The organism is Mesorhizobium sp. LSHC420B00, assembly GCF_000503055.1.
Lineage (GTDB): Bacteria > Pseudomonadota > Alphaproteobacteria > Rhizobiales > Rhizobiaceae > Mesorhizobium.
Map to the genome: position 1 here is coordinate 115,344 of NZ_AYVY01000002.1, position 115,343 is coordinate 230,686.

Here is a 115,343-nt window from a genome sequence, read left to right on the forward strand (position 1 = left end):
CTTGCCGTCGAGCGAGACGAGATCGGCCGAGGCACCGGCAGTGATCCGCGAGGCGCCGGCGCCCAACGCGGAACTGCCACCCTCGAGCGCCGCATCGAACAACGCGCGACCGGTCGATCCGCCGGCCACCGCCAACACGTTGCGGGCGCGGTGGGCGAGGCGCTGCGAATATTCGAGTTGCCGCAACTCGTTCGGCAGGCCGATCAGCACGTTGGAATCCGAACCGATGCCGAAGCGGCCGCCATGCTGCATGAACAGCGGCGCGGCAAAGGTGCCGTCGCCGAGATTGGCCTCGGTGATCGGGCAGAGGCCGGCAACGGCGCCGCTTTTCGCCATATCGGTCGTCTCGGTGTCGGTCATGTGGGTGGCGTGGATGAGGCACCAGCGCTGGTCGACCTTGGCATTGGCAAGCAGCCATTCGACCGGCCGCGCCCCGGACCAGGCAAGGCAGTCCTCGACCTCCTTCATCTGCTCGGCGATGTGGATGTGGATCGGCCCCTCCGGCGCCATCGCCGTGATGTTTTCCAGTTCCTCGGGTGTCACGGCACGCAGGCTGTGTGGGGCCACGCCGACGACAGCCTGAGTCAACGCGCGAAGGGATTCGCGGCTTTTCTCAACAAGCCGCGAGAACTGGTTCACATCGTTGATGAATCGCCGCTGGCCTTCATTTGGCGCAGCGCCGCCGAAAGAGGAATGCGCGTAGAACACCGGCAGCAAAGTCAGCCCGATGCCTGTCTCGGACGCTGCAGCAATGATACGCTCCGCCATCTCGGCGATGTTGGCATAGGGCCGGCCGTCGCGGTCGTGGTGCAGATAGTGAAACTCGCCGACGCGCGAGAACCCGGCCTCCAGCATCTCGACATAGAGTTGCGCCGCGACCGCCTCGACCTGGTCCGGCGTCATCGACAGCGCGAAACGATACATCACCTCGCGCCAGTTCCAGAAACTGTCGGCGGAAGGGCCGCGCAATTCGGCAAGGCCGGCCATGCCGCGCTGGAAGGCATGGCTGTGCAGGTTCGGCATGCCGGACAAAAGGATAGAATGGCGCTCGTCGCCGGGCAGAGGCGAGGTATTCGCCTCGGCCGTTGCGATCTTGCCGTCGGAGATTACGATCCGCACATCGCTGCGCCAGCCGTCGGGCAGAAGTGCCTGTTCCGCAAAAATCGCCGTCACGTCTTTCTCCAAATCCCGGTTGGCCATGTGATGATAGCGCTTGCAGTGCCTTTTGATATGTATATACATAATAACTCCCGATTGAAATGGAAAAGATGATGGCTGGAGAGAGCAAAAGCCGGGCAGGGGAGGTTCGCCTCTGGCGCAATGCGCGCCTCGCGACCATGGCCGAAAGCAGCGCCGGGTTAGGCGTCGTCGAGCACGGTGCAATCGCCGTGCGCAACGGCCGGATCCTCTATGGCGGGCCGGAAGCCGACATGCCGGCAGCACTCCGCGAGGGCGCCGAGGCGACCGACTGCGAAGGCCGCTGGATCACGCCTGGCCTGATCGACTGCCACACCCATCTGGTCCATGTCGGCAACCGTGCCAATGAATTCGAGATGCGGCTGGCCGGCGCCACCTATGAGGAGGTCGCCAAGGCCGGCGGCGGCATCGTTTCCTCGGTCAAGGCACTGCGCGCTGCGAGCGAGGACGAGCTGGTCGCCCAGTCGCTGCCACGCCTCGACGCGCTGATCGCCGAAGGCGTCGCCACCGTCGAGATCAAATCCGGCTACGGTCTCGACCTCGAAAACGAGAAGAAGTCGCTGCGCGCCGCGCGACGGCTGGGCGGTGAGCGGCCGGTGACGGTCAGAACCACTTTCCTCGGCGCTCATGCGCTGCCGCCCGAAGCAAAAGGTGACAAGGACGCCTTTATCGATCTTGTCGCCAACGAGATTTTGCCGGCCGTCGCGGCCGAGGGCCTGGCCGATGCCGTCGACGGCTTTTGCGAAGGCATCGCCTTTTGGCCGGAGCAGATTTCTCGCGTGTTCGATGCGGCCAAGGCGGCGGGCCTGCCGGTCAAGCTTCATGCGGACCAGCTGTCCAATCTGCACGGCGCGGAACTTGCGGCGCGCTATGGTGCGCTATCGGCCGACCACCTCGAATACGCCGACGAGGCAGGTGCGGTGGCAATGGCGAAGGCAGGAACCGTGGCGACCATCTTGCCCGGCGCCTACTACTTTATCCGCGAGACCAAGAAGCCGCCGATCGCCCTGTTTCGCCAGCATGGCGTCAGGATGGCCGTTGCCACCGATAACAATCCGGGCACCTCGCCGCTGACCTCGCTGCTGCTGACCATGAACATGGCGGCGACATTGTTCGGCCTGACCGTCGATGAATGCCTTGCCGGCGTTACGCGCGAGGCTGCCCGCGCGCTCGGGCTGCTTGGACAGACCGGCACGCTGGAAGCCGGAAAATCCGCCGATCTGGCGATCTGGGACGTCGAGCGCCCGGCCGAACTCGTCTACCGCATGGGCTTCAATCCGCTGCATGCCCGCATCTGGAGGGGACAATGACCGAACTCAAGCTAAGGCCAGGCAATGCCACGCTGGCCGATTGGCGCGCCATCTATCGCGGCGCCGCACTGAGGCTCGACGATGCCTGCCGGCCGAAGATCAAGGCCAGCGCCGAGGCCGTCGCCAGGATCGTTGCCAAGGGCGAGCCGGTCTATGGCATCAACACCGGCTTCGGCAAGCTGGCCAGCGTGCGCATCCCCGCCGCCGACCTCGAGACGCTGCAGCGAAACGTCGTGCTGTCACATGCCGCCGGCGTCGGCGAGCCGATGCCGGTGGCAATTTGCCGGCTGATGATGGCGCTGAAGCTGGCCAGCCTGGCCCAGGGCGCCTCCGGCGTGCGGCCGCAGACGATCGAGCTGCTCGAGGCGATGCTGGCCAACGACGTTATTCCCGTGGTGCCGGCGCAAGGCTCGGTTGGAGCTTCCGGCGACCTCGCGCCGCTGTCGCACATGACCGCGGTGATGATCGGCGTCGGCGAATGTTTTACCCCGCATGGTCGCTTTCCCGCCAAGGTCGCCTTCGTTTCGCACGGCCTGGAGCCGGTGACATTGGGCGCCAAGGAAGGCCTGGCGCTGCTCAACGGCACCCAGTTTTCGACCGCCTATACGCTGGCAGCTTTGTTCGAGGCGGAAGTGCTCTACCAGTCGGCACTGGTCGCCGGCGCGCTGTCGACCGATGCCGCCAAGGGCTCCGACGCGCCCTTCGATCCACGCATCCATCTGCTCAGGAAACATCGCGGCCAGATCGAGACGGCCGAGGCGTTGCGCAATTTGATGGCCGGCAGCGCCATCCGTGAATCGCACCGCGTCGGCGACGAGCGCGTGCAGGACCCATACTGCCTGCGCTGCCAGCCGCAGGTGATGGGCGCAGCACTCAGCGTGCTGCGTCAGGCCGCCGATACGCTCGGCACCGAGGCCAATGGCGTCACCGACAATCCGCTGATCTTTGCCGAGGACGACACAGCGCTTTCTGGCGGAAATTTCCACGCCGAGCCGGTGGCCTTCGCCGCCGACATGATCGCGCTCGCCGTCTGCGAGATCGGCTCGCTGTCGGAACGCCGCATCGCCATGCTGGTCGACCCAGCGCTGTCGGGCATGCCGGCCTTTCTGACGCCCAAGCCGGGTCTGAATTCCGGTTTCATGATCCCGCAAGTGACAGCCGCGGCGCTCGTCTCGGAAAACAAACAAAAGGCCTATCCGGCCAGCGTCGATTCGATCCCGACCTCGGCCAACCAGGAAGACCATGTCTCGATGGCGGCGCACGGCGCGCGCCGGCTCATCGGCATGGTCGAGAACGCGACGGCCGTCATCGGCATCGAATTGCTGGCCGCCGCGCAAGGCTGCGATTTCCATGCCCCGCTGGCCTCGAGCACGGCGCTGGAGGCGGTGCGCCGGCTGGTCAGGGCAGAGGTGCCGCATCTCGACAACGACCGGCACTTCCATCCCGACATGGAGAAGGCCATCGCCTTGGTACGCAGCGGCGCGGCGGTGGAAGCGGCAAGCGCGGTAAAGCTGCCGGGAGTGACGTCGTGAGACTGTACGCCGCCACAGCTCGGACGTTGGCGAAACCCTCGACGCCAGCTGATCTCCCCCCAAGTGGGGGAGATGCCCGGCAGGGCAGAGGAGGGCGCTGTCCCGCCAACCTCAGCCCGGCAACACCGAAACTTTCAAAGCCAGAAACAAAAAACCCGCCTCAAGGGCGGGTCGCCGGTGACAATCATCACCATACCCATATTAGTGGCATAGCTGCCGGCACAAAGCAAGAACAAAATACGTTGCGAGCGATAAAAACCGAGGTCGATGTTGACGGACAATTGCAAGGTCGCGTTCTGCCGCGCCCCCCTCTGTCCTGCCGGGCATCTCCCCCACGAGTGGGGAGATTGGCCGTTACACTGGCTTTCGCCAATCTCCAACGTTGCAGGACTGAGCGAGGCGCCGCAGCTGCCAATCTCCCCCCTTGTGGGGGAGATGCCCGGCAGGGCAGAGGGGGGCGCCGTAGAGCTCCAACGCGCGGAGACTTCTCATGACTTGGCTCACCGTCACCCGAGGCACGGCACCCCTGCTGGTTTCGATCCCGCATACCGGTATCGATCTGGCCGGCCTCGACAACCGACTTATCTCGCTCTGGCTCGGCCGCCGTGACGCCGACTGGTGGATCGACAAGCTTTATGATTTCGCCGAGAGCCTTGGCGCGACGGTGGTGCATACGGCGATCTCGCGCACCGTCATCGACGTCAACCGCGATCCGTCTGGCGTTTCGCTCTATCCCGGCCAGACGACGACTGGGCTCTGCCCGACCGAGACCTTCGACGGCGATCCGCTCTACCGCGAAGGCGAGGAGCCGGGGCCGTCTGAGATCGACGAACGCCGCGAAAAATTCTTCGTGCCCTATCATGCCGCGTTGCAGGCCGAGATCGACAGGCTGCGCGCTTTGCACGGGAAGATCGTCGTCTATGACTGCCACTCGATCCGTTCGGTGCTGCCGCGCCTGTTCGAAGGCAAATTGCCGCTCTTCAATCTCGGCACCAATGACGGCAAGAGCGCCGATCTGGCGGTGCAGGAGAAAGTCACGCAGATTGTCGCCGAAACCGGCGAGAGCTTCGTCGTCAACGGCCGCTTCAAGGGCGGCTGGATCACGCGTCATTTCGGCCAGCCGCAAGCCGGCGTCCACGCGCTGCAGATGGAGCTCTCCAACCGTGGCTATCTGCGCGAGCCCGAAGGCAAGGGCGAACCGGATAACTGGCCGGTGCCTTACGACGCCGAATTCGCAGCGCCGATCCGCGTCACGCTGAGAAAGATCCTGGAAACGGCGATCGCCTGGGCTGAACGCTGACGCACGGCGCACCTCACTCGAAAGGGACAATCATGACCGATCCTCGCCACAATATCCGTGAAGTGCGCAGCCCGCGCGGCAGCGAGCTCAACGCCCGCACCTGGCTGACGGAAGCGCCGTTGCGCATGCTGATGAACAATCTCGATCCGGACGTCGCCGAAAATCCCAACGAACTGGTCGTCTATGGCGGCATCGGCCGGGCGGCGCGCACCTGGAACGATTTCGACCGCATCGTTGCCTCGCTGAAGACGCTTGCCGACGACGAGACGCTGCTGGTGCAATCCGGCAAGCCGGTCGGCGTGTTCCGCACCCATCCTGATGCGCCGCGCGTGCTGATCGCCAATTCGAATCTCGTGCCGCACTGGGCGACATGGGAGAAGTTCAACGAGCTCGATAGAAAAGGCCTTATGATGTACGGCCAGATGACGGCCGGCTCATGGATCTACATCGGCACGCAAGGCATCGTGCAGGGCACCTACGAGACCTTCGTCGAGGCAGGCCGTCAGCACTATGGCGGCAATCTCAAAGGCAAATGGATCCTGACCGGCGGCCTCGGCGGCATGGGTGGTGCCCAGCCGCTCGCAGCAGTCATGGCCGGCGCCTGCTGCCTGGCGGTCGAATGCGATCCCGACCGCATCGATTTCCGGCTGCGCACCCGTTATGTCGACGAGCGCGCCGACACGCTCGACGAGGCTCTGGAGAAGATCGAGCGCTGGACCAAAGCCGGTGAGGCGAAATCGGTCGGCCTGGTCGGCAACACCGCCGACATCGTGCCGGAACTGGTGCGGCGCGGCGTACGCCCCGACATCGTCACCGACCAGACCTCGGCGCATGACCCGCTCAACGGCTATCTGCCCAAGGGCTGGTCGCTGGCCGAATGGCGCGAGAAGCGCACCAGCGACCCGAAGGCGGTCGAAAAGGCTGCCCGCGCGTCGATGCGCGAGCATGTCGAGGCGATGGTGGCGTTCTGGAACGCCGGCGTGCCGACGCTCGACTACGGCAACAACATCCGCCAGGTGGCGAAGGAGGAGGGATTTGAGAATGCCTTTGCCTTCCCGGGTTTCGTGCCGGCTTATATCCGTCCGCTGTTTTGCCGCGGCATCGGCCCGTTCCGCTGGGCAGCACTTTCCGGCGATCCCGAGGATATCTACAGAACCGACGCCAAGGTGCGCGAGCTGACTCCTGGTAACACCCATCTGCACAACTGGCTCGACATGGCGCGTGAGCGCATCGCCTTCCAAGGGTTGCCGGCCCGCATCTGCTGGGTTGGCCTTGGCGACCGCCACCGGCTCGGCCTCGCCTTCAACGAGATGGTCGCCAGCGGCGAACTGAAGGCACCGGTGGTCATCGGCCGCGACCACCTCGATTCCGGCTCGGTCGCCTCGCCGAACCGCGAGACGGAGGCGATGAAGGACGGCTCCGATGCCGTCTCCGACTGGCCGCTGCTCAACGCCTTGCTCAACACCGCGTCCGGTGCCACCTGGGTGTCGCTGCACCATGGCGGCGGCGTCGGCATGGGCTTTTCGCAGCATGCCGGCATGGTTATCGTCGCCGACGGCACGCGTGAGGCGGCCAAGCGCCTTGAGCGGGTTCTGTGGAACGATCCGGCGACGGGCGTCATGCGTCACGCCGACGCCGGCTACGACATCGCGATCGAGTGCGCCAGGGAGAACCAGCTCAACCTGCCCGGCATATTGGGCTGAGCCGCGCCTTGCGCATCCTTCGGGCCTCGGAATACCGGTCGATGCCGTGGAAGAACGGCGGCGGCGTGACGACGGAGATTGCCGTCTCGCCGGCAGGTGCTGGGCTCGACGATTTCGACTGGCGCGTCTCGATGGCGCTGGTCGAGGGCGGCGGCCCGTTTTCCGGCTTTCCCGGCGTCGACCGGACTTTGGCCTTGCTGGAAGGCGAGGGCATGGTCCTCGATATCGCCGGCCGGCCGCCGGTCGAAATCACCAAGGCTTCCGCACCGCTTGCCTTTCCGGCCGACGTGCCAACGCAAGCGACGCTGATCGCCGGTCCGATCACCGACCTCAACGTCATGACCCGCCGGACCCGGGCGATCCACCAGATCGAGCGCCTGTTGATTTCGGCTCCGACGAAAATCCGGTTTGGAGCCGATGAAACACTCATCCTGTCCCTCGACGGCGAGCTTAGGGTGGCCGGCGCCGCGCCCGTGCAACTGGGGCCGCTCGATGCGCTGTTGCTCGGGCCGCAAGCGCCGGAACTGCGCCTTGATCCCGTCCGGCCGGCGATGCTGTTCGTGATCCGCATCGATCGCATTGCCGGCAACGATTAACGCCTGTTTCCAAACATGATCGAGACGCCGGTCAAATATTGCGTAAGCTGGTCCCTGCATCACGAAAAAGCCTGAATCTTCCGCCGATCAGAAGCCGAAACGATGCTCGGAGGCGCTCGCCTGGAAGTTGTCGAAAGACGACACCTTGTCGTGGTGCGGAAACAAACATTCGGCCAAGTGTTGCGATGCAACCAATTGCATTTGGACCGGTTTTAGGGACATTGCCGTGGCGGTGACGCCGCACTGCGTCCCCAACACGGAACCTTAGATGAATATCCAGACCAATCTCGCACAGATCGAAAAGACGAGCGCCAGCTTCCCGGCTGTCACCGACGAGCCGATACGCTCCCATTTCCTGACGGAAGATCGGCTGCGCGCGTTGGGCGCAGCCCTTGCCAATGGCGATGCCAAGGATTTGTTCGGGCTGACGCCTTTCGATTTTCAGGCGCGCATCCGCGACAGCGCCAGGAAGATTCTCGATGTCTACCGTTCCACCAACGCTGCCCAGGCGAGGGGCGAAACGATCACGCCCGCGGCACAGTGGCTGCTCGACAACAACTACCTGGTCGAGGAGACCATTTTCCAGGTCAAGCGCGACCTGCCGCGCCGCTTCTATCGCCAGTTGCCGACGCTGAAACTGTCCGACGGATCCAGCGTGCCGCGCGCGTTGGCGGTCGCATGGACCTATGTCGCGCATTCCGACAGTTCCGTCTCGTCGGCCATGTTCAAGGCGATCGTCGAAGGCTTCCAGTCCGTCGAGCCGCTGAAGATCGGCGAACTATGGGCGCTGCCGTCGCTGCTGCGCTTTGTCCTGATCGAGAATCTTCGCCGGATCGCGGTGCGCGTCAATCGCACGCGGGAGTTGCGCCAGATCGCCAACGAGGTCGCCGACCGTGTGCTGGCGACGGACGACAGCGCCGACCGGCAGACGATACTTTCCGGCTACAGCGCCCATGCGCAGGACACCACCTTCGCAACCCAGTTGCTCTACCGGCTGCGCGACGGCTCGCAAAATGCCGGCAGGGCGCTGGAATGGCTGGAGGGCGAGCTGGAAAGGACGGGCTCCGACGCCGAGGAAATCATCCTCAGCGAGCACCGCACGCTGTCCAGCGGCAATGTGACCACCGGCAACATCATCCGCGGCCTGCGCCTCATCAATGACATCGACTGGACGGTGTGGTTCGAGGGCGTCAGCCGCATCGACACTTTGCTGCGCGAGCGCACCGATTTCGCGGCGCTCGATTTCTTTTCGCGCGACCAATACCGGACTGCGATCGAGGAGCTGGCACGCCGTTCCGATCTTTCCGAATTTCGCGTTGCCGAACGGGCGATTGAACTCGCCGGCCATGCTGCCGATGCGCCGGGCTCCGAAACCGGTCCGATCGCTCACACCGACGTCGGCTTCTTTCTGGTCGGTCCGCGCCGGATGGAACTGGAGCGGTCGATCGGCTACCGGCCTACCATCGGCAAGACGATCAACCGGACGTTCCGCAAGACCGGATGGCTGGGCATCGTCGTGCCGGTGTTTGCGCTGACGGTCCTGCTTCTGGTCGTCTCCGGCAATGCGCTCGCCAATCTCGGCCTGTCAGTGCCGTCGATCGTCCTGATGCTGGCCCTGTTCGCGGTGCCGGCCAGCGAAGGCGCGCTCGCATTCTTCAACACCGTCGTCTCGCTGTTTTTGAAGCCGACGCGTCTCATCGGCTATGATTTCAGGCATGGTGTACCGCCCGAGGCACGGACGCTGGTGGTGGTGCCGTCGCTGATCGGCTCGCGCGACGACGTTGAGGAGAACATCCGCAACATCGAAGTGCATCACCTCGCCAACACGGCGGGCGAGATCCATTTCGCGCTGCTTTCCGACTGGCCGGACTCGAAGACCGAGATCGATACGGCGGATGTCGAAATCCTCGAATTCGCCCGCGCCGAAATCGCCCGACTGAACGCCCGCTATCCCTCGGATGGCGCGCCGCGCTTTTATCTGCTGCATCGGCGCCGGCTCTACAACGCCTCGCAAGGCGTCTGGATGGGCTGGGAGCGCAAGCGCGGCAAGCTGCACGAATTGAACCTCTTGCTGCGCGGCGACAGCGACACCACCTTCCTGCCGTTGGAAGTGCCCTTGCCGGAGAGCGTCGTCCACGTCATGACGCTGGACGCCGACACCCGCACAACCCGCGACGCCGTCGCTGCGCTGGCCGGCAAGCTTTGCCACCCGCTCAACCGTCCGCATTTCGACGCGGCCCGGCGCGAGGTCACGGCCGGCTATTCCATCCTGCAGCCGCGCATCACCGCGTCGCTGACCAGCGGCGACGAGGCGTCGTTCTTCCAGCGTGTCTTTTCCGCCAATCGCGGGCTCGATCCGTACGTCTTTGCCGTGTCGGACCTCTACCAGGACATCTTCGGCGACGGTTCCTTCACCGGCAAGGGTCTCTACCATGTCGATGCCTTCGAGGCGGCGCTGAAGGGCCGTATCGAGGAAAACACCATCCTCAGCCACGACCTGCTCGAAGGCGCGCTGGCGCGATCGGCCTTGGTCACTGACGTCGAACTGGTCGAGGACTATCCGACCCGCTATTCGGTCGACGCATCGCGCCACCATCGCTGGGCACGCGGCGACTGGCAGCTTCTGGGCTTCATCCTCGGCCCGCGCTCAAACGTGCCGGCGCTGTCGCGTTGGAAGATGGTGGACAATCTGCGCCGCTCGGTGACGCCGATCTTCTGGGTGATGGCCGCGATCGCCGGCTGGACGCTGCTGCCATTCACGCAGGCGGCGCAATGGCAGGCGCTGCTGATCCTCACGCTGTTCATGGCGCCCACTTTCGACATCGTCAACGCCATCCTGCCGAAGAGCGGCGACCAGACGCCGCGCGGCCATTTCTCGGCACTGGCGCGCGACGTTGCCTTCGGTACCGCCCTGGTGGCGCTGAAGATCGTGCTGATGGCGCATCTTGCCTGGATGATGGGCGACGCGATCATCCGCACGCTCTACCGCCTGTTCGTCAGCCGCCAGAACCTGCTCGAATGGCGCACCGCCTCGCAGGCACACAAGGGCGGCGACAACGATCTCGGCTCCTATTACAGCATCATGTACGGCGCGGTGATCATCGGCGTCGTCGGCCTCGCTGTGCCGGTGCTGGCCGATTCCACCGGCGCCTTCGTCGCCTTCTTCTTTGCCTTGTTCTGGATCGGCTCGCCCGCCATCGCCTGCTGGATCAGCCGTTCGGCCGAAACCGAGGATCGCCTGCGCATATCGGCCGCCGATATCCACGCGCTGCGCACCGTGGCGCGGCGAACGTGGCACTATTTCGAGACCTTCGTGACGGCCGAGCATCACCATCTGCCGCCGGACAATTTCCAGGAAAGCCCGGCCCCCGTGGTGGCGCCCCGCACCTCGCCGACCAATATCGGCGTCTACCTGCTGTCCGTGATTTCGGCACGCGATTTCGGCTGGATCAGCCTCTCCGACGCCGTCAACCGCATCGACGCGACCATGTCGACCATCGAGAGCATGCCGCGCGATCGCGGCCATCTCTTCAACTGGTACGACACCACGACGTTGAAGCCGCTCTATCCGCTGTACATTTCTGCCGTCGACAGCGGCAATCTCGCCGGCCATCTGGTGGCCGTGGCCGCTGCCTGCGCCGAATGGGCGGAAGCGCCGTCGGTGCATGTGCAGGGCGACTTCGAAGGCATCCTCGACACCGTCACCATCCTCGACGAAAGCCTTGAGGAGTTGCCCGACGACCGCCGTCAATTGCGGCCCTTGCGCCAGCGGCTCGCCGACCGTCTCGACGGCATGCGGCGGGCGGTGGAATTGATCAAGGCGCAGCCGGAGATGGCGTCGATCCGCACTATCAACCTGGCCGTCCTGGCCGGCGAGATACGCAAGCTCGCGACAGCCATCCACACCGAGGCCGCATCGACCCAGAGCGACACCATCGCCGATTGGGCGGCCAGGCTCGAAGCCACCTGCGAGGCGCATGTCCACGACGCGCACAGCGACGAAAACGCCGTCGCGGCATTGCGGGCTAAGCTTCTGACCTTGCGCGAGCGCACGCGCCGTTTCGCCTTCGAGATGGATTTCTCGTTCCTGATGCGGCCCGAACGCAAGCTCTTGTCGATCGGTTACCGGGTCGAAGAGCATCAGCTCGACGAAAGCTGCTACGACCTTTTGGCCTCCGAAGCGCGGCTGACCAGCCTGTTCGCCATCGCCAAGGGCGATTTGCCGACCGAGCACTGGTTCCGGCTCGGCCGGCCGATCGTCGAGATCGGCTTCCAGGGCGCGCTGATGTCCTGGTCCGGCTCGATGTTCGAGTATCTGATGCCGCCGCTGGTGATGAAGGAGCCGCAAGGCAGCATTCTCAACCAGACCAGCAAGCTCATCATCAAGCGCCAGATCCAGTATGGCCGGTCGAAGAACGTTCCCTGGGGGATTTCGGAAGCGGCCTACAACGCCCGCGACCGCGAACTGACCTATCAGTACACCAATTTCGGCGTGCCCGGGCTCGGGCTGAAGCGCGGCCTTGGCCAAAACACGGTGATCGCGCCCTACGCGACCGTGCTGGCAGCGCAGTTCACGCCGCATGAATCCGTGCAGAACCTGGCCAGGCTGAGGCGGCTGGGCGCACTTGGCCGGCATGGCTTTTACGACGCGGTGGATTTCACGCCGCAGCGCGTCCCCGAGGGCACCGACCATGCCGTCGTGCTGAACTACATGGCCCACCACTCGGGCATGTCGATCGCCGCCGTTGCTGATGCGATCTTCGAGGGGCGCCTGCGCGACCGCTTCCACAGCGATCCGGTGATCGAATCTGCGGAATTGCTCTTGCAGGAAAGGGCGCCGCGCGACATCCCGACGGCGACCGTCAGGACCGAGGCCGACGAGCGCTCGAAGGACGAGACCGAACTCGAGAGCCCGGATACGCGTATCGTGCTCGATCCGCTCAGGGCGCTGCGCTCGACCAGTGTCATGTCCAACGGCCGCTACTCGGTCATGGCCACCGCCACCGGCTCGGGCTACAGCCGCTGGGGCGAACTTGCCGTCACGCGCTGGCAGCCGGATCCGACCGAGGACCGCCTTGGTTCCTACATTTTCCTGCGCGACGCCAGCAATGGCGACTGGTGGTCGGCCACCGCCGAGCCGAAGCGCGCCGCCGACGAGCGTGTGCAGACGCTGTTTTCCGACGACAAGGCGAGCTTCGTCAAATCGATTGGGTCGCTGCGTTCGGAGGTCGAGTGCATCGTCATCTCGGAAGGCAATGGCGAGGGCCGGCGGGTAACGCTCTACAATGACGGCGCCGCCGACCGGCACATCGAAGTGACTTCGTATGCCGAACTGGTGCTGGGCTCCGAGCCCTCGGACAATGCGCATCCGGCCTTTTCGAAGATGTTCGTGGAAACCGAGATCGCGCCGAACAACGGCGCGATCTTCGCCACCAGGCGCAAGCGCGAAAAGGACGAGCCCGATGTCACCATGGTGCATTTCGTCACCGATCCGTCTGGATCGGCGCGTGATGCCGAGGCGGAAACCGACAGGCGCACCTTCATCGGCCGCGGCCGCACCATCACGGACGCGGCTGCCTTTGATCCCGGCGCCAAGCTTGGCGGCCATTCCGGCTTCACCCTGGATCCGATCGCCTCGCTTCGCCGGCAGGTGCGCGTGCCGGCCAACAAGAAGATTTCGCTGACATTCTGGACCGTCGTCGGCGCCGATCGCGCCGAATTGGATGCCGCTATCGCACGGCTCGACCATCCCGAAAGCTTCTCCCGCCAGGCAATGCTCGCCTGGACGCGCTCGCAGGTGCAGACCCGTCACCTCGGCCTCAGCCTGTCCGACGCCGCCAATGTGCAGAAGCTGGCGCGCTACCTGATCTATCCCGATCCGTTCCTGCGCCTGCCCGGCGAATCCATCGCCTCCGGGCTCGGCAGGCAGTCCAGCCTGTGGCCGACCAGCATATCCGGCGATTTTCCGATTTTCCTGGTCAGGATCGCCGATGTCGCCGATCTGGAGATCGTCGCCCAGGCGCTTCGCTTCCAGGAATACATGCGCGCCCGCGGCATGATGATCGATTTTGTTGTCGTCAACGAGCAGGCTTCGTCATACGTGCAGGACTTGCAGCGCGCGGTCGAGACGCTGTGCGAAAACAGCCGGTTGCGCGGCAAGGAGCTCGGACCTCGCCAGCACATCTTCGCGGTGCGCCGCGACCTGATGGAGGAAACGACCTACAGGACCTTGCTCGCCGTCGCCCGGGTGGTGCTGCATACGCGTAACGGCACCATCTTCGACCAGATCGAGCGCGCCGAGGCCGCGGCACTGCAGGCGCGAGACGCCGCCCTCCAGCCGGCAGACCTTGCAGCGCTTCGCGTGCCGTCCTTGCCGGTGCCGACGGCGCAAGCGTTTGCCGCCCAGGCACTGATCGAGGCCCGCGTCGACGGCAGCGGGCTCGACCAATGGAACGGTTTCGGCGGCTTCGACGGCGGCGGACGCCACTACGTCGTGCGTCTTGCCGGCCGGCGCACGACGCCGCAACCGTGGATCAACGTCATCTCCAACCCATCGTTCGGGTTCCACATATCGGCTGAAGGCGCTGCCTTCACCTGGAGCCGCAACAGCCGCGACTATCAGTTGACGCCATGGTCGAACGATCCGGTCACCAACCGGCCGGGCGAGGCTATCTATATCTACGATCATGCCAGTGGCAAAGCGTTCTCGCCGCTGGCTGCCGTGGTGCGTGACCCGACAATGACCTACGAAACCTGGCACGGGCAGGGTTTTTCGACGTTCCGTTCAAAGCGCGGGCCGCTGTCGATGGATCTGACCCATGTCGTCGATCCCGTCGATCCGGTGAAGATATCGCGGCTGCGCATCCAGAATTCGGGTTCGGCGCCGATGCGGCTACGCGTCTACGCCTATGCTGAATGGGTTCTTGGCGGCCATCGTTCGCGCACCGCGGCAAGCATCGTTCCGTCCCGGGATGCCGCGACCGGCGCTCTGCTGGCGCAAAATCCCTATGGGCTCGATTTTGGCGAACGGATCGCCTTTCTGGCCGCCGACGGTGCGGTGCATTCCGTCACCGCCGACCGCGGCGAATTCATCGGCAGGCTGGGCACCAGCGAGCTTCCGCATGCCGTGCTGAGCGGCGCCGGCCTGTCGGGCCGTGTCGAGGCCGGCGACGATCCCTGCGCGGCCATCGCACGCGACATCGACATCGCTGCCGGTGGCGACGTCACGCTGCTCTGGCTGCTCGGCGACGCGGCCTCGCCCGAGGAGGCCAGCGCGCTGGTGCAGACCCATCGCTCCAGGGATTTCGATCAGCGGCTGGCCGACAATGAGCGCACGTGGCGCGGCTTTCTCGACACCATCCAGGTCGAGACGCCGGACAAGGCACTCGACGCCATGGTCAATCACTGGCTGCCCTATCAGAGCCTGGCCTGCCGCATCCGTGCCCGCTCTGCGTTCTATCAGGCAAGCGGTGCCTTCGGCTTCCGCGATCAACTGCAGGACACCTTGGCCTTGCTGGCGCATGACCCCAAGCTGGCGCGTGATCAGATCCTCAATGCGGCGCGGCGGCAATTTCCCGAAGGCGACGTGCAGCATTGGTGGCTGCCGCGCACAGAGGCAGGCGTTCGCACCATGATCTCGGACGACGTGGTCTGGCTGGCCCACGCCACGGCGCGCTACCTGCTGGTGACGGGCGATACCGCGATCCTGAAGGAGCAATTGCCCTTCATCGAGGGGCAGGCGCTGGGCGAAGGCGAGCACGATGCTTTCTTCATCCCGGAAATCTCGAAGAAGACAGCCTCGCTCTATGACCATTGCGCGCGGGCGCTCGATCTTGCCGTCAAGCGCAGCAGCCCAGCCGGGCTGCCGCTGATCCTCGGCGGCGACTGGAACGACGGCATGAACCGCGTCGGCGAGCACGGCAAGGGCGAGAGCGTGTGGCTGGGCTGGTTCCTGCTGAAGACGCTGGGCGACTTTGCCGCTGTCGCCAAGGCGCAGAGCGATGCCAAGCGCGCGCAGGCCTGGACAAAGCACGCCGAGATGCTGAAGCGGGCGCTGGAAAGCACCGCCTGGGATGGCGAGTGGTATCGGCGCGGCAGCTTCGACGACGGCACGCCGCTCGGCTCGCGCAAATCGGACGAGTGCAAGATCGACTCGATCGCCCAGTCCTGGAGCGTGCTTTCGGGCGAGGGCGACCCGGCGCGGTCGACGACGGCAATGGGGCAGGCGCTGAAAACGCTCGTCGACGACGAGCTCAAGATCGTCAAGCTGTTCACCCCGCCGTTCTCGAGGACGGAAAAGGACCCGGGCTACATCAAGAGCTATCCGCCGGGGGTCCGTGAAAACGGCGGCCAATACACGCACGCGGCGACATGGTTCGTCATTGCGCTCGCCGAGATGGGTCGCACCGACGATGCCTACCGTTGCCTTTCGATGCTCAATCCGGTCAACCATGCACTCGATGAAGCCGCGGCAGAGCGCTACCGGGTGGAACCCTACGTCGTCGCGGCCGACGTTTATTCCGGGCAGGACAAGGGCGGCCGCGGCGGCTGGACCTGGTATACCGGTTCGGCGGGCTGGCTTTATCGCGCGGCGGTCGAGAGCATTCTCGGCATCGAGCGTCGCGGACAGCGCATTCAATTCACGCCGAGACTTCCCAGCCATTGGGACGGTTATTCGGCGACCCTGAAGATGCTGGGCGCCGAGATCAAGGTACGCGTCGTCCGCGACAAAAAGGCTCGGGCCATCTCACTTGAAGTGAATGGCACGAAGACCAAATCTTCGTCCTTCGAGCCAAAAGCCGGAGACAACGCCGAGGTGATCGTCAGAATACCGGCCTAGATTCAAGGGCTTGGAGCGTCCCTTGCGCTTCCCCAGGGAACGCACGGGCACTCCAAGTGCCTCTACCGGTTATATTTGCGTTTGACCTTGCTGAATGCCTGCACACGACTTTAGACGTCGTGCCCGGGGTCTTGCTGATTAAAATTGTGGCAGTGCTTTCCAGCTGCCATGATTTTGCCGCAACGCTGACATTTCACCTTTTATCTCAAACTGTTAGACGATCACGGCAAATTTCGAAGCGTCGTCATCTTTTGTTCGCGGAATGGGAACGGAAGAGGTAGACGAGCATTGTTTTGCGACGCGTCAACCGATACGAGTCAAAAAATGACGCACTGCACCATAAATAATTGGCGGAGTAGCTGAAGTGTCACTTCTGCAAATCTACTGGCGAGCCCTTGGTTATCTCGCTGCCGACAGGAAACGCGTTGCGTTTATCTGCGGGGCGAATGTCGCGCTTGCCATTATCGCCATTCTCGAGCCGATCATGTTCGGCCGGGTGATCGATGCCATTTCGGACCGCGGCTCGGTATTCTCGACGCTGGCGATGTGGGCCGGCCTCGGCGCGTTCAACATCATCGCCTTCGTGCTGGTGGCGCGCGGCGCCGACCGCTTTGCCCACCAGCGGCGCAGCGAGGTTCTTTGCCAGTCGTTCGAGCGCGTTATCACCATGCCGCTAGCCTGGCATCATCAGCGCGGCACCTCCAATTCCCTGCACACGCTCCTGCGCGCGGTCGAGACCCTGTTCAGCCTCTGGCTCGAATTCATGCGGCAGCATCTGTCGACCGCGGTCGCGCTGGTTCTGCTGGTGCCCACGGCGCTCAGCATGGATATCCGCATGTCGATGGTGCTGCTGGCGCTTGGCGCGCTCTATGTTGGCATCGGACGGCTGGTGATGCGGCGCACCAAGGAAGGCCAGGCGGCCGTCGAGCGGCATTACCACAAGGTGTTTGCGCATGTGACCGACTCGGTCAGCAACGTCGCTGTCCTGCAGAGCTACAACCGCATCGGCCACGAGACCGAGGCGCTCAAGCGCTACGTCAAGAACCTGCTCGATGCACAGAATCCGGTGCTCGACTGGTGGGCGATGGCCAACGCGCTGCACCGGCTGTCGTCGACGATTTCGATGATGGTGGTGCTCTTGATTGGCGCCTATCTGGTGACGCACGGCCAGTTGCGCATCGGCGACGTCATCGCCTTTACCGGCTTTGCCACGCTGCTGATTGCCCGGCTCGACCAGATGTCGGCTTTCGCCAACCAGATTTCCGAGGCACGCGCCAAGCTCGAGGAATTCTATCATCTCGAGGACTCCGCTTCCGATGCCGCCGAGCCCGACGGGCTGCGCGACCTCGTCAACGTCACGGGTCATGTGCGTTTCGAGAATGTCTGCTTCGAGTTCGGCAATTCCGGGCAGGGCGTCGACGACGCGTCGTTCGAGGTCCAGGCCGGCCAGACCGTCGCCATCGTCGGCCCGACGGGCGCCGGCAAGACGACGCTCATCAACCTCCTGCAGCGCGTCTTCACGCCGTCCGGCGGCCGTATCCTGATCGATGGCATCGACACCCGCACGGTGACCCGCAAGTCGCTGCGCCATTCGATCGCCACCGTGTTCCAGGATGCCGGCCTGCTCAACCGCTCGATCGAGGACAACATCCGCGTCGGCCGTGCGGAGGCGACCTATGACGAGGTCCATGCCGCTGCCAACGCCGCCGCCGCGCAGGATTTCATCCTGTCGAAGAGCGAAGGCTACGACACGGTCGTCGGCGAACGCGGCGGACAGCTGTCCGGTGGCGAGCGCCAGCGCATCGCGATTGCCCGCGCCGTGCTGAAGGACGCGCCCATCCTGGTTCTCGACGAGGCGACCAGCGCGCTCGACGTCGAGACGGAAGACCGCGTCAAGGACGCCATCGACGAATTGCGGCGCGGCCGCACCACCTTCATCATCGCCCACCGCCTGACCACCGTTCGCGATGCCGATCTGGTCGTGTTCATGGACAAGGGCCGGGTGGTCGAGATGGGCGGGTTCACCGAACTGTCGCTGCGCAACGGCCGCTTCGCCAGCCTGCTGCGTGCTGGCGGCCTGCTCAACGACGAGGAGGTTCGCCGCCTCAGCCATCCGGTGAACGAAGCCGCCTGAGTGGCACGGTTCACCTTCTCCCCTTGTTGTGGGAGAAGGTGTCACCGTAGGCGACGGATGAGGTGCGCTCCAGCTCGGCGCACACCTTCATCCAAAATCCAGACTGCGGCGCACCGAGTAGCGCCTTACTCCGTCCAGCATCCCTCATCCGTCTCGGCGCTGCGCGCCAATCCACCTTCTCCCACAGGGGAGAAGGGGAGACCGCGTCACCGCCACGGCTGCAAGCTCTCATCGCGGACCTAGGCGATAATTGTGTCGCAGACGGCGTTCAGATCCCGCAACTCCAGCTTGGCGCAAAATCTTCATCCAAAAATGGAGATGTAAGCGCACTGCAGATCAGGATGTGAACCCGTAAATCGGGATTGACCGGAAGGGCCTCGGTCTGCGTTCAGGGCGCAAGCTCGCAAAAGCGGTCGATGGAACAAGGCAGCCCCTACGCGCAGCCTCGCCGAATTGGCCCATCGCGCTATCACGACCTCTGATCGGAAGCGGCGCCCTGCAATGAAATAGGTCAAGACCGATGTCGATTTCGGGGAGGCTCATTCGTCTCACGATAGGAAGCCGAAGAAATTCGCCCAAGCAAAGAAACGGATGCGATGACAATCACTATTACAGCATTTGAACGATCGCCCGATGGCGGCAAGGGACTGGCGCGCGATACGCGCGTTCGCTGGGCGCTCGAAGAAGTGGGTCAGCCTTATGAGGTTCGTCTTGTTTCCTTCGCAGAGATGAAGGCGCCTGACCATCTGGCAATCCATCCTTTCGGCCAGATCCCCACCTATGAGGAAGGTTCTCTCTCGCTGTTCGAGACCGGCTCGATCGTCTTTCATCTTGCCGAGCAGCATGCGGGCCTGCTGCCGAAGGATCGCGATGCCCGCGCGCGCGCAATCACGTGGATGTTTGCCGCACTTAACACCGTCGAGCCGCCGATCCTGGAATTAACGACGGCAAGAATATTCGAAGGTGACAAGCCTTGGAGCGAGGAGCGCTTGCCGTTGGTGAAGGACCGTGTTCGCGCTCGGCTGGACAAACTCTCGGCTCACTTAGGCGTCGCCGACTGGCTCGATGATGCGTTCAGCGCGGGCGATCTATTGATGGTATCGGTGCTGCTGCGACTAAGAACGTCAGGCATTTTGGACGAATATCAAAACGTGGCTGCCTATGTTGCGCGCGGGGAAGCACGGCCCGCCTATATCCGGGCTTTCGCCTCGCAATTTGCGATCAACGCCCCATCAACCAACAGCCCACAGCAGGTTTGAAGTCTGCCGCCGAGCGTTTGACCAATCCTCGACGCTTCCAGCTTGACCGCTTTTGGCGTCAACTTCGGCGCGATCAAACACCCCGATCGGGTTGTTTACCGACTGGCGGCTTTCATATTGCGATGAGTACTGATTCAGGCTCGACATGAGCCGTCATCCGACTCGGAGCCACGCGCCGATCCACCTTCTCCCACAAAGGGAAGAAGGAGAGACCGCCGGCGCCGTGGTTGCCGCAACTCCGCCGGCGGTCTATGTAAAGCCGCATGAGCGACACGACTTCACGCCTCTCCGGCTGGATGGACCTTGCCAACCCGACGCGGTTCGTCGGGCTGGTCGACAAGGTAGTGCCGTGGTTGGCGAGCGTGGCCGCCATCATCCTCACTGTCGGTCTCTATATGAGCTTCACGGCGCCTGAGGATTTCCAGCAAGGCATCACCGTGCGCATCATGTATATCCACGTGCCTTTCGCCTGGCTTGCCATGATGTGCTATACGCTGATGGCGATCTCGGCGTTGGGCACGCTGGTCTGGCGCCATCCGCTGGCCGACGTGGCGCTGAAATCGGCGGCGCCCATCGGTGCCGTCTTCACCGCCCTTGCGCTGATCACCGGTTCGATCTGGGGCAAGCCGATGTGGGGCACCTGGTGGGTGTGGGACGCGCGGCTGACCTCGGTCTTCATCCTGTTCCTGATGTATCTCGGCATCATCGCGCTGACCCGAGCGCTCGACGATGCCGGGCGCGCCGCCTGGGCCGCCGCCATCATCACCCTGGTCGGCTTCATCAACATTCCGATCATCAAATTTTCGGTCGACTGGTGGAACACGCTGCATCAGCCGGCTTCGGTGTTCCGGCTTGGCGGGCCGACCATCGATCCAAGCCTGTTGTGGCCCTTGCTGGTGATGGCACTCGGCTTCACCGTGCTGTTCTTCGCGCTGCATCTGATGGCAATGCGCACCGAGATCCGCCGCCGCCGTGTCATTTCGATGCGCCGCGTCGCGGCAAGGCAAGCTGAACGGCAACCCGGCTGATCTTATCCGTCGAGTTTCTTCCCACCCCCCTCTGTCCTGCCGGACATCTCCCCCGCAAGGGGGGAGATCGGATGTTGCTTCTGCTTTCGCCAATTACCAACGTGTCAAAGTGGGTGCGGGCGGCGGAGCTGCCAATCTCCCCCCTTGCGGGGGAGATGTCCGGCAGGACAGAGGGGGTGCTGTCCCTCCGGCGTCCGGAAAATTCTATACATTAAAGCCTCCGCACGCGCTCCGGGCTGGTTCACCCCATACGCCCGCGCGCCTTGACCGGCAGCGTCTCGATCACTTTCTCGCCTTCAATCAGATGCACCTCGTCGAACAGATTGGTGACGACGCAGCAATGGTCGGGCACGACGCGCACGCGCTCGCCGATGCCAAGCTCGGCGCCGCCCGAAAGCGTGACATTGCCGTGCTCTTCGCTGAGGCTGGTCACCCTTGCGCCTGAAATGCCCAGCAGCTCGCCGAAATCGGCGAGCCCCAGCGTGTCGCTGGACAGCGCCTTGCTGCCGGCGTCGAGGATGGCGCGTGTCGGCGTTGGACGGCTGACCACCGTCGACAGCACCGTCAGCGCGCAATCGTCGAGGCTGCCGACGCCTTTGGCGACTTGGTAGCGGTCGAGATAGATGTAGGTGCCAGGCCGGTATTCGGTAACGACGGAATGCTCGCCCGAGCGCCACATGTCGGGCGTGCCGCCGCTGGAGATACGCTCGCAGGCAAGGCCGGATGCGGCAAGTGCTTGCTGCGCATCGGCGAGCCACGCCTCGGTCTCTGCGGCGCGGCCCGCCCCCGGGTAGGTCATCAAGCCGCCGAAGACGAGCCCCCGGACCTTGTCGATCTCGCTCGCCAGCGCGACTGCCTCGCCGGCCGACTGCACACCGCAGCGGCCCATGCCGGTGTCGCATTCGACCAGCACCGGCAGGCGGTGGCCGGGATCGGTAAAGGTGGCGGCAAGTCCCATCAGCGTGTCCATGCTGTCCGTTGTCACCGACAGTGTTACGCGGCCGTGCAGCGCCTTGAGGCGCTCCAGCTTCGCCCGCCCGAGGATATTGTAGGGCAGAAAGATGTCGGTCAGGCCGGCGTCGGCCATGATTTCGGCCTCGCCGATCTTCTGGCAAGTGATGCCGACGGCGCCGGCCGCGATCTGCTTCTTTGCCCAGTAGGGCAGTTTGTGGGTCTTGATGTGCGGCCGGAGTTTCAGCCCGTGCCGGTCGGCATGGGCCTGCGCCCGCGCGATGTTGGCTTCGGCGCGGCCGGCATCGATCAGGATCGCCGGCGTATCGAGGTCGTCTATGCTGCGCATGGTCTCACCATCGGAAAATTGGTTGACCTTATGGCCCTGATCGGACCGCATGTCATGGGGCCAGCGACAGCAGTTTGCATCGACACCGAATTGACGTTCGGCTATTGCGTTAGCGCTCGCAAAGCGACGGGAAGGAACCACGATCATGAAACGCTCCGCCATCAACGACATCATCCGCGACGCCGACGCCTTCATCCGCTCGTTCGGCTACATCATGCCGCCCTTCGCCTACTGGAGCCCCGAAGAGATGAAGGCGCGCCGGCAGGATTCGTCGGCGATCTTCTCCTCCCGGCTCGGCTGGGACATCACCGATTATGGCCAGGAGAAGTTCGACGAGCTCGGCCTGTTCCTGTTCACCGTCCGCAACGGCCGCTACGAGGACATGAAGAAGGGCATGGGCATGCTCTATGCCGAGAAGATCATGATCTCGCGCAAGGACCAGCTGTCGCCGATGCACCGCCACAACATCAAGGCCGAGGACATCATCAACCGTGGTGGCGGCAAACTGGTGCTGGAGCTGTTCATGCATGATCGCGATGGCGGAATCGATCCGAAGGCCGAAGTATCGGTGCCTGTCGACGGAACCATCCACAGGCTGCCTGCGGGTGGGCTGCTGAAGCTCGACCCAGGCCAGAGCGTGACGCTGCTGCCGGGCGTCTGGCACGCCTTCTGGGCGGAAGGCAAGGACGTGCTGATCGGCGAGGTTTCGACGGTCAACGACGATCTCACCGACAATGTCTTTCGCGAACCAATCGGCCGCTTCGCAGACATCGACGAGGACACAGCACCGCTGCACCTGTTGGTGTCCGACTACGAGAAGTGGGTGGGATAGGGCAGGGTGGCGAGGAACACTTACGCTCGAGAGTGAAGGTCCTCGGCAATCAGCCGCTTCTGTCGCAAGTCGACCCGAGTCGTTGTGCACAGCTGATCCAGCGGCATTTTGACGTGGGCCTCGTCAAGCGGGATTAGCGCGTAGTAATTGCCCTCGCCGGGCTGTGGGATTGGCGCCGGGGCCGACTTCTCATCGGAAGGATCGACTCGTGAGGCGGCAATGATCACTCCGCGGGAATCGTATACCGCGTGAAGCACTGTTGGCATGTCTTGGCTCCTCAGGGAGAACTTATCGCCGCGAATCTTATTTGCATATCGTCTGATACGTTCGTCTGTATCACCTCGGTCTGGCCTGTCTCATCGATGTAGGTATACAGGCTTTCCCAGCGCAAAGTGGCCGTGCGAAGGACGACCGCCGCACGTACCGAGTACCCCCAGTAGGCATCGCCTGTTCCGAGTTTCCAAAACCACACCATTTGGCTGCCAGCTCGTTGGAAAGTGGATTGAGTGACGAAAGTGGCCAAGGAAGTCTCCTTGCAGCTTGATTTCCGTAGAACCTGGAACTCTCGAGGAGTTTTCTTGCAACATCCGCTTGCGACTTCCAGAGGATAGGGAACACGAGCACCCTCGGACGGATAGGCATTTCAACCCCGCGAGACTGAATTTGCGGGAGAAGATGGCACCGGTCAAGCGTCAATCTTCGGTGGCAATGGGCTGCTGCGCACGCTTTTCGTGCATTTCCACTCCTGAGTCTAACGCTGATGCTTGTCGGCCCTGCGGTTGCCCAGCAGCAGCTTGCGTTCGAGATGCGCCCGCAGCTCTCCGTAATACGCCGTCAGGAACGCGCGTGCGTCATGGGCTTGTGGTGCTGCGCCGATCTTGCGTCCGATCGTTTCGGCCACCGTCCGCAACGCGAAATAGTCGTCGCGGCGCAGCACTTCCTCCAGCTTGTGGAGTTCGGCAATTCCGTACGCGTCGAGCTGGGCGTGGCTGAATCGGAACGCACCAGTGCCTGCATCCTGCCGGGCCGACAGATCTTCCAGCAAGGCGCGCTTCGGTGCCTCGACCACCCAGGTCCCCGCCAACAGGTCGCCGATCCGCATGCGGTCTCGATTGAAGAGGGGGAACAACGCAAACAGCAGCGTCCACACCAGTCCGAACACCGTCGTCAGCGTGTCGGCAAGGTCGGTGCCGCTGCGTCCGACGATGATCGACAGCGGCAGGAACACTTCGATCTCGCGCATCAGGTTGCGGGCGATGACCTGGTCGATCGACAGGCCGTCTCCGCTGCGCGATGCGACCCGGATGCCGACGATCCGCTTGCCGGGCGTAGCCGCGCGCCTGCCCGCTTCGAAGACGATGAAATAGGCGTTGCGCAGAAAGAAGATCAGGATGATCCAGACGACGAAGAGCGGCTGAAACCCCTCGCTGCCAAGGCCTCCCGCCCCGAACAGTGCGACGATCGTGATCACGATTGCAGCCACCGCGATGAACACGATGTCGAGGAGGAAGGCGGAGGCCCGCGTGCCGGCGTCGGCCAGCCTTATCCGAAGATCGACGCCCTCGGGCGTGATCAGCGGCCGTATAGCCGCGAAGGCGGCGCGCCTACCGATCGCCATGCCGCATCATCCGGAACAGGTAGAAGTAACCGATCCACAGCGCCAGCATGCCACCACCAATGGCGTAGCGCGTGACGTCGCTGGTGATGGTCTGCCTGCCAATGCCCTCGAGCAGCCCGGCAAACAGCAGCATGACCGAGACCCCGACCATAGCATTCGCGGCGATGCGTCCGGCACGAGCCGCTGCCGCCATGCGTGTCAATTCGCCGGGAAAGGCGATGCTGGTGCCGATGCGCATGCCGGCCGCGCCGGCCAAAGCGATTGCGAACAATTCGGTGGTGCCGTGGATGGCCAGCCAGCCGCCGAGCTCCATGCCAAGTCCCTTGGACCAATAGACTTGGAACAACGCACCGATCATGCAGCCGTTGAACAGCATCAGCAGCACCGTCGGCACGGCGAAGGCAAAGCCAAGGGCGAAGGCCAGGATTGCGACCTGGACGTTGTGCGTGAACAGATAGGCGGCAAAGCCTGAGAGAAAGCCATTGTCGCCATCATAAAGCATGCTGCGCAGCAGTTCGGCCGAGGCATCGGGACCGCGGCCCCCCGCCAGGCTGGACGGGATGATCGCGTCGAACCAGCTCTTGTCGGATGCCACCAGCCAGGCGCCTGCACCAATGCCGATCACCATCAGCGCGACCGAAACCAATGTCTCGCGCCACAGGTCGCGAATGGCTTCGGGCCAGTCGTGCAGGAAGAAATCGGCGAGGCGCTGCCGCAGCCCGCGACGTGCGCCGTAGAGATAGAAATAACCGCGCAGCGACAGCGCTTCGAGATAGGCGACCAGCGCGTTGTCGAGCGAGGTCGCCCGCGCCACCGAAAGGGAAGACAGCGCCGATCGATAGAGTAGGGGCAGCGACAGCAGCTCCTCTTCGGAAAGCGTGCGCGGCGCACGCTTCTCGACACGCGCCAGCAGTGCCTCGAATGCTTTCCAGTCGGCCTCGCGCTCGCGGCGAAAGCTGGCCAACGACTGGCGTACCGCGTCGCCACGTACCGCACTGCCGGGTACTGGCGCCGTCACAACAGATCCTCCTGCTTGAACTGCAGATAACGCTCGACCAGCGCGGGACCCAGCCGGTTGTGGTTGGCTTCGATGACATGCGCCCCGAGCAGCCGCAGCCGGCCGATGACGACCTGCCTTTCGCGCAAGAGCCCTCCGGCAACGACCGCGCGGGCAACGTCCTCGCCGGAGCGTGGCGGCATGTCGGCCAGGCCCTCCAGTTCGGTATCCTTCATCAGCATGAACAGCACCAGATGCCGTTCGGTGAGCCGGCCCACGGTGCGCAGCATCAATTCGGCACTGATCGGATCGACGAAATCGGTGAAGATGATGACCAGCGAACGGCGGTCGAGCCGCGCCGCCAGCGTCGTCAGCGCCAAGGTGAAGTTTGTCTCCTCGCTGGAATAGTCGATCTCGGCGGCCCGTTTCTGGATCATCGCAAAGCTGGCGGGGCCGCGTACCGCGCCGCTCGAAACGCGCGGCCTTGCATCGAAGCCGAACAGGCTGACCATGTCGCCGCCCTTCAGCGCGATGAATGCCGAGAGCAGGGCGGCCGTCACCGCCCGATCCACCTTCGGCACACCGTCGACCGGCTCGCACATCAGGCGTCCGCTATCGATGGCCAGCACGATATTGTTGTTCTCCTCGATGCGGAACTCGCGCGCCAAAAGCTTGCCGTGGCGGGCGCTGCGCTTCCAGTCGATCATGCGCCGGCCCATGCCCGGCTGGTAATCCTTGAGCGCGTCGAACTCGCGGCCTTGGCCGGCGCGGCGCTGCGCATGGCCTTCAGCGAGGGTCGCACGCTGCAGCAGCGTGAGCGCCTCGCCGCGGGCGCTGCTGACGTCGGGCAGCACCGCAACCTTGCTTTCCACCGGCAGCACGACCTGGTTCCAGACCAGCCCGAACGGCCCGCGCCAGCGCACCCAAAGACGGTCGAAGCTGGCGATCCCACGCCGCAGCGCCTGGAAGCGAAGGTCGAGCGACCCGCCTCCGGGGGTTGGCAGCAATGTCCCACCGCTGTCGCTCACCGGCGCCAGACGCGCATCGTGGCCGACGCGAGCCTCCGCGGCGCGCGGCCCCGAGTGACGGGCGGCGATTTGCACGCTGAACTCGCCGCCGACACCGACCTGCTGCGGCGCATCGATGCTGGCATTCAGCGATGCCCGCCCGCGTCCGGCCGCGGCATCCACCGCCAGGAAGGCAAGCAGCAGGCAGCTCCACAGCAATCCCAGATACCAGAATGACGGCAGTGCCAGCGCGACCAGGAAGGCCGGCACCGCGCCGGCCGCTGCTGCCCACACTGCTCGGCCGCTGGGATAGATCAACGTGGTGCTTCCGTCTGGTCGACCAGGTCGGAGACGATCTGCTCGACCAGGCGGCCGTCGATCTGGGCGGCAGGCGAAAGGATGACGCGATGGCGCAGCGCCGGCACTGCCAGCGCCTTGACGTCGTCGGGGATCACATAGGCGCGTCCGTCCAGCGCCGCCCGGGCACGCGCCGCCCGCGCCAGCATGGCGCCCGCGCGTGGACTGGCCCCCACTTCCAGATCGGCATTTTCGCGCGTAGCCCGAACCAGCGCCGCTATATAGCCGATGACATCGTCGACGAGGGTGACGGAGCCGACGGTTGCAAGTGCCTCCTGCAGCGTCTCGCGGTCCGTCTGCGCCTCGATGCCATATTGCGCGATGTCGTGCGAGGCGGAGCCGCCGCCGTGATGGACGATGATGGCTCGTTCTTCCTCGGGGCCGGGATAGCTGACGCGGTGCTTGAACAGGAAGCGGTCGAGCTGCGCCTCGGGCAGGGGGTAGACGCCCTGGTGCTCGATCGGATTCTGGGTCGCGACGACCATGAAGTTGCGGCCGAGCGAATGCGTGGTGCCGTCGAACGTGACCGCATGTTCCTGCATCGCCTCGAGCAGTGCGGCTTGCGTCTTGGGTGGCGTGCGGTTGATTTCGTCGGCAAGCAGGAGATCGCAGAAGATCGGGCCGCGCGTCAGCGTGAACTGCCCGGTCTGGAAGTTGTAGATGTTCGACCCGACGATGTCGCCGGGCATCAGGTCCGGTGTGAACTGGATCCGCCCGTAGGCGACCCCAAGCGCTTGGGCGAAGCAGCGCGCGGTCATTGTCTTGGCCGTGCCGGGAGGGCCTTCGAGCAGGATATGCCCGCCTGCAAACAAGGCGGTCAGCATCAGGTCGACCGTATCGTGCTGCCCGGTAATCGCCTTGGCCACTTCTTCCCTGATCCGTGTCGCCAGGGCCTTCACATCATCGACGTTCACCGAGCCTCCTTGCTGTCCAGTCGTGCAGCCGCTCAGCTGCCTGTTGCATCTGCGCCAAGTTCTTGGCCTCGCCGGCGGCTTGCGAGCGCATCGTGAAGCCGCCAGCTTGCTCCTTATCGCGAGAGTCGAGCCAGTGGTCGAGCGCTGTGCCTTGCAACCCTTGCGGTGCCCCGAGCAGCGCGCCGGCGCGCACCCGCATCAAGGCCGCATAGCGGCTTCCCAGCTCGTCCAGCCGGCCGGCACGCCGCATGAGCATCGCCGTCGTATCGACCAGCGCACGCTTGCCGAAAGCAATTGCACGCTGGTCGGCACGCGGCGGGCCGAATCGGCCGAGGCCATGCAGGAACGCCAGCGCCGCAGCGACCAGGATCGTCAGTGTCAGCGCCAGGAAGGGCGGCTCGACCAGAAGCTTGGCCAGATCATACTTCCGCCCCGCGCCGTGCAGCGTCAGATCGAACATCACCGGCCCGTCGTCCGGCTGGAGCAAGGCGATCAGCCCGAGCGCCGCTGCCGCCTTGTCGGGATCCTTGAGGGCGGCGTTGTTGATCAGGTCGGGGTCGGTCAGGATATAGAACGGCTTGTTCTCCACTTGCGTCAGCACGGCCTGGCCTTTGCCGGCTGCAATGACCGGGTGGTCGTCCGCTACCCACTGCAATTCGTCCGGGGTGTTGACGAGCTGGCCCTCGATGTCGAGTTGCTTTGGGGTACTCTGGCCAGCACCGATCTTTGCATCGGCGATCCGGCCAAGCCATTCGTTCACCACCGAACCGGGCAATCGCCCGAATTTCATATTCCAGCCTTCGTGCTCCTGCAGCGGCAGGATCTGCCATTTGGGCAGCACGAAGAGCGTGTTCTGGTTCTGACGAAGGTCGAGGATGTGGTCGAGAGCCTCCGGATCGCTGTCTGGCGAGATGGTGACGATCAGCAGCATGTCGGTGCCGAGATCGTCCTCGGTCCGCGCCATGAAGGGCGGTTCGCCGGTCAGCTTCAGCCATTCCGCCAGGCCGGCGTAGCCGACGCCGCTTTTCGACAACGGCGTGGCGCCGCCATTGCCGGGTTGCCGGAAATCGGGAGCATAGGTGGACAGCAGGAAGAAACCGGCTGCCGCAAGCAGGCTGGCGAAAATCCCCCAAAACAGTGTCTTTCGATTGAACGGCTCCTGCGCCTCGACCGCCGGTGCGCTCACGTCCAGGCATCCCGGAAGGCGAAACGTTCATAGGCGCCGCGTGCTTGCCGCCAGCCTTCCGCGCCGACCGGCCGGCGCGCGAACAGCGCCGTCTCGACAATGCGGGCGATCTCGGTAAACGCATGGCGTGCCCTTCCCGGCAGGGAAGGAGCATTGGCGATGTCGCGCGCGGTGAGCGACGGGCGCAGGAAGTCCGGCAGCCGGCTGGCAATATCGGCGACGCTGCGCCGAAGCAGCAAGTGAACCGCCTCGTCATAGTCGCCGCGTGCGGCCAGCGCATCCGCTTCCGACAGCAGGATCTGCGCGGCGCCCGCGTCGGGACGCCAGGTCTCTTCGGCCTCGGCCTCGGGCCGCGCGCGCTGCCACGGCAGGTGCCAGGCGATGCCTTTCACCTCGAAGAAGACCAAAAGCAGGATGATTGCGGCGCCCGATATCACCGCCCCCCAGAACAGATAGATCATGTAGGGACCGAGCGATGACAAAAGATCGAGCAGCGGCTTCAGCCAGTCGGGCGGCTGGGGCGGCACATAGGCCGGCAGGTCGAACTGGATCGACTCATCGGCGATCAGCTGCTTGTGCAGATTGGTCAGCCATTCGGCTTCCGCTGTGCCTGGCTGTGCCACCGTCACCCGCTCCCCTGCAACCTGCAGTTCCCAGCCGACACTGACAATGCAGCACAAGAATTGCAAGTGGGCTGGACGCCCACGGTTAATCTTGGCAGAATTGCTATTAGGGCGCCGTGATACTGTTACGGCGAAACACGGGGGGAATCATGGCTTCAACGACACTGGAACGGCCTGAGAAATTCGAGATCGGCAGAGTGTTCAACAACAGCTTCGCCGTGATCGGCCGCAACATCGGCTTATGCCTTGGGCTCGCGCTGCTGTTTTCAGGCTTGCCGGCGATTATTCTTCGGCTGTGGAGCCAACCGCAACTAGATGCGGTTCTGCAGGGCGACCCCGGCGCCGCGGCCGATCCCTCGATGATGTTTCAGAATTCATGGATTACGGTTATTGCGGGATTGCTATCCTTCGTTTTCGCGCTGCTGCTCCAGTCGGCGCTGGTGCGGGCAACGATCGAGGACTTGAACGGCAAGCGGCCGACCTTTGGCGACTGCATTCAGATAGCCATCCGCAATTTGCTGCCGACCCTTGGTATTGGACTGCTCGTCGGCCTGGGTGCGGGCCTGGCGTCGATAGCTTTGCTGGTTCCCGGCATCATCTTGTGGCTCGGATGGTGCGTGGCGGTGCCGGTTCTGATCCAGGAGCGGCTTGGCGTGTTCGGTTCGATGTCGCGCAGCCGTGTCCTGACCAAGGGCAACCGCTGGCCGCTATTTGGCCTTTTCCTGATCCTGATGGTCATCGCGATGGTCATCCAGTGGGTGATGCTGGCAGTCATCGTCATGTTTGGCGGGATCATTGCCGATGTGGCGGCAGCCTTGGTGTCGACCGTGCTGTCGATGGTGCTGTCGGTCGCCACGGCGGTCAGCTATGTCGAGCTGCGGCAGGTCAAGGAAGGCACCAGCGTCGAAGAACTGTCGCAAATCTTCTCCTGAGGACGGTGGAGGCTTTTCACCGGCTGGCATCTTGCGTTGCGGTCGAGCAGCCGAGCTCGGTCATAACGCCTTTGTCTGTGCCGGCAACGCTGCTGCCAGGCGGTGCGCCCATTCCTCGATGCCGGAGCGGCCCGCCAGCAGGTCCTGCCTGATCTCGACGAGGACGGCTGGAATGCCGCGATCGTCGCCATGGACCGGTATGGCGTAGTCGCCCTCGCGGCTGATCACGTAAGGCTCGTTTGCCGCGACGTTGAGCCCGATGCCGGCGCCCAGGCCGGCAAGCATTGCCTGGCCGAAATCGATTGCCCGGTCGTAAAGCACGCCGGCATGCCAGGGCCTGCCAACACCGAGGTAGACCGGCGTGAAGGAGTGGATCGTCGCGATCCGTGTCGCTCTGCCCTGCTTCGCCCGCTCGTCGAGATGGGCAGCGACGCGGTCATGAAACGGCGCGAACATGATCTCGGCGCGCCGGCTTCGCTCCTCCGGATCGAGGCCGACATTGCCGGGGATCTCAGTGTCCTCCGATAGCACCGGAATGCTGCCGCTGGAACCAAGCGGCCGGTTGAGATCGATCAAAAGCCGCGAATAGGAGCTGAGGAAGGCCGGAGCATCGAGCAGCTTCGACAGAAGGCGGGTCACTTCGGCGGCGCCGATATCCCAGGCGATATGGCGCTGCAAATGGCTGCTGTCGAGACCAAGCCGCGCATACTCGGCCGGGATGTGATTTGACGCGTGCTCGCATATCAGAACGATATCGGAACGCCCCGTTTCGTTGATTGCGTCGACCGCGGGTGGCCAACCTTCCGGTAGGATGGCGTTGGCAAGTGGCTCAGCCATCAATACAGCGTCCGGTAAAGGTCGCAGACTGCCACTGGATCAAGCCCGGCAAGGCGCTCGGTCTCATGCCGCTTGAGGCCGACAAAGGTCTCGACGAACACCGGCGCGAACCATCCTGTCACGGTCTTGTCGGCAACGAGCGCGTCGAGTGCCGCCGGCAGCGTTTCCGGCAGCCGTACGAGGCCAAGCTTCTTGCGTTCGGCGGCGCTCATCTGCGTCGGGTCGCCGGTGACCAGCGGCGGCGCCGGCAGCTTGGCCTTCAGCCCTTCCAGCCCGGCGCGCACGATCGCCGCCAGCGACAAATAGGGATTGCCGGTGGCGTCGGCTGCCCGGTATTCGATGTTGTACTGCCGCGCCGGATCGCGCCCGCCGATGGTCACCGTCGGGCAGATGCGTAAGGACGCCTCGCGGTCGCGATCGGCAAGCCAAGTGTAGGACGAACTCCAGCTATGCGGCTTCAGCCGGTAGTAGGACGACACACTCGCCGCCGTCATGGCGGTGATCGCGGGCAGGTGGCGCAGCACGCCGGCGCAGAACGAAGCGGTCCGGCTGGAAAGACCGCCCGGCTGGGCCGGATCGTAGGTCGCCGGCTTGCCGGCCTCGTCGACGAAACTGAAATGGATGTGGACGCCGTTGCCGACGGCATCCGGCGCGATCTTGGGCGCGAAGCTCGCCCGCCAGCCGGCACATCGCGCGACTTCGCGCGTGATCTCACGGATGGCGACCGCGCGATCGGCCGCGGCGACCGCATCGGCTGGCTCGCATGTCACCTCGAATTGGTCGGTGCCGAATTCGGCGATCACCACTTCGGGCGCGACGCCGGCTTCCGCTAGAGTCTTTCACGTTGTGACGGAAGCGTAGCCGGCGTTTGCGAAGTAGTTGTTGCATTCGGTTGCCTCGATCGTTTCAACGAGGTGGCCGATGTGGCGCCAAGTGTCCTCGACGGTACGCTTCTGCGCTTGGCGCATCCAGTGTTTGATTTTGGCAAAGGCCTGCTCGATCGGGTTGAGGTCGGGAGAGTAGGGCGGCAAATACCAAAGCCTGGCGCCGGCGGCCTTGATCATCTGTCTGATGGCGGCCGACTTATGGCTTCCCAGATTATCCATGATGACGATATCGCCGGGCTTCAGCACGGTGATGAGCTGTTGCTCGACATAGGCGCGGAAGCATTGGCCGTTGATCGGGCCGTCGAAGACGCAAGGTGCCGCGAGCCTATCGCAGCGTAGCGCGCCGAGGAAGGTCAGCGTGCGCCAGTGGCCGTGCGGGGCCAAGCCGCGCAGCCGCTTGCCCTTCGGCCCCCAACCGCGCAGCGGAGCCATGTTGGTCTTGATCCAGGTCTCATCGATGAAGACCAGATGCTGCGGATCGAGGCCGGCCTGCCAAGAGCGCCATCGCTGACGCCTGCGGGCAATATCGGCGCGCGCCTGCTCAAGGGCGAACAGCGTTTTTTTTGAAGCTCAGGCCCTCGCGCCTCAAGAACATCCAGACCGCGTTGTGCGAGACCTTGACCCCGCGTGCGGCCAACTCATCCTTCAGACCGTGCAGCGTCAGATGCGGTGTCTCACGCAGACGCGCCTCGATGAAGGCACGGTGCGGCTCCAGCACCCTCTTGCGATGTCCGCCCATCTTGCCAGGCGCAACCGAGCCAGTCGCCCGATGGCGCTGCAACAACTTCACCGCCGCCGAAACCGAAATGCCGAACCGTTTCGCGGCCGACCGGCGGCTCTCGCCACCCAAAACCGCCGCTACAACACGTTCGCGAAGATCATCCGAAAGCGGTCGCGTCATCCGATGCTGGCCTCCTTCCAGCCAGCATCTTGAATCACAGAACCGACTGATCGGGAATCCCCTTCGATTCCGTCAAATCAGGAACCGCTCTAGCGCCGCCATCAGATTGGCGGCAAACGGATCGGCGCGGCGCAATGCGGCCAACGACATCGAATGAGCCGGCCCAAAGTCGCCCTCGATATGGAATTCATGCTCGAACGCGGCGATGACGGAAAGCCCGGTCGCCGCCTTCAACTCCGCCAGCGCATCGCTCAGCATGGTCCGCGTACAGCCGACCCACGGGCTGCCGTCCAGTTCGACGATGTTGCCGGCGACCATGTCGAACGGTGTCGGCGATCCGGTCAGCGCCGTGCGAAACCGCGCGTTGAGATCGGGAATGAGCCGCACATCGCCGGACGAGTCCCAGGGATTGGGGTCGACGATGGAATTGAAGGGCGTCAGCGACAGATTGGCCTGCAGCCAGCCGACGCCGGTCGCGGCGATCTTCTGCAGCTTGCTTTCGACGGCGGAGCGGCCGCGCGTGATCGCCGAAAGGTCGGTGGTGACGACGGCAACGAGCGGTTCGACGGTCGATGTCATGTAGCTTTTCCCAAGGCTTCGAAACGGGCAGTAATGATGGCGGTGTCGGCGATCCAGCAATAGCCGCCGAACGCCTCGAGCGCGCCATCATGGCGCTCCTGCGAGGCGGCGGCGCAAGCGTCCGATACGCAGGTGACGAGGTAGCCGCGATCGGCGGCATCGCGCACCGCCATGTCGACGCACTGGTCGGTCATAATGCCGGCGACGATCAGGTAACGCACGCCGAGGTTTTTCAGGACATAGTCGATGTTGGTTGAGTTGAAGACGCCCGACGATGTCTTCGGCAGCATGATCTCGTCGCCGACCGGCGCCAGCGACGGCACCGGCAGGCCCTCCGGCCGGCTCGGCGCGATATGGATCGGCGTCAGCTTGTGGTCGAGCGAGCGGTCGCGGCCGTCTTGGGTCAGGCTCTGGATGATGGTGTGGATCACCTCGACGCCGTTGGCCCGCGCCGCCGCCAGCAGGCGCTCCTGGTTGGGGATCGTTTGCGACGCCGTCTGCCGGTAGAAATAGTGATCGGGGCCGCGCTCCGGATGGGCCGGATCGGCGCCGGGCTCCAGCCAGACGCGCTGCATGTCGACTAGCAGCAGCGCGGTTTCGCCGGCCCGGAACGGCTCGTTTCGTTTCGGCAATGCTGGCGTCATGCTTGGGGGTCCTGCTTCGCTGATCAAAGTCTGGCTGATTTAGCTGATTTTGGTCCGCGCGTCCTGGCGTGGCGGACACACTTATTGGGAGTATTCGAAGTCGCTAATTTGAGTTAAACTTTGTTTTCGGGCGTGGAGACGGGGGTCTCTGTCATGATCGATTCAGACGTGTTCGACTTTGTCGAACGCTGCAGGAACCATACAGCCACCGGGCCGCTGCTGAGCGACCTTCTTGATACCGTGAGGAATCTCGGCTTCGAACATCTTATCCTGAGCGGCGTGCCGCTCGGTGGCCAGAAGCTTGCACCCATGGTTGAGCTGAATGGCTGGCCGGCCGGCTGGTTCGAACGCTATGTCGAGGCCGAGCATGCCGCGGCTGATGGTGTCTGCATCTATTCGGCAAAGACTTTAAAGCCGTTCCTGTGGTCCGATGTCCCGGCAAAGTGGTCGGATACGGAGGGCTCGCGACGCGTCGCTGGCGAGGCGACGGAGTTCGGCATCTGTAGCGGCTTCGCCGTACCGATGCTCAGCGTTCATCATTGGCAATCCGTGCTGTCGTTTGCCTCTTCCGCGAAGGCCTGCACCCTGTCGCCGCGCCATCAAGTCCAACTGGTGACCATGGCAGTCTATGCCGGCATGTCGATCCAGGCATTGTCGAATGACGATGACGACCATGAGGGCGTGCTGACCGACCGCGAAAAAGAAGTGCTCTTGTGGGCCGCGGCCGGCAAGACCTCATCGGAAACCTCACAGATTCTCGGCCTGACCGAGCGTACGGTCAAATGGCACTCAACGCGCGCTCGCGAGGCTTTTGGCGTCGCAACGACCACGCAAGCGGTCGTTGAGGCTGTGCGCCGGCGTCTGATCCATCCCTAAACGCGTCAACTGTCCCATCGGACAGGTGACGTATATTAGCGCGACTGCGAGTATCCCTTTGAGAACGATCGGGGGATCGCGCCATGATAACGGCCCACGTAGTCAATGCGCATAACAAGCATCTCTACGAAAACGAATTCGACGAGTTTCTGCGCCGCCGGCACGACTTCTTCGTGCACCAGAAACATTGGCGCCCTCCGAGCCCGGACGGTCGCGAGCTGGACCAATTCGATACCGACGCGGCGACTTACCTGCTTGGTATTGAAGACGGTCGCGTAGTGACTTCGGCTCGATTGATCCCAACGAGCGAGCCGCACATGGTCTCGGAGGTCTTTTCTCACATGTGCGAAAGATCGGGCGTCCCGAGGCGTCCCGATTGGGCCGAATGGACCCGCACATTCGTCGTTCCCGATAAGCGAACTGCTGGACTGAGGGGCACGCTGACGCAGCTGTGCTGCGCAGTGATGGAATACGCTCTCGACGAGGGCCTCAGCGCCGTCGGCGGCGTCCAGGAAACCTACTTCATGCCGCACCATGGCGCGCTCAAATGGCGGGCCGAGCCGATGGGCATGGCCAGGGAAGAAAACGGCGAATGGTACATCGTCGCGTATATTGAAGTGAACGAGGCGGCACTGGCGAGCGTGCGGAAGATCCTGGGGATTGAGGAATCGCTGCTGGTGAGGCGGGGGGCGCAAGTGTCGTTTATAGACGTTCCAGGGATTAGGGCTGAGTGCGACGTTTCGGAGAGTTTCTGAAAATAACCCAAGTTGGTTGACCTGAGTATCACGGGCGCAAGGACAATTGTCACTGGCCAAAGATATCAGGTACAGAGCTCTTTCGAATTGAGGAGTGAGAACTACTTAACTCTATTGGGAGGGACTCATGACTGTGACACGGCCGTGCGCTTCGGCGCATTGTAGCGGAGCTGCTCCGCAAATAAATACGATCTGTAAGGCGCTTAAGTGGCCTGTTAGTCATCCAGTTGAAACGAACGACGCAAATGGTCCGTGCGTATGTTCTTGCTCATGTCTTGCGTTTGGAACCCCGGTTCAGGTCGCAGAAGATGAGTACAGGGCAATCGAAGCGTTCAAAGTCGGAGATTCCGTTCTTGCTACCGGCAAGGATTTGAAGTGGCGTCATTCGAAAGTAACGTTTAGTCAGGGAACTACGGGAGCCTCGCGTCAGAAGTACGCGGTTGTTGTTGTCTATGGTGGGACAGGGTTAGTAGTAACCAGTGATCATGTGTTCCTGATGTCTGATGGTAGTTTGAAAACCGCTGACAGACTGGCGCCAACCGATGAACTAGTAAGCCCAGCAGGACAACCGGTTGAGATCGAGTCGGTTCACATTGGGGACTACGTGTCCGGGTTCCACCATATTGCAACAGTAAAGAAAGAGCCAAACAAAAACCTTGATCAGCACCTATTAAATACGAATGGGGTTGTGAGCGGAGATTATAGTCTCCAATTGTTCTACAAATCTGGAGAAGGTCATCATTTGATGACGAACGGACATGAGGATCTCCCTATCGTGGGTTCGGCCGAGTACAGGAGGTTATACGGTGACTCTTCGCTTTCCGCCCCAAGATTGCGGGGCCAGGATATGATCTTGCTAGAGAAGAATATTCCGGACCCGTTTTCGGGACAGTTCATCTCTGCGGAGGCGATGAAGCTTTCTATTCCCGAAGACGCCGCTAGCTTTATTTCGGAGGAGGAGGCTGAGGCCCGCCGCGACGATCCCAAGCGCGAATTTAATGATCCAGCAGCTCGGGAATGGACCGAAGCATTAATAAATTTCTATCAAGTTTTTTTCCCGCAGATCTCGTTCCAATTTAATTGGGCCGACAATACCGTGAATGCATATGCTTGGGTACAGAATGGGGTACGCTACGTCGCAATCCTTGGCGGCTTGGTTAGAACTCCCGCCATCGAGCTGGAGGGGATCTCCCTGGTCCTTGCGCATGAGCTGGCCCACCACTACGGCGGGAATCCGACGTTTCCTGGTGGACTGTCATGCGAAGGACAGTCTGACTACTACGGCATGCTGGTCAACATGCGTAAGGTATGGTTTGGTGATCAGTACATCACGGTGGCCGGCAAAGCGATTGCTCAGATGGCCGATTTTTTCGGGGTTCCAAATTCACCAAACGTACCAGGCGGCCACGCTGGGTGCGATCATCCTCCCGGAAGCTGTCGAATTGCTACTTACTATGCTGCAGTGAACCTGCAGCTGAAGCCGGGCTGTGCATCCTGAATTCAAGAGTGACGTTGTGCGACTATTTCATAGTTGCCGGACCTTTGTGACCCGCCGCAGGGTTGCGAAAGCGCTTGGCATTCCTGCTGGCTATATCAACAATTTCGTCTTTTCGAAGTTGTCTGATGAATCGTTTGTGGAGCATGTCCGTGTTTGCAGTTCTGATGACTTGCTACTTCGAACGCTTACACGTAACCATAACCGAACGGAAAATTGCGACAAAATCCCTACGTGGCCGGGGAAATTGTCTGCCTTGTCTGATCAGAAAAGCTTTGTAGATGAAATCGAGCAAAAACTTAGGTTAGAGATTTGCGCGCAATGTAGTAATCGAAAATCCTGGGGCCCACGTGGGCTCTCAGTAGATGTGTGTGGGCTCTGCGGGTGCGTTTTGAAATTTAAGTCGAAACTTGCGTTTGAACGCTGCCCAGACGTTGCGGCAGGAATATGGGGTCGATGGCCGCCAACACGTTCATAGTAAGACATAACGGCAGGCGGTGCTTTGTTCCGCCCTGCGACGAATGGGACGTGCTTACAGAAGGCGGGGTACTGGTGGCTTGCGTTTCAAAAATTGAGGGGATCGATCCGGTCAAAGAAGTTGGCATCGAGACAATGGTGACAGGTGTAATATTGCCATATCTTGCCGAAGGCCCCGCTGGCGAAACTGTCTTGTCCCTAAAGCTGGTTGCTGGGTCGTTTGGAAGCTCTGTCGTCTAGCGGCAGCGTGTTCATGCGGGCGGCGCGCGAGATTCCTGGGTTGGAAGCTAGCAAACTCTATTGCCGATAGTGTCAGCTCTCCACAAAAGCTCACGTAAGTGCGAGACATCGCCTGCTCGGGCCGCTTTCGGATGGCGTCAGTCGTATCATTGCAATCTACTGGGACGGCCCGAATAGCTAAAATCAGCGGTATTATCTTGAAACACATCTTGGCAAATTCCGCTCACCACCCCGACCGCTTTTCCAGTTTGGCTGAGCAACGGAGCACCGGCGCTCCCATTTGCCTGGGCCGAAGAAGTGGACGCCATCATCTCCAACGCGTACGCGAATTCACGGCCGCTTCTTGCCAGGCACGGAGGTGGCGCCGCGATTGTAGGACCGGCATCGGGATCAGCCGGGGCATATCGAAGCAGAATCGTGGCGAGCAAAGGTCGCAGATCAGAATGATGCAGAGTAGCTCGCAGTAACTCGGCTGGATCCGACGAGCTCTCCAAAGCAAGCGGCTGCCTACCTAGAATGGGGGAGGTTGGCCGCAAAATTGCTATGTCGTTCCCTGTGTCAAGCCCGACAAGTTCTGGCAAGTTGGCGCTCGGAAGATCCTGGATCCTAGACAGTTCCCACCTTAGTGGGGCTGATGGGCTGCAGCTAGTATTTGCGTAGTCCCAATAGATCTTGGCATCGAAGGGTCGCGAAGCCGATATCCCTCGGCCAAAGCTACCATTGACACAGAGAGCAGAGGTTGCCACTGCGGTATCCGTGCCAGAGATCGTCAAAAAGCCGGTGCAGAAGTTGACTGCAAAATTGTTTGTTATAGATGACCATCTGATCGCTCGAATTAAGCCAACGCTGGCGGCTGACGTCGCGAGTTCCGGGTTAAATTGGGAATAGAATGGGTCGTTGACGACACACGGGAGGTCCACGAAATCTTTCGGTATGTCATACTTCATATGAATTGGTGGAGCTGGTGCCGTGCCTGATGGTACAGAAGTCCCATGCAATATTGAATCTGTATCGGGCAACAACGCGGTTGGGTCACCTGGCCACGCCACGTTCAGGATGCGCACTATCTCGAAACTATCCGGGATGAGCTCCGCAGGTATGCCGTCCAAGATGATATATACATGCGGCCCTCGAAGAGCGTCAGTGAAAGTGAACTCAGTATGGTCAGGTGACTGCTGCCTAAGGCGGGACTCTCGACCATCTTCATCAACTATGCGGGCGAATGGAATCCAGCTCGACCGACCATTGAAGCAGATGATCGCATAATCGCTAATTTGAATGTTTATCTTTGTGCCAAAGACGACCTTTTTAGCGTCATCAAGAAAATAAGAACCACCTCTGTTGCTTTTGATCATTTTCTGAGAGGGCGCTTCTGCAGTAATTGGCAGCCAAATAGTCCTGTTGCCTGTAGCGACACCTACAACGCTGACGCCTCCTGTTGCGACCGCGCGCTCTCGCTCTAGGTCAATCTCCACTTTGTTTTTGTCAAACGAAAGCCGCCAGTTCGAATCTGTTCCTTTAAGACGGTTTAGAAGGTTCGACAGTGAGGGTGTCGCAGAAAACGACCCTGACGCTTCAGCCGCTACTGCCGACAGCGCAAAGATGACAACAAACAGAAATCGTCCCATTGCAGTTCCCCTTTTTAAATGGAGCTATGATCTGATAAATGGAGAGACGCCTTTCCCTTAGGCGAAGAATTGGAATTGCTTCAGCCCATGCACCTATCACAAATTGGTCTATAAGCAGTATGCCAGTTGACAACTATATCTGCCAGTGTTTTCTTGTCGTGCATGGAACCTCGGTGCACTTCTGCCGGCGACCGCTGGGAGCATGAGAATGACTCGAACGTTACTGCGAATTGCGGCGATTGTGTTTTTGGTTGGGCAACTTTCGTTTTCCTTCTTTGACCCGTCGTTTGGTTCAAGTCTGTGTGAATGGGTCAAGACTGATCCGAGTAGCACAGATTTCGGCTGCAAATCGGGTTACAAATTGTCTGGAGTACAGTATATTTTTGGAGGGCCGGCAGAAATCAGCGTGTATTGCTGCTCGACGAGTTCGCTTGACAAATGTACGCCCAACGACACCTGCCATGTAGTGAATCCCGAGGTGAATAAAATCTGCCTCGTTGAGGGGCGTAGCGGCCAATATATCTCTGTGACTCCCAAGGGTGGGGGCGACGTTTGCCTTTGCAAATGTGGATAGTTGACGACGAGAAATTCTGCCCCCAACCATGCCCTGCTCAGAGGCTGCGGTGACGAGCACGGCAAACAACTAACCGGCCGCGATCATCCGCGCCGCGTTACGCCAATTTCGCACGATGTCCCTCCGACCGGCGAGCTCCGCATGTTCGCCTGTTGCTCGCCGAGTTCATTACTAGGTTTGATTTCGTGTTCCTGATATGTTCTGATGAGTGTGCTAAGCGCAACACGCCCGACATCCTCGCATCTGTTGTCGAAAAACTCCCCTGGTAACAGAGAAGCGCCGTGCAACTTTCGACTAGGTGCCCGCCCCTGATCCGGCGGGACTTTTCATTTTCGCGTATTGGAAAACAGGTTGTTATGTATGTAGTCTGACCGGACGGGCTTAAGAGTGGGGGAAATGATGGCACGTAAAATCAAAATATCGGCGTCTGCATTGAATATCCGTCTGCATCCGCACAGTGTCGAAATCTACGCAAGCTGGATCGAGTTGATTTTTTCCAAAAAGCTGATTGCGCAGGTGTATGGGGATAGGCATGGCATGATATCAATGCTTGACCGAACTGAATCAGAGGACGGAAAAATATCAGGAATCATAACAACGTTTGTGAAGCTCGACGATGGAGGAACTTGGTTCAATACAGAGCAATTGACTGAGGCTACTGACGAGCAGGTCTCAAAGGTGAGCATTCCGCCAAATATTTATCCAAACTCGTCCACGTTTTACTTTCTTTTCGACACCATCGACCACAGGCTGTACTTTCAGACGTATTCAAAAGGTGGAAATATATTTACGCCAACGTCCGCTCTTCGATTCTTTGGTAGGCTGGCTAGAGACCTTGACGTTATGGGACGCTTTGGTGAAGCAAAAATCTCTCTTGTGCAGGATGAGGCGTCTCTAGAAAGGATGTTTTCGATCAAAAGAATAAAAGAGATAGAAATAACGATACTAAAGCCAAATACTGACATTTTTGATGACGACTTCGAAAAGAATATTGAGAAGCACCTTGAGGACACTAAGAGTAGCCAATTCACTGTGATTTACAGGGCGGAAGCAAACGGCTCAATCAAGCCCGATGATGACATAAACAAAATCAGTAAGGTTGCACTCGAAAACGGATCAGTGAATGTCATCGGTCGCGATGAGAGAGGGGCGGTCCGGCTCAACAGTGGCCAATTTCCGCAGGACTTGCATGACAGATTCGATCCCGATGCTCAAAGTGAGCGAAACGCATTCCTCGGGCTGATCCCGCCTCGCGCCCAGGCGAACGAGTAGCCATGTTTGGGCAATGGTCCACGCTCTTCAGGTGGCTACGACGGTATCTCCGATCGTATGGCGGATTCCGAGGGATAGCCGCGTCCCCATTTTTCGGAATCGCGATCATCATTTCTGCGCTCAACTACTCACAGTGGGTTCAACCGGCTTGGGTCGAGAAAGTCGAAACGTTCATACCAAGTCTCCTAGGATTCAGCCTTGGAACCTATGCGATACTATTCAGCATCATGACGGGGCGTTTGAAAGGTGCGCTGCGTCAAGTAAATGCACCTAATGGGGTAAGCTATTTGGAAGCCATCAACGCAACGTTCTTTCACTTCATATTCGTGCAAGTCTTGTCGTTGATATGGGCGTTTCTGTTTCAAGGCACCTGGCTTTTCGACCTAGTGCGGCTTTTCGAAAAAACCTGCCCGTCGATCGAGGCCGTTTTTCACATATCCTCTCGCATAGGATCTTTCATTGGCTGCTTTCTGCTTGTCTATTCCATCTTGCTAATGATCGCCGCCGCCTTGGCGGTTTACCGTCTAGCCATGATAAAAGACCCCAGCGAAGGCGCAAAGGAATGAAAGCGGACCAGCGAATTCATGGCCGGAAAAGTGTTCCGGACGCATTGCAACGGTTGGCAAAAGGCAAGTTTGGCTGGGGAACCTGGATTCGAACCAGGACTAACGGAGTCAGAGTCCGTGGGTCTACCGTTAACCTATTCCCCAGCAGGCGTGGCTGTTGAAAACCGCGCGGCAGGGCGACGATGTCGCCGCGCGTGCCTTGTAGCCGCCGCCGGAAAATAGTCAACCCTGTGTCTGGGTTCAAATGTCGCGTTCAGGCGCCTCAACTCTCACCCCGGCTGTATTGCGAGTGCTCGAAAAACAGCACCACGCCGAGCGCGATCAGCAGCGGGATGATCAGGTAGAACAGGCGGAACACCAGGAGCGCCGCCAGTACGCCGACCTGGTCCATATGCGACAAACCTGCAAGGAACACCACCTCGAACACGCCGAGCCCGCCTGGCGCATGCGAGATCTGCGCGATCGAGAACGACACCAGGAAGACGCCGAGCACGATGAAATAGCCGGGATTGCCGGTGGCGGGCAGGGCGAAGAAGATGATCGCCGCCGCCGCCAGCAGCTCGATCGGGCCGACCAGCAATTGCCGCGCCACGATCGGCAGCGCCGGGTAGTGCAGCTGAAAGCTGCCTATCCTCAGCGGCCTCAGATGCAGCCAGCTGCCGAAGACATAGGCCGCCACCACCAGCAGCATGGCAAGGCCGGCCGCCTGCGCCAGCCGGTGATGCGGCGTGCCGGAAAACCGGTCGATCACCTCGGGCTCGAGCAGCAGGACGATGCTTGAGACGAACAGTGTCGACAGCACGAAGGTGATCCAGCAGATCGCCACCAGAACGCCGACATCTTGCCCGGTCAGGCCCTTGGTGCCGTAGGCGCGGTAGCGGATCACCGCACCGGAAAACACCGAGCCGCCGATATTGTGCGACAGCGCGTAGGTGGTGAATGAGCAGAAGGTGACGAACAGCCACGAGACTCGTCTGCCGATGTGCAGAAGCGCGATGTGGTCGTAGCCGGCGAGCGAGGCATAGGCAATGACCGAGCTCAGCGCCGCCAGCACCCAGCCGCGCGCCGGGATGGCGACGATGCCGTCCCAGACGTCGTCGAGCGAGATGCCGCGCAATTCGTGCAGCAACAGCCACAGCGAAAACACCACCGCGGCGATGCCGATGACGGGCCAGAAATAGCGCCTCCAGTTCATGGCGTGAGGATCATGCGTTACAGCCCGTACCCTTTTTCCGGTTCGCAGCAGGAAAACCGCCCGCGGTCCCGAATGGTTTCGCCCTCCATTTCAGAAATGCCTCATTGAAGCCGGCTATTCAACCGGGAAGGCGCGCCATCATCGGGCCGAGGGCACGGGCGAGACAATGCCGCCGGCAAAATTCGCCGCGAGCACTCTTGGTGATCCGGCCCGGCGCTGATAGTCTGGCGGCAACTTGAACATGTAAATGCGCCTGCTGCGTCCGGTCTCCGGTTCGCGCGGCGCCGGAAGGAACCACAGTGGAAGACCACGAAGCCGGCGCTGGTGCGCCGGAAGTGGGCGTGTCCAGGGGTTCGCCGACGCCGTCCGGCCAGGCAAGCCCATCCACCGGACGCTACGGCCGTCAGGTGCAGCCCCGGTCCGGCAACGGACAGACTGGCGACACGTCCCAGCACCAAAAGGGCCAAGACCAAAAAGGCCCGCATCAGAACGGCAAACCCAAGAAGCGGCGCAAGCGCCGGCGCGGGCGCAAGGTTTTCGCGCGCGACGAAGCTCGTCCGCTGGCGGCCGGCGCTTCGGTGCCCGCCGCCAACGAGACCCCGGCCGCGCCTCCGCCCCAGCCAGCGGCTTACGTGCCTCCGCCCTCAGCCCCGGCAACGTCGCCAAGGCCGGGGCAAGGTGCCCGCACGCCGCCACCGCTGCAGGAGTTGCCGGTGTTTGCCGCGCTCGATCTCGGCACCAACAATTGCCGTCTGCTGGTCGCGGTGCCGACGCGTCATGGCCAGTTCCGCGTCATCGATGCCTTCTCGCGCATCGTCAGGCTGGGCGAAGGCCTTACCGCCAACGGCCGGCTCGGCGAGGCTGCAATGGACCGCGCGGTCGAGGCGCTGAAGATCTGCGGTGACAAATTGCGCAACCGCAAGGTCAGGAAGGCCAGGCTGATCGCCACCGAGGCCTGCCGCACCGCCGCCAACGGCGTCGAGTTCCTCGAGCGCGTCGAGCGCGAGGCCGGCCTGAAGCTCGAGATCATCGACCGCCAGACCGAGGCGCGGCTGGCGGTGTCGGGCTGCGGCTCGCTGGTCGAGCGCGACACGCAAGGCGTCGTGCTGTTCGATATCGGCGGCGGCTCGTCCGAAATCGCGCTGATCGACCTCACCGGCCATCGCTCGCCAAGGCTTGCCAACCATATCGTCTCGTGGACCTCGCTGCCGGTCGGTGTCGTCTCGCTGGCCGAGCGTTTTGGCGGCCGCACGGTAACGCGCGAGATCTTTGGCGCCATGGTCGAGGATGTTGCAATGCGGCTGCGCGCCTTCGACGGGCGCGACCGGCTGAGCCACCTCCTGTCCAGCCCGAAATTCCATTTGCTAGGCACCTCGGGCACGGTGACGACGCTGGCCGGCGTCCATCTCGATCTCGAACGCTACGATCGCCGCCGCGTCGACGGGCTGTGGATGGATCGCGACAGCGTCGACCGCATGGTCGAAAAGCTGGTCGGCTGGGATTTCCAGCAGCGCGTCGCCAATCCTTGCATCGGCGCCGACCGCGCCGACCTGGTTCTGGCCGGCTGCGCCATATTGGAGGCGATACGTGCCGTCTGGCCGTCGGAGCGGCTGCGTGTCGCCGACCGCGGCCTGCGCGAGGGCATATTGAGCGAATTGATGGCCGATGACGGCGTCTGGCGAAACAGTGGGCGTGGCCGGCAATGACGAAGAAACCGGAAAAGCCGAGTTCGGCCAGCATTCGCGTGCTGAAGACGAAGATCAAGAAGAAAAGCGGCTTGAAGGAATCGTCGCGCCGCTGGTTGCAGCGCCATATCAACGATCCGTATGTCCAGCGCTCGAAGGCCGACGGCTATCGCTCGCGCGCGGCCTACAAGCTGATCGAGATCGACGACAAGCACCATTTGCTCAAGCCAGGCATGAAGGTGATCGACCTTGGTGCGGCACCCGGCGGCTGGTGCCAGGTCGCCGCCGCACGTACGAAATCTACCGCGGAACACCCGAACGTCGTCGGCATCGACTATTTGGAGATGGACGCGGTGCCGGGCGCGCCGGTGCTGCTGATGGATTTCCTCGATCCTCAGGCGCCGCAGAAGCTGGCCGAGGCGCTGGGCGGCCAGCCCGACATCGTGCTCTCCGACATGGCCGCACCCACCACCGGCCACAAGCGGACCGACCACATCCGCACCATGCATCTTTGCGAGGTGGCGGCCGATTTCGCGCTGTCGGTACTGAAGCCGGGCGGCCACTTCCTCGCCAAGACCTTTCAGGGCGGCGCCGAAAACGAATTGCTGGCGAGGCTGAAGCGGAATTTCCGCTCGGTCCATCACGTCAAGCCGCCGGCCTCGCGCGATGAGTCGGTGGAGCTGTATTTGTTGGCGAAGGATTTTAAAGGCGGAAACGGCGCGGCGTGAAAATCGCTCTGTAGCGATCCTTCGCGCCCCCCTCTGTCCTGCCGGACATCTCCCCCACGAGGGGGGAGATTGGCAGCTTCGGCGCGCTGTCTAATCCTGCAACGTTGAATATTGGCGAAAGCCGATGTCACGTCCGATCTCCCCCCACGTGGGGGAGATGTCCGGCAGGACAGAGGGGGGCGCCTCCGGCGTCCGTAAGTACGAGCAAAGGTCAACTCCCCGGCGGGCTCACCGGCTCCAGCGTCTTCGGCGGTGTCAGTCGGCCATGTCCCGACACGGCATTGCCGGCGTCCGGCGCCAGCCGCATGAACGACAGCGAGGCTGCCGCCGACATCGCCGCTACGATGAAGAAGGCGGTGTGGAAGTCGCTCAGCGTCAGTGGGCCGCCATGGATCTTGGTCGACACTTCCAGGATGCCGCCGGCCAGCGCCACACCGAGCGCGATTGCCAACTGCTGGAACACCGCGGTGATCGGCGTCGCCTTGCTGGTGTCGGCTGCTGAAATCTCGGCATAGGCAAGCGCGTTGATGCCGGTGAAGAACATCGAACGGATGAAGCCCCCGGCGAGCAGCATGGCGAGGATCAGCCCATAGGGTGTGTCGGGTGTGAACAGGCCGTTGACGGCGATGGACGCGGCCGCGACGAGCGAGCCTGAAATCAGCACACGGCGGAAGCCCGCGACCCTGAAGATCAGGGCAGTGACGAATTTCATGCCTATGGCGCCGATTGCCGAGACGAAGGTGATCATGCCGGACTGGAACGGCGTCAGCCCGAAACCGATCTGGAACATCAGCGGCAAAAGAAAAGGTACGGCACCAATGCCGATGCGGAACAGTCCGCCGCCGAGCACCGATGAGCGGAACACCCGATTGCGAAACAGCTCGAGCGCCAGCAGCGGATTCTTGGCGTGGCGCGCGTGCAGCAGATAAAGCACCGCCGATGCCAGCCCGACGGCAACGGTGATAAAGCCGGCAGCCGGCGGCAGGGCCGGCAGGCTGACCACCGACAGGCCGAACACAATGCCCGATGCCGCCAGCCCGCTCAGCACGAAACCAATGAAATCGAGCGGCGGCGTCTGCGCGGCGTCGGTCTTCGGCAGGAAACGCGTGGCCAGCCAGATCCCGATCAGCCCGATCGGTACATTGATCAGAAAAATCCAGTGCCAGGTGAAATAGGTTGTGATGAAGCCGCCGACCGGTGGACCGACCAGGGGGCCGACCAGAGCCGGGACGGTCAGCCACGACATGGCGGCGACGAGTTCGCTTTTCGGCGTGGCGCGTACCAGCACCAGGCGTCCGACCGGCGTCATCATGGCGCCGCCAATGCCTTGCAGGAAGCGTGAGACCACGAAAGCCGGCAACGAATTGGACATGGCGCAGGCGACCGAACCGATGATGAACACGGCGATCGCGGCGCGGAAGACATTCTTGGCGCCGAAGCGGTCGGCCATCCAGCCGCTGATCGGAATGAAGATCGCCAGGGATACCAGATAGGCGGTCAGCGCCAGCTTGAGCGCGATCGGGCTGGTGTGGATGTCGATGGCGATCGCCGGCAACGATGTCGCAATGACGGTCGAATCCATGTTTTCCATGAATAGAGCGACCGCCAGAATAAGCGGAATGGTGCGGTTCACGATGGATCCGGCCTTGAAATGTGCGTCGCTATTGCTTGCCGGCCTTGGGGCCAAACCGACACGTAGGGCGGTTATCACGCCTTGGCCCGGATGTCGCATTAATTTGCTGTCACGTTTGTGCGACCGCAAGTCGTGCGCAGCACCTGGGGCAAAATGCATCGTCGCCACTATACAACCATCGGCTTTTCAACGGCGACGGGACGTGTTACGAGCCAGCGCCAATCCTGAAAGGGAAGAAGACGAGTCGGCGCTGTCCATCCAGGGCGAGCGCCTTTCCTGCATTCCGAGGGCTGGCCATGGCAAAAATCATCGAGACGTCCACCGGCGCATTGGCGCTGACCTTTGACGACGTGCTGCTGCAGCCGGGTCATTCCGAGGTCATGCCTGGCGAGACCGACATCCGCACCCGCATCGCCAGCGACATCGACCTCAACGTGCCGATCCTGTCGGCCGCCATGGACACGGTCACCGAGGCGCGGCTTGCCATCGCCATGGCCCAGGCCGGCGGCATCGGCGTCATCCACCGCAATTTCTCGCCGGCCGAACAGGCCGAGCAGGTGCGGCAGGTGAAGAAATTCGAATCCGGCATGGTGGTCAACCCCGTCACCATCGGTCCCGAGGCGACGCTCGCCGATGCGCTGGGTCTGATGCGCACCTACAGCATTTCGGGCATTCCGGTGGTCGAGAACGGCGGCACCGGCGGCCACACGGTCGGCCGGCTGGTCGGCATCCTGACCAACCGCGACGTCCGCTTCGCCTCGGACCCGGCGCAGAAGGTCTATGAGCTGATGACCCGCGAGAACCTGATCACCGTCAAGGAGAACGTCGATCAGGACGAGGCCAAGCGGCTGCTCCATCAGCACCGCATCGAGAAGCTGGTTGTGGTCGATCGGGACGGCAATTGCGTCGGGCTGATCACGGTCAAGGACATCGAGAAGTCGCAGCTCAACCCGCACGCCACCAAGGATGCGCAGGGACGCTTGCGCGCCGCCGCCGCCACCAGCGTCGGCGATGATGGTTTCGAGCGGGCCGAGCGCCTCATCGACGCCGGCGTCGACCTTCTGGTGATCGACACCGCGCACGGTCATTCGCAGCGCGTCCTGGATGCGGTGACGCGGGCCAAGAAGCTTTCCAACTCGGTTCGCATCCTGGCCGGCAACGTCGCCACAGCGGAAGGCACGCTGGCGCTGATCGATGCTGGCGCCGACGCGGTCAAGGTCGGCATCGGGCCGGGCTCCATCTGCACCACCCGCATCGTCGCCGGCGTCGGCGTGCCGCAGCTCTCGGCAATCATGTCGGCGGTCGAGACGGCGCAAAAATCGGGTGTCTCGGTCATTGCAGATGGCGGCATCAAATATTCGGGCGATCTGGCCAAGGCGCTGGCCGCCGGCGCCAGCGCGGCGATGATCGGTTCGTTGCTGGCCGGCACCGACGAGAGCCCGGGCGAGGTCTATCTGCACCAGGGCCGCTCCTTCAAAGCCTATCGCGGCATGGGCTCGGTCGGCGCGATGGCGCGCGGCTCCGCCGATCGCTACTTCCAGGCCGAGGTGCGCGACACGCTGAAACTGGTCCCGGAAGGCATCGAAGGGCAGGTGCCGTACAAAGGACCTGTGTCTGGCGTGCTGCACCAGCTTGCGGGCGGCCTGAAAGCCGCTATGGGTTATGTCGGTGGCCGCGACCTTGCCGATTTCCGCGAGCGCGCCACTTTTGTGCGGATATCCAATGCCGGACTTCGTGAAAGCCACGCCCATGACGTCACGATTACCCGCGAAAGCCCGAATTATCCTGGCGGAGCCTGATCGCCATGCGCATTGGCGCAATCTGGCGGCGATGATCCTGCGGCTGTCGCGCCACGCCGCCGCACTCTGTTTCGCCACCGTGGCGATTTTCATCATCATGACGGCGATGGAGTTCCTCTATTTTCGCCAATTGAGCGGCGGTCTGCCCTCGCTCGACATGCGCTATGCCGGTTTCACTCCGGATGAGGGCATGGCCTGGCTGACGGCGCTCGGCCGGCGTGGCAGCGAGATCATTCTCGTCTGGCATTACCTGACCTTCGACCTGCTGTTTCCGGCGCTGCTGTCGCTGACGATGGTCAGCCTGATCCTGGCAACGGGCCGGCGGCTGAAGAATTTCCATTCGCTGCCTGCGCAAACCCAGTCGATATTCGCAGCTGTGCTGGTGCTGCCCTACACGCTCGCCGACTATGCCCAGAACATCGCCGTGGCTCGTCTTTTGTCCGATTTCCTGTCTGCCAATCCGGATTCGCTATCCTTTGCCTCGGCGCTGATCGTCACCAAATTCGCGCTTCTGGCGGTGCCGGTGACCGTCATTGCGGCTTTCACTCTGATGGCTCAGAAACGGCCTTGAAGGCTGGGTGACAACGACAGAGGGCGTCTTGAACCAGACCGCGATCTTCTGGCCGATGCTGGCGCAGGTGCTGCTGGTCTATATCGTCTATGTCGTAATGGGCCGGCGCCGCTATGGTGCGGTCAGGTCGGGCGAAGCCAAGACCGGCCAGTTCAAGACGCGCTCGACGGAGCCTGGTTCCAGCATCACCGTCGCCAACAATCTGAGCAACCAGTTCGAACTGCCGGTGCTTTTCTACGTCTTATGCCTGACGCTGCACGTGACCAATGGCGTCAATTATCTGACCTTGGCGCTGATGTGGATCTTTGTCGTCTCCCGCTATCTTCACGCATCGGTCCACTTGACCAGCAATCGGCTAATCCTGCGCAGCAGGGCATTCTACGTGGGCGCGGTAGTTCTCGCACTTGGCTGGATATGGCTGGCGCTGCATCTGCTCGGCTTGGTCTGAGCAAGCTCAAGCTACAAATCGAACACCGCGATCTTGCGCTTGTCGAACCTGATCGCGAGTTCACCGCGCACCAGCCTGAGCGCGGCCTCGCCAAAGACGGCGCGCCGCCAGCCTTGCAATGCCGGCACATCGGCGTCCTCGCCCTCTGCAGCGATGCGATCGATGTCGTCACTGGAGGCGAGTACCTTCGATGCGACACCTTCCTTTTCGGCAACGATCCGCAGCAGCACCTTCAGCAACTCCGCCGCGGCGCTCGACCCCTCCGGCGGCTGGAAGCTCTTCGGCAGCTTCGGCATCTCTTCCCTGGGCAGCGCCAGGGCAGCGTTGACTGCGCCAAGCAGTGCCGTCGCCGTCGACGAGCGCTCCCAGCCCTTCGGCGTGGTACGCAGCTTGCTCAGCGCCGCCGTATCGCGCGGCGCCTGCTGCGCTACTTCGTAGATCGCATCGTCCTTGAGCACCCGGCCGCGGGGCACGTCGCGCTCGCGCGCTTCGCGTTCGCGCCAGGCGGCCACCGCCTGCACGATCGCCAGTTCCTGTGGCTTGCGCAGCCGCATCTTGAGCCGCTTCCAGGCATCCTCGGGATGCGGATCGTAGGTCTCGCGCGAGGTCAGCACGTCCATCTCCTCGTTCAGCCAGTGGGCGCGGTTTTCCCGCACCAACTCGGCGCTGAGGTGCTTGTAGACTTCGATCAGATGGGTGACGTCGGCGAGCGCGTAGTCGAGCTGCTTTTCGGACAGCGGACGATGGCGCCAGTCGGTGAAACGCGACGACTTGTCGAGCCGCGCGCCGGTGATGCGCTGCACCAGCTGGTCGTAGGAGACGCTGTCGCCGAAGCCGCAGACCATCGCCGCGACCTGGGTGTCGAACACCGGATGCGGCACCAGATCGCCGAGATGCACAATGATTTCGATGTCCTGTCGCGCCGCATGGAAGACTTTGACGATCGCCTCGTTGGCCATCAGCCTGAAGAACGGTTTCAGGTCGATGTCGGGCGACAGCGGATCGATCAGCGCCGTCACCCCGGGCGCTGCCATCTGGATCAGGCACAGGATCGGCCAGAAGGTCGTTTCGCGAATGAATTCAGTATCGACGGTGACGAATTCCGCCTTTTCGAAAGCGGCAATAACGGTCTCGAGTTCGTTCTGGGTGGTGATGACGTGCATCAAATCGCTTTTGGCAAGGGATAGGGTCTCTTTCAATTTCAGCCGCGCGCGCTTTCGTCAAGCGCAAGCACCTTTATCGGGCTTTGCGGGTTCATCGGGATCGGCATTCCGCTTCGCCAACCGGGCAAAAACCGTCGATGTGCGCAACAGCGCCGTAAAACGGCTGCGATGGCTCGCCGGCACAGCAGAGCGCGCCCGCATCCGGAAAAGGATGACCGCCACGAAGATCGCATAGACGGTGGCGCTGAACACGAACAGCGCGCTCGGCCCGAAATATTGCATCACCGTCGAGGCTGCGAAGGGGCCGCCAATGGCGCCGAAGGAATAAAACAGCATCAAGGCTGCGTTGATTAGCACAAACTCGCCCTTGTCGGCGCGGTCGTTGGAATGCGCCGCCGACAACGAATAGAGCGGCATGGCAAAGCAGCCGAAGATAAAGACGAGCAGGAAGTTGAGGAACGGGCTGCCGCCTGCCACGAACGCCAGCGCCAGTGCCGCCACCATCGCACAGCACGTCGTCATCAGCAGCACCGAGCGCCGGTCCCAGCGGTCGGAGAGATAGCCAAGCGGATATTGGATGATGGCGCCGCCGAAAATGCCGACGCTGACGAAGGTGACGACGTCGGCGACCGACATGCCGATCTGCTCGGCATAGACCGGCGACAGGGTGCGGAAGGCGCTGTTGGTCACGCCGACGGCGATGCAGCCGAAGCAGCCAAGCGGCGAGATGCGCCAGACGCGTGCCAAATCGAGTTTGACGTCTTCCGGCGGCGTCGGGTTGGAGCGGTCGCCGAGCGAAACCGGCACCAGCGACACGGTGATCATCATCGACATAATGGCGAAGATGGCAAAGCCGCCGGCGCCGAAGATCGGGATCAGGAATTGGGCGCCCGTCACCGAACCGATGTCGACCATGCGGTAAATGGCAAGCACCCGCGCCCGGTCGGTGTTGGTGACGCCGGAATTCAGCCAGGCTTCCATGATGGTGAACAGGCCGGCAAAGCAGAACCCGCCGGCAAAGCGCACGGCGCACCACATCACCGGATCGATGACCAGCACCAGCAGCAGCGTTCCCGCCGAGGCGATCGCCGCCAGCGCGGAAAAGGCGCGCACATGGCCGACGGACTTCATGATGCGGGTGACGGCAAGGCAGCCGAGCAAAAAGCCGGCGAAATAGAACGTGCCCATCAGGCCGATAGAGGAAGCGGGAAAACCCTCCTGCGCACCACGCAGCGCAATCAAAGTGCTCTGCAGGCCGTTGCCGCCGAGCAGGATGCCGGCGGCGATCAGGAGCGGAATCAGCGGGCGGATGGAGGACATGAAGGAAAGCCTGTCGTTGATCCTTCTTGAACCATCGCCTTCGCCAATGCCAGCGGCAATTCCCGGAGGCGTTGGGGCCAGGCAGGGCCATAGGCTGCCTTGGGAACTTGCGCTACCGCGTCGCGCCGGATGCTCCGTCTTGGGAACCCAAGGCGTATCTTTGTAGTTCAGTGCTGGTGGTGCTGAGGACGGTGTCGGGCATCGACGTCCGTTTCTGCTGCTGCCTGAAGCTCCAAAGGGAGATCCGTCATCATGAAGTTTCATCCCGCATTTGCTGGATTTGCCGTGGCCGCAGTTCTGGCGGCCGGGCCGGCGCGGGCTGTCGACCTCGCCATGGTGTCGGGCGATACCGGCAACGGCCAGAGAATCCTTCGCGAGATACTCGATCAATACGAGAAGAAGACCGGCAACAAGGTTAGCGTGGTTCCGGTGCCGCCCTCGGGGACCGATCAGTTTAGTCAATACAGGCTCTGGCTTGCGGCTGGAAACAGCGACGTCGACGTCTATCAGACGGACGTCATCTGGGCTCCCCAGCTTGCAAAGCAGCTCGTCGACCTGACCGCGGCGACCAAGGATGTCGTCGGCGCTCATTTCCCATCGATCATCAAATCGCAGACCGTCGACGGCAAGCTCGTCGCCTTGCCGATATTCACCGACGCTCCGGCGCTCTATTACCGCAAGGATCTCCTCGACAAATACGGCGCCAAGGTCCCGACCAGCTGGGCCGAGCTTGCCGATACTGCCAAGCTTGTCATGGACAAGGAACGCGAGGGCGGCAACAAGGACATGTGGGGCTTCGTTTTCCAGGGCAACGCCTATGAGGGACTGACCTGCGATGCACTCGAATGGGTGAAGTCGAACGGCGGTGGTCAGATCATCGAGCCGGACGGCACGATCTCCATCAATAACCCGCAAGCAGCCGCGGCGCTGGAAATGGCGAGGAGCTGGGTGGGAACCATCTCGCCTCCCGGCATTCTGGCCTATCAGGAAGAAGAGTCGCGCGGTGTCTGGCAGACCGGCAACGCCGTCTTCATGCGCAACTGGCCCTACGCCTATGCGCTTGGCAACAGCGAAAGCTCCCCCATCAAGGGCAAGTTCGAGGTGACGACGCTGCCGTCCGGGTCGGGTGAGGGCGCCCGCCCGGCAGCAACGCTTGGCGGCTGGAATCTTGCGGTTTCCAAATATTCGAAGAACCCGGCCGCAGCCGTCGAGCTGGTCAAATGGATCGCTTCGCCTCAGATGCAGAAGTACCGCGCCTTGAAGGGGGCATATCTGCCGACCATTCAGGCGCTCTATGACGATGCCGACATCGCCAGCGCCCAGCCGGTTATCCCGCGCTGGAAGGAAGTCGTCCTCAACGCGGTGCCGCGTCCCTCGGCCCAGGCCAAGACCAGGTACAATGAGGCATCGAGCGAGTTCTGGACCGCCGTCCACAACACCATGTCCGGCGAGGGCACGGCAGCCGACAACCTCGCCGATCTGGAGTTCTCCTTGACCAGGCTCAAGGGCACCGCCTGGTGACCTCGCCGTGCTCAGGCTCGCTGCTGGCGCGTCAGCGTGTGCGCTCGGCATGGCTGCTGCTTGCCCCGATGCTCATCGTGCTCGCCGCCGTTGCCGGCTGGCCGTTGATGCGCACGATCTATTTCGGCTTCACCGATGCCTCGCTCGCCGACCTGGAAGCCCGTCGCTGGGTTGGCTTCGCCAATTATTTCTCCATCCTGCAAATGCCGAGCGGCCGCGTCATCTATGACGGGCTGCTCGCCGATCCGGTCTGGTGGCGCGCCGTCTGGAATACGGTGCGCTTCGCGGTGATTTCGGTAACCTGCGAGACGGTGCTCGGCATGATCGTCGCGCTGGTGCTCAACACCAAGTTTCGCGGCCGCGGCATGGTGCGCGCCGCGATTCTAATCCCTTGGGCCATCCCGACGATCGTCTCGGCGAAAATGTGGCAGTGGATGCTCAACGACCAGTTCGGCATCATCAACGACGTCCTTCTCAAGCTCGGCCTGATCGGCACCAAGATCGCCTGGACGGCTAGCGCCGACACGGCCATGGTCGCCATCCTCATTGTCGACATCTGGAAGGCGACCCCGTTCATGGCGCTTCTCATTCTCGCCGGCCTCCAGATGCTTCCACAGGAAATCTACGAGGTCGCCAAGCTCGACGGCGTCGGCGCGTGGAAAGTTTTCTGGAAGATCACCTTGCCGCTCATCCGGCCGGCGTTGATGGTGGCCATGATCTTCCGCGGTCTCGATGCGCTGCGCATCTTCGACCTGATCTACGTGCTCACGCCAAACAACATCCACACCAAGTCGATGTCGGTGTTTGCCCGCGAGAGCCTGTTTGAGTTCGACAAGTTTGCCTACGGCTCCGCCGCCTCGACGCTGCTCTTCCTCATCCTCGCTTTGCTGACCATGCTCGTTCTGTGGCTCGGCCGGATAAGACTGGACAAGGACTATTGATCATGTGGGGCTGCTGACCATGTGGATCGTCAAGCGCACGGCTTTCTACCTCCTCGTCGCCATTATTGTCGTCGTCGCGGTATTCCCGTTTTACTACGCCATCGTCACCAGCCTGAAATCAGGGACGGCGCTCTTCCAGATCGACTATTGGCCGAAGACGATCACCTTCAGCAATTACCAGACCGTTTTCACCGAGGGGACCTTCCTGCGTAACCTCGTGAACTCGCTGGTCATCTCGAGCGCCGTTGTCGTCATTTCGCTGTTCCTCGGCGTCACCGCCGCCTATGCCCTGGCGCGCATCCGCTTCCGCGGCCGCTCGGTTCTGCTCCTCATTATCCTGTCCGTCTCTATGTTCCCGCAATTGGCGGTGCTTGCCGGGCTTTTCGAGCTGATCCGGGCCTTCGGCCTTTACAATTCGCCGTTCGCGCTGATCTTGTCCTACATGATCTTCACCTTGCCGTTCACCGTCTGGGTGCTCACCGCCTTCGTTCGCGACCTGCCGATCGAGCTGGAGGAAGCGGCGATCCTCGACGGCGCCACGCCCTGGATCATCATCAGCCGCGTTTTCCTGCCGCTGATGTGGCCGGCGCTGGCGACCACCGGGCTTCTCGCCTTCATCGGTGCGTGGAACGAATTTCTGTTCGCGCTTACGTTTACCTCCAACAACGAGCAGCGAACCGTGCCGGTCGCCATCGCGCTGCTCTCCGGCAGCTCGCAGTTCGAGATCCCGTGGGGCAACATCATGGCCGCATCGGTGATCGTCACCGTGCCGCTCGTCATCCTCGTCCTGATCTTCCAGCGCAAGATCATCTCCGGCCTCACCGCAGGCGGGGTCAAGGGATGAGGTGCTGAACATTTCGTCGCACACAGAGGCTTGCCAACTCGCCATCGTTCGCGGAACGTCCCCGCTCAAAAATCGAATGGCGAGACGACATGCAGATCCTGCTGATCACCGGCCCGGCTGGCGTGGGCAAGACCACGCTGTGCTGGGAAATGAGCGCTCAACTCAGCGCAGCGCAGATAGCTCACGCGGTTATCGAGACAGACGAAATCGACAGAGTGTTCCCCCGCCCAAGTGCCGAGGACCTTGAAAGAATTCAGCCTGGAACTGTTGATGTCAGCAGCATCAATTTGGCTGCGATCTGGTCAACATATCGGGTGCTGGGCCACTCGCGCTTGATTATGTCGGGTGTCATGATGCACCTCCAATTCGATCGGCGGTGGATTCTTGCTGCCATACCCGACGCGCGGATTACGGTGGTTCGTCTGTCCGCTACGGAACCCACAATACTCGCGCGTCTAGCACAGCGCGAGATTGGATCCGGTGCGGAAGAGCAGGCACAGCGCTCGTTTCGACAAGCCAGGCGCATGGCCGGTGAAGCAGCCGAAGATCTGTTTGTGGTACCCACAGATGGCAAGATGCCAAAGGAACTTGCGGAGATCATTTTGCGGGAAGTTGGCTGGTTGAGTATCGTCGCAGAATAGCGCAGGGAGGCATCGAGATCGTCCACCGTTGTCTGCGCCCAAGGTCCGAAGGGCTTGAAAGCCGAAGTTCGAACCGAGATGCCACCCGGGCGCCGCTTGCCTTGACAAATGCACACTCTCATGTGCTTTTCGCGCAAATTTTCAGGCCGGGCCATCGTGCTTTGGCCGCAACCAACATCCGGACCTAGCAATGACAATGCATCGTTACCGCAGCCATACCTGTGCCCAGTTGAGGAAGAGCGACGTCGGCTCTTCCGTCCGCCTGTCGGGCTGGGTGCATCGCGTGCGCGACCATGGCGGCCTGCTGTTCATCGATTTGCGCGACCATTACGGCCTGACCCAGATCGTCGCCGATCCGGATTCGCCGGCCTTCAAGATCGCCGAGACCCTGCGCGGTGAATGGGTCGTCCGCGTCGATGGCGAGGTCAAGGCGCGCCTCGCCGACACCGTGAACCCTAATTTGCCGACCGGCGAGATCGAGATTTTTGCGCGCGAGATCGAGGTGCTGTCGGCGGCCAGGGAATTGCCGCTGCCGGTCTTCGGCGAGCCGGATTATCCGGAGGACATCCGCCTCAAATACCGCTTCCTCGACCTGCGCCGCGACACGCTGCACAAGAATATCGTCGCGCGGACGAAAATCATCGCCGAGATGCGCAAGCTGATGGGCGAGGTCGGCTTCACCGAATTCTCGACGCCGATCCTGACCGCCTCGTCGCCGGAAGGGGCGCGCGACTTTCTGGTGCCGTCGCGCATCCACCCCGGCACTTTCTACGCGCTGCCGCAGGCACCGCAGCAGTATAAGCAGCTGATCATGGTGTCCGGATTCGACCGCTACTTCCAGATTGCGCCGTGCTTCCGCGACGAGGACCCGCGCGCCGACCGTCTGCCGGGTGAATTCTACCAGCTCGACGTGGAGATGAGCTTCGTCGAGCAGGAGGACGTGTTCACCACCATGGAGCCGGTGATGCGAGGCGTTTTCGAGACCTTTGCCGCCGGAAAGCCGGTGACGCAGAAGTTTCCGCGCATCGCCTATGATGTCGCGATCCGCAAATACGGCACCGACAAGCCGGACCTGCGCAACCCGATCGAGATGCAGGCCGTCTCCGATCATTTTCGCGATTCCGGCTTCAAGGTATTTGCCAACATCCTTGCCAACGATCCGAAGGCCGAGGTCTGGGCCATTCCGGCCAAGACCGGCGGTTCGCGCGCCTTCTGCGACCGCATGAACTCATGGGCGCAAGGCGAGGGCCAGCCCGGGCTGGGCTACATCTTCTGGCGCAAGGAGGGCGAGAAGCTCGAAGGCGCCGGGCCGCTGGCCAAGAACATCGGCGAGGAGCGCACGGAGGCGATCCGCCAACAACTCGGCCTTGCCGATGGCGATGCCGCTTTCTTCGTCGCCGGCGACCCGAAGAAATTCGTCTCCTTCGCGGGTGCGGCGCGCACCCGCGCCGGCGAGGAGCTCAACCTTGTCGACCGTGATCGCTTCGAATTGTGCTGGATCGTCGACTTCCCGTTCTTCGAATGGAACGAGGAGGAGAAGAAGATCGACTTCGCGCACAATCCGTTCTCGATGCCGCAAGGTGGCATCGATGCGCTTAACGGCGAGGATCTGCTCGGCATCAAGGCGTTCCAGTACGACATGGTCTGCAACGGTTTCGAGATCGCCTCAGGCGGCATTCGCAACCATCTGCCGGAAACCATGGTCAAGGCGTTCGAAACGGTCGGGCTGGACCGCGCAACCGTCGAGGAACGCTTCGGCGGCCTTTACCGTGCCTTCCAGTATGGCGCGCCGCCGCATGGCGGCATGGCGGCCGGCATCGACCGTGTCGTCATGCTTCTGGTCGGTGCCAGGAACCTGCGCGAAGTGACCATGTTCCCGATGAACCAGCAGGCCTACGACCTGTTGATGAACGCCCCGTCGGAAGCCAGTCCGCAGCAGCTTCGCGAATTGTCGCTGCGCGTCGTGGCAACGAAGAAAGAGGTTTAGGAAACGCTCCGAACCGGTCCTGTGGATTCATAAAAAAGCCCGGCATCGCTGCCGGGCTTTTTGCTTGAAGGCTGTCTCGGTCAGTCTTCGTTCGCGGTAACCGTCACGCCAAGCGTTTTCGGCAGGTCGAGCGGGTTGGACATGGCGCCCGCCATGATCAGCGCGAACGGCACCGCTGCCGGCGGCTCGGCCGAGACCTCGATGCTCTGCGGATCGTCGAGGAACTTGTTGACCGCGGCCGAAACCTGCGCCGTCAGTTCCGGATTGTTGAGCTGCGCCATGCCGAATGGCACGATCGCCTTGGCCTGGTTGGCAATGTCCTTGCCGGACATGCCTTGCTGCTTGCCGGCATAATCGAGCACCTTCTTGGTCAGCGAATCGTCGTCGAAGCGGATCGAGGCGCTGTTGAACGATAGCTGCTGCAGCAGCCCGAGCATGGCCATGCCTTGCGCCGAATTGTCGGCGCCTTCAGGCTGAGCTGCCATCTTCTTCTGCATCTCCTGCATCGATTTGATGACATCCAGCGTGTAGCCGCCGAGATTGAAGGTCATACCGAATGTGCCGGCATTGTCGACCGAAATTTCGTATTTCGACAAATCCATCTTGCCGTCGGTAGGCTGCCAGGTGCCTTCCATCTCAAGATTGCCCGATATGTTCTGGTAGCCGAGTGCGTTGATGACTTCCTTGGACTTCGGATCTTCGACCAGCGTCAGGTCGGCAGTGAACTTTTCCGTGGTGCCGGAGAACGCCATGGCCTTGCCGTCGGCCGGCGGCGTGATTGCGATGGCAAGCCCGTCCATCGAGAAGGCAGGCTTGTCGGCGACCTTGACGGTCATGTTTTCGAGCTCGGCCGATTTGTACATCATCAGCGAGCCCAGCGGACCGCTTGCGCCTTCGGCCGGAACCGTCATGTCGTGGATGACGAAGGGGCTGAGATTGAGCGTGACGCCATCTTCGCTGTGTTCGAACGGCGAAGTCGATACGGTCGCGATTTGATAGCCGCCATTGGCTTCGGTCACGCCTTCGAGCTTGACGTCGCCGATCTTGAGCGCCTCCTTTTCGGCCGCCGGTCTGACCGCTACGCCTTGCAGAACCATGCTGGAGGTGTCGCCGGTTACTCCGGTCCAGGAGAGGTCGACGCCCTGGGCGGCGAGGGCAGCCTTCAGCCGGTCGGCGACCGCGGTATCCTGCGCGAACGCCGCATTCAGCGGCAGCGTCAGCAAAAAGGTCGAAAAAGCCAGTCTTTTAATAAGTGTCGAGTGTCTGATCGTCATCGAGAGCTCCCCTGAGAGTGTCCTGAAATTCTTTTCAAATCGTCGCGTCGTCACCATTCAGCGACGAACTGGACCGGAAAAAGGCGGGCCTCGGCACAATGGTCGAAAATCGCGGCCAAAGGCAAACCCGATCCATCAGGCTTGCGATAGAAGCCGGATGTAACGGATTGATGTTGGCCGGCGTCGCGACGCTTCCAATTCCTGTTGCACAATGCAGGTCGCGCAAAAGTGTGCAGCGGTTTTGCGCGACATGGATCAAAACAAGGACCTAAAGCGCGCGCATAAGGCCGGTCGAACGCGACGCGCTTTAGGAGGACGTATGCCGGCGCCTCTTGCCGCGAATCACCCGCTCGGCTAGTGCCAGCCCATGGGAAAAAGGCTTTTGCCGCCTGAAACTGGCGGCGGCGACAATATCGAGCCGGTCGATCTGAAGAAGGCGCTGGAAGAGCGCTATCTCGCCTACGCGCTGTCGACCATCATGCACCGGGCGCTGCCGGACGTGCGCGACGGGTTGAAGCCGGTGCATCGCCGCATAATGCATGCCATGCGCTTGTTGCGGCTCAACCCCGACCAGGGCTTTGCCAAATGCGCCCGCATCGTCGGCGAGGTGATGGGCAAGTTCCATCCACATGGCGACCAGTCGATCTACGACGCATTGGTGCGGTTGGCGCAGGATTTTTCGATGCGCTACCCGCTGGTCGACGGGCAGGGCAATTTCGGCAATATCGACGGCGATAACGCCGCCGCCATGCGCTACACCGAAGCGCGCATGACCGACGTGTCGACGCTGCTGCTGGAAGGCATCACCGAGGACGCGGTCGATTTCCGCCCGACCTACAACGAGGAAGACGAGGAGCCGGCCGTGCTGCCCGGCGCCTTCCCGAACCTGCTTGCCAACGGCTCGTCCGGCATCGCCGTCGGCATGGCGACCTCGATCCCGCCGCACAATGCGGCCGAGCTTTGCGACGCCGCGCTTCACCTGATCGATCATCCGGATGCGCCCGTCACCAAGCTGATGGACTTCGTGCAAGGTCCGGATTTCCCGACCGGCGGCATCATCGTCGACAGCCGAGCCTCGATCCTCGAAGCCTACGAAACGGGTCGCGGCGGCTTTCGCGTCAGGGCGAAATGGAGCCAGGAGGACCAGGGCAGGGGCACCTGGAACATAGTCGTCACCGAGATCCCCTACGGCGTCCAGAAGGCCAGGCTGATCGAAAAGATCGCCGAGCTCTTGATTGCGCGCAAGCTTCCGTTGCTCGAGGATATCCGCGACGAGAGCGCCGAGGACATCCGCGTCGTGCTGGTGCCGAAGAGCCGCTCGGTCGATCCCGGCATCATGATGGAATCGCTGTTCAAGCTGACCGAGCTCGAAAGCCGCTTTCCGCTCAACATGAACGTGTTGTCGCGCGGCAAGGTGCCGAACGTGCTGTCGCTGAAAGGCGTGCTCAAGGAGTGGCTTGAGCACCGCCGCGACGTCTTGATCCGCCGCTCCAAGCACCGTCTCGGCGAGATCGAGAGGCGGCTGGAGATCCTCGCCGGCTATCTGATCGCCTACCTCAACATCGACGAGGTGATCAGGATCATCCGCGAGGAGGACGAGCCCAAGCAGGTGATGATGGCCCGCTGGTCACTCACCGACACCCAGGCCGAAGCCATCCTCAACATGCGGCTGAGGGCGCTGCGCAAGCTCGAGGAATTCGAGATTCGTGAGGAATTCAACGGCCTGACCGGCGAGAAGAAGCAGATCGAGGCGCTACTTGCGTCCGACGCCAAGCAGTGGGCGACGATCAAGTGGGAAGTCGCCAATGTTCGCCAGAAATATGGGCCCGAGACCGAGATCGGCAAGCGCCGGACCGAGTTCGCAGATGCACCCGAACATGACCTGACCGATATCGCCCACGCCATGATCGAGCGCGAGCCGGTCACCGTCGTCGTATCGGAAAAGGGCTGGCTGAGGGCCATGAAAGGTCATCTGACCGATCACTCTGCCCTGACCTTCAAGGAAGGCGACAGCCTCAAGCTCGCCTTCCATGCCCAGACGACCGACAAGGTGCTGGTCTTCACCACCGGCGGCAAGTTCTACACGATCGGCGCCGACCGGCTGCCGGGTGGGCGTGGCCATGGTGAGCCGATCCGCATCATCGTCGACATGGACAACGACCAGGATATCGTCACCGCCTTCGTCCATGATCCCAAGCGCAAGCTGCTGCTGGTTTCGCATGACGGCAACGGTTTCATCGTGCAGGAAGAGGAGGTCGTCGCCAACACCCGCAAGGGCAAGCAGGTGATGAATGTCAAGGCGCCCGACGAGGCCCAGCGCTGCGTGACTGTCGCCGGCGACCATCTCGCCATTGTCGGCGAGAACCGCAAGATGCTGGTGTTCCCGCTGGCCGAGATCCCGGAGATGGGACGCGGCAAGGGCGTGCGCCTGCAGAAATACAAGGATGGCGGTGTCCTCGACCTCAAGACCTTCACGCTCGCAAGCGGTCTGTCCTGGCAGGATTCGGCAGATCGCACCTTCACCAAATCGCGTGACGAGCTTGCCGAATGGATCGGCGCCCGCGCCTCGGCCGGCCGCATGGTGCCAAAGGGCTTTCCGCGCACGGGCAAGTTCGGGTAGGCGCGCGAAGGAGCATGACCTTTCGGGGGGCGGTCAGGCGAGGTGGTGAAAGGGAATTCGTGTTTTCGTGCCCGGCGGCGCATTTTGTTCTTGCTTTGTGCCGGCAGCTATGCTACTAATTTCGCTATGGTGCTGATTCGCACCGACGACCCGCCTGCCAAGGCGGGTTTTTTGTTTCGGGCTCCTTTCGACCAAATTGGAATGCCGTCACGATTGCTGCACTATATCAGTGCATAAGCTTCGCCATGGGAAATCGCGGGGATAACGCATCTGGACGACACGGGGCGTTGGGGAGGTAGTCGCTTGAAGGAAGTCAGGATACAGAAGCCGGAGCGGCAGCAGCGCCTGTTTGGCCTGTCGACGCCGCTCAGGGCCGCTGTCATTCCGCCGCTGTCGGCGGCGCGCTGGCTCCTGGTGCTGATCGTCGCCGCCGGCGTTTATTTCTTCCACGGCTTCCTATTCCCGGTCCTTGCCGCCCTGGTGATCGCTTTCGCCAGCTGGCCGCTCTATCGGCGGCTGCTCGCCGGCGTCGGCGGCAACCGCACGATCGCCGCGACCCTTGCGATCCTGTTCATCCTGACCTTCCTGGTGGTGCCGATCGCGCTTGCCGGCACCTATGCCATCAACGAGGTGCGCGAATGGGTCGGCTGGGCGATCGAGACCAACCGCTACGGCGCGCCGACGCCGCACTGGATCGCCACGCTGCCTGTGGTAGGCGAATGGCTCAATGAACAATGGACGGTCAACGTTGGCCATCCAGGCGGTATCGGCGAACTGATCCAGCTGATCAGCGGCGCCAATATCGGCAGCATCTATCGCGGCGTGCTTGCCGCCGGCGGCAGCGCCTTCGGCCTTTTGCTGACGCTGCTGTTCATGATGATCGCGCTGTTCTTCGCCTATCGCGACGGCGAGCATTTCGCCGGGCAGGTCGATCGCCTCGGCGAACGCATCCTGCCGGCCAGATGGGAACGGATCTCACGCGTGGTGCCGGCGACGATCTCCTCGACCGTCACCGGCATGACGGTTATCGCCATCGGCGAAGGGCTGGTGCTGGGCATCGCTTACTGGTTGGCCGGCGTGCCGTCGCCGGTGACGCTCGGCGCACTGACCGGCATCATGGCGCTGATCCCCGGCGGCGCGCCGCTGTCGTTCACGCTGGTCTCGATTTATCTCGCCGCCAGCGGCTCGCCGATGGCCGGCCTGGCGCTGTTCATCTGGGGCGCCGTCGAACTCTTCGTCGTCGACAAGACATTGCGCCCGAAGCTGGTTGGCGGGCCGATAAAGCTGCCCTTCCTGCCGACTTTCTTCGGCCTGATCGGCGGCGTCAAGACAATGGGCTTTCTCGGCCTGTTCATCGGCCCGGTGCTGATGGCCCTGCTGGTCGCGATCTGGCGCGAATGGCTGCGCGAGGTGGAGCTGACCGATGAACTCGCTGCCGCCGAACCGGCGGAGCAGGAAGATGCACCGCCGCAGATCGAAATTGTCGCCGAACGCGCCGCCGCGAAAAAGAATCAGGCCGGGTGACTGACGGCGAGCGTGGCGCGGCGCTTACGCCCCTCGTGCAACTGCCAGAGCGAATGGCCGATCAAGGTGACGATGAGGATCGTGCCGCCGATCAGGCTGTTGCGCGACGGGGTCTCGGCGAAGATCATCCACACCCAGACCGGCGCCAGCACGGTTTCTAACAGGTAGAACATCGCCACTTCCGGCCCGGAAATGTATTTCGGACCGTTGGCGAGGCAGAAGAACGAGATCGGCATGATGACGGCGCCGTTGAAGACGATCCACCACGGTGCGTTGACGTGAAAACCCACCTTGGAAACCATCAGGGCGGCGATGGCCAGTGGCAGCACGACTCCGATCAGCGCGGTGAAGCCCATATCCTTGCCGCTGGCGCGCGAGATGGTGATGGCCGCGGCGATCATGAAGGCGGAGCATAGTGCCATCAGGTCGCCGAAGAGATGCCCGGTTCCGACGGAATCACCGACAATCATCACGACGCCGGCGATCATCAATGCCAGCGCTGCGACCGTCAGGGGCTGTGGCCTCTCCTTCAGGAATAGCCACGACAAAAGGGCCGCGAACATGGTGGTGAAGGCCAGGATGAAAACGAGGTTGGCGGTCGAGGTGTTGTAGACGCCGGTGATGAAGGCGATCGAGCCGAGTCCGTAGAGGGCGGCAACGATGAGCCCTGACCAGCCCGGGATAAGCTGCGGTGCCTTTGCGCTCAGCGAGCGCCAGATGGCCCAGATGACGAGCGTGGCGACGAAGGTCGTGCCGGTGCGCAAGAGCAGGATCGTCCATGCCTCGCCGTCGGCGAGCCGGATCAGCGGAATGTCGACGGTCAGCGTCAACCCGCCGATGGCGGTGATCAGAAGGCCTCTCTGGTGGTCGTTGTGGGAAGACATGCAGCAATTCTCGCGATAGGCTTGGAGGCGCAAAATTGACCCGCCCGGTCTTCCGCCGATCGGCCGGAAGCCCAGCGGCATCCTCCTCGAAACAATTTAAGGGTGAATACCGAAAGCGGAAATCAGCGCGAAACCGCTTCGTGATTGTAGCGTTCCCAGCCTTTCGGGCCGAGATGCTCCTGCGGCTGGAAGCGCATCTTATAATTCATCTTGCGCGAGCCGTTGACCCAGTAGCCCAGGTAGACATGGGGCAGGCCCATCGCCCTGGCGCGGGCGATGTGGTCGAGGATCATGAAGGTGCCGAGGGAACGGTCCTCGAAATCCGGGTTGAAGTAGGAATAGACCATCGACAGGCCATCGGCCATCTTGTCGGTGAGCGCCACGGCGATCAGTTCGCCCTGACCCTTGCCGGTGATGAAGCTGTCAGGTCCGCGGCGACGGTATTCGATGACCTTGGTGTCGACATGGGTATCCTCGACCATCATGGCGTAGTCGAGCACGGTCATATCGGACATGCCGCCACGGCGGTGGCGGGCGTCGAGATAGCTGCGGAACAGCGAATACTGCTCGGTGGAGGGTTCGGCGTCGTGCATGGCGCCGACCAGATCCGAATTATGCTGTATGACGCGTTTCATGTTGCGGCTGGCGGTGAACTCCTGCGCCAGGATGCGCACCGACACGCAGGCGCGGCAGGTCTCGCAAGCCGGCCTGTAGGCGATGTTCTGCGACCGCCTGAACCCGCCCTGCGTCAACAGATCGTTCATCTCGGGGGCCTTGTCGCCGACCAGGTGGGTGAACACCTTGCGCTCGAACTGGCCCTCGAGATAGGGACACGGCGAGGGCGCGGTCAGAAAGAACTGTGGCGACTGGGTCGGGTGCTGCGTCATCGAGCCTTGGAAACACTCCTGCGAATCGCTCTACCTTTGGCGCGGACGCCGAAAAATTCAACAGGATTGTGAAAGCCTGTGTGAATGGACGTCTTCACTTTTGTGCGCAAAGGCTGCGGCCGCGCTTCAAAGCCGCTCAGCGGCCGCTGCGGCTGACGACCGTGCCGAGCAGCAGGTCGTGCAGCATGCGCTTGCGGTCGGAAAACAGGCTCACCAGCAGGACCAGCGGCGAGAGGATGACATTGCCGGCCCAAAACAACACCGAATGGACGACGGCAGTCAACCCGTCGATGCGGCTGCCGTCGAGCCGGTCGAGCCGGATGCCCATCATCTTCATGCCAGCGGTGGCCTGATCTTTACTGCCGAGCGTGTTCCAGATGTAGAGGATGGCGACGGCCGGCACGAGAATGGAAAACAGCATCCAGCCGAGGCCGAGCGTCAACAGCCCAAACAAGAACACCAGGATCGCGAAAGGAATGGTGAGCAGCGCGACGATGAAATAATCGATGACGAAGGCGAGAATGCGCCGCGTGCGCACGCCCTCATAGGCGCGGACGTCTTCGAGCCTGCTGGTGATGATTTCGCCGTCGAGAACGCGAGCGTTCATGTCATTTCCTCGTAATCGAACCCGGGTTAATGCACGGGCCGCGTATTGATGAAATGGTGAAGGTTCGCGGTGGAATCAAGATCGAACCATTCGCCACCGTAGATGGTGACGGAGTGCCCGGCGCCGTCTGACTTGTTGAATTCATGGCGCGGATAGCGTTAGCTTGCTGCGGCGCAACAAAAGGTGCCGAGCCGAGGGGACGGGGCGACATGGACTACGACATGCTGGTCATCGGCAGCGGCCCATCCGGGCGCCGCGCCGCGGTGCAGTCGGCCAAGCTCGGCAAGTCGGTGCTGGTGGTCGACAGGGGCCGGCGTCTCGGCGGCGTGTCGGTACACACTGGCACCATACCGTCGAAGACGTTGCGCGAGACGGTGCTCAACCTCTCCGGCTGGCGTGAGCGCGGCTTTTATGGACGCGGCTACCGGGTCAAGCAGGACATTTCGGTCGGCGATCTGGTCGAGCGCCTGCACAAGACGCTCGACCATGAGGTCGAGGTGCTGCAGCACCAGTTCATGCGCAACACGGTCAAGAGCGCTCGCGCCGCGGCAAAATTCCTCGGCCCCAATAAGGTCAGCCTGACCACCGACACCGGCGACTACAGCGAGGTTGGCTTCGCCCATGCACTGATCGCGGTCGGCACCCGGCCGCACCGGCCGCGCGACGTGCCGTTCGACAAAACACGGATTTTCGACAGCGACGAGATGCTGGAGCTCGACCGGCTGCCGCGCACGCTGACGGTGATCGGCGCCGGCGTCATCGGCGTCGAATATGCGACGATCTTTTCCGCGCTCGACGTTCCGGTGACGCTGGTCGAGCCGCGCAATACCATGTTGGATTTCGTCGACCGCGAGATCGTCGACGACTTCATCCATCAGATGCGCGACCGCGGCATGACCATCCGCTTGGGCAGCGCCGTCAAGGAGATCGCCTCCAAACCCGATTATGCCGAGGTGATGCTGGCAGACGGCCGCACCATACGTTCCGAGATGGTGCTTTATGCTGCCGGGCGTACCGGCAATGTCGGCAGCCTGGGCTTGGAAGCGGTCGGCATCGAGTCCGATTCCAGGGGCCGCATCAAGGTCGATCCGCAGACCTTCCAGACCAGCGCGCCCAACATCTATGCCGCCGGCGACGTCATCGGTTTTCCGAGCCTGGCCTCGACCTCGATGGAACAGGGCAGGGTGGCCGCCTGCCATGCGTTCGGCGTGCCCTTGCCGCCGCCGCCCGAAACCTTTCCCTACGGCATCTACGCCGTGCCGGAAATCTCCACCGTCGGCCAGTCGGAGGAGCAGGTGCGCGAGAGTGGTGCTGCCTACGAGGTCGGCGTGGCGCGGTTTCGCGAGACATCGCGCGGCCACATCATGGGCGTCAATACCGGCTTCCTGAAGCTTCTGTTCTCGATCGAAACACGCCGTCTGCTCGGCGCCCATATCGTCGGCGAGGGCGCGACCGAACTCATCCACATTGGCCAGGCGGTCATCAATCTCGGCGGCACCGTCGACTTCTTCGTCAACAACACCTTCAACTATCCGACGCTGGCCGAAGCCTACAAGATCGCCGGGCTGGACGCCTGGAACCGCATGGGGCGAGGATAGCTTCGAGGCTCATCGATCTGACGTTGCAACGGCGACCGCAGGATCCGCCAGCCATTGCCTGACGATCTCGGCGTCCGGATCGCCGATTTCATGGCCGGAGGCAATGGTTTGGGTCTCGACCTTGGCGCCATGCGAACTCAGCAGGGCGGCCAACACCGGCGCGAATGGCGCATAGGTCAGGTCGGCGGCGCCGGCGATGATCAACGCCCGCGCCTTCGACAGGTCGGCCGGCGGCACCTCGTCAAGCACCGGCATCGGACGCAGCAATGCGGCGCGCTCGATCAGGCCCGGATGCAGCAGCATGACGCTTGAGACCAGATTGGCGCCGTTCGAATAACCGACAAAGGTCGCGCGGCTGAGATCGAAGCGGTGGCGCTTCGCGATGCCGTCGACGAAGCCCGCGAATACGTCCGCCTCCGCACGGATGCTCGCCTGTTCGAAACGCGTCGGGGTGATTCGCGTGAACCAGCGGAACCCGCCCTCCTGAGGGATGCGGCCACGGACCGCAACCAGCGCCGCATGCGGCGCGATTTGCCGACCAAGCGGCAGCAAGGTCGTCTCATCGACTCCCGATCCATGCTGCAGGAACAGCCAGTCACCGGGTAAATTGGCGGGTCGATGGAGCCGGTAGAAAAAGCCTGAATTTTCCTGCAAAATACCGTCTTCGAGGCTCTCCTCGGCCATAGTCACATCCTTTTGATTTCGCGTTACTTTCGTTAATTTGCCGGCTTCAAAACGAAATATTTTCAAGCTCCGCGAAAGTTGATTGAACCGGGCGCATTTCAGTCCGTTTCTTTGCCGATATAATCCCCGCGGGAGGGATCGAAGCAGTGTGCGCCGGGTGGTCGCATGCCGGCATGAACAACCAGCTTTAAGGCCTTTTATCGATGACCATGCCAGTTTCGCCGGAACGCGATACGCGTATTGACGTGTTCCGGGCTCTCGCCCTCCTGACCATATTCATCGACCATGTGCCGGGCACCGTTTTCGAAACCCTGACCTACAAGAATTTCGGGTTTTCGGATGCGGCCGAGGCCTTCGTGCTGATCTCCGGCATGTCCGTCGCTCTCGCCTACGGCACCAAATTCCAGCCGGGAAACCGGCTGATTGCAACGCTGAAAATGTGGCGCCGCGCCGGCGTGCTCTATGTCACCCACATCGTCACGACGATGGTGGTCATGGCTATCTTCTGCGCGGCGGCGGTGTTTGCGAAACGGCCGGACCTTCTGACGCTGATCAACATCGAGCCGCTCGTCAGAAACCCGCCACAAGTCCTGGTCGGCATCGTCACGCTCGGCCATCAGCTCGGTTACAACAACATACTGCCGGTCTATGCAGCGCTGCTGTTGATGGCGCCGGCCTTCCTGCTGTTCATCAGCTATCGGCCACTGGCGGCGCTTGCCGTGTCCGCAGCCCTTTGGCTGCTTGCCGGAATCTACCAGATCGCGCCACCGAACTACCCGGAGCCCGGGTTCTGGTTCCTCAATCCGCTGTCATGGCAATTGCTGTTCAATATCGGCATGGCCAGCGTGTTGCATGTGCGGCGCGGCGGCACCATCCCGGTCAATCGCTGGCTGGTCGGCGCCGCCGCCGCCTATGTGCTCACGGCGCTCGTCTGGGTGCACAGCCCGCTGTGGGGGCATGTGTCATGGCTCGACCTGCCGGTGGTGCTGACCGGTTTCGACAAGACATTCCTGTCGTTGCCGCGACTGCTGCACATCCTGGCGATGAGCTACCTGGTCGTCGCCTTGCCTTCCGTCTCGAACCTGTTCCGCACCGGTCGTGACAATCCGCTCGCCATATTGGGCAAACGCTCGCTGCCGGTTTTCATTGCCGGAACGGTGATTGCCATGGCGGCGCAAGTGATGAAGCTGATCAACCCGGGCGGCATTGCCTATGACAGTCTGCTGCTCGCCGCCGGCATCGCCATGCAGTTCGCGCTCGCGTTCTATCTGGAGTGGCTGTCCGCCATCGGCTGGTCCGGCAAGGGCAAGCCGGTCCGCAACGCGCCGCCTGGCCGTCCATCCTTTGGCATCGGTCCCATGGCGGCCAATAGATAAGATTTGGAGCCGATCTGCCCAGTCAGCCTGTACTTGGCGGCGGTCCGGACGATGCCCTGACGACAAGTTCGACGTCGAGCGTTTCTCGCCGCACTGTGCCATCGAAGTCGAGGATTCTTCGCGCTGCCCGGCGGCCGATCTCGGCGATCGGCTGGGCGATGGTGGTGAGCGGAGGCTCGCAAATTGCGGCTTCAGGCACGCCGTCGAAGCCGACGACGGAAACATCGCGGGGAACCGTGATACCCCGTGCGTTGAGCCATTCCAATGCCACCATTGCGATCCGGTCCGACATCGCCAGGATGGCGGTCGGCGGTTCCGCCGAGGCGAAGATGGTTTCGAGACCAGCCCTTGTGCTCGCCTTGTCGTTTTCGGTCTCGTAGACCGGCACCTTGGCGGTGTCGACACCAAATTGGGAAAGCTCTTCGAAATAGCCGAGGAGGCGGTCACGGGTCCCGGTATAGGCTGCCGTCCGGACCTGCTCGGGCGAGACAAGTCCGGTGCTGTCGTCGGCGAAGGCCAGCGACAACACGGCGAAGCGGCGATGTCCAAGTACCGCCAGATGGTGCGCCGCCAGCCGGCCGCCGGCAACATTGTCGATACTGATCGCCGAGACCGTGTCGTCCTGCGAGCCGAACTCGAGCGCGACGAAGGGGAGCTTTCGTTCGCGTGTCAGCTCGACGAGGCGCGGACCGCCCTCGATGCAGAACAGGATGAAGCCGTCGACCAGGGCGCTCTGGATGTTCCAGGCAAGTTTTTCCTCGTTGCCAGCTGACACCAGGGCAATTCCCGCGCCGGTGGCGTCGCATGCCTCCGAGATGCCGGCCATCATCACGCGAGCAAAGGGGTCGTCGAAGAAATAGGACAGCGGCTCGGTGGTGGCGACGCCGATCGCATTGACCTTGCCGGCACGCAGCAGGCGGCCCTTTGGATCGGGGCCGGCATAGCCCAGCGCCTCGGCCGCCGCCTTGACCCGCTCGCGGACTTCCTCGCGCACGATTTCGGGACGGCTGAAGACATTGGAGGCAGTGCCGTGTGATACGCCCGCGGCTTTGGCGATGTCGGCCAGCCGGATGGGCCTCCTGCTGCCTTCGGTGAGTGATGCCATTTGTTTGTCTCCGGGATTCCGGTCCAACAGTATCGCCGATTACCTAACACCTTCCTTGGATCGATTCAAATTTTTGCTTGACATTTATGGTGCGGCGCGTATTCTTTGAATCGATCCAAGAGCGTTTTTCGTTCTACCGATTGGATCGATACAAGAGGAGAGTGCCATGCACCCCGTCAATTATCTGTTCGAGGACATTTACCGGAACGACTGGAGCATCCGCTCGAGCGCGGAGGCCCGGAAGCGGCGCGACAGGACCGGTCCGTGGATTCGCGACCTGCGTTTCCTGAAGCGACGCGAGTGGAGCTGATTGGCAGCGCATTTTTTCGCCTGCTGATTGGATCGATTCAAATAAGCTAGAGGAGATTAAGCCATGCACCCGGTCAAGCATCTGTTCGAAGACATCTATCGCAATTATTGGGGCATCTCGCCGGCTACCGAACGGCCGGAGCGACGGCGTGTGGTCAAGACGACCAAGCGCGACGGGCAAGTCCGGCTCGAACGTCCGCGAGACTGAGCTGGCAAGACAGAGCTCGTGGATCGAGCGCGGCTGGTGAAAGAGCAGCGGCCGCCATTGGTTGTCGCATCAATGGCGGCGCGGGCGCACCAGCGCCGAGGCGGCCATCACCAGCCAGCCGCCGATCAGCAAGGTGCCGCCGATCGGCGCCGACATCGGGAACAGCCGCGAGCCGAGGAAGTCGCGAGCGAGGAGATCTCCCGAGAACAGCAGAAGCCCGACGAGGAGGATGAGGCTTCCGCTTCGCAGGATGGTATTGCCACCGAGCAGCCCGACGGCAAGCAAAACCGGCGCATGCATGAGCAGGAAGGACGCGGCCGTACCGACGAAAGCGCCGCCGAGATGCGCCGACGCCGCCGAAAGCGCCACGCCGGTTGCGCCGCATAGGCCGCCGGCAAAAATCAGAATGCGGCTGCCTGCCGCGTGTTCATCCGTGCTCATTTTCCAGGCCTCCGTAATTGCTGGCGACCGCCTGAGATAGCGCTGCGCGAACCGTGTCAGGATTTGCCGGCTTCCGCCAGCATGTCGCGTTCGCGGCGCGACTGGACCAGCCAGTTATAGGCCGCTCCGCCCGCCATCAGCACGGATGTGCCGAGAAACACCGCGCGCATGCCGAAATGGCCACCAACGAAGCCGCCGAGCAACGGTCCGGCGACCTGCCCGACATATTGCGCCGAGATCGACAAGCCCAGCACATTGCCGCCGACGCCGTCAGGCACATTGTGGCGGATGACGCTGGTGATGCAGGGCAAAAGACCGCCAAGCGCCACGCCCATCAGGAAACGCAGGCCGACGAGCTGCCAGCCTTGCGTGACGAAGGCCTGCGGGATCAGGAGCAGCGCCGAGACTGCGAGCGCGGCAACGATGACGTTCCAGTGGCCGATACGGTCGGCGAGCTTGCCGAGCCGCGACGCCGACAGGATGGCGCCGAGCGCTGCCGCCGACATGACGATGCCGGAGACCAGCGTGACCTGGCTCGGATCTTCGATGAGCTGCTGGACATAGACGGTGATGATCGGCTCGATCGACATGGTGGCGAAACTCAACAGCGTCCCGGTCGCCAGCATGGCGACGACGGGGCGCTTGTCGGGAATTTGCGACCAGCCGCCTTTCGCCTTTTCTTCTGACGCGGCCTTGGCGGCAACCGGGCGAGGGGCCTCCTTGATCAGCAAGGTGGTTGCCAGAAAGGCCAGGAAAATGACGCCGCCGGCGAGCAGGAATGTGGCGCGGATGCCAATCAGCGGCGGCAGCGCGCCGCCGAGCAGCGGGCCGACCAGGGCACCGGCCGTGATTCCGGCCGACAGCACGCCCAGCGCCCAGCCGGAGCGATCCTTCGGCGTCTGCATGGCAACCAGGATGGTCGAGCCCGAAGAATAGCCGCCGGCAAAGCCGATCAGCAGGCGCAAGAACACCAATTGCCAGACAGTCTGCACCATGCCGGTCAGCGACATGCACATCGCCATGCCGAAACTGGCGCGCACCAGCATCAGTTTGCGGCCGTAGCGGTCGCCTAACCGCCCCCACAGGGGTGCGACCAGCGCGGCAGCAAGGAAAGTGGCGCCGTAGGCGATGCCCGACCACTGCACGATCGCCGCATGGCCCTCGGCGCCCAGCTGTTCGACGTAGAGCGGCAGGAACGGCAACAGCAGCGTCATCGCTGCGAGCGTGCTGAACGAGCCGGCAAAACACACGGCGAGATTGCGGCGCCAGTGGACGTTATGCGTGCCTTGCACGGCGAGGGTGGCGTCTTGCGGCATGTCAGAGACTGCTGTCGTTGGGTTGCTGCGGATACCATTTTGGGATACCAAACTGGTATCCGTCATGGACGCAAGGCTGGTCGCTGTCAATGCGGTCCCTGCAAAGTGATCGCCAGTAATGGCCGGTGAGCAGAGGGCCAATGAACCGGCTCCAACAACGGAACGCCAATGTCGCAGATGCAGAACGTCGAAAAGCAGCTTCGCGAGATGATCCTCGGGCTCGAGATCGGTCCCGGCGAGCGGCTGACGGAGCGCTGGGTCGAAAGCCGCTTCGGCGCCTCGCGCACGCCGGTCAGGGCGGCGTTACTGCGGCTCGAGACCGAAGGCCTGATCTGCCGCGACGGCCGCGGCTGGACGGTCTCGCCCATCAATCTTGCCGAGCTGGAGCAGATCGCCGTCTATCGCGAGGCGGTCGAGGTCGCGGCAGTCAGGCTGACTTGTGCCTTGCAGGACAGGGGTGCCGTCGAAATCATCGAGGCGATGCTCGATTCCTGCGACGACCAGACGCCGCGCGAGGAATGGCATCGTGTCGGCATGGATTTTCATATCGAGCTGGCGCGCCTGTCAGGCAACGAGTTCCTGTTCAGAGCGGTTCGTGATGCGATGACGCGCCTGTCGCGCGCCCGCTGGCTCGAGGTTCGCGACGAGGCAGCGCTTGGCCGTGCCTGGGCCGAACACCATGACATTCTGTCGGCGGTGCGGGCCGGCGATGCCGACGGGGCCGCCTGCCTGCTTTCATCTCATATCGACGGTAGCCGCGACCGGCTGGTCACGTCGTTGCGCAACGACCGGCGCGGCCTGCGCGCCAGGGGATTTGCCGTCGTCGCTTGAGTGAGGATCGGCGGCCATTGATCACGAAAAAGGCAGATGAGCGAAGAAAGCTACTTTCGGTCTCGCTTCGCAAATGCCGATGGCGTAAGAGCGGCGATGGAAAACAACCGATTTGACACACCCGTGACCGTCAAGGGCGCGGCGGGAAGCAATCAGCTCTTGCGTACGGCCCGCGAGGCTTCCGACTACCTCCTCAACAATTGGCCCGGCAAGCGCAGCCCCAAGCACCGCGAAGCGCTGCAAGCCTGTCATGATGCGCTGGCCGGCGACAAGCCGGCCATGAACGCAAGACGGGCCTTCATTGCCGCCGCCCGCGAAGTGAACGTCTTCGTCAGCGACAAGGCGCCGGCCTGAGGCATAGCGGGGACTTGATCGAGACCCGGGCCGCCTGACAGGCCTGATATCATCACTCGGCCGTTTCGGTGTTGGTTTGGGACTCGCTTTCGCCCTCGGGCTTCGAGCGCTCCTTGGCCGCGACCTTGGCAGCCTGCTTTTCCGCCTTCTTGGCAGCCTTCTGCCGGTCGCGTTCCTTGCGTTCCTGACCGTAGTTCGGTGCTCGTGGCATATCGTTTCCTTTCATTGTGCTTGGCCTTTGCCTAGGAGCATTGGGCCACAAACACAACACCGCAAGGCACGATCGGCTCCATATCTCGTCGCAGTCCGGGGAGCCCCGCTTCAGGGCGTTTTTTCAGGCGCCGTCCCGGTCGAGGACGAGATCGGCGGGCCCGAACCGGTCCTTTGCCGTGAATTGCTGGTGCCAGTAGGGATAGAGCACGGGCGGCCTGCTGACCACGTCGAGGCGTGTGCGCTCCTCATCGCCGAGCACCAGGCTTGCAGCAGCGATATTGTCCTTGAAATGCGCTTCGGTTCGTCCGCCGATCACCAGCGAACTGACGGCGGGCCGGCCAAGCAACCAGGCAAGCGCCACCTGCGCTGCCGACACGCCGTGGTTCTTGCCGATATCGATCAGCACGTCGACGATCCGCCACAGCCGGTCCTCGTCGCGGATCGGCGGTTCCGACCAGCCGCTGAGCTGGCGGGCGGTCGGCTGGTCACGGTGATATTTGCCGGACAGCAATCCGCCGGCGAGCGGGCTCCAGACCAGCACGCCGAGCCCCTGGTCGACCGAGATCGGCAACAATTCATACTCGGCCTCGCGGGCTTCCAGAGTGTAGTGGATCTGCTGGGTGACGAAGCGCGGCTGGTGATGACGGTCACTGATACCGAGCCCCTTCATCACCTGCCAGCCGGAATAATTGGAACAGCCGACATAGCGGACCTTGCCCTGCGCGACCAGCGTGTCGAGCGCGGCGATGGTTTCCTCGAGCGGTGTCAGGCCATCCCACTCGTGCAGGAAATAGATGTCGATGACATCGGTCCTGAGGCGCTTCAGGCTCCTCTCGCATTCGCGGATCAGATGATAGCGCGACAGGCCTTCATCATTGGGGCCTTTGCCGATCCGCATGCGCGCCTTGGAGGCGATCAACACGTCGCCCTTGCGCTTGCCGCCGAGCGCCTCGCCGATGATCTCCTCTGACACCCCGTTCGAATAAACGTTGGCGGTGTCGATGACGTTGATGCCGGCATCGATGCAAAGGTCGATCATCCGGCGCGCCTCGTCGAGATCGGTCTTGCCGACCGCCGAAAACGCACCGCCGCCGCCGAACGTCATGGTGCCCATGGTCAGCGTCGAAACCTTCAGCCCGGAACGGCCGAGAGTGCGGTATTCCATGTCGTATCCTCATGATTTTATCGGGAAAGGGCGTTTCAAACGACAGCCCTGAATGAACCGGGCATTTGTAGGATAATTCGTTCCGCTTGTCGCCCGTGTTGCAGGGCAACATCGATCACATCTTACGGATTGGACGCGCAGCCAGCGCAACAGCGGCTGCAATAAAACCGTCATTGCTGGCCTATACTAACATCGGTTCAGCGCTTCGATTTCCGGCCGCCGGGCCGGGCGGCAGAGCGCCTGACAGCGGCCGACACGGCCTGTAAGCGGAGCAGCGCAAATGACCGAGATAAAACAGAATTCCCCGGCCAGGGACTGGCTGGAAGCGGAACTCGCCGACACGCTCGACGAAGATTATGAGCTGGAAATCTCTGAGCCGGCGCTGTCGATGGAGATCGCCAAGATCTATAAGAATGCGCATCCGCCATCGATCGACCGCCTGCAATATTTTCGGGATCTAATCACGCTGCAATCCGAATTGATCAAGCTGCAGTCCTGGGTCGCCTATCACAAGAAGAAGCTCGTCGTGGTATTCGAGGGCCGCGACTCGGCGGGCAAGGGTGGCGTCATAAAGCGCATCACCCAGCGGCTCAATCCGCGCATCTGCCGCGTCGTAGCACTACCGGCGCCGACCGAGCGCGAGAAGTCGCAATGGTATTTCCAGCGCTACGTTCCGCATCTGCCGGCCGGCGGTGAGATCGTGCTGTTCGACCGCTCCTGGTACAACCGCTCCGGCGTCGAGCGGGTGATGGGCTTTGCCCAGCCGGATCAGGTCGAGGAGTTCTTTCGCGACGTGCCGGATTTCGAACGCATGCTCCTCCGCTCAGGCATTACGCTTGTCAAATACTGGTTTTCGATCACCGATGAGGAGCAGCAGATGCGCTTTTTGATGCGCATCCACGACCCGATGAAGCAATGGAAATTGTCGCCGATGGACCTCCAGTCGCGCGTGCGCTGGGAGCAGTACACCAAGGCCAAGGAAGAAACCTTCGCCCGCACCAACATCCCGGAAGCTCCCTGGTTCATCGTCGAGGGCAACGACAAGAAGCGGGCGCGGCTGAATTGCATCGACCATCTCCTCAAGCAAATGCCCTATGAGGAGGTGCCGCACGAGGAGATCACACTACCGGAGCGCGTCTTCAATCCCGAATACGAACGTCAGGTGCTGCCGCGCGAACTGTATGTGCCGGAGAAATACTGACTAAAGCAGCGAGGAGGGGCGCTGCCTCCGTGGGCAGCGCCCTGCAACAAGCTAGGCGCGCTCGATGATGACATGCGTGGCCTTCGGCGTCGCGACCTGCTCGCTGCAGCGGTAGCCGAGCTTGGGCATGTCGATGCCGGCAAAAAGGCTCTCGCCTGCGCCGAGCAGGACAGGTGAGATCGCCAGATGCATCTCGTCGATGAGCTTTTCCTTGAGATACTGCCGGATCGTAGAAACGCCACCGCCCAGCCGTACATCCTTGCCGTCAGCCGCTGCTTTCGCCTTCTCCAGCGCTGAGTGGATGCCGTCGGTCACGAAATAGAAGGTCGTGCCGCCCTCCATGACAATGGGATCCCGCTGATGGTGCGTCAGCACGAAGACCGGCACGTGGTATGGCGGATTGTCTCCCCACCAGCCTTTCCAGCTCTCGTCAGGCCACTCGCCGCGGATCGGCCCGAACATGTTGCGGCCGAGGATCCAGGCGCCGACATTCTCGAAGCTGCGCGCGGCGAACGCCTCGTCAGTGTCCGTGGTCCCGCCATCCTTGCCGAGAACCATCTTGCGGAAGGTGCGGGTGCCGAACATCCATTCGTGCAGGGCTTCCCCGCCAACACCCAGCGGGTTCTTCAGGTCTTGGTCGGGACCGGCGCCGAAGCCGTCGATCGACAAGGTGAAAGCGCTGACGCGAAGTTTGGACATGAGAGCCTCCTTGATAACCAATTGTGAGATGCAAGCAGTTATCGGGTAGCTTAACTGATTGCATTTTGCAAGCGGTTTTTTGAATCGCCGGGGCCAATCGCTTCCAAATCATGTTGGAATGACCAATCTCAATGTTGGCGCCGCCCCTCATCCGCCTGCCGGCACCTTCTCCCCGTATAGTGACGGGGCGAAGGGGCTGGCCGCAACCTCGGCGATGTTTTTGCAACGCTGGAGATTGGCGAAATCTTTTGCGAACGCGTCTTTCTCCCCGTCACTATACGGGGAGAAATGCCCGGCAGGGCAATGAGGGGCAGCGCAAACCTGAAGCGATTGCCTGCGGTGGCCATGTCGCGCTTTGGACGAAGGAACGTTACTCGATGTGGGCGCTACGGAGGCGCATCACCCCTTCAGCATCTCAGCCACTTCCGGCGCGAAATAGGTCAGGATGCCGTCGCAGCCGGCGCGCTTGAAGGCCAGCAGCGATTCAAGCATCGCCTTTTCCCCGTCGATCCAGCCATTGGCGGCGGCGGCCTTGATCATCGAATATTCGCCCGACACTTGATAGGCGAAGGTCGGCATCTGCAACTCGTCCTTCAGCCGGCGGATGATGTCGAGATAGGGCAGGCCGGGCTTGACCATCAGCATGTCGGCGCCCTCGGCGAGATCCTGCTCGGCCTCGCGCACCGCTTCGTCGGAATTGGCGTGATCGATGTAATAGGTCTTCTTGTCGCCCTTGAGCAGGCCGGCGGTGCCGACCGCCTCGCGGTAGGGGCCGTAAAAGGCGGATGCGAACTTGGTCGCATAGGACATGATCGCTACATCCTGAAACCCATTGGCGTCCAGCGCATCGCGGATGGCACCGATCCGGCCGTCCATCATGTCCGAGGGGGCGATGATGTCGGCCCCTGCCGCCGCCTGGATGACGGCTGCTGCCGTCACCTGCTCCACCGTTTCATCATTGACGATAATGCCGTCGCGCAAGATGCCGTCATGGCCATGCGAGGTGAACGGGTCCAGCGCCGCGTCGGTGATGATGCCGATCTCCGGCACCGCGCGCTTGATGGCGCGGGTGGCGCGGTTGATGATGTTTTCCGGATCGAGGATGTGCGAACCGGTCTGATCGCGCAGGCCGAGCTCGACATTGGGGAAAGTGGCGATCGCCGGAATGCCAAGCTTAGCCGCGCGCTCAGCCTCCTTGACGGCGAGGTCGAGCGACAGGCGGAAGACGCCGGGCATGGCGGCGATCGGTTCGCGCACTTGTCTGCCGTCGACGACAAAGATCGGCCAGATCAGATCGTCGACCGAGAGCCGGTTCTCCTGGACAAGGCGGCGCGACCAATCGGCCTTGCGCATGCGCCGCAGCCGCCGGCTGCCGGTGATCTCGTCGACGCTGCGCGCGCCGGCAGGCTTTGCAGGGGTGAATTTGTTCATCGCCAAAACTCCGGATCGGGCGACTTTTACCACGAGCCTCCGCTGCTGACCAATGCGACACGATTGTGCCAGCGGTCCTGTCGGGCGCTATTCTGGTTGGCCATTGCCTGACAGGATCTGCGCAGCACCCCGCATGGCGACGCGGAATGCCTCGTCGAAGTTGACGCCGCGCACTTGCCACTTGTAGGTCTTGCCGGCCATGGCAAGCCGCCAATCGGCGATCCAGCCCAACTCCTTGTCGCTCCAGACCAGGCTGCCGGCCAAGAGCTCTTGGTTGCCGACAGTTCTCGCCAGCAATTCGGGTGAGAGCGCACGCACCTGTTCGAAAATCGCCCCGGCTTTTACGAGAGCGGCCTTGCTTGGAATGACGATCTTCATCGCCAACGGTCCGGCTGCCGATTGAAAGGACTCTGCCATATAGGGGCTTTCGTCTCCGTCGCTCGCCAAGACAAAATGCTGGCGTGCATCTTGCACAGCTAGCAGTACCGAGATGATCGGCCGCTCGCCGAGCCACGGCTTGCTGCCGAGCTCAGCAAGCACTTTATCGATCACCGGCGGCGTGTACTGGCAAGTGAGATCGTGCGGCCGGTCGTACGTGCCTTGATCATCATGATTGGGGATACCTTCCATGCGATCGCGATAGCGGAAGCTGCTGACGAAGCTGCCGGCCTTGTCGCGCAGTGCTGTCATCTGAGGTTTCGCCGGCAGGCGCTGGTCGCCGGATACCCGCACCAGCACTTTGTCGAGGCAGACCTTGAAGCCGGCCTGACGATGTTCTTCTCCCTGGCCATTGACGATGGTTTGCGACTGGTAGAGTTCTGCGAGGCTTGTCGCCAAGGCTGGATGGCCAGCCAGGCAGGTGCAGACTAACCCGATTGCCACCAGTGCAAGGCGCGAAAATCGAATCATAGACGACGTCCCCGTCGGTGCCGCGTTGCAACGCGCCTGCCATGACTTTTTCGTCATTACTGCCTGTAGCCGTCGATTGTTAGCACCGGCTTCCGGTCCGGGCCAGAGGCTGCGCTGGCGTGCCCGCCATTGACGCGGCCATGCGCCACGCTTTAGCACTTCACTCCCGGCGGGCGCGGGGAGGGATTCTCTGGCGATGGATTTTGGCGGAGGCGACGAGATTCGCTTCGAAAGATTGGGCAGGGCCGGCGTCGTCACGCTGACGCGGCCGCAGGCGCTCAATGCCGTGACCCACCGCATGGTCAAAGCGCTGGACAAGGCGCTGCGCAGCTGGGAGCGTGACGACGGCATTGACGTCGTTGTCGTCAAGGCCGAGGGCAGGGCGTTTTCGGCAGGCGGCGACATCCTTCATATCTACGAGGCCGGCCGGGCAGGAAAGCCTCTGGTCGATTTCTTCGCCGACGAATACCGGCTGAACGCCCGTATCGCCCATTTCAAAAAACCCTATGTCGCGCTGATCGACGGCATCGTCATGGGCGGTGGCGTCGGCATCTCCTTCCATGGCTCGCAGCGGGTGCTGACCGAGAACGCCCAGTTCGCCATGCCCGAGGTCGGCATTGGCTTTTTCCCGGATGTCGGCGCCAGCCATCTGTTGCCGGATCTTGGCGGCAGCTTCGGCATGTATCTGGCCCTGACCGGCAACCGCATCCGCCATGGCGATGCATTGTGGTCGGGCCTGGCCACGCATACGATCAAGGCGGAGGATCAAGCTGGCTTTCTCGACCGGCTGGCGGCAAGCGGCGACCCGGAATCGGTGCTGCGCGGCTGCTTCGTCCCGGCCAAACGCGAGACCGACAGGCCGACGCTCGAAGTCATCGCCAGGCATTTCGCGCAGCCGTCGCTGGCCGATATCGTCGCCAGCCTGGAGCGGGCAGCCACTGCCGACGAGTTCGCGGCAAAGACGCTGGCCACCATCCGCACCCGGTCGCCGACCAGCCTGCATGTCGCCTGGCGCCAGATCAGAGCCGGGCAGACGTTGTCGATGGACGAGTGCATGAAAATGGAGTTCCGTATCCTCAACCGCATGCTTGCCGGGCACGACTTCTATGAAGGCATCCGTGCTGCCATCATCGACAAGGGCTCGACGCCGCAATGGCGGCCGGCAGGCATCGATAAGGTCAGCGCCGTCGACGTCGATGCCTATTTCGCACCGCTCGGCGGACGGGAACTGAAGTTGTGAGCGAGGCCGCCTCGAGACGCGTGGTGCTGCAGCCCTCGACGGTCGAGGTCATCTTCGCCTGGTTCCAGCGCGTCATCGCCGGCTACTGCCTGCTGTTCGGCATCTTGTACTGGATCCGGCTGATCGGCTTTTACCCCGGCCCCTTATGGCGCTTCGACCTGATGCCGGTGCACTGGCAGGTGGCGGCGGTGGTGCTGGCGGTGTTTTTTCCATTCGCCGCCGCCGGCCTGTGGATGCTGGCGTCCTGGGGGCCGGTGATCTGGTTCATCTGCGCGGTGACCGAGACGGTCATGTATGCCGGCTTCCCCGAGCTGTTCGGCCACCGGCTGCTGATCGTCGCCTCGCATCTTGCGGTGGCGCTGCTCTACATCGTATTCCGCGTGGTGATCTGGATCCAGAAGCGGCAGGCCCGGCGATAGCAATTCCGGTCAAGGATCGGTGGCTAAATCTTTAGGTTAATTATCCTTGCTCGGGTGACCGTCCGTTAAGCCTCTTTCGAAACCCCTTACCGGTAAGCTCTTGTTAGCCTTGGCGTTTAAGTCGAATTTTATGAGTATTCGATAGTGTCGCGATCAAGGTGAAGAACAAAAAATCACCGGGCGACAAACGAGAGGCAAAGACAATGATCAATTCGCGTCCGGCGGCGAAGACCGCCAACGTATCCGATGACCGCCGCGAGGCGATCCGTTCGCTGTACATGGAATCGCTGCAGCTGGTCGAGCGGCTACACCGCCGTCTGCTTGACGTGATCAAGGACGAATTCGACCGCAACGGCCGCTCCGATATCAACGCCATCCAGGCGCTGCTCCTGTTCAACATCGGCAATTCGGAGTTGACGGCCGGCGAGCTGCGCTCGCGCGGCTATTATCTCGGCTCGAATGTCTCCTACAATCTGAAGAAGCTGGTCGATCTCGGCTTCATCAACCACCAGCGCTCGCGCATCGACCGCCGTTCGGTGCGGGTTTCGCTGACGCCGAAGGGCAATGAGGTGGCGGAGGTCGTCGCCGGCCTATATGAGCGCCATGTCGGCTCGATCGAGCAGGTCGGCGGCATCAACACCGAAGAGTTCAAGCAGATGAATCGCGCCCTCCAGCGGCTGGACCGGTTCTGGAACGATACCATCGCTTACCGGATGTAGTCGCACCCGCCGCATAAAAATCCGAAGCTGGACCACGGGAGCGCTGCCGCGGAGCGGACCAAAGGCCGGTGCCGAAAAGCACCGGTCTTTCCGTTTCGTCAGGCCGGCCGATCCAAATTCGAGCAACAGCCACGTTGCCGCCATATTCCAGTGGAACCGAAGATGCGGGTGATGCTGGGGCCAAAGCCGTGCATTTGTCCTGTGCTCAAATCACTTCCCATGTGTTTTTACACCGAAGTGATGCGGGCCATGGTTGGCTAATTGTTAAGAAGCCAACTCTAGAGTGCGGGCGAGACCGCCCGGTAGGTTGAGTTGTAGCAAGAATGTCTGGACCGTCCATGAGAACCAGCCGCCGTTTCTTCCTTTCAGGAGCCTCCGCGCTCGCAGCCGCTATGGTCGCCGGCCGTGCCAGTGCGCAGGATGTGATCGGAGATATCCTGAAATCCTCGGCCCGCGGCAATTGGGACGACCAGTTCGACGCCCGCCCAAGCCAGGGCGGCAAGGTGGCCTCGACGCTGCCCATCTTCAGCCTGCAGACCGTTTCGTTCACCGAGCAGGCGGTCGCGCAATACCAGAACATTGTCGCCCAGGGCGGCTGGGAACCGGTTCCCGACACCAAGAAATTGCAGCTCGGCGTCGACGATCCCGACGTGGTCCCGCTGCGCAAGCGTCTGATGATTGCGGGCGATCTGGCGCAGAGCGCCGGCATTTCGACAGCCTTCGATTCCTATGTCGACTCCGCGGTCAAGCGCTTCCAGGCGCGCCATGGCCTGCCTGCCGACGGGACGCTGGGCCAATATTCTTATGCCGCGATGAATGTTTCGGCGCCAATTCGGCTCGGCCAGTTGCAGACCAATCTGCAGCGGCTGCGCGAGCGCGCCGGCACGCTGGGCAACCGTTACGTGCTGGTCGACATCCCGGGCGCCCAGATCGAGGCGGTCGAGAACGATCGCGTCGTGCTGCGCCATACCGCGATCGTCGGCAAGATCGACCGCCAGACGCCGATCGTCAATTCCAAGATCAACGAGATCATCGTCAATCCCTACTGGAACGCGCCGGTCTCGATCGTGCGCAAGGACATCATTCCGCTGATGCGGAAGGACCCCAACTATCTCAAGGACAGCCACATCCGTCTGTTCGCGCCGGATGGCAGCGAGGTTGATCCGCTGACCGTCGACTGGTCGACCGACGACGCCGAGAAGTACCGCTTCCGCCAGGATCCGGGTGCTGGCAACGCGATGGCCTCGGTCAAGATCAATTTCCCCAGCCCGGACGGCGTCTACATGCACGACACGCCGCAGCAGAGCCTGTTCGGCAAGATGATGCGCTTCGATTCATCGGGCTGCGTGCGCGTCCAGAATGTGCGCGATCTCGTCACCTGGATTCTTCGCGATACGCCGGGTTGGAACCGTCAGCACTTCGAGGCAGCGATCAAGAGTGGCGAGAACGTCCCGGTGCAGGTCACCAATCCGGTGGCGGTCTATTTCCTCTACATCTCGGCCTGGTCGACAGGGCCGGGCGTGGTGCAGTTCCGCGACGACATTTACGGCCTCGACGGGGCCAACGAGCTGCAGATCACATCCGCGCTCTAAACAGCTGAGTTCATTTGCAAAAGGCCGCCGGAAGGGCGGCCTTTTTTATTGTCGCCGTCGCGCTCTGAGCTTTGCGCATGATTCCGAAAATCGGTTCGCCACGGACCATATGCAAACCACGCGGCGCTGTTCAGGAAATCACGCGAAGCCCTGCTGTCGGCCGGCAGGCGAGGAAATAATGTGCTTTCAGGGCGCTGGCGCAATCCGGCCAGCAAATTTCGCGCAGCAAACGTGGCGGGCCGAAAGCAACTGTGTTAATGGCGCGACAGACCCCGAACCTTGAGGATTTCAGCCCATGGCAACAGCAGCGGCAGTGTCGAACAAATTCGAATCCTTCTTCGAAACCACGCTTGCCGATGCCGACCCCGAGATTTTCGGCGCCATCCGCAACGAACTCGGCCGCCAGCGCCACGAGATCGAGCTGATTGCCTCGGAAAACATTGTCTCGCGCGCCGTGCTTGAGGCGCAAGGGTCGATCATGACCAACAAATATGCCGAGGGCTATCCGGGCAAGCGCTACTATGGCGGCTGCCAATTCGTCGATGTCGCCGAGGAACTGGCCATTGAACGCGCGAAAAAGCTGTTCGGCTGCAACTTCGCCAACGTCCAGCCGAATTCCGGCAGCCAGATGAACCAGGCGGTGTTCCTGGCGCTGCTGCAGCCCGGCGACACCTTCATGGGCCTCGACCTCAATTCCGGCGGGCACCTGACGCATGGCTCGCCGGTCAATATGAGCGGCAAATGGTTCAAGGTTGTCTCCTATGGCGTGCGCAGGGATGATCATCTGCTCGACATGGATGCGATCGAGAAGACCGCCCATGAGACCAAGCCGAAATTGATCCTGGCCGGCGGCACCGCCTATTCACGCATCTGGGACTGGAAGCGTTTTCGCGAGATTGCCGATTCGATCGGTGCCTATCTGATGGTCGACATGGCCCACATCGCCGGCCTGGTCGCCGGCGGCGTGCATCCTTCGCCGCTGCCGCATGCTCATGTGGTGACCACCACGACGCACAAATCGCTGCGTGGGCCGCGCGGTGGCATGATCCTTTGCAATGACGAGGAGATTGCCAAGAAGATGAATTCGGCCGTCTTCCCCGGCCTGCAGGGCGGACCGCTGATGCATGTCATCGCCGCCAAGGCGGTGGCTCTGGGCGAAGCGCTGAACCCGAGCTTCAAGATATATGCGGAGAGCGTCGTCGCAAATGCCAAGGCGCTGGCCTCCAGCCTGCAGGAAACCGGTCTCGACATCGTCTCCGGCGGTACCGACAACCATCTGATGCTGGTCGATCTGCGTCCCAAGAACGCCACCGGCAAGCGCGCCGAAGCTGCCCTTGGCCGCGCTAACATCACCTGCAACAAGAACGGCATCCCCTTCGATCCGGAAAAGCCCTTCGTGACCTCGGGCGTTCGGCTCGGCACGCCGGCCGGCACCACGCGCGGCTTCGGCCAGGCCGAGTTCCGTGAGATCGGCAAGCTGATCGCCGAAGTGCTGGATGGACTGAAGGTCGCCAATTCCGATGAGGGCAATGCGGCCGTCGAGACAGCCGTGAAGGCCAAGGTGGCGGCATTGACGGATCGTTTTCCGCTTTATCCGTATCTTGGTTGACCGACGCTAGTGACCTCCATGTGCGGGACAATCCCGGTGCGACAGCAAGGCACCTGCGGAGAAGCTCAATGATGCCAACTTTCCGTTTCGCCGGCTTTGGTGCCTTGCTGGCATCGGCTATCTTGCAGCTGTCCGGCCTCGCCTTGGCACAGACCGAGCCGACCCCGGCAGCACCCAAGACAGAGACCTTCGGCAGGTGGTCCACCACGGTGGACGAGGTCAACACCGGTGAGGATGTGCGCAAGACCTGCGCCGCCTCGACGGTCTTTTTCGACGCAAACGGCACCAGCGGCACCCTTACGCTAGCCATCTCGAATGGCGACGTACTGCCGCCCGAGGGCTATCCGAGCCTCATCATCGCCGTGAGAAACGGTGACTTGCCTAAGGGCGACAACATCCCGGCGGTGTTCCGCGACGTCAACGACAAGATCAAGGCTGGTTTTCATCTTATCGCCGACGGCCAGTGGATAGTGAACAACAAGCCCGAGACAACCCTCGCCATACTGCGTGCCATGCGCAGTACCAGCGCCCTCGATGTCAGCTTCGCCGACAAGCCGGTCGCGACCATATCGATGGACGGCTTCACCAAGGCCTATCGCTATCTCGGCACGTCCTGCGGCTTCCCGACCGGCGACGTCGCTCCCTGATTGGCGGATTGCCGTCCAACTGATTGCCGCTCTCGCAATTTTCCTCGTGCCTCGCTATCTCTGAGACGCGATCGGTCATCGGCCATACTTTGCCATCGTGGCAAAAACCTCTAAGCCTTTCGCTCCACGAGAATCGCGAACCGAAGGCTCTCCATGCGCTGTCCCTACTGCCAGTCCGAAGATACGCAGGTGAAGGATTCGCGCCCCGCCGAAGACGGCGCGGCGATCCGCAGGCGGCGCGTCTGCCCGGATTGCGGCGGCCGCTTCACCACTTTCGAGCGCGTCCAATTGCGCGATCTCGTCGTGGTGAAGAAGTCGGGACGCAAGGTGCCGTTCGACCGCGACAAGCTGCTGCGCTCGGTCGAGATTGCGGTACGCAAGCGTAACGTCGACCCGGAGCGCATCGACCGCGCGGTGACCGGCATAGTGCGCCAGCTGGAAAGCTCGGGCGAGACCGAGGTCGCCTCCGGCGAAGTCGGCCGGCTGGTCATGGAGGCGCTTAAGTCGCTCGACGATGTCGCCTATGTGCGCTTTGCCTCCGTCTACCGCAATTTCCGCGAGGCCAAGGATTTCCACGACGTGTTGGGCGAGCTCAAAGGCGACGAGCTCAAAAGTGACGAGCCCAGGGGCCGAGAGCTGAAGAGCGAAGAGGACGCCGGCTGAGCATGGCAGGGTCCGAGCGCAGCACGGCGAAGCAAGAGGTCCTCGATCGCCGCTATATGGCGGCAGCCCTCAGGCTGTCGCGCAAAAATGCCGGCCGGACGTCGACCAATCCTTCCGTCGGCACGCTCATCGTACGCGATGACGGCGACGGGCCAATGATCGTCGGCAGCGGCGTCACGGCCGTCGGCGGCCGGCCGCATGCCGAAACCGAGGCGCTGGCCGAGGCCGGTGAGCTGGCGCAAGGCGCCACCGCCTATGTAACGCTGGAGCCTTGCGCCCATCACGGCCGCACGCCGCCTTGCGCCAATGCGCTGGTCAGCGCCGGCGTGGCGCGGGTGGTTGGCGCTGCCAGCGATCCGGACCCGCGTGTTTCCGGCAAGGGCTACGCCATCTTGCGTGCCGCGGGCGTCGAGGTGATGGAAAAAGTGCTGGCGGCCAAGGCCGCGGAGCAGATGGCCGGCTATTTGATTCGATCTCTGAAAAAACGCCCGGAAGTGATTCTAAAGCTTGCGCTTTCGAGCGACAATAAGATCGGCGTGAAAGGCGAGGGGCAGGTCTCCATTACCGGCGATATCGCGCGGCGCGAAGTCTATCTGATGCGCGCCGAAGCGGACGGCATATTGATCGGCATCGGCACCGCGCTGGAGGACGATCCGGCGCTGACGGTGCGGCTGCCGGGACTTGAGAACCGTTCGCCGGCGCGCATCGTGCTCGACCGCCAGATCAGGCTGCCGGAGACCTCGAAGCTGGTTTCCGGCGTCGACCGGGTCCCGCTCTATGTCGCCGCGTGTGCCGAGGCCGATCCACGTCGGCGGGCCGCGCTCGAACGCACCGGAGTGCGCTTCATCGGCACTGAGACGTATGAAGGCGATATTGCGCTGCCGGAACTGCTCGAGGATCTGGCGGCGCTGGGCATGGCGAGCGTGCTGGTCGAGGGCGGCGCCAAGGTGGCCAAGGCGTTCCTCGACGAACAACTCGTCGATCGCATCGTGCTGTTTCAGGGGCCGGATGCGATCGGCGAGGACGGCATTGCATCGCCGATAGATGCCAACCATATCCCGCCGGGATTTCGCAAATTGCGCGACATGCGTTTCGGCGAAGACACATATGCCGAATGGACAAGAGACATTTAGGACCGAACTGATGTTCACTGGGCCAAAGTAATGTTCACTGGAATCGTCACCGATGTCGGCACCGTCGCCGCCGTGAAGCCGCTCAGGGAAGGCGTCGGTTTGCGCATCGACACCGCCTACGATCCGCAGACCATTGCCATTGGCGCTTCAATTTCGTGCGGCGGCGTCTGCCTGACGGTAACGGGATTGCCGGAAGACGGCGCGAACGCACGCTGGTTCGAAGTCGAGGCCTGGGAAGAAGCACTCAGGCTGACGACCGCGATGGGCTGGAAAACCGGCGCGCGCATCAACCTGGAGCGGGCGCTGAAGATCGGCGACGAGCTTGGCGGCCATATCGTGTCAGGCCATGTCGACGGAATGGCCGAGATCGTGGCCCGCAAGGAAGAGGGTGACGCCGTTCGCTTTACCCTGGAAGCACCGCGCGAGCTTGCCAAATTCATCGCCCCCAAGGGTTCCGTCGCGCTCGACGGCACTTCGCTCACCGTCAACAAGGTCGAAGGCACCCGCTTCGACGTGCTATTGATCCACCACTCGCTGACGGTCACCACCTGGGGCGAACGCCAGGTCGGCGACCGCGTCAACCTCGAGATCGACACCATGGCCCGCTACGCGGCGCGACTGGTGGAGGCGGCCAAAGAGGGACTTTGAGGCGATCGCCCATAAAGTCCATTCCCTGATGCGGCCGCCACCGGGTTGGCCTTGAACGTTCCTTCAGCAATCTTCCGCTTGCGATCAAACCGGCTTCGGCCTAAGTCACCGGCGATCCCCGGAGACATCTATGGCTGGCACATCCCAACACGGCAAAGCGTTCATCCGTCCGAAGAAGAAGGCCCACCTTCTTGTCATCGAGGCGCGCTTTCACGACGACCTTGCGGACGCGTTGCTCGAAGGCGCGACCAGCGCGCTCGACGAAGCGGGCGCGACATACGATGTCGTCACCGTTCCGGGCTCGCTCGAAATCCCGGCGGTGATTTCCTTCGCGCTCGACGGTGCTTCCGAAGGCGGGACGAGCTATGACGGTTTCGTCGCCCTCGGCACGGTGGTCCGCGGCGACACCTATCATTTCGATATCGTCGCCAATGAATCCAGCCGTGCCCTGATGGACCTGTCCGTGCAGGATTCAGTCTGCATCGGCAATGGCATCCTGACCACCGAAAACGACGAACAGGCCTGGACACGGGCCAGGCGCTCCGAAGGCGACAAGGGCGGCTTTGCGGCGCGTGCGGCGCTGACTATGATCGCCCTAAAGGAACAACTGGGAGAGCGAACGTGAGCGAACCCGCTTCGCCCGGCCAGCCTGCGGTTCGCCATGCCAACAAGCGCGGTGCTGCCCGCCTGGCGGCTGTGCAGGCGCTCTACCAGATGGATGTCGCCGGCAGCGGCGTGTTTGAGATCACCGCCGAATACGAGGCGTTCAGGCTCGGCAAGGAAGTCGACGGCGCGCTCTATCGCGAGGCCGATGCGCAATGGTTTCGCGCCATTCTTGCCGGCGTTGTCGAGCACCAGAAGACCATCGATCCGATTATCCGCCAGGCGCTGACCGAGGACTGGCCGCTGTCGAGGCTCGATTCGACGTTGCGCGCCATATTGCGTGCCGGCGTCTACGAATTGATGAAACGCGAGGACGTGCCGGTGGCGGTCATCGTCTCCGAATATGTCGACATCGCCAAGGCATTTTACGAAGAAGACGAGCCGAAACTGGTCAATGCGGTGCTTGATCGCGTGTCGCGCCGCGTGCGTGGCGAGGGCCGCGGCAAGGACGCCTCATGACTGCTATCGTCGTCGTTGAGGCCGGCAAGGAAGCGCGTCGCACCGCTTTCATCCTCGCAGCCTCGCAGGCGATCATCGGTTCGGCGGCACCCATCGCCATTTCCATGGGCGGACTGGCCGGGCAGTACCTCCTCGAAGCCGACAAGTCGCTGGCAACCGCGCCGATCACCGGCTTCAATGTCGGCGTGGCGCTCGGTTCCCTGCCGGCCGCGGCGATCATCCGCCGGCTCGGCCAGCGCGACGGCTTCATGACCGGCACTGCGGTCACAGCGCTTGGCGGGCTGGTCGCTACGTTGGCGCTGTTTCATGCCAGCTTCTGGCTGTTCGCTTTCGGCCTTGCCGTGATCGGGATCGGCGGTGCCTTTGTCCAGCAATTCCGCTTTGCCGCCGCCGACAATGCTCCGCCTGAATTCAAGGCGCGCGCCATCTCCTTCGTGCTGGCCGGCGGCATCGTCACCGCCATACTTGGGCCGCAGATCGTCATTTTCACCGGCGACCTGTTCTCGCCGGTGAAGTTTGCCGGCTCGTTTGCGTCCATCCTGGTGCTGGCGGCGGTTGGCGCCGCCATCCTCTCTTTATTGCGCATCCCAGCCAAGGCAACCGAGAAGGTGGAAATCGCCGACAGCGACGCCCGGCCGCTCTTAGAAATCGTCACCAGGCCGCGCTTCGTCGCGGCGCTGTTTTGCGCCATCGGCAGCTACGCGCTGATGAGCTTCGTCATGACCGGCGCGCCACTGGCCATGGTCGGCTGCGGCCTTTCGACCGACGACGCCACGCTCGGCATTTCCTGGCATGTGATGGCGATGTTCGCGCCGAGCTTCTTCACGGGGTCGCTGATTTATCGTTTTGGCGCGGAGCGGATCGTGGCCATCGGCCTGGTGCTGCTCATTGGCTGCGGTATAGTCGCGCTGTCGGGGTTGGCACTGTGGCAGTTCTGGACAACGCTGATCCTGCTCGGCCTCGGCTGGAACTTCAGCTTCATCGGCGCCACCGCCATGGTGGCTGACAGCTACCAGCCATCCGAAAAAGGCAAGGTCCAGGGGTTCCACGATTTCGTCCTGTTCGGCTCCGTCGCCTTCGCCTCGCTGATGTCGGGCGCAGTCTACAATGCCTGGGGCTGGGAGATGCTGAACTGGATGATTTTTCCGGTCGTCGCGCTGTGCTTCGTGGCACTGGGCGTGTTGAAGATGACGGGCTTGCGTGCGGCCAGCTGACGCCACGCTGTCGGGACGAGACAACAGCGGATTCACCCAAATCCGAACAAAATTATTGCGTCCATCACCCTTCTTATGAAACCGTGTACCCCGACGGGGCATCGAAGCCATGCTCATATGCGGCAGCCATATTCCGGTTCACAGCAAGGGATTTGTGAGATGTTTTCAATCAAGGTTCTGGCCGGCACCGTGCTGGCGCTCGGCATCACGGTGGCCTCGGCGAGTGCCCAGGTGGTGGTGTCGTCGAAGATCGACACCGAGGGCGGCGTGCTCGGCAACATCATCCAGCTGGTGCTGAACGCCAATAATATCCAGACCACCGACCGCATCCAACTCGGCGGCACGCCTGTGGTACGCAAGGCAATTACGGCCGGCGAGATCGACATCTATCCGGAATACACCGGCAACGCCGCATTCTTCTTCGAGAAGGCCGACGATCCGGTGTGGAAGGATGCCGCTAAGGCCTACGAGACTGCCAAGAAGCTCGATTACGACGCCAACAAGATCGTCTGGCTGTCCCCGTCACCGGCTAACAACACCTGGGCGATCGCCCTGCGTAAGGAGGTCGCCGATACCAACAAGCTCGTCACCCTTTCCGACTTCGGCAAATATGTCTCGGGCGGCGGCAAGGTGGTGCTGGCGGCGTCCGCCGAGTTCGTCAATTCGGCGGCCGCGCTGCCCGCTTTCCAGAAGACCTATGGCTTTACGCTGAAGCCGGACCAGTTGATCACGCTGTCGGGCGGCGATACGGCGGCGACCATTGCCGCTGCGGCCAACCAGACCAACGGCGCCAACGCGGCCATGGTCTACGGCACCGACGGCGGCATCGCGCCCTCCGGCCTCGTCGTGCTTGAGGACGACAAGGGTGTGCAGCCGGTTTACCAGCCGGCGCCGATCATCCGCGAGGCGGTGCTGAAGGAGCACCCGGAAATCGAGACGCTGCTGAAGCCGGTCTTCGCCAAGCTCGATCTCGTCACGCTGCAGGAGTTGAATGGCCGCGTCCAGGTTGGCGGCGAACCGGTCAAGGGCGTCGCCGAAGGCTTTTTGAAAAAGAACGGCTTCCTCAAGTAAGGCGATTCCGGCGCGCCGCTTTCGAGGTGCGCGGATCGGCCGATGGGGGAGGGCGTGCGCATCCGGTTTGACAAGCTCGGCGTGGTTATCGCGGCGATATCAGCCTATGCGGCTTTTGCGGCACCATTCGCCACGTTCCGCGCCAATCGCATCGTACCCGGCGAGGCGCGCTCGATCCTCGAATCTTTGCCTGCGGCGGTCGGTCCGCTATTGATGGCGATTGTTGTCGCAGCGGCGCTCATTGCATTGCTGAAAACGCCGCTTGCTCTGCGCCTCGCCGCCAGTGTGGTTCCACTTGCAGCGCTGGCGCTGCTGATCGGCGTTGCCGGCAGCTTCCTGACGCCCGCCGGCAACACCTTCGCCCGTATCTCGCCGGCTTCGGGCTTCTGGCTGTTTATCTTCGCCTTCACGCTTCTGCTCGCCGACGTGCTTACAAGGCTAAACCTGTCGCCGCAGGCACGCGTCGGCGTGCTTGTTGTCGCCGCAGCGGCGATCGGCCTGCTGCTGGTCTCGGGGAGCTGGAACAGCCTGTCGATCCTCAAGGAATATTTCAATCGCGCCGATAGTTTTTGGGCGGAAGGCTCCAAGCACGTGACGCTGGCGCTGGGTTCGCTGGCGGCAGCAGTGATTATCGGCCTGCCGCTCGGCATCCTCTGCCACCGCGTCGAGAAATTGCGGGCCGGCGTGCTCAACGTGCTGAACATCATTCAGACCATTCCTTCGATCGCGCTGTTCGGCCTCTTGATAGCACCGCTCGGCTGGGTCGCTTCGCATGTGCCGGGTGCTGCCGCGCTCGGCATTCGCGGCATCGGCACGGCGCCGGCTTTCGTCGCCCTGTTCCTCTATTCACTGCTGCCGGTGGTGGCCAACACCGTGGTCGGCCTTGCCGGTGTGCCGCGTGCCGCCAACGACGCAGCGCGCGGCATGGGCATGACCGACCGCCAGCGGCTGTTCGGCGTCGAGTTTCCGCTGGCTTTCCCGGTGATCCTCACCGGCATTCGCATCGTGCTGGTGCAGAATATCGGCCTCGCCACCATTGCCGCGCTGATCGGCGGCGGCGGCTTTGGCGTATTCGTATTCCAGGGAGTCGGCCAGACGGCGATGGACCTGGTGCTGCTCGGTGCCGTGCCGACGGTGGCGCTGGCCTTCGCCGCCGCCATCATCCTCGATGCAGTGATCGAAATGAGCGCCAGCAAGCGCAGGGTTTAAACGGCATGATCGAGATCGAAGGCATCACCAAGCGCTACGGCGAGACGACAGTGGTCGACGACGTGTCGATAGTAATCGAGCCGCGCAGCATCGCCGTCATCGTCGGCACCTCCGGCTCCGGCAAGACGACGCTGCTTCGCATGATCAACCGGCTGGTCGAGCCGACATCGGGCGTGATCAAGCTCGACGGCGTCGACAACCGCTCGGTGCCTGATTATGAGCTGCGTCGCAGCATCGGCTATGCCATCCAGGGCCACGGTCTGTTTCCGCATCGCACGGTGGCACAGAACATCGCCACTGTGCCGGTATTGCTCGGCTGGGACGCCAACCGCATCAAAGCCCGCGTCGACGAGCTGATGACGCTATATCAGCTCGACCCGCAAGCCTACGGGCCACGCTATCCGCATGAGCTTTCCGGCGGCCAGCAGCAGCGCGTCGGCGTCGCCCGGGCGCTTGCCGCGGAACCCAACGTGCTGTTGATGGATGAGCCGTTCGGCGCGCTCGATCCAATCATCCGCAACAAGGCGCAGGACGATCTGCTGGCGATCCAGAAGCGCTTCGGCACCACCATCATCCTAGTCACCCATGACATGGAAGAGGCCGTTCACATGGGCGACAAGATCGCGGTGATGGATGGCGGCAAAGTAGTGCAATATGCCGCGCCGGCCGAGATACTGGCGAAACCGGCCAGCGCGTTTGTCGAGACCCTGGTTGGCGCCAGCGAAAAACCGTTCCGGCTGTTATCGCTTGGCCGGGTGCGCGACGCGGTGGAAAAAGGCACGGCCGAAGGCGAGGCGATCCCCGGTGATGCCAGCCAACGCGACGCGTTGGCCGAACTCCTGTGGTCGGGCCGCCCGGCACTGCCCGTGAAAGATACTGATGGCAAATCGCTTGGCCGCGTCACTGTGGATGGACTGGTTAAACGCGCGGCGAGGCCGGCATGAAAGCCTGGCTTCCATCACTGCTCAGGCTTGCCCTGGTGGTGCTGCTTATTGCCTTCGTCACCAATCCCGGCTGGTTCGAACCGCTGCTGAAGCCGCTGACAGAGAACAACGCGCCGGTAATCTACAATCAGGGCAGCCTTTTGACGTTGACGCTGCTGCATCTGCGGACCGTCCTGATCGCAACGGTTGCCGCGACGATCGTTGCGGTCGCGCTCGCCATTCTGGTCACCAGGCCAGCCGGCGCCGAATTCCTGCCGCTGTCGCGCAGCCTGGTCAATATCGGCCAGACCTTTCCGCCGGTGGCGGTGCTGGCGCTTGCCGTGCCGGCCGTCGGCTTCGGCGAAAAGCCGACGCTGATTGCGTTGTTTCTCTATGGCCTGCTGCCGATCTTCGAGAACGCGCTGACCGGCCTGACGACGCTGCCGGCCAATGTCGTCGAGGCGGCGCGTGGCGCCGGCATGACCGGCTGGCAAAGGCTGGTCAAGGTCGAACTGCCGCTCAGCGCGCCGATCATCCTCGGCGGTATCCGGCTGTCGGTGGTGATCAGCCTCGCCACCGCGACCATCGGCTCGACAGTGGCGGCGAGGACATTGGGCGAGGTGATCATCGCCGGCCTGCTGTCGAACAACCTCGCCTTCATCCTGCAGGGCGGTCTGATCGTCGCCGCCCTTGCCGTGCTGATCTATGACGGGCTGTCGGCGATCGAGCGCTACACGGGCCGGCGCATGGGGCGCGAGGTGGAGTAGCCCCTCGGGGCAAAGCTCGCTTCTTTCAACGGCCACTCGAACGCGCCGGATGATCGAGCGTCAGTTCGAGCGTGGTGCCCGTCTCGCTGGCGATCCAGCGGCGGCGGATGATGGCGAAATCGTGCTGTGTGCCGGCTCTAACCACAGAGACTAAGTCGCCCACCGCGCAATAGCTGTCGAGATCGAGGGTTTCGAGAATCGCGGCAATGTCTTGCTTCCCGGCGTAATGTCTCGCGACAGTCGTGAGCACTATGATCACTGGTCCCCCCGTTGCGCGATCTTCGGGACTCGGCGATTGATGAGTGCGATGCCCCGATCTTTCAGCAGGAGTTCTTGCCATGACCGCGCGTTTCTCCAAGATCGTCATGTGTTTGTATCTGGCGGCTTTCGCCTTCCTTGTCGCCTTCGGCAACATCACCGATTACGGCTCAAACTTCGCCTTTGTCCAGCATGTGCTGAGCATGGACACGACCTTTCCCGGCAACGCCCTGATGTACCGCTCGATCACCAACCCGTCGCTGTGGACGGCGGGCTACTGGCTGATCATCATTGGCGAGGCGCTGACCTGCTTGCTCTACCTAGTCGCCGCCTGGCGACTCTGGCAGGCGCGCAACGCCAGCGGACAGGCATTCAACGATGCCAAGAAGTTCGCCATCATAGCCGCCACCATGGGTTTCCTCGTTTGGTATTTCGGCTTCATGGTCGTTGGCGGCGAGTGGTTTGCCATGTGGCAGTCTTCGACATGGAATGGTCAGGAGGCGGCGTTCAAATTCTACATGACAATGCTGGTGGTGCTGATCTTCGTCGTCCAGCCGGACGGCGACCCGCGCAAAGTTTGACGGCCGTTCGCCGATTTCAATCGATCTAATCGGATGGCAGTGTCGAAAGGCGCGCTGCCGTCCAGCCTTTTGGATGAAACCCGGGATGTTTTGAGCGAAAACCGGACAAAAACCGAACAATATCTTGACGTTCCGAGCCCTGTTTCGCATAAGCCGCTGCGAAGGGACGGATTCCGGTTGCGGAAAATTCGTCCCCTGTCTCAACGGCCCGGGGAGGGGTTCTTTTGGGCCACCAATCGAGGAAAATTCGGCAATGACCATACTTTCAGCTGTCATCGCCTGCGGTCTGCTTTCAGTCCTTTACGCCATCTGGGCGACACGTTCGGTCCTCGCGGCCGATCAGGGCAATGCACGCATGCAGGAAATTTCCGCGGCCATCCGCGAAGGCGCGCAAGCCTATCTGGCGCGCCAGTACACCACAATCGCCATCGTCGGCGTCGTGGTCCTGCTGCTCGCCTGGTGGCTGCTTTCGATCACCGCCGCCATCGGCTTCCTGATCGGCGCCGTTCTATCGGGCGCCGCTGGCTTCATCGGCATGCACGTCTCGGTGCGCGCCAATGTGCGCACCGCGCAGGCGGCTTCCAACAGCCTCGCTGCCGGCCTCGAGATCGCCTTCAAGTCTGGGGCTATCACTGGCATGCTGGTTGCTGGCCTGGCCCTGCTTGGCGTCTCGATCTATTACCTGATCCTGACCCAGTTCATGGGCCTTCAGCCCGATGACCGTGTCGTCATCGACTCGTTGGTTTCGCTTGGCTTCGGCGCCTCGCTGATTTCGATCTTCGCTCGTCTCGGCGGCGGCATCTTCACCAAGGGCGCCGACGTCGGCGGCGATCTCGTCGGCAAGGTTGAAGCCGGCATTCCCGAAGACGATCCACGCAATCCGGCCACCATCGCCGACAATGTCGGCGACAATGTCGGCGATTGCGCCGGCATGGCCGCCGATCTGTTCGAGACCTATGCGGTGACCGTGGTCGCCACCATGGTCCTTGCCGCCATCTTTTTCGGTGGCACCGCCGTTCTCGGCGCGACCATGCTCTATCCGCTGGCCATCTGCGGCGCCTGCATTCTCACCTCGATCGCCGGCACCTTCTTCGTCAAGCTCGGTTCCAGCGGCTCAATCATGGGCGCTCTCTACAAGGGCCTGATCGTCACCGGCCTGCTGTCAATTGTCGGCCTTGCCGTCGCCACTTCGGCATGCATCGGCTGGGGTGAGATCGGCACCGTCGCCGGCATGGCCATCACCGGCACGAACCTGTTCATCTGCGGCCTGGTCGGCCTTGTGGTGACAGGCCTCATCGTGGTGATCACCGAATATTATACCGGCACCAACAAGCGTCCGGTGAACTCCATCGCCCAGGCCTCGGTCACCGGTCACGGCACCAACGTCATCCAGGGCCTGGCGGTCTCGCTCGAAGCGACGGCGTTGCCGGCGATCGTCATCGTCGGCGGCATCATCTCGACATACCAGCTCGCCGGCCTCTACGGCACGGCGATCGCGGTGACGACGATGCTTGGCCTCGCCGGCATGATCGTCGCGCTCGATGCCTTCGGCCCAGTCACCGACAATGCCGGCGGCATTGCCGAAATGGCCGGCCTGCCCAAGGAAGTGCGCCAGTCCACCGACGCGCTCGACGCTGTCGGCAACACCACCAAAGCGGTAACCAAGGGCTACGCCATCGGGTCGGCCGGCCTCGGCGCGCTGGTGCTGTTTGCGGCCTACTCTAACGACCTGAAGTTCTTTGCCGCCAATAGCGACAAATACCCCTACTTCCAGGGCATGGGCGACGTCTCCTTCGACCTCTCCAATCCTTATGTCGTCGCCGGCCTGATCTTCGGCGGCCTGATCCCGTATCTGTTCGGCGGCATCGCCATGACCGCCGTCGGCCGCGCCGCCGGTGCTATCGTCGAGGAGGTGCGCAAGCAGTTCCGCGAGGATCCGGGCATCATGGCCGGCACCTCGAAGCCGAACTATGCGCGCGCCGTCGACCTTCTGACCAAGGCAGCGATCCGGGAGATGATCGTTCCATCACTGCTGCCGGTGCTGGCGCCGCTGGTGGTCTATTTCGGTGTCCTCCTGATCTCCGGTTCGAAGGCATCCGCCTTTGCCGCGCTCGGCGCCTCGCTGCTCGGCGTCATCGTCAACGGCCTTTTCGTTGCCATCTCGATGACCTCCGGCGGCGGTGCCTGGGACAACGCCAAGAAGTCGTTCGAAGATGGTTTCGTCGACAAGGACGGCCTCAAGCACCTCAAGGGCTCCGAAGCACACAAGGCCTCTGTGACCGGCGACACGGTCGGCGATCCCTATAAGGATACTGCTGGGCCGGCGGTCAACCCGGCGATCAAGATCACGAACATCGTCGCGCTGCTGCTATTGGCCGTGCTCGCGCACGGCTAAGCTCGGTCGCCACGGCTCAAGACAAAAACCCGCGGGATCGCTCCCGCGGGTTTTCATTGCCTGAGATGTGCCGCCGCTTACAGGGAAGCGAAAAGAAAAGAAGCCGACACCGTCGAGTGGATCAGGTGCCGCCGAGCGTACTGCCGCCGCTGGCGCCCGGAACACCAGGCGTCAGCTTGCTGGCGCCACTGATGATCTGGCTGAGGAAGTTCTGGTCCTTGCCGCCGGTCGGCGTGGTGCGCGAGATGAAGTCAAACACCTTGCCGTCCTTCAGGCCGTAATTGGCGATCTGGGTGACGCGCCCGTCATCGCCAAAATAGACCGCCAGCACATGCTGGTCGACTAGCCGCGGCTTGTCGAAGGCGACATATCGCTTGCGCGTCTGCGAAATGTAATAAAAGGCCTCGTTGTCGAAGGTCGCCTTCGTCGAGGGAGTGCCGAGCGCCAGCAGCACCTGTTCGCGGCTCGAGCCGACCGGCACCAGGTCGATCGCCTGCTGGTCGATGACGTAGCCCTGCGTCAGCGTCTCGCTCGGATTGAGATCGCCGATCATCTTGGACGAATTGCAGGCGGAAAGCGCCGCAGCGATCACCAGCAGCGAAACCGCACCGGCGGGCCTAGGCAGGAAAGTCGACTTGAATTTCAGCGCGCGCAACTACAACTCCATAAGCTGGCCGCAACTTGCGCTGGGCCGCAAAACCGGTAAACCAGCTTGCTTGCCGATGCAACAAGGCCACTTCAACAAACGGTCCCGGGAGACCACCCTCAAATGTTCCAGCGCCTCTTTGGCCGCGAACGTCACGCCAACCGCGCCATCACCGAGGCGCTTTACGCACAAATCGTGGCGGCGGCGCGGCAACCGGTGTTTTATTCCGCCTGGAACGTGCCGGACACGCCGCTCGGCCGCTTCGAGATGCTGTCGTTGCACATGTTCCTGTTCCAGCACCGGTTGCGCGGCGAGGGCGGTGCTGCGGCAGAGGTTGCGCAGGTGCTGATCGACGAGTTCTTCATGGATGTCGAACATTCGTTGCGGGAATTGGGCATTGGCGACGTCGGCGTGCCGAAGCGAATGCGGAAACTGGCGAAGATGTTCTATGGCCGTACCGCCGCCTATGACGATGCGCTGAAACGAAATGACCATGATGCGCTTGCCGCCGCCCTTTCCCGCAATGTCAGGCCGGATGCCGGCGCCTGGCCGCAAGCGTCGCAACTGGCACTCTATGCCGCCGATGCATCAAGGCAACTCACGCAACAGCCGACCGAATCGATCGTTTCCGGCACGGTGGCATTTCCAGTGGCCAACTCTGAGCGAAGGCAGGCCGAATGAAGGCGGCGAAGTGGAGGCGAAGATGAAACATCCTGATACCCACAGCCCAGTGTCATTCCTGGCAAATGTCGCCCGGATGCCGCAAAAAGGGCTGCCGGTGGTGATCGATGCCGACGCCGGGCAGCGCGCCATACTGGCCGTCGAGCATGAGCTGCTTTCGGTCGAGAACTATCGCGCCGAACTTCTGATCGAGCCGTGGAAGCGCAATGGGGTGAAAGTCAGCGGCCATGTCGAGGCCGATATAACGCAGGCCTGCATCGTCACTCTCGACCCGGTCGAGGCGCATATCGACGAGCCGGTCGAGGCGCTGTTCCTGCCGGAACAATCCAAGCTCGGGCGGCAAGGTTTCGACGGTGGCGGTGAGATCCTGCTCGACGCCGAAGGGCCGGACAGCCCGGAAACCTTTTCCGGCGACGCGATCGACGTCGGGGCGCTTGCCGAACAGTTCTTTGGCTTGGCGATCGATCCCTATCCGCGCAAGCCGGGTGTGTCGCTGGAGGCCGCCGGCGATGCCGAGCCTGTGGAGAATGAATTCCAGCAAAAGCTCAGATCACTGCTGGGAAAATCCTGATGGCTGACCCAATTTGAGAAAAGTTGGTTGTGCGGCAGCCCAAAACCGTTATTTTCGCCGAACCTTCGCGAGCCCCGTACCTTGGCAAGCCCGCTGGCCAAGCAACCGTGAGATGAACACCGCGTGATCAGGATTTCCATCGATGCCATGGGCGGCGATCACGGGCCAAGCGTGGTCATCCCGGCGCTCATGACTGTCGCCACCCGCCGTCCGGACATACGCTTCGTCATCTATGGGCGCGAAGAAGCGGTAAGGCCTGAACTCGCCAAATTCCCCAAGCTAGCGGAGGTGAGCGAGTTCATCCACTGCGAGATCGCAGTCCGGATGGACGACAAGCCGAGCCAGGCACTGCGCCATGGCCGCTGGAAGTCATCGATGTGGAAAGCCGTCGAAGCGGTCAAGGCAGGCACTGCGGACGCCTGCATCTCGGCTGGCAATACCGGCGCACTGATGGCGATGTCCAGATTCTGCCTTCGCACCATGGCGACCATCGACCGCCCGGCGATTGCGGCGCTCTGGCCGACATTGCGCGGCGAAAGCGTGGTGCTGGACGTCGGCGCAACCATCGGTGCGGATGCGCATCAACTGGTTGATTTTGCCATTCTGGGTACCGGCATGGCGCGCTCGGTTTTCGGCATCGAACGGCCGAGCGTCGGCCTGCTCAATGTCGGCGTCGAGGAGATCAAGGGTCAGGAGGAGGTCAAGGAAGCAGGCCGTATGCTGCGCGAGGCCAACATGGCCTCGATGAACTACCATGGCTTTGTCGAGGGTGACGACATCGGCAAGGGCAGTGTCGACGTCGTCGTTACCGAAGGATTTGCCGGCAATATCGCGCTCAAGACGGCGGAAGGCACGGTCAGGCAGATCGCCGGCTACCTGCGCGCCGCGATGAACCGGACACTGATGGCCAGGATCGGCTATATCTTCGCCAAGACCGCCTTCGATCGCCTGCGCGAGAAGATGGATGTCGGCCGCTCCAATGGCGGCGTCTTCCTGGGATTGAACGGCATCGTGGTGAAAAGCCATGGCGGGGCTGATTCGGATGGCTTCGCTGCGGCGATCGAGCTCGGCTACGACATGGTGCGCAACAATCTGCTTGACCGCATCGAGGCCGATCNCGATCTCGACCTGTTCCATGCCCGCAATCCGAATGCCCAGACAATCCGGAAATCCGACGTCGTCATCGACGCAAAGGAATAGGAAAGAGCATTGATCAGATCAGTCGTGCGCGGCACGGGCGCCGCGCTGCCCCGCCGCATTATGAAGAATGCCGATTTTGAAGGCATGGTCGAGACCTCGGACGAATGGATCGTCCAGCGTACCGGTATTCGCCAGCGCCACATTGCGGCCGACGACGAGACGACGGCCTCTCTGGGTGAGGCGGCAGCGCGCGCAGCCCTCGACAGCGCCGGCCTGACGGCTGACGACATCGACCTGATCGTGCTGGCGACCTCGACGCCCAACAACACCTTTCCCGCGACCGCAGTCGAGATCCAGAACCGGCTCGGCATGCACCACGGTTTTGCCTTCGACCTGCAGGCGGTCTGCTCGGGTTTTGTCTATGCGGTGACGACCGCCGACCTCTATATCCGCGGCGGCTTGGCCAGACGGGTGCTGGTGATCGGCTCGGAAACGTTTTCGCGCATTCTCGACTGGAACGACCGCTCGACCTGCGTTTTGTTCGGCGACGGCGCCGGCGCGATAGTGCTGGAAGCAGGCACGGGGGCAGGCGGCATCGCCGACCGAGGCGTTCTGGCGGCCAGCCTGCGCTCCGACGGCATCCACAAGGACAAGCTTTTTGTCGACGGTGGGCCGTCGACTACCGGAACGGTCGGGCACCTCAGGATGGAAGGCCGCGAAGTGTTCAAGCATGCGGTCGGCATGATCACCGACGTCATCGAGGCGACGTTCGCACAGGCCGGCATCAGCGCCGCTGATCTCGACTGGTTCGTGCCGCATCAAGCCAATAAACGAATTATTGATGCTTCGGCCAAAAAGCTCGGGATAGAGGAGCGGAAGGTGGTGGTGACCGTCGATTTGCACGGTAACACATCGGCTGCTTCCGTGCCGCTGGCACTATCCGCGGCCGTCGCCGACGGCCGCATCAAAAAGGGTGACCTGGTGCTGCTTGAGGCGATGGGCGGCGGCTTCACCTGGGGCGCCGTCCTGCTGCGTTGGTAAGTGCCGAACTAACGGGTTCGGGTCCTTGACCTTGACGGATCAATTACTTAGGTTCTGCCGTTGCTTGTATCGATTTTATTTTTTGAGCTGATGGGACGGTTCGTATGGGGGGAAAGACACTTACGCGCGCCGACCTCGCCGAAGCCGTTTACCGCAAGGTTGGGCTGTCGCGTACTGAATCGGCCGAGCTTGTCGAGGCGGTGCTGAATGAGATCTGCGAGGCGATCGTTCGCGGTGAGACGGTGAAACTGTCGTCCTTCGCGACCTTCCATGTCCGTTCCAAGAACGAACGCATCGGGCGCAATCCCAAGACCGGTGAGGAAGTGCCGATCCTGCCGCGCCGGGTGATGACCTTCAAGTCATCGAACGTGCTGAAGAACCGCATCCTGCGCTCCCATCAAAACAGCAAGGCCAAGGGCAGCAAGTAGATTCCCGATCTCCCTTGCCGAGAATCCATGCTTCAGGCTTCGGTTGAAAAACGAAGCCTGCTTTTACGCCGGGCTTGAATATTGTTTCATAAACCGCTGAAATAAGATGCGATTCGGCAGGCCGGATCGGTATTTGGGTGTGATCCGCCCCGGTGGACGGAAAAGCTGCTCTCTTTGTTTTACCGTGATGTTGCCCAAAAACCGGTCCCCGCCTTTCGCGATCATGCTCTAGCGTGAGGATTCGCCCATGGACAAGAGCCCCGATGCTTTCCGCACCATCAGCGAGGTCGCGGAGGATCTGGATTTGCCGCAGCACGTGCTGCGCTTCTGGGAGACGCGTTTCAACCAGATCAAGCCGATGAAGCGCGGCGGCGGCCGCCGCTACTACCGGCCGCAGGACGTCGAGCTGATCAAGGGCATTCGCCACATGCTCTACGATCAGGGCTATACGATCAAGGGCGTACAGAAGCTGTTGCGCGAGAACGGCAACCAGTTTTTGATCGCCGTCGGCAATGGCGACATGGCGGCGGTCGAGGCGATCTCGCAGCGCCGGCAGGCTGACGCGGTACCGCTGACGCAAGCGGCGCAGCCGCGCGGCCCGGACGACGAGATGCTGGTCGGCCAACCGAGGGTGAAACCCAGCCGTCGTTTTTTCGGCATCGGCAAGACCGACGAGGAAGGCCCGGTTCCGCCGGACACGTCAAAACTTTCCCGTGATAATCGCGCATTGCTGCAGGAGGCGCTGTTCGACCTGCTCGAATGCAAGCGCCTGCTCGATCAGGTTCGCTAAAGCCCGCCGGGGCTGGCCGGAACGGTCTTCGGGGTCATGCGTTAGGCTTCCTTCTGCAGATGAAGGAACCACGTCATGGCATCGCTTTCGAGCATCTCCGACACCGATCTGAACAAGCAGGTCGCGGCCCTGACCAGGGAACTGGCCACTTTGAAGAAAGCCGTGTTGAAGCGGGGCGGCGCCTATTACGAAGACGGTCGCGATACCGCGTCGGACTATTATTCGGATATCGCCGAGCGTCTCGGCGACACCTTGCCGGCAATCAGAAGGCAAGGTCGGGCGATCGAGAAGACCGCCCGTGATCACCCGGCGACGGCGGCCGCTGTCGGGCTGGTTCTGGTCGGGCTGGTCGCCAGTCTCTTCCTCGGTGGCCGGCAGCAAAAAGCGCCGCGAGCGCGTTCAAGGTAGAGGAAATGCGGTGGTCAGCGGGACCGCCGCCATTTCGTCGACGCGGCAAACCCGGCAAGCTGGCCGCCCTTGATCAAAGACCAAGAACGCCTGCTTGCCGGCTGTCTGTCCCAAGGCGTTTTCAGTACTTCTTCGCCACGACCTTCTTGTGATGATGGCGATAGTGGTGGACGCGGTGATGGTAGTGATGGCGGTGATGCTTCTTGACGGTGGTGTGCATCGTCGCTGCACTCGCGCTGCTCGCGCCGATGATCGGCATCGAAAGGGCAAGTGCGATTGCAAGTCCAAGGGCGGAGAGAAGAGACTTCTTCATGACATCGTTTCCTTTTTGCGCAGGGCGAATTTGAGCGTCACCGATTCAGGTCGGTGACTCGAGCACTGCGGTCAGGACTATCGCCTTGGAGTTTTTCGGCAGTTTTTCCGGCCTGTAGAATTTTGTTTCCGAACTGTGTCTGCCGACGATCAAGCCAGATATGAGCGCGCCGGCATCCGCCATTCATTCCGGCGTCGGTTCACGATGCCGTGACGCTATCTTTGATGCTTGGCAAATCACCGGCGAGCGGGCATTCTCCCGATCGTCTCAGGCAACAACATGATTTGATCTAACTCTTTCATCCCACGGAGTTGCCAATGCCCCAAATAGCAAAACGCGAACCTTACTCCGAATTGGCGGCGAGCGCGGTTACGCCTGAACGCAGTGCCGTCCGAACCGCCCGGGAAGCCCGTGGATACAGCATCGAAGAGCTGTCCCTGGCGTGCGGGCTGGCAGCCTATGAGATTGCCGACATCGAAAGCGGCAAGGATGCCGATCCTTNAAGAGCTGTCCCTGGCGTGCGGGCTGGCAGCCTATGAGATTGCCGACATCGAAAGCGGCAAGGATGCCGATCCTTCGAAACGTCGGCGTATTGCCTCCGCGCTTCAGCTTCCGGAAAGCGCTCTGTTCGACGAAGCCGTGTTGCCTGCGAAAAGGCGGTCCGTGTCGTAGCGGCGTGCCATGCGTTTATTCGACGAGCTCGCCATGGGTTGCCCTGGCGAGCTTCGTTTTCCGGCCACGTAGCGGACTTGCCGGCCGCCACGGCGACGCGAGACGGAAATCGCCGGAGATGAGCCTCGAATCCGTTCGCGCTTTCTTCGTCGCCCACGCGCCCGAAATCGACGTCATCGTTACGCAAGCCAGCTCGGCGACGGTGCCTCTGGCTGCCGAAGCGCATGGCGTAGCGCCGGCGCAGATTGCCAAGACGATCTGCCTGCGCGCCGGCGACCAGACGATGCTGATCGTGGCCAGCGGCATCTCCAGGCTGGACAATCGCAAATTCAAGGACCGGTTCGGCGGCAAGGCGCGAATGCTGGATGCCGAGCAGGTGCTCGCCGCGACCGGTCATCCCGTCGGTGGGGTGTGCCCGTTCGGCCTACCGGCACCGCTCCCGGTGTACTGCGACGTCTCGCTGCGCGCCTTTGACGAGGTCGTCCCCGCCGCAGGCGCGACGAACGCCGCCGTCCGGCTCAGCCCGCAACGCATGGCCGAACTCGTCGACGCCGAGTGGGTGGATGTCTGCCAGTAGCCCTTTATCCGGGTCGTGGGATCCGGTGAGCGTTACCGCTATTCGGTCTTCTGTGGCTCTTCTTTCTTGATCGTCTGAGCGTCCGCGGCTGTCGACATATCGGCCTTCTCGACGCTCGCTGTCCTCGTCTGCGTGTCGACCGATGCCTGGACCTTTGAATGCGCGGGGCAATCCGCAGAGGCAGCGGATATGGACAGGGTCAGTGCGGCGGCTGTTGCGAGGAATGTCTTCATGATCATTCTCCTCTTTCATTGGATATTCGTTGGGAAGATTAGCCCGTCTGGCACCGACCGCAAAATCACATTTGTTCACGCGCGCCCTTGCGTGCACGGAAGCCTACGCTGGACCAATAATTCAAATGGTTGCGCGGATAGCCGCTTGCCGTATCAAAACCCACTGCCTCCGGCCGGAGGATTTTTGGCGTAAAAAATCTCGCCGCTCAGAGCCAGTCTCAAATCTTCGGCGCTGAGCTGACCACTTTCGAACAAATCCATCACCCTGCGGCCGAGCACTTCTCTGCCTGGATCGCCGTCAGCGAGGCCTAGTTCACGGCATCGGGCATCAAGTGCTTTGGCCAACATGGTCAGCTCGGCAGGACAGGTAGCTCCTTGAAGCGACATTGCATCTCTCCCGAAAAGGCCGAAAGGGCGTGTCATCTTCGAAGCGTCCGCTCGCCCTTACAACTGCGGACGACGGCAATTCAACTAGAGCCAACCTTTTTCGAACTCAACATTCGAACGTATTAAAAACGCCGCCCGCGCTCCAATGGGAGGATCCTGCTACAATACGGTATGGCCGTCCGTATAGCGGTTGTCCTAATGCTTCTTTTCGCCTTCGCCTACGGTTTCGCAAAACTCGTGGAACATTATGGCAGCGTTCGCGACAGGCCCTCTCCGTGTGAAGAATTGCCCTATCCTGATTGTCCTGACCCAAAAGCTCCTCCCCGGGAAGAAACTAAGCCTTGAGCAGGTGCTTGTTTGTAGGCGGCCTCATGGCCATGGCACCGGAGTTCGCCCACCGCCAGCGGAACAACAAGTCTTTCGGCTCGTTTAGGTAAGTAGCCCCGCACGGAAGCATCAAGCACCGTAGCGGAAGGTTGCCTCGCTGGAGGATTGCTATATGGGAAAGCAACTTTTATNCCGCACGGAAGCATCAAGCACCGTAGCGGAAGGTTGCCTCGCTGGAGGATTGCTATATGGGAAAGCAACTTTTATCTGCTGCGACAGGAATCTTTCTTTTCGTAGGTATCGGAACCGCCGCTGCTCAGGACGTCATCATTCAGCCTGAGCAAGACACGGTGATCCGGGAGTATGTAAAGAAGAAGCCGGTAGCATCCCTGAGCCTTCCCGGTGTTGAGCTCAACATTGGCACCGCTCTGCCCGACACAGTCGAGCTTTACGAAGTGCCGGACGTTCAGTACCGCTATGTAGTCGTCGAGGGACGAACCGTCCTGGTTGATCCAGGTACCCGCAAAATTGTTAAGATCTACGATTGATTTTCTGCCTGAAGCCCGCCGTGCCGAAAAAGCGGCGGGCTTGTTTGCGTTCAGCCGCCAATCGCGGTAGCGGACGATGCGCTCGCGTCCTCACGGAAACCGGAGGGGTGAGCTGCCACGTTTCGTTCCCAGGCCGCCAGCATCCAGGTTGGGTTCTTCATGCTTGCTGCCATTGATCCTTCCGGCATTCCCGCAAGCAACGAGGGCCGGGCACGTTGCGCTTGCTCGACTTTCCTGACCCCGTCGCTGCCGCCCTGAAAAAGTTTCAGGCCAAGCCGGCCGCCGGCGTTGAACCAGTTCGTTCCAACCGCCGGTTGGTGGACGCGCTACCGCTCATGCGCCTAATGTCGACTTGATCCGCGCGCACCTGGCAAGCCCGCCCACCCGAGTCCCCCGCCTGGTGCAACAGCGCTTGATCGGCCCCGCCGTACTTCATGTGCGGCGGGTTTTTATTTACTCGATGGAACAACCCGGCCGGCGCGACGGTTCATCTCAACGCAGCAAGTCCCTCCTCATAAGAATTGCTGCCAGATCGGGTTGCACCGATCTGCCCGCGTCCTTCTCCCGGAAGGCGCGAGCTTTTTGCATGCTGGTTTGGGCTATTCCACATTGACCTGGCGAGCGAAGCCCTTGGTCGAAATCGTGTTGCGCTGGCTGCAATGCGGCTATTCTGTATGGCCAGTTGGGGGAACTGGCTAAGCCTTTGGATTTAATGGTCGGAGTGGCCGGATTCGAACCGACGACCCCTTGACCCCCAGTCAAGTGCGCTACCGGGCTGCGCTACACTCCGGACCGGTCGCGATGTATCGTGATAGACTGGGTCCGGTCAACCGAATTCGGCTGCTGTCCGGCCTGAAGCAACAGCAACGGAGATTGCCGGTCGCCGCGCCGCCCGCAACTGCCACTGATGGCGGTATTCCAGCGCGATGGCGCCCCAGATCAGGCCGAGCAGCAGGTAGACATGCCGCCAGTGGTCGATGTCGATGAAGGTGCCGAGCCCGATATTGCCGATGAAGGCGACATAGGCGCATAGCAGATAAGGCTGCCAGGGCCGGTCGCGCAGCAGAATGCGGAAGCCGGCGGCGATCGTCCAGCACGTCAGCGTCAGGAACGACACGAAGCCGAGCCACCCGTAATCCATCAGCATCTTCAGCCAGATGTCGTGCGTGTCCTCGCCGAACATCTTGCCGAATACGAGCGGGCCGATGCCGAACGGATGCTCCAGCGCCATCTGAAAGCCGATCGTGTAGCGGGCGAAGCGGCCGAGGCGGGCGGTGTCGTAGCTTTGTTCGAGTTGCGCGCGATTCGAGAACATCTCCGCCACGCCAGGCAGTTGCAGGATGACGATCATCGCAATGACCAGCAGTCCGACGGCGGCGATGGTCATGACGACGACGCGCAGCCGGAATTTGCCGCTGGCGCTCTGCAGGAACAAGGCCCCGGTCAGCAGGATCGCCGAAACGGCGAACATGCCCCAGGCGCCGCGCGAAAAAGAAAAGAAGATGCCGGCGGTGATGATCAGCAGCGGCACCGCCAATAGAGGCATGCGCGCGATCGAGCCGGTAAGCAGCAGATAGAGCAGGTAGATGCCCGGCAGCACCAGGAACGGCCCGAACACGTTCGGGTCCTGGAAGGCGCCGGCGGCACGGTCGTATTTGGTGAAGATCTCCGCTCCTGGAAAGGCATGGAAATAGCCGGCTATGCCGACCAGCGAAGTCAGCACTGCCGACACGACATAAGCGACGAAGATCACGCGGTAGAGACTGGGCTGGACGGCCGTTACGGAAGCGAAGAAAACCGCGGTGAGGGTCAGGAACAGCGAGACGGCGAGATAGAGCGGCGTGGCGGCGAGGTCCGACATCTGCGTCATCGAGATCATTCCGCCGATGTTCATGATCATCAGCAGCACCAGAAGTGGCACCGCCGCGCGCTGTATGCGTATGCCGAACAAGGGCCACACCACGATCAGCCCGATCATATAGAGGTCGTATGGCGCCGGCTCGGCAATAACGAAACCGGACAGGAAGACGCCGAGGAAAACTGCCCCTGACGCAATCAGCGCAATGAGCTTGGCGTTGACCGCCGCCGCCGGCAATTCGTAGGCCGTCGCGCTCAATACGCATTTTCCGTGTTGAGCAGGCGGATCGGCGTCAGGAACAGGATTCTCAGGTCGAACAACAGCGACCAGTTCTCGATGTAATAGAGGTCGTATTCCGTGCGCATGCGGATCTTCTCGTTGGTGTCCATCTCGCCGCGCCAGCCATTGATCTGAGCCCAGCCGGTCACGCCGGGCTTGACCTTGTGGCGGGCGAAATAGCCGTCGACCACCTCATTGTAGAGAAGGTTGTGCGACTGCGCGGCAATGGCGTGCGGGCGCGGCCCGACCAGCGACAGCGAACCGAACAGCGAATTGAAGAACTGCGGCAATTCGTCGATCGAGGTCTTGCGGATGAAGCGGCCGACGCGGGTGACGCGCGGATCGTTCTTGGTCACGGTCTGCTTCGCCGTCGGGTCCGCCTTGTCGGTGTACATCGAACGGAACTTATAGACGTCGATGATTTCGTTGTTGAAGCCGTGCCGCTTCTGGTGGAACAGCACCGGGCCCTTGCTGTCGAGTTTGATCGCGATCGCGGTCGCCAGCATCACCGGCGAGAACACGATGATGCCGATGATCGAAAAGACGATGTCAAAGGCGCGTTTCGCGACCGAATCCCAGTCGTTGATAGGCTTGTCGAAGATATCGAGCATCGGCACCGAGCCGATGTAGGAATAGGCGCGCGGCCTGAACTGCAGCGCATTCGAATGCGCCGACAGCCGGATGTCGACCGGCAGCACCCACAGCTTCTTCAACAGTTGCAGCACGCGCGATTCGGCGGTCAGCGGCAGCGAAACGATCAGCATGTCGATGCGTGCGATGCGGGCAAATTCAATGAGCTCGGAAATCGTGCCGAGCTTGGGATAGCCGGCGACAACCGGCGGCGAACGCTTGTCACCACGATCGTCGAAGATGCCGCAGATGCGGATGTCGTTGTAGGGCTGCTTTTCGACCGAGCGGATCAGCACCTCCGCCGCCTTGCCGCCGCCGACGATGACGGCGCGGCGCTCCATCCGCCCGTCGCGCGCCCAGCGCCGGATCAGCTTCGACATCACCAGCCGGAGACCCAGGATCAGCACGAAGCCAATAACGAACCACGTGCCGAAGAGCAGGCGCGAATAGTCTTCCGACATTTTCATGGTGAAGGCGGTGAGCGCCATCAAGGCGAAGGTTCCGGCCCAGACCAGCAGGAGGCGGCCGAAATTGGCGATCGGCCGCATCAGCGCGACAATCTGGTAGCAGTCCGTGACGTCGAGCAGAACGACCGCGAGGAACGAGGTGGCGGCGATCGTCAGCGAGTATTGCCAGGCAAGATAGTTGAAAAAGCCGACATAGTAGAAATAGACGGCAAGACCCGACACCAACAGCAGCGCGAATTCCACCATGCGCAGGACGCCGCTGACCATGATCGGCGACATCGTATCGCGCCGGTATTGCGAGGCGACCTGACGGGCAACGTCGTTCATGCCACCGGCCGTGTTGTTCTCGGCAGGGGCGTCGAATTTGCGCACCGCGTCTAGCGAAAAACGGCGCGCGGGGTCGATTTCGTTCATGGGGCGTCCGTAGGTTTCCCTCAGGTGAATAGCAAAAGAGAGCTAAGAAACCCTTGAAACAACAGATGGCTTTGGAGACGCTTTCACCGGGGACCTTTTGCAGCCGAGTGGATATCAGTTGCCCTATTGTTTGAGCGCGGCGAAATAGGCCTTTTCGATTTCGGCGGCCATTACATCGGCGCCGAAGCGTGCCTTGAGGTCGGCGGCGCCGGGCATCAGGCCTTTGTAGGCGTCGAGATCGGCCAGAGCGGCGCTTATCTTGTCGCCAAGTTCGCGCGGGTCGGGCCGGATCAGGGCAGGGGAGCCGGTGTCGAAGATTTCCGGTATGCCCCCGACCGACGTCGCGATTAGCGGCTTGCCGGCGGCAAGCGTTTCCAGAACGATATAAGGCATGGCTTCCGCGCGCGAGGGAACGACGACCAGCTTGGCCAGCGTGAAGGCGAGCCTGGCTGGCATCGGCGGCAGGAAGCTGACCTCGAGGCCGAGCTGATCTACCTGGGCGCGATAGCGCGGCAGGTCGTCGCCATCGCCGACCATCAGCGCTTTCAATGGGCGACCGAGCCGTGTTGCGGCTCGCCCCAGTGCATCGATGAAGATGTCCGGGCCTTTGAGGTCGCGCATCATGCCGATATAGAGGAGGTCAACGGCATTGTGCTCGGTCTGCACCGGCTCGAACTCGGCGGCGCGCAGGCCGTTGTGGACGAGAGCGTTCGGAATGGGCGGCTCGCCGACCTTCCTGCGATAAGTCCGCCGCTCATAATCGGAAACAAACAGCAGGCAATCGGTGAAGCGAGCCATGAAGCGCTCGAGCGCGAAGAACAGCTTCCCCATCGCGGTGGTTTCGTCATAGTGGAGCGAGCCGCCATGCGGCGAATAAAGGCGGGCTACGCGAGACCTGGATACCCGCAACAACGAGCCGAACAGACGGGCATAGGCGCCACCTTTGGCGCCATGCCCGTGCAGCACGTCCGGCCGCAATTCTTTTATGATCCTATAGGTGCGTCGGGCCGAAGCGAGATCGCCTGGCCCGACATGCCGCTGCATCGGTGTGCGATGAATGCCGAGCGCCAGGCTGCCTTTCATCTGTTCGAACAGCCGTTCCTCGAAATCGCCGCCAGTCGTCGAATCGCAGACGATGCCGACGGCATGGCCGGCGGCGACCTGAGCCTCGGTCAGGTCGCGCACATGCCGGAAGATGCCTCCGACGGGTGAGCGAAAGCAGTGGACGATCCTGAGTGTGTCCGCCACTTGGTCAGCACATCAAAACAGGCGTTCGCGAACATAGACTGTATCGCCGGGCAACAGCGGGTCGGAGGTCACCACGCGTCCGGTTATGACCTTGCCGTTGATGTCGCGGGTAATGTCGACGCTTTCCTGGTTGGCGCGTGGCGTGAAGCCGCCGGCGATGGCGATGGCTTTCTGCACGGTCAGGCCCGGAACGTAGGAATATTGGCCCGCCGCGCCCACTTCACCCATGACGAAGATCGGCCGGTAGCGATCGATTTCGACCGAAACGTCAGGATCGCGCAAATAGCCCTGGCGCAGTTTCTCGGCGATCTCGCCCTCGAGTTGCTGGGCGGTGTGGCCGCGCGCCGGCACGTTGCCGACGAGCGGCAGCGAGAGATAGCCGGATTGGTCGACGCTGTAGGTGTTGGTCAATCCTTCCTGCTCGAACACGGTGACGCGGACGCGGTCGCCGGCACCGAGGCGATAGGGCTGGTCGAGCACTTCATGGAAGGCGGCCGGCGTCGGCCGGTAGCTTGAGCAGCCCGAAAGCATCGATACGGCAAGCAGCGCGCGGAAAAGGGGAGCAGTGCTTTTCATGAGCGGACACGTACCTTTGAATAGCCGGCGACTCTGCGGCAAACCTTAACGATCGAGCTCGGTTATCATCCTGTTAGGGTTAATGGCCGGTAAAGGCGCGCGGCCGATGCAGGCCCGATCGACAAATGCAGATGGTTTTCAGCCTCTTGTTTGCGGCTTGTTAGTAGAGCCTAACAGGTGCTTACCGCGTTATTAACGGCTGAGTTACCATAGTTGTTTACGGTGCATGCTGACTCAGTACCGGAGCAGGGATGCATGTCCGTTCAATCCGCGGCCGCAGATGTCGACGTCGATCTCAGGCAGCTTTTCGCCAGCCTGGCGCGAAACTGGCTGCGCATCCTTGTCGTCGCGCTGGCTGTAACCGGCCTGGCCTTTGCGCTCGCCTGGCTTGCAACGCCCGAATACAAGGCGGCAGCCAAGCTGGAGATCGGGCCTCGAGAATCGGAGTTCACGCGGCCAGCCGGTGCCGCCGGCAACGAGCGGTCGATTCCCGACGAAGAGGCTGTGGCCACCGAGGTCCAGATCATTTCGTCCCCTGACATCCTCAAACAGGTGGCGGCGAAGCTCAACCTCGCGAAATTGCCCGAATTCGACGAGGCGCTGAAGATGTCGGCGCTGAGCCGCACCCTTGTCCTCGTTGGCTTGAAAAGCGATCCCTTCGAGATTCCGCTGGAAGAGCGCGTGCTGGACGCAATGCATGACAAGCTCAACGTCTATGGCGTTGAAAAAACCCGCGCGATCGCAATCGAGTTCTCGTCAGAGGATCCACAGCTTGCCGCCGCAATCCCGAACGCCATCGCAAACGCCTATATCGCCTCCAAGGGCAACGCCAAGCTCGAATCGAATTCCGCCGCCACCGACTTTCTGGCGCCGGAAATCGCGGACCTGCAGAACCGGGTGAAGGAGGCGGAGGCCAAGGTTGCCGCATTCCGTGCGCAGTCCGATCTTTTGATGGGCGGCAACAATTCGGTGCTTGCCACCCAGCAGCTGTCCGAATTGTCGAGCGAACTGTCACGGGTACGCGCCAACCGCGCTTCGGCGGAAGCGACCGCCGACAGTGTGCGCAGGGCGTTGCGCAATGGCGAATCGCTGGATGCCGTTCCAGAGGTGTTGTCTTCCGACCTGATCCAGCGCCTGCGCGAGCGGCAAGTCGAACTCAAGAACAACATCGCCGACCTTTCCACCACCTTGCTCGACAATCATCCGCGCATCCGTGCGCTGAAGTCGCAGCTCGCCGATCTCGACCGCCAGATCCGCAACGAAGCGGAAAAGATCATGAAGGGTCTGATGGCGCAGGCCGAGACGGCGAAGGCACGAGAGGCTCAACTCGTGGCCGACGTCAACACCCTGAAGGCGGCGTCCGCCCGCGCCGGCGAAGAGCAGGTGGAACTCGATGCCCTGCAGCGCGATGCCGCGACCAAGCGCCAGCAACTCGATCTCTACTCGTCCAGCTATCTCCAGGCGGCCGCACGCAAGGATCGTAACTACCTGCCTGTCGACGCTCGCCTATTTTCGGAGGCCCGGGCGCCGACCGAACCCTATTTCCCCAAGATTGGTCCGATTGTCGGTGCGGCCTTTGTCGGCTCGTTGCTCCTCATGGCGATCGTCACGTTGCTGCAGGAACTGTTTTCCGGCCGCGCCATGCGTCCGGCCGCCGGTGCCCATTTCGAACGCATCGAGCAGGTTGCGATGCCGGCTGTCCAGGCCGAACGCGTAGTGGCCGAGCCCGGCCCGCCGGTTGCCCGGCCCGAACCGGCAGTCGCCGTGATCGACCGGCTCGGTGAGTCCGACAACAGTGTCACTGAAACCAAACTGGAGCCGGAACCCGTCGCGGTGGCGGAAGCGGCTGCCGAGAAAATCGAACCGGAGTACTCTGAGATGGCTGCTGCAGACATTGAACCGGCACGTTCCACCCTCGGTGAGGTCGACATCGACAAGGCCGCGGAAAAACTGATCGCCACCGGTGCCGCCCGCGCCATATTCGTGTCGCCGGAAGGCGACGAGGCGGCTGCCTCGGCGGTGCTGGTGGCGCGCGCAGTCTCTGACGCCGGGCTACGCGTGCTGCTGCTTGATCTCACCGCTTCGGGTGCTGCCTCGCGGCCGATGCTGGACAGCGGGCTGTTTCCGGGCATCACCGATCTGCTCGCCTCGCAAGCGCAGTTCAGCGATGTGATCCACCCCGATCTCTATTCGGACTGCCACGTGATTCCCGTCGGCACAGCCGATCCGGTCCGTGCCATGCGCGCCGCCGACCGGCTGCCGATCATCATGCAGTCGCTGACCACCGCCTATGACCTGGTCGTTGTCGAATGCGGGCCAGCGGACGCGCAAGGCATCAGCCGCCTAGTGGGCGAGGGCACCGAGGTGCTGCTCTCCATGCTGGAGCCGGACG

At 62.2% G+C, this 115,343-nt stretch carries 103 protein-coding genes, 2 tRNA genes and 1 pseudogene (2 of these 106 cut by a window edge); 64 read left to right on the forward strand and 42 right to left on the reverse strand.

Going from position 1 to position 115,343, the window contains the following annotated elements:
- Positions 1-1,173: the 5' portion of a formimidoylglutamate deiminase gene (locus X760_RS44410; RefSeq protein WP_023717203.1), read on the reverse strand. The gene continues 180 nt to the left of window position 1, outside the view; 1,173 of the gene's 1,353 nt are visible here — the first part of the coding sequence; it begins with the start codon at positions 1,171-1,173; its stop codon lies beyond the left edge, outside the window.
- 98 nt (positions 1,174-1,271) lie between these two features.
- Between X760_RS44410 and hutI the strand changes: the two genes are divergently transcribed.
- The 9 genes from hutI to X760_RS44455 all read left to right on the forward strand — a co-directional run bounded on the left by hutI (position 1,272) and on the right by X760_RS44455 (position 20,898).
- On the forward strand, positions 1,272-2,507 hold the full coding sequence (gene hutI / locus X760_RS44415; protein WP_023717204.1) for an imidazolonepropionase: 1,236 nt from the start codon (positions 1,272-1,274) through the stop codon (positions 2,505-2,507).
- Positions 2,504-4,039, forward strand: a complete 1,536-nt coding sequence (gene hutH / locus X760_RS44420) for a histidine ammonia-lyase (protein WP_023717205.1) — start codon at positions 2,504-2,506, stop codon at positions 4,037-4,039. The genes hutI and hutH overlap by 4 nt, the downstream gene beginning before the upstream one ends.
- Before the next feature lie 490 nt (positions 4,040-4,529).
- Positions 4,530-5,339, forward strand: a complete 810-nt coding sequence (hutG, locus tag X760_RS44425; protein WP_023717206.1) for an N-formylglutamate deformylase — start codon at positions 4,530-4,532, stop codon at positions 5,337-5,339.
- Positions 5,340-5,371: 32 nt separating this feature from the next.
- Positions 5,372-7,042, forward strand: a complete 1,671-nt coding sequence (hutU, locus tag X760_RS44430) for a urocanate hydratase (RefSeq protein ID WP_023717207.1) — start codon at positions 5,372-5,374, stop codon at positions 7,040-7,042.
- A gap of 8 nt (positions 7,043-7,050) precedes the next feature.
- Positions 7,051-7,638 (forward strand): HutD family protein, encoded by a 588-nt coding sequence (locus X760_RS44435; protein WP_023717208.1) that lies wholly within the window; start codon positions 7,051-7,053, stop codon positions 7,636-7,638.
- Between the two features lie 268 nt (positions 7,639-7,906).
- A complete protein-coding gene (locus tag X760_RS44440) occupies positions 7,907-16,477 on the forward strand; it encodes a glucoamylase family protein (protein WP_023717210.1) in 8,571 nt (2,856 codons plus the stop codon).
- Positions 16,478-16,841: 364 nt separating this feature from the next.
- Positions 16,842-18,611, forward strand: coding sequence for a glucan ABC transporter ATP-binding protein/ permease (locus tag X760_RS44445; protein WP_023717211.1), 1,770 nt, complete (start codon positions 16,842-16,844; stop codon positions 18,609-18,611).
- Positions 18,612-19,207: 596 nt separating this feature from the next.
- Positions 19,208-19,870 (forward strand): glutathione S-transferase family protein, encoded by a 663-nt coding sequence (locus X760_RS44450; protein ID WP_023717212.1) that lies wholly within the window; start codon positions 19,208-19,210, stop codon positions 19,868-19,870.
- A gap of 263 nt (positions 19,871-20,133) precedes the next feature.
- Complete coding sequence (locus tag X760_RS44455) at positions 20,134-20,898, forward strand: heme ABC transporter permease (RefSeq protein WP_023717213.1); 765 nt, start codon at positions 20,134-20,136, stop codon at positions 20,896-20,898.
- A gap of 241 nt (positions 20,899-21,139) precedes the next feature.
- On the opposite strand, the gene X760_RS44460 is transcribed toward X760_RS44455, so the two are convergent.
- Positions 21,140-22,198: a D-TA family PLP-dependent enzyme gene (locus tag X760_RS44460; protein WP_023717214.1), complete on the reverse strand. Its 1,059-nt coding sequence runs from the start codon at positions 22,196-22,198 to the stop codon at positions 21,140-21,142.
- A 145-nt stretch (positions 22,199-22,343) separates the two neighbouring features.
- Here X760_RS44460 and X760_RS44465 point away from each other — a divergent pair, with 145 nt between their 5' ends.
- Positions 22,344-23,030 carry a D-lyxose/D-mannose family sugar isomerase gene (locus tag X760_RS44465; RefSeq protein WP_023674428.1) on the forward strand — a complete coding sequence of 229 codons (687 nt, stop codon included), beginning with the start codon at positions 22,344-22,346 and terminating at the stop codon, positions 23,028-23,030.
- Positions 23,031-23,781: 751 nt separating this feature from the next.
- Here X760_RS44465 and X760_RS44480 read toward each other — a convergent pair.
- The 6 genes from X760_RS44480 to X760_RS44505 are packed head-to-tail and all read right to left on the reverse strand — an operon-like array spanning position 23,782 to position 29,732.
- Positions 23,782-24,648, reverse strand: a complete 867-nt coding sequence (locus X760_RS44480) for an RDD family protein (protein WP_023717217.1) — start codon at positions 24,646-24,648, stop codon at positions 23,782-23,784.
- Positions 24,635-25,666, reverse strand: a complete 1,032-nt coding sequence (locus X760_RS44485) for a stage II sporulation protein M (RefSeq protein WP_023717218.1) — start codon at positions 25,664-25,666, stop codon at positions 24,635-24,637. The genes X760_RS44480 and X760_RS44485 overlap by 14 nt, the downstream gene beginning before the upstream one ends.
- Entirely contained in the window at positions 25,663-26,970 is a 1,308-nt protein-coding gene (locus X760_RS44490; protein WP_023717219.1) for a DUF58 domain-containing protein, read from the reverse strand. Before X760_RS44490 ends, X760_RS44485 begins: the two co-directional genes overlap by 4 nt.
- Positions 26,967-27,923 carry a MoxR family ATPase gene (locus tag X760_RS44495; RefSeq protein ID WP_023717220.1) on the reverse strand — a complete coding sequence of 319 codons (957 nt, stop codon included), beginning with the start codon at positions 27,921-27,923 and terminating at the stop codon, positions 26,967-26,969. The genes X760_RS44490 and X760_RS44495 overlap by 4 nt, the downstream gene beginning before the upstream one ends.
- A complete protein-coding gene (locus X760_RS44500) occupies positions 27,910-29,109 on the reverse strand; it encodes a DUF4350 domain-containing protein (RefSeq protein WP_023717221.1) in 1,200 nt (399 codons plus the stop codon). Before X760_RS44500 ends, X760_RS44495 begins: the two co-directional genes overlap by 14 nt.
- Positions 29,106-29,732 carry a DUF4129 domain-containing protein gene (locus tag X760_RS44505; RefSeq protein WP_245278514.1) on the reverse strand — a complete coding sequence of 209 codons (627 nt, stop codon included), beginning with the start codon at positions 29,730-29,732 and terminating at the stop codon, positions 29,106-29,108. Before X760_RS44505 ends, X760_RS44500 begins: the two co-directional genes overlap by 4 nt.
- 149 nt (positions 29,733-29,881) lie before the next feature.
- Between X760_RS44505 and X760_RS44510 the strand changes: the two genes are divergently transcribed.
- Entirely contained in the window at positions 29,882-30,664 is a 783-nt protein-coding gene (locus X760_RS44510; protein ID WP_023717223.1) for a hypothetical protein, read from the forward strand.
- 60 nt (positions 30,665-30,724) lie between these two features.
- Here the strand turns inward: X760_RS44510 and X760_RS0137035 are convergent, their stop codons facing one another.
- From X760_RS0137035 to X760_RS44535, 5 genes and pseudogenes are all read right to left on the reverse strand, one after another.
- The gene (locus X760_RS0137035; RefSeq protein ID WP_031193477.1) at positions 30,725-31,501 is read right to left on the reverse strand and encodes an N-formylglutamate amidohydrolase; all 777 of its coding nucleotides are present in this window, start codon (positions 31,499-31,501) and stop codon (positions 30,725-30,727) included.
- Positions 31,501-32,325, reverse strand: a pseudogene (locus X760_RS44515) (glutamine synthetase); the annotation flags it as partial. The gene X760_RS0137035 and the pseudogene X760_RS44515, both read right to left, overlap by 1 nt.
- A 15-nt stretch (positions 32,326-32,340) precedes the next feature.
- A protein-coding gene (locus X760_RS74335) for an IS630 family transposase (protein WP_156948011.1) occupies positions 32,341-33,289 on the reverse strand; the annotation gives its coding sequence in 2 pieces (ribosomal slippage) (positions 32,341-32,952 and positions 32,954-33,289; 948 coding nt in all).
- 72 nt (positions 33,290-33,361) lie between these two features.
- Positions 33,362-33,868, reverse strand: a complete 507-nt coding sequence (locus tag X760_RS44530) for a hypothetical protein (protein WP_023717227.1) — start codon at positions 33,866-33,868, stop codon at positions 33,362-33,364.
- Positions 33,865-34,512 (reverse strand): isochorismatase family cysteine hydrolase, encoded by a 648-nt coding sequence (locus X760_RS44535; protein ID WP_023717228.1) that lies wholly within the window; start codon positions 34,510-34,512, stop codon positions 33,865-33,867. The genes X760_RS44530 and X760_RS44535 overlap by 4 nt, the downstream gene beginning before the upstream one ends.
- A gap of 153 nt (positions 34,513-34,665) precedes the next feature.
- Here X760_RS44535 and X760_RS44540 point away from each other — a divergent pair, with 153 nt between their 5' ends.
- The 4 genes from X760_RS44540 to X760_RS76165 all read left to right on the forward strand — a co-directional run bounded on the left by X760_RS44540 (position 34,666) and on the right by X760_RS76165 (position 38,355).
- The gene (locus tag X760_RS44540) at positions 34,666-35,388 is read left to right on the forward strand and encodes a LuxR family transcriptional regulator (RefSeq protein ID WP_023717229.1); all 723 of its coding nucleotides are present in this window, start codon (positions 34,666-34,668) and stop codon (positions 35,386-35,388) included.
- Positions 35,389-35,471: 83 nt separating this feature from the next.
- Positions 35,472-36,143 (forward strand): acyl-homoserine-lactone synthase, encoded by a 672-nt coding sequence (locus X760_RS44545; protein WP_023717230.1) that lies wholly within the window; start codon positions 35,472-35,474, stop codon positions 36,141-36,143.
- Between the two features lie 127 nt (positions 36,144-36,270).
- The gene (locus tag X760_RS76160; RefSeq protein ID WP_156948012.1) at positions 36,271-37,641 is read left to right on the forward strand and encodes a hypothetical protein; all 1,371 of its coding nucleotides are present in this window, start codon (positions 36,271-36,273) and stop codon (positions 37,639-37,641) included.
- Between the two features lie 453 nt (positions 37,642-38,094).
- Positions 38,095-38,355 (forward strand): hypothetical protein, encoded by a 261-nt coding sequence (locus X760_RS76165; protein ID WP_156948013.1) that lies wholly within the window; start codon positions 38,095-38,097, stop codon positions 38,353-38,355.
- A gap of 146 nt (positions 38,356-38,501) precedes the next feature.
- Here X760_RS76165 and X760_RS76170 read toward each other — a convergent pair whose 3' ends face one another.
- Positions 38,502-39,983 carry a hypothetical protein gene (locus tag X760_RS76170; protein WP_156948014.1) on the reverse strand — a complete coding sequence of 494 codons (1,482 nt, stop codon included), beginning with the start codon at positions 39,981-39,983 and terminating at the stop codon, positions 38,502-38,504.
- A gap of 970 nt (positions 39,984-40,953) precedes the next feature.
- Between X760_RS76170 and X760_RS44555 the strand changes: the two genes are divergently transcribed.
- Both X760_RS44555 and X760_RS77790 read left to right on the forward strand, forming a co-directional pair.
- Entirely contained in the window at positions 40,954-41,829 is an 876-nt protein-coding gene (locus X760_RS44555; RefSeq protein ID WP_084642431.1) for a DUF4747 family protein, read from the forward strand.
- Between the two features lie 227 nt (positions 41,830-42,056).
- Entirely contained in the window at positions 42,057-42,395 is a 339-nt protein-coding gene (locus tag X760_RS77790) for a hypothetical protein (protein WP_245278515.1), read from the forward strand.
- 70 nt (positions 42,396-42,465) lie between these two features.
- Here X760_RS77790 and X760_RS44565 read toward each other — a convergent pair.
- Positions 42,466-42,539: transfer RNA gene (locus tag X760_RS44565), tRNA-Gln, on the reverse strand.
- 118 nt (positions 42,540-42,657) lie between these two features.
- Complete coding sequence (locus X760_RS44570; RefSeq protein WP_023717234.1) at positions 42,658-43,590, reverse strand: lysylphosphatidylglycerol synthase domain-containing protein; 933 nt, start codon at positions 43,588-43,590, stop codon at positions 42,658-42,660.
- A 299-nt stretch (positions 43,591-43,889) separates the two neighbouring features.
- On the opposite strand from X760_RS44570, the gene X760_RS44575 reads away from it, so the two are divergent.
- On the forward strand, positions 43,890-45,296 hold the full coding sequence (locus X760_RS44575) for a Ppx/GppA phosphatase family protein (protein ID WP_023717235.1): 1,407 nt from the start codon (positions 43,890-43,892) through the stop codon (positions 45,294-45,296).
- Complete coding sequence (locus X760_RS44580) at positions 45,293-46,003, forward strand: RlmE family RNA methyltransferase (protein WP_023717236.1); 711 nt, start codon at positions 45,293-45,295, stop codon at positions 46,001-46,003. The genes X760_RS44575 and X760_RS44580 overlap by 4 nt, the downstream gene beginning before the upstream one ends.
- Positions 46,004-46,214: 211 nt before the next feature.
- Here the strand turns inward: X760_RS44580 and X760_RS44585 are convergent, their stop codons facing one another.
- Positions 46,215-47,636: an MFS transporter gene (locus X760_RS44585; RefSeq protein ID WP_023717237.1), complete on the reverse strand. Its 1,422-nt coding sequence runs from the start codon at positions 47,634-47,636 to the stop codon at positions 46,215-46,217.
- 296 nt (positions 47,637-47,932) lie between these two features.
- On the opposite strand from X760_RS44585, the gene guaB reads away from it, so the two are divergent.
- The 3 genes from guaB to X760_RS44600 are packed head-to-tail and all read left to right on the forward strand — an operon-like array spanning position 47,933 to position 50,454.
- The gene (gene guaB / locus X760_RS44590) at positions 47,933-49,435 is read left to right on the forward strand and encodes an IMP dehydrogenase (protein ID WP_023717238.1); all 1,503 of its coding nucleotides are present in this window, start codon (positions 47,933-47,935) and stop codon (positions 49,433-49,435) included.
- Positions 49,436-49,466: 31 nt separating this feature from the next.
- On the forward strand, positions 49,467-50,006 hold the full coding sequence (locus X760_RS44595; RefSeq protein WP_031193481.1) for a hypothetical protein: 540 nt from the start codon (positions 49,467-49,469) through the stop codon (positions 50,004-50,006).
- Positions 50,007-50,034: 28 nt separating this feature from the next.
- Positions 50,035-50,454: an MAPEG family protein gene (locus tag X760_RS44600; protein ID WP_023717240.1), complete on the forward strand. Its 420-nt coding sequence runs from the start codon at positions 50,035-50,037 to the stop codon at positions 50,452-50,454.
- 11 nt (positions 50,455-50,465) lie between these two features.
- Here the strand turns inward: X760_RS44600 and rnd are convergent, their stop codons facing one another.
- Together rnd and X760_RS44610 are read right to left on the reverse strand one after the other, a co-directional pair.
- Complete coding sequence (rnd, locus tag X760_RS44605; RefSeq protein ID WP_023717241.1) at positions 50,466-51,617, reverse strand: ribonuclease D; 1,152 nt, start codon at positions 51,615-51,617, stop codon at positions 50,466-50,468.
- Positions 51,618-51,674: 57 nt separating this feature from the next.
- Positions 51,675-52,937 (reverse strand): MFS transporter, encoded by a 1,263-nt coding sequence (locus tag X760_RS44610; protein ID WP_023717242.1) that lies wholly within the window; start codon positions 52,935-52,937, stop codon positions 51,675-51,677.
- A 252-nt stretch (positions 52,938-53,189) separates the two neighbouring features.
- Here X760_RS44610 and X760_RS44615 point away from each other — a divergent pair, with 252 nt between their 5' ends.
- The 5 genes from X760_RS44615 (at position 53,190) to aspS (ending at position 58,871) form a co-directional block, all read left to right on the forward strand.
- Entirely contained in the window at positions 53,190-54,458 is a 1,269-nt protein-coding gene (locus X760_RS44615; RefSeq protein WP_023717243.1) for an ABC transporter substrate-binding protein, read from the forward strand.
- A gap of 68 nt (positions 54,459-54,526) precedes the next feature.
- Positions 54,527-55,399: a sugar ABC transporter permease gene (locus X760_RS44620; RefSeq protein ID WP_245278527.1), complete on the forward strand. Its 873-nt coding sequence runs from the start codon at positions 54,527-54,529 to the stop codon at positions 55,397-55,399.
- A gap of 19 nt (positions 55,400-55,418) precedes the next feature.
- Complete coding sequence (locus X760_RS44625; protein WP_023717245.1) at positions 55,419-56,243, forward strand: carbohydrate ABC transporter permease; 825 nt, start codon at positions 55,419-55,421, stop codon at positions 56,241-56,243.
- 89 nt (positions 56,244-56,332) lie between these two features.
- Positions 56,333-56,884 carry an AAA family ATPase gene (locus X760_RS0137045; protein ID WP_023717246.1) on the forward strand — a complete coding sequence of 184 codons (552 nt, stop codon included), beginning with the start codon at positions 56,333-56,335 and terminating at the stop codon, positions 56,882-56,884.
- A gap of 196 nt (positions 56,885-57,080) precedes the next feature.
- Positions 57,081-58,871 (forward strand): aspartate--tRNA ligase, encoded by a 1,791-nt coding sequence (aspS, locus tag X760_RS44630; RefSeq protein WP_023717247.1) that lies wholly within the window; start codon positions 57,081-57,083, stop codon positions 58,869-58,871.
- An 80-nt stretch (positions 58,872-58,951) separates the two neighbouring features.
- Here the strand turns inward: aspS and X760_RS44635 are convergent, their stop codons facing one another.
- Complete coding sequence (locus tag X760_RS44635; RefSeq protein ID WP_023717248.1) at positions 58,952-60,145, reverse strand: hypothetical protein; 1,194 nt, start codon at positions 60,143-60,145, stop codon at positions 58,952-58,954.
- Between the two features lie 367 nt (positions 60,146-60,512).
- Between X760_RS44635 and parC the strand changes: the two genes are divergently transcribed.
- The gene (gene parC / locus X760_RS44640; protein ID WP_023717249.1) at positions 60,513-62,765 is read left to right on the forward strand and encodes a DNA topoisomerase IV subunit A; all 2,253 of its coding nucleotides are present in this window, start codon (positions 60,513-60,515) and stop codon (positions 62,763-62,765) included.
- Between the two features lie 303 nt (positions 62,766-63,068).
- Positions 63,069-64,289 (forward strand): AI-2E family transporter, encoded by a 1,221-nt coding sequence (locus tag X760_RS44645; RefSeq protein WP_023717250.1) that lies wholly within the window; start codon positions 63,069-63,071, stop codon positions 64,287-64,289.
- On the opposite strand, the gene X760_RS44650 is transcribed toward X760_RS44645, so the two are convergent.
- The 3 genes from X760_RS44650 to X760_RS44660 all read right to left on the reverse strand — a co-directional run bounded on the left by X760_RS44650 (position 64,277) and on the right by X760_RS44660 (position 66,667).
- A complete protein-coding gene (locus X760_RS44650) occupies positions 64,277-65,173 on the reverse strand; it encodes a DMT family transporter (protein ID WP_023717251.1) in 897 nt (298 codons plus the stop codon). The two genes, X760_RS44645 and X760_RS44650, sit on opposite strands and share 13 nt — an antisense overlap.
- A 122-nt stretch (positions 65,174-65,295) precedes the next feature.
- The gene (locus tag X760_RS44655; protein ID WP_023717252.1) at positions 65,296-66,060 is read right to left on the reverse strand and encodes an arginyltransferase; all 765 of its coding nucleotides are present in this window, start codon (positions 66,058-66,060) and stop codon (positions 65,296-65,298) included.
- A gap of 136 nt (positions 66,061-66,196) precedes the next feature.
- Complete coding sequence (locus tag X760_RS44660; protein ID WP_023717253.1) at positions 66,197-66,667, reverse strand: RDD family protein; 471 nt, start codon at positions 66,665-66,667, stop codon at positions 66,197-66,199.
- Between the two features lie 209 nt (positions 66,668-66,876).
- On the opposite strand from X760_RS44660, the gene sthA reads away from it, so the two are divergent.
- On the forward strand, positions 66,877-68,265 hold the full coding sequence (gene sthA, locus X760_RS44665; RefSeq protein WP_023717254.1) for a Si-specific NAD(P)(+) transhydrogenase: 1,389 nt from the start codon (positions 66,877-66,879) through the stop codon (positions 68,263-68,265).
- Positions 68,266-68,274: 9 nt separating this feature from the next.
- Here sthA and X760_RS44670 read toward each other — a convergent pair whose 3' ends face one another.
- A complete protein-coding gene (locus X760_RS44670; protein ID WP_023717255.1) occupies positions 68,275-68,949 on the reverse strand; it encodes an alpha/beta hydrolase in 675 nt (224 codons plus the stop codon).
- A 203-nt stretch (positions 68,950-69,152) separates the two neighbouring features.
- On the opposite strand from X760_RS44670, the gene opgC reads away from it, so the two are divergent.
- A complete protein-coding gene (opgC, locus tag X760_RS44675; RefSeq protein WP_023717256.1) occupies positions 69,153-70,325 on the forward strand; it encodes an OpgC domain-containing protein in 1,173 nt (390 codons plus the stop codon).
- Positions 70,326-70,347: 22 nt separating this feature from the next.
- Here the strand turns inward: opgC and X760_RS44680 are convergent, their stop codons facing one another.
- On the reverse strand, positions 70,348-71,430 hold the full coding sequence (locus X760_RS44680; RefSeq protein WP_023717257.1) for a LacI family DNA-binding transcriptional regulator: 1,083 nt from the start codon (positions 71,428-71,430) through the stop codon (positions 70,348-70,350).
- Between the two features lie 166 nt (positions 71,431-71,596).
- Between X760_RS44680 and X760_RS77115 the strand changes: the two genes are divergently transcribed.
- Positions 71,597-71,740: a hypothetical protein gene (locus X760_RS77115; protein WP_023717258.1), complete on the forward strand. Its 144-nt coding sequence runs from the start codon at positions 71,597-71,599 to the stop codon at positions 71,738-71,740.
- Between the two features lie 63 nt (positions 71,741-71,803).
- Entirely contained in the window at positions 71,804-71,947 is a 144-nt protein-coding gene (locus X760_RS77120; protein ID WP_023717259.1) for a hypothetical protein, read from the forward strand.
- A 69-nt stretch (positions 71,948-72,016) separates the two neighbouring features.
- Here the strand turns inward: X760_RS77120 and X760_RS44685 are convergent, their stop codons facing one another.
- The gene (locus X760_RS44685; RefSeq protein ID WP_023717260.1) at positions 72,017-72,388 is read right to left on the reverse strand and encodes a DUF423 domain-containing protein; all 372 of its coding nucleotides are present in this window, start codon (positions 72,386-72,388) and stop codon (positions 72,017-72,019) included.
- Between the two features lie 56 nt (positions 72,389-72,444).
- A complete protein-coding gene (locus X760_RS44690; RefSeq protein WP_023717261.1) occupies positions 72,445-73,704 on the reverse strand; it encodes a multidrug efflux MFS transporter in 1,260 nt (419 codons plus the stop codon).
- Between the two features lie 168 nt (positions 73,705-73,872).
- Here X760_RS44690 and X760_RS44695 point away from each other — a divergent pair, with 168 nt between their 5' ends.
- Positions 73,873-74,535, forward strand: a complete 663-nt coding sequence (locus X760_RS44695) for a GntR family transcriptional regulator (protein ID WP_023717262.1) — start codon at positions 73,873-73,875, stop codon at positions 74,533-74,535.
- A gap of 96 nt (positions 74,536-74,631) precedes the next feature.
- A complete protein-coding gene (locus tag X760_RS44700) occupies positions 74,632-74,889 on the forward strand; it encodes a DUF982 domain-containing protein (RefSeq protein WP_023674477.1) in 258 nt (85 codons plus the stop codon).
- Positions 74,890-74,941: 52 nt separating this feature from the next.
- Here the strand turns inward: X760_RS44700 and X760_RS74355 are convergent, their stop codons facing one another.
- A complete protein-coding gene (locus X760_RS74355) occupies positions 74,942-75,100 on the reverse strand; it encodes a hypothetical protein (protein ID WP_023717263.1) in 159 nt (52 codons plus the stop codon).
- A gap of 123 nt (positions 75,101-75,223) precedes the next feature.
- On the reverse strand, positions 75,224-76,267 hold the full coding sequence (locus X760_RS44705; RefSeq protein WP_023717264.1) for an aldo/keto reductase: 1,044 nt from the start codon (positions 76,265-76,267) through the stop codon (positions 75,224-75,226).
- 280 nt (positions 76,268-76,547) lie between these two features.
- On the opposite strand from X760_RS44705, the gene ppk2 reads away from it, so the two are divergent.
- Entirely contained in the window at positions 76,548-77,468 is a 921-nt protein-coding gene (gene ppk2, locus X760_RS44710; RefSeq protein ID WP_023717265.1) for a polyphosphate kinase 2, read from the forward strand.
- A gap of 51 nt (positions 77,469-77,519) precedes the next feature.
- Here the strand turns inward: ppk2 and X760_RS44715 are convergent, their stop codons facing one another.
- The 3 genes from X760_RS44715 to X760_RS44725 all read right to left on the reverse strand — a co-directional run bounded on the left by X760_RS44715 (position 77,520) and on the right by X760_RS44725 (position 80,507).
- Positions 77,520-78,167, reverse strand: a complete 648-nt coding sequence (locus tag X760_RS44715; protein ID WP_023717266.1) for a dihydrofolate reductase family protein — start codon at positions 78,165-78,167, stop codon at positions 77,520-77,522.
- Between the two features lie 399 nt (positions 78,168-78,566).
- Positions 78,567-79,598 carry a porphobilinogen synthase gene (gene hemB, locus X760_RS44720; protein WP_023717267.1) on the reverse strand — a complete coding sequence of 344 codons (1,032 nt, stop codon included), beginning with the start codon at positions 79,596-79,598 and terminating at the stop codon, positions 78,567-78,569.
- Between the two features lie 87 nt (positions 79,599-79,685).
- Positions 79,686-80,507: a DUF2066 domain-containing protein gene (locus X760_RS44725; protein ID WP_023717268.1), complete on the reverse strand. Its 822-nt coding sequence runs from the start codon at positions 80,505-80,507 to the stop codon at positions 79,686-79,688.
- 196 nt (positions 80,508-80,703) lie between these two features.
- On the opposite strand from X760_RS44725, the gene X760_RS44730 reads away from it, so the two are divergent.
- The 16 genes from X760_RS44730 to X760_RS44800 all read left to right on the forward strand — a co-directional run bounded on the left by X760_RS44730 (position 80,704) and on the right by X760_RS44800 (position 95,483).
- Positions 80,704-81,747, forward strand: coding sequence for an enoyl-CoA hydratase/isomerase family protein (locus X760_RS44730; RefSeq protein WP_023717269.1), 1,044 nt, complete (start codon positions 80,704-80,706; stop codon positions 81,745-81,747).
- Positions 81,744-82,166 (forward strand): DUF6163 family protein, encoded by a 423-nt coding sequence (locus X760_RS44735; protein WP_023717270.1) that lies wholly within the window; start codon positions 81,744-81,746, stop codon positions 82,164-82,166. The genes X760_RS44730 and X760_RS44735 overlap by 4 nt, the downstream gene beginning before the upstream one ends.
- A gap of 203 nt (positions 82,167-82,369) precedes the next feature.
- Positions 82,370-82,885: a winged helix DNA-binding protein gene (locus tag X760_RS44740; protein ID WP_023674486.1), complete on the forward strand. Its 516-nt coding sequence runs from the start codon at positions 82,370-82,372 to the stop codon at positions 82,883-82,885.
- 338 nt (positions 82,886-83,223) lie between these two features.
- On the forward strand, positions 83,224-84,477 hold the full coding sequence (locus X760_RS44745; protein ID WP_023717271.1) for a L,D-transpeptidase family protein: 1,254 nt from the start codon (positions 83,224-83,226) through the stop codon (positions 84,475-84,477).
- Positions 84,478-84,772: 295 nt separating this feature from the next.
- The gene (gene glyA / locus X760_RS44750; RefSeq protein ID WP_023717273.1) at positions 84,773-86,086 is read left to right on the forward strand and encodes a serine hydroxymethyltransferase; all 1,314 of its coding nucleotides are present in this window, start codon (positions 84,773-84,775) and stop codon (positions 86,084-86,086) included.
- Positions 86,087-86,154: 68 nt separating this feature from the next.
- Positions 86,155-86,733, forward strand: coding sequence for a hypothetical protein (locus tag X760_RS44755; protein WP_031193486.1), 579 nt, complete (start codon positions 86,155-86,157; stop codon positions 86,731-86,733).
- 153 nt (positions 86,734-86,886) lie between these two features.
- Complete coding sequence (nrdR, locus tag X760_RS44760; protein ID WP_023717275.1) at positions 86,887-87,396, forward strand: transcriptional regulator NrdR; 510 nt, start codon at positions 86,887-86,889, stop codon at positions 87,394-87,396.
- Between the two features lie 2 nt (positions 87,397-87,398).
- Entirely contained in the window at positions 87,399-88,529 is a 1,131-nt protein-coding gene (gene ribD, locus X760_RS44765) for a bifunctional diaminohydroxyphosphoribosylaminopyrimidine deaminase/5-amino-6-(5-phosphoribosylamino)uracil reductase RibD (RefSeq protein WP_023717276.1), read from the forward strand.
- 30 nt (positions 88,530-88,559) lie between these two features.
- Positions 88,560-89,177 (forward strand): riboflavin synthase, encoded by a 618-nt coding sequence (locus tag X760_RS44770; protein WP_023717277.1) that lies wholly within the window; start codon positions 88,560-88,562, stop codon positions 89,175-89,177.
- A 130-nt stretch (positions 89,178-89,307) separates the two neighbouring features.
- Positions 89,308-89,802 (forward strand): 6,7-dimethyl-8-ribityllumazine synthase, encoded by a 495-nt coding sequence (ribH, locus tag X760_RS44775; protein ID WP_023717278.1) that lies wholly within the window; start codon positions 89,308-89,310, stop codon positions 89,800-89,802.
- A complete protein-coding gene (nusB, locus tag X760_RS44780; RefSeq protein WP_023717279.1) occupies positions 89,799-90,299 on the forward strand; it encodes a transcription antitermination factor NusB in 501 nt (166 codons plus the stop codon). The genes ribH and nusB overlap by 4 nt, the downstream gene beginning before the upstream one ends.
- Entirely contained in the window at positions 90,296-91,513 is a 1,218-nt protein-coding gene (locus X760_RS44785) for an MFS transporter (protein WP_023717280.1), read from the forward strand. Before nusB ends, X760_RS44785 begins: the two co-directional genes overlap by 4 nt.
- A gap of 159 nt (positions 91,514-91,672) precedes the next feature.
- Positions 91,673-92,584, forward strand: a complete 912-nt coding sequence (locus X760_RS44790; protein ID WP_023717281.1) for an ABC transporter substrate-binding protein — start codon at positions 91,673-91,675, stop codon at positions 92,582-92,584.
- A gap of 42 nt (positions 92,585-92,626) precedes the next feature.
- Complete coding sequence (locus X760_RS0137050) at positions 92,627-93,793, forward strand: ABC transporter permease (RefSeq protein ID WP_031193490.1); 1,167 nt, start codon at positions 92,627-92,629, stop codon at positions 93,791-93,793.
- A 5-nt stretch (positions 93,794-93,798) separates the two neighbouring features.
- On the forward strand, positions 93,799-94,737 hold the full coding sequence (locus tag X760_RS44795; protein WP_023717282.1) for an ABC transporter ATP-binding protein: 939 nt from the start codon (positions 93,799-93,801) through the stop codon (positions 94,735-94,737).
- Positions 94,734-95,483, forward strand: coding sequence for an ABC transporter permease (locus tag X760_RS44800; RefSeq protein WP_023717283.1), 750 nt, complete (start codon positions 94,734-94,736; stop codon positions 95,481-95,483). The genes X760_RS44795 and X760_RS44800 overlap by 4 nt, the downstream gene beginning before the upstream one ends.
- 25 nt (positions 95,484-95,508) lie before the next feature.
- Here the strand turns inward: X760_RS44800 and X760_RS44805 are convergent, their stop codons facing one another.
- Positions 95,509-95,742 (reverse strand): hypothetical protein, encoded by a 234-nt coding sequence (locus X760_RS44805; RefSeq protein ID WP_023717284.1) that lies wholly within the window; start codon positions 95,740-95,742, stop codon positions 95,509-95,511.
- Between the two features lie 79 nt (positions 95,743-95,821).
- On the opposite strand from X760_RS44805, the gene X760_RS44810 reads away from it, so the two are divergent.
- Both X760_RS44810 and X760_RS44815 read left to right on the forward strand, forming a co-directional pair.
- Positions 95,822-96,322, forward strand: a complete 501-nt coding sequence (locus X760_RS44810) for a DUF2165 domain-containing protein (RefSeq protein WP_023717285.1) — start codon at positions 95,822-95,824, stop codon at positions 96,320-96,322.
- Between the two features lie 253 nt (positions 96,323-96,575).
- On the forward strand, positions 96,576-98,717 hold the full coding sequence (locus X760_RS44815) for a sodium-translocating pyrophosphatase (RefSeq protein ID WP_023717286.1): 2,142 nt from the start codon (positions 96,576-96,578) through the stop codon (positions 98,715-98,717).
- A gap of 121 nt (positions 98,718-98,838) precedes the next feature.
- Here X760_RS44815 and X760_RS44820 read toward each other — a convergent pair whose 3' ends face one another.
- Positions 98,839-99,372 carry an outer membrane protein assembly factor BamE gene (locus X760_RS44820; RefSeq protein ID WP_023717287.1) on the reverse strand — a complete coding sequence of 178 codons (534 nt, stop codon included), beginning with the start codon at positions 99,370-99,372 and terminating at the stop codon, positions 98,839-98,841.
- Positions 99,373-99,486: 114 nt separating this feature from the next.
- Between X760_RS44820 and X760_RS44825 the strand changes: the two genes are divergently transcribed.
- From X760_RS44825 to X760_RS44855, 7 genes are all read left to right on the forward strand, one after another.
- Positions 99,487-100,044, forward strand: a complete 558-nt coding sequence (locus tag X760_RS44825; protein WP_023717288.1) for a ubiquinol-cytochrome C chaperone family protein — start codon at positions 99,487-99,489, stop codon at positions 100,042-100,044.
- Positions 100,045-100,066: 22 nt separating this feature from the next.
- Positions 100,067-100,615 carry a DUF177 domain-containing protein gene (locus tag X760_RS44830; protein ID WP_023717289.1) on the forward strand — a complete coding sequence of 183 codons (549 nt, stop codon included), beginning with the start codon at positions 100,067-100,069 and terminating at the stop codon, positions 100,613-100,615.
- A 123-nt stretch (positions 100,616-100,738) separates the two neighbouring features.
- A complete protein-coding gene (plsX, locus tag X760_RS44835; protein ID WP_023717290.1) occupies positions 100,739-101,815 on the forward strand; it encodes a phosphate acyltransferase PlsX in 1,077 nt (358 codons plus the stop codon).
- 9 nt (positions 101,816-101,824) lie between these two features.
- Positions 101,825-102,796: a beta-ketoacyl-ACP synthase III gene (locus X760_RS44840; protein WP_023717291.1), complete on the forward strand. Its 972-nt coding sequence runs from the start codon at positions 101,825-101,827 to the stop codon at positions 102,794-102,796.
- A 104-nt stretch (positions 102,797-102,900) separates the two neighbouring features.
- Positions 102,901-103,224 (forward strand): integration host factor subunit alpha, encoded by a 324-nt coding sequence (locus X760_RS44845; RefSeq protein ID WP_023717292.1) that lies wholly within the window; start codon positions 102,901-102,903, stop codon positions 103,222-103,224.
- Between the two features lie 247 nt (positions 103,225-103,471).
- Complete coding sequence (locus tag X760_RS44850; RefSeq protein WP_023717293.1) at positions 103,472-104,014, forward strand: MerR family transcriptional regulator; 543 nt, start codon at positions 103,472-103,474, stop codon at positions 104,012-104,014.
- A 75-nt stretch (positions 104,015-104,089) separates the two neighbouring features.
- Entirely contained in the window at positions 104,090-104,422 is a 333-nt protein-coding gene (locus X760_RS44855) for a hypothetical protein (RefSeq protein ID WP_023717294.1), read from the forward strand.
- A gap of 121 nt (positions 104,423-104,543) precedes the next feature.
- Here X760_RS44855 and X760_RS44860 read toward each other — a convergent pair whose 3' ends face one another.
- Positions 104,544-104,735, reverse strand: coding sequence for a hypothetical protein (locus X760_RS44860; protein WP_023717295.1), 192 nt, complete (start codon positions 104,733-104,735; stop codon positions 104,544-104,546).
- Between the two features lie 790 nt (positions 104,736-105,525).
- On the opposite strand from X760_RS44860, the gene X760_RS44870 reads away from it, so the two are divergent.
- Complete coding sequence (locus tag X760_RS44870) at positions 105,526-105,984, forward strand: YbaK/EbsC family protein (protein WP_023717299.1); 459 nt, start codon at positions 105,526-105,528, stop codon at positions 105,982-105,984.
- Between the two features lie 38 nt (positions 105,985-106,022).
- Here the strand turns inward: X760_RS44870 and X760_RS44875 are convergent, their stop codons facing one another.
- On the reverse strand, positions 106,023-106,217 hold the full coding sequence (locus tag X760_RS44875; RefSeq protein ID WP_023717300.1) for a hypothetical protein: 195 nt from the start codon (positions 106,215-106,217) through the stop codon (positions 106,023-106,025).
- 153 nt (positions 106,218-106,370) lie between these two features.
- Positions 106,371-106,604, reverse strand: coding sequence for a hypothetical protein (locus X760_RS0137065; RefSeq protein WP_031193496.1), 234 nt, complete (start codon positions 106,602-106,604; stop codon positions 106,371-106,373).
- Between the two features lie 575 nt (positions 106,605-107,179).
- Between X760_RS0137065 and X760_RS44880 the strand changes: the two genes are divergently transcribed.
- The gene (locus X760_RS44880; protein WP_023717301.1) at positions 107,180-107,479 is read left to right on the forward strand and encodes a DUF1236 domain-containing protein; all 300 of its coding nucleotides are present in this window, start codon (positions 107,180-107,182) and stop codon (positions 107,477-107,479) included.
- 713 nt (positions 107,480-108,192) lie between these two features.
- Here the strand turns inward: X760_RS44880 and X760_RS44885 are convergent.
- The 5 genes from X760_RS44885 to X760_RS44905 form a co-directional block, all read right to left on the reverse strand.
- Positions 108,193-108,269 (reverse strand) — tRNA-Pro (locus tag X760_RS44885).
- Between the two features lie 36 nt (positions 108,270-108,305).
- On the reverse strand, positions 108,306-109,595 hold the full coding sequence (locus X760_RS44890) for an O-antigen ligase family protein (protein WP_023717302.1): 1,290 nt from the start codon (positions 109,593-109,595) through the stop codon (positions 108,306-108,308).
- On the reverse strand, positions 109,592-111,127 hold the full coding sequence (locus tag X760_RS44895; RefSeq protein WP_023717303.1) for an undecaprenyl-phosphate glucose phosphotransferase: 1,536 nt from the start codon (positions 111,125-111,127) through the stop codon (positions 109,592-109,594). The genes X760_RS44890 and X760_RS44895 overlap by 4 nt, the downstream gene beginning before the upstream one ends.
- Before the next feature lie 123 nt (positions 111,128-111,250).
- The gene (locus tag X760_RS44900) at positions 111,251-112,375 is read right to left on the reverse strand and encodes a glycosyltransferase family 4 protein (RefSeq protein WP_023717304.1); all 1,125 of its coding nucleotides are present in this window, start codon (positions 112,373-112,375) and stop codon (positions 111,251-111,253) included.
- 12 nt (positions 112,376-112,387) lie between these two features.
- A complete protein-coding gene (locus X760_RS44905; RefSeq protein ID WP_023717305.1) occupies positions 112,388-112,951 on the reverse strand; it encodes a polysaccharide biosynthesis/export family protein in 564 nt (187 codons plus the stop codon).
- Between the two features lie 255 nt (positions 112,952-113,206).
- Here X760_RS44905 and X760_RS44910 point away from each other — a divergent pair, with 255 nt between their 5' ends.
- Positions 113,207-115,343, forward strand: partial view of an exopolysaccharide transport family protein gene (locus X760_RS44910; protein WP_023717306.1) — the 5' portion only. The gene runs 119 nt beyond the window's last position; 2,137 of the gene's 2,256 nt are visible here — the first part of the coding sequence; the start codon lies at positions 113,207-113,209; the stop codon falls past the right edge of the window.

Bases quoted from the DNA above. Each gene is read 5' to 3' on its own strand.
- hutI (WP_023717204.1), top strand. From the start codon at position 1,272: ATGGCTGGAGAGAGCAAAAGCCGGGCAGGGGAGGTTCGCCTCTGGCGC.
- hutH (WP_023717205.1), top strand. From the start codon at position 2,504: ATGACCGAACTCAAGCTAAGGCCAGGCAATGCCACGCTGGCCGATTGG.
- hutG (WP_023717206.1), top strand. From the start codon at position 4,530: ATGACTTGGCTCACCGTCACCCGAGGCACGGCACCCCTGCTGGTTTCG.
- hutU (WP_023717207.1), top strand. From the start codon at position 5,372: ATGACCGATCCTCGCCACAATATCCGTGAAGTGCGCAGCCCGCGCGGC.
- X760_RS44440 (WP_023717210.1), top strand. From the start codon at position 7,907: ATGAATATCCAGACCAATCTCGCACAGATCGAAAAGACGAGCGCCAGC.
- X760_RS44450 (WP_023717212.1), top strand. From the start codon at position 19,208: ATGACAATCACTATTACAGCATTTGAACGATCGCCCGATGGCGGCAAG.
- X760_RS44455 (WP_023717213.1), top strand. From the start codon at position 20,134: ATGAGCGACACGACTTCACGCCTCTCCGGCTGGATGGACCTTGCCAAC.
- X760_RS44460 (WP_023717214.1), bottom strand. From the start codon at position 22,198: ATGCGCAGCATAGACGACCTCGATACGCCGGCGATCCTGATCGATGCC.
- X760_RS44465 (WP_023674428.1), top strand. From the start codon at position 22,344: ATGAAACGCTCCGCCATCAACGACATCATCCGCGACGCCGACGCCTTC.
- X760_RS44480 (WP_023717217.1), bottom strand. From the start codon at position 24,648: ATGGCGATCGGTAGGCGCGCCGCCTTCGCGGCTATACGGCCGCTGATC.
- X760_RS44510 (WP_023717223.1), top strand. From the start codon at position 29,882: ATGGCTTCAACGACACTGGAACGGCCTGAGAAATTCGAGATCGGCAGA.
- X760_RS0137035 (WP_031193477.1), bottom strand. From the start codon at position 31,501: ATGGCTGAGCCACTTGCCAACGCCATCCTACCGGAAGGTTGGCCACCC.
- X760_RS44530 (WP_023717227.1), bottom strand. From the start codon at position 33,868: ATGACATCGACCGTCGAACCGCTCGTTGCCGTCGTCACCACCGACCTT.
- X760_RS44535 (WP_023717228.1), bottom strand. From the start codon at position 34,512: ATGACGCCAGCATTGCCGAAACGAAACGAGCCGTTCCGGGCCGGCGAA.
- X760_RS44540 (WP_023717229.1), top strand. From the start codon at position 34,666: ATGATCGATTCAGACGTGTTCGACTTTGTCGAACGCTGCAGGAACCAT.
- X760_RS44545 (WP_023717230.1), top strand. From the start codon at position 35,472: ATGATAACGGCCCACGTAGTCAATGCGCATAACAAGCATCTCTACGAA.
- X760_RS76160 (WP_156948012.1), top strand. From the start codon at position 36,271: ATGACTGTGACACGGCCGTGCGCTTCGGCGCATTGTAGCGGAGCTGCT.
- X760_RS76165 (WP_156948013.1), top strand. From the start codon at position 38,095: ATGGCCGCCAACACGTTCATAGTAAGACATAACGGCAGGCGGTGCTTT.
- X760_RS76170 (WP_156948014.1), bottom strand. From the start codon at position 39,983: ATGGGACGATTTCTGTTTGTTGTCATCTTTGCGCTGTCGGCAGTAGCG.
- X760_RS44555 (WP_084642431.1), top strand. From the start codon at position 40,954: ATGATGGCACGTAAAATCAAAATATCGGCGTCTGCATTGAATATCCGT.
- X760_RS77790 (WP_245278515.1), top strand. From the start codon at position 42,057: ATGACGGGGCGTTTGAAAGGTGCGCTGCGTCAAGTAAATGCACCTAAT.
- X760_RS44570 (WP_023717234.1), bottom strand. From the start codon at position 43,590: ATGAACTGGAGGCGCTATTTCTGGCCCGTCATCGGCATCGCCGCGGTG.
- X760_RS44580 (WP_023717236.1), top strand. From the start codon at position 45,293: ATGACGAAGAAACCGGAAAAGCCGAGTTCGGCCAGCATTCGCGTGCTG.
- guaB (WP_023717238.1), top strand. From the start codon at position 47,933: ATGGCAAAAATCATCGAGACGTCCACCGGCGCATTGGCGCTGACCTTT.
- X760_RS44595 (WP_031193481.1), top strand. From the start codon at position 49,467: ATGATCCTGCGGCTGTCGCGCCACGCCGCCGCACTCTGTTTCGCCACC.
- rnd (WP_023717241.1), bottom strand. From the start codon at position 51,617: ATGCACGTCATCACCACCCAGAACGAACTCGAGACCGTTATTGCCGCT.
- X760_RS44610 (WP_023717242.1), bottom strand. From the start codon at position 52,937: ATGTCCTCCATCCGCCCGCTGATTCCGCTCCTGATCGCCGCCGGCATC.
- X760_RS44615 (WP_023717243.1), top strand. From the start codon at position 53,190: ATGAAGTTTCATCCCGCATTTGCTGGATTTGCCGTGGCCGCAGTTCTG.
- X760_RS44620 (WP_245278527.1), top strand. From the start codon at position 54,527: ATGCTCATCGTGCTCGCCGCCGTTGCCGGCTGGCCGTTGATGCGCACG.
- X760_RS44625 (WP_023717245.1), top strand. From the start codon at position 55,419: ATGTGGATCGTCAAGCGCACGGCTTTCTACCTCCTCGTCGCCATTATT.
- X760_RS0137045 (WP_023717246.1), top strand. From the start codon at position 56,333: ATGCAGATCCTGCTGATCACCGGCCCGGCTGGCGTGGGCAAGACCACG.
- aspS (WP_023717247.1), top strand. From the start codon at position 57,081: ATGCATCGTTACCGCAGCCATACCTGTGCCCAGTTGAGGAAGAGCGAC.
- X760_RS44635 (WP_023717248.1), bottom strand. From the start codon at position 60,145: ATGACGATCAGACACTCGACACTTATTAAAAGACTGGCTTTTTCGACC.
- parC (WP_023717249.1), top strand. From the start codon at position 60,513: ATGGGAAAAAGGCTTTTGCCGCCTGAAACTGGCGGCGGCGACAATATC.
- X760_RS44650 (WP_023717251.1), bottom strand. From the start codon at position 65,173: ATGTCTTCCCACAACGACCACCAGAGAGGCCTTCTGATCACCGCCATC.
- X760_RS44655 (WP_023717252.1), bottom strand. From the start codon at position 66,060: ATGACGCAGCACCCGACCCAGTCGCCACAGTTCTTTCTGACCGCGCCC.
- X760_RS44660 (WP_023717253.1), bottom strand. From the start codon at position 66,667: ATGAACGCTCGCGTTCTCGACGGCGAAATCATCACCAGCAGGCTCGAA.
- sthA (WP_023717254.1), top strand. From the start codon at position 66,877: ATGGACTACGACATGCTGGTCATCGGCAGCGGCCCATCCGGGCGCCGC.
- X760_RS44670 (WP_023717255.1), bottom strand. From the start codon at position 68,949: ATGGCCGAGGAGAGCCTCGAAGACGGTATTTTGCAGGAAAATTCAGGC.
- opgC (WP_023717256.1), top strand. From the start codon at position 69,153: ATGACCATGCCAGTTTCGCCGGAACGCGATACGCGTATTGACGTGTTC.
- X760_RS44680 (WP_023717257.1), bottom strand. From the start codon at position 71,430: ATGGCATCACTCACCGAAGGCAGCAGGAGGCCCATCCGGCTGGCCGAC.
- X760_RS77115 (WP_023717258.1), top strand. From the start codon at position 71,597: ATGCACCCCGTCAATTATCTGTTCGAGGACATTTACCGGAACGACTGG.
- X760_RS77120 (WP_023717259.1), top strand. From the start codon at position 71,804: ATGCACCCGGTCAAGCATCTGTTCGAAGACATCTATCGCAATTATTGG.
- X760_RS44685 (WP_023717260.1), bottom strand. From the start codon at position 72,388: ATGAGCACGGATGAACACGCGGCAGGCAGCCGCATTCTGATTTTTGCC.
- X760_RS44690 (WP_023717261.1), bottom strand. From the start codon at position 73,704: ATGCCGCAAGACGCCACCCTCGCCGTGCAAGGCACGCATAACGTCCAC.
- X760_RS44695 (WP_023717262.1), top strand. From the start codon at position 73,873: ATGTCGCAGATGCAGAACGTCGAAAAGCAGCTTCGCGAGATGATCCTC.
- X760_RS44700 (WP_023674477.1), top strand. From the start codon at position 74,632: ATGGAAAACAACCGATTTGACACACCCGTGACCGTCAAGGGCGCGGCG.
- X760_RS74355 (WP_023717263.1), bottom strand. From the start codon at position 75,100: ATGCCACGAGCACCGAACTACGGTCAGGAACGCAAGGAACGCGACCGG.
- X760_RS44705 (WP_023717264.1), bottom strand. From the start codon at position 76,267: ATGGAATACCGCACTCTCGGCCGTTCCGGGCTGAAGGTTTCGACGCTG.
- ppk2 (WP_023717265.1), top strand. From the start codon at position 76,548: ATGACCGAGATAAAACAGAATTCCCCGGCCAGGGACTGGCTGGAAGCG.
- X760_RS44715 (WP_023717266.1), bottom strand. From the start codon at position 78,167: ATGTCCAAACTTCGCGTCAGCGCTTTCACCTTGTCGATCGACGGCTTC.
- hemB (WP_023717267.1), bottom strand. From the start codon at position 79,598: ATGAACAAATTCACCCCTGCAAAGCCTGCCGGCGCGCGCAGCGTCGAC.
- X760_RS44725 (WP_023717268.1), bottom strand. From the start codon at position 80,507: ATGATTCGATTTTCGCGCCTTGCACTGGTGGCAATCGGGTTAGTCTGC.
- X760_RS44730 (WP_023717269.1), top strand. From the start codon at position 80,704: ATGGATTTTGGCGGAGGCGACGAGATTCGCTTCGAAAGATTGGGCAGG.
- X760_RS44740 (WP_023674486.1), top strand. From the start codon at position 82,370: ATGATCAATTCGCGTCCGGCGGCGAAGACCGCCAACGTATCCGATGAC.
- X760_RS44745 (WP_023717271.1), top strand. From the start codon at position 83,224: ATGAGAACCAGCCGCCGTTTCTTCCTTTCAGGAGCCTCCGCGCTCGCA.
- glyA (WP_023717273.1), top strand. From the start codon at position 84,773: ATGGCAACAGCAGCGGCAGTGTCGAACAAATTCGAATCCTTCTTCGAA.
- X760_RS44755 (WP_031193486.1), top strand. From the start codon at position 86,155: ATGATGCCAACTTTCCGTTTCGCCGGCTTTGGTGCCTTGCTGGCATCG.
- nrdR (WP_023717275.1), top strand. From the start codon at position 86,887: ATGCGCTGTCCCTACTGCCAGTCCGAAGATACGCAGGTGAAGGATTCG.
- ribD (WP_023717276.1), top strand. From the start codon at position 87,399: ATGGCAGGGTCCGAGCGCAGCACGGCGAAGCAAGAGGTCCTCGATCGC.
- X760_RS44770 (WP_023717277.1), top strand. From the start codon at position 88,560: ATGTTCACTGGAATCGTCACCGATGTCGGCACCGTCGCCGCCGTGAAG.
- ribH (WP_023717278.1), top strand. From the start codon at position 89,308: ATGGCTGGCACATCCCAACACGGCAAAGCGTTCATCCGTCCGAAGAAG.
- X760_RS44785 (WP_023717280.1), top strand. From the start codon at position 90,296: ATGACTGCTATCGTCGTCGTTGAGGCCGGCAAGGAAGCGCGTCGCACC.
- X760_RS44790 (WP_023717281.1), top strand. From the start codon at position 91,673: ATGTTTTCAATCAAGGTTCTGGCCGGCACCGTGCTGGCGCTCGGCATC.
- X760_RS0137050 (WP_031193490.1), top strand. From the start codon at position 92,627: ATGGGGGAGGGCGTGCGCATCCGGTTTGACAAGCTCGGCGTGGTTATC.
- X760_RS44795 (WP_023717282.1), top strand. From the start codon at position 93,799: ATGATCGAGATCGAAGGCATCACCAAGCGCTACGGCGAGACGACAGTG.
- X760_RS44800 (WP_023717283.1), top strand. From the start codon at position 94,734: ATGAAAGCCTGGCTTCCATCACTGCTCAGGCTTGCCCTGGTGGTGCTG.
- X760_RS44810 (WP_023717285.1), top strand. From the start codon at position 95,822: ATGACCGCGCGTTTCTCCAAGATCGTCATGTGTTTGTATCTGGCGGCT.
- X760_RS44815 (WP_023717286.1), top strand. From the start codon at position 96,576: ATGACCATACTTTCAGCTGTCATCGCCTGCGGTCTGCTTTCAGTCCTT.
- X760_RS44825 (WP_023717288.1), top strand. From the start codon at position 99,487: ATGTTCCAGCGCCTCTTTGGCCGCGAACGTCACGCCAACCGCGCCATC.
- X760_RS44830 (WP_023717289.1), top strand. From the start codon at position 100,067: ATGAAACATCCTGATACCCACAGCCCAGTGTCATTCCTGGCAAATGTC.
- X760_RS44845 (WP_023717292.1), top strand. From the start codon at position 102,901: ATGGGGGGAAAGACACTTACGCGCGCCGACCTCGCCGAAGCCGTTTAC.
- X760_RS44850 (WP_023717293.1), top strand. From the start codon at position 103,472: ATGGACAAGAGCCCCGATGCTTTCCGCACCATCAGCGAGGTCGCGGAG.
- X760_RS44855 (WP_023717294.1), top strand. From the start codon at position 104,090: ATGGCATCGCTTTCGAGCATCTCCGACACCGATCTGAACAAGCAGGTC.
- X760_RS44860 (WP_023717295.1), bottom strand. From the start codon at position 104,735: ATGAAGAAGTCTCTTCTCTCCGCCCTTGGACTTGCAATCGCACTTGCC.
- X760_RS44870 (WP_023717299.1), top strand. From the start codon at position 105,526: ATGAGCCTCGAATCCGTTCGCGCTTTCTTCGTCGCCCACGCGCCCGAA.
- X760_RS44875 (WP_023717300.1), bottom strand. From the start codon at position 106,217: ATGAAGACATTCCTCGCAACAGCCGCCGCACTGACCCTGTCCATATCC.
- X760_RS0137065 (WP_031193496.1), bottom strand. From the start codon at position 106,604: ATGTCGCTTCAAGGAGCTACCTGTCCTGCCGAGCTGACCATGTTGGCC.
- X760_RS44880 (WP_023717301.1), top strand. From the start codon at position 107,180: ATGGGAAAGCAACTTTTATCTGCTGCGACAGGAATCTTTCTTTTCGTA.
- X760_RS44895 (WP_023717303.1), bottom strand. From the start codon at position 111,127: ATGAACGAAATCGACCCCGCGCGCCGTTTTTCGCTAGACGCGGTGCGC.
- X760_RS44905 (WP_023717305.1), bottom strand. From the start codon at position 112,951: ATGAAAAGCACTGCTCCCCTTTTCCGCGCGCTGCTTGCCGTATCGATG.